Source organism: Zunongwangia pacifica, from assembly GCF_023499215.1.
Taxonomy (GTDB): Bacteria; Bacteroidota; Bacteroidia; order Flavobacteriales; family Flavobacteriaceae; genus Zunongwangia; species Zunongwangia pacifica.
This window is the reverse complement of sequence record NZ_JAKHSK010000004.1, coordinates 57672-173014: the sequence shown is the minus strand read 5'-3', so window position 1 is coordinate 173014 and position 115343 is coordinate 57672. Positions and strand designations below refer to the sequence as shown.

78 protein-coding genes, 1 tRNA gene and 1 pseudogene (2 of these 80 cut by a window edge) are annotated in these 115343 nt (G+C 38.3%); 47 read left to right on the top strand and 33 right to left on the bottom strand.

The features are described 5' to 3' along the window. The 5 genes from L1967_RS04335 to L1967_RS04315 form a co-directional block, all read right to left on the bottom strand. On the bottom strand, positions 1–782 hold the 5' portion of the coding sequence (locus L1967_RS04335; RefSeq protein ID WP_249600496.1) for a sugar kinase. The gene continues 241 nt to the left of window position 1, outside the view; the window shows 782 of its 1023 coding nt (coding positions 1–782); the start codon lies at positions 780–782; its stop codon lies off the left edge, out of view. After that, the gene (gene uxaC / locus L1967_RS04330) at positions 783–2186 is read right to left on the bottom strand and encodes a glucuronate isomerase (protein WP_249600495.1); all 1404 of its coding nucleotides are present in this window, start codon (positions 2184–2186) and stop codon (positions 783–785) included. 15 nt (positions 2187–2201) lie between these two features. Next, positions 2202–2963, bottom strand: coding sequence for an SDR family oxidoreductase (locus L1967_RS04325; protein ID WP_249600494.1), 762 nt, complete (start codon positions 2961–2963; stop codon positions 2202–2204). A 6-nt stretch (positions 2964–2969) separates the two neighbouring features. Further along, the gene (kduI, locus tag L1967_RS04320; RefSeq protein WP_249600493.1) at positions 2970–3803 is read right to left on the bottom strand and encodes a 5-dehydro-4-deoxy-D-glucuronate isomerase; all 834 of its coding nucleotides are present in this window, start codon (positions 3801–3803) and stop codon (positions 2970–2972) included. A gap of 881 nt (positions 3804–4684) precedes the next feature. After that, a complete protein-coding gene (locus L1967_RS04315) occupies positions 4685–5656 on the bottom strand; it encodes a Gfo/Idh/MocA family protein (protein WP_249600492.1) in 972 nt (323 codons plus the stop codon). 1309 nt (positions 5657–6965) lie between these two features. On the opposite strand from L1967_RS04315, the gene L1967_RS04310 reads away from it, so the two are divergent. The 3 genes from L1967_RS04310 (at position 6966) to L1967_RS04300 (ending at position 9688) form a co-directional block, all read left to right on the top strand. Then, positions 6966–7502 carry a hypothetical protein gene (locus tag L1967_RS04310; protein WP_249600491.1) on the top strand — a complete coding sequence of 179 codons (537 nt, stop codon included), beginning with the start codon at positions 6966–6968 and terminating at the stop codon, positions 7500–7502. Between the two features lie 47 nt (positions 7503–7549). Continuing rightward, positions 7550–7622 (top strand) — tRNA-Phe (locus tag L1967_RS04305). A gap of 965 nt (positions 7623–8587) precedes the next feature. After that, positions 8588–9688, top strand: a complete 1101-nt coding sequence (locus L1967_RS04300) for a slipin family protein (protein WP_249600490.1) — start codon at positions 8588–8590, stop codon at positions 9686–9688. A gap of 370 nt (positions 9689–10058) precedes the next feature. Here the strand turns inward: L1967_RS04300 and L1967_RS04295 are convergent, their stop codons facing one another. Next, positions 10059–11108, bottom strand: coding sequence for a GntR family transcriptional regulator (locus L1967_RS04295; protein WP_249600489.1), 1050 nt, complete (start codon positions 11106–11108; stop codon positions 10059–10061). 170 nt (positions 11109–11278) lie between these two features. Here L1967_RS04295 and L1967_RS04290 point away from each other — a divergent pair, with 170 nt between their 5' ends. From L1967_RS04290 to L1967_RS04180, 23 genes are all read left to right on the top strand, one after another. After that, positions 11279–13375, top strand: a complete 2097-nt coding sequence (locus L1967_RS04290) for a bifunctional aldolase/short-chain dehydrogenase (protein ID WP_249600488.1) — start codon at positions 11279–11281, stop codon at positions 13373–13375. A gap of 670 nt (positions 13376–14045) precedes the next feature. Further along, complete coding sequence (locus tag L1967_RS04285) at positions 14046–15326, top strand: sugar isomerase (RefSeq protein ID WP_249600487.1); 1281 nt, start codon at positions 14046–14048, stop codon at positions 15324–15326. Positions 15327–16744: 1418 nt separating this feature from the next. After that, positions 16745–18130 (top strand): FGGY-family carbohydrate kinase, encoded by a 1386-nt coding sequence (locus L1967_RS04280; RefSeq protein WP_249600486.1) that lies wholly within the window; start codon positions 16745–16747, stop codon positions 18128–18130. A gap of 638 nt (positions 18131–18768) precedes the next feature. Next, positions 18769–20220 carry a purine-cytosine permease family protein gene (locus L1967_RS04275; RefSeq protein WP_249600485.1) on the top strand — a complete coding sequence of 484 codons (1452 nt, stop codon included), beginning with the start codon at positions 18769–18771 and terminating at the stop codon, positions 20218–20220. Positions 20221–20796: 576 nt separating this feature from the next. After that, entirely contained in the window at positions 20797–23025 is a 2229-nt protein-coding gene (locus L1967_RS04270; protein WP_249600484.1) for a fasciclin domain-containing protein, read from the top strand. Between the two features lies 1 nt (position 23026). Then, on the top strand, positions 23027–26296 hold the full coding sequence (locus tag L1967_RS04265; RefSeq protein ID WP_249600483.1) for a SusC/RagA family TonB-linked outer membrane protein: 3270 nt from the start codon (positions 23027–23029) through the stop codon (positions 26294–26296). 12 nt (positions 26297–26308) lie between these two features. Further along, positions 26309–27802: a RagB/SusD family nutrient uptake outer membrane protein gene (locus tag L1967_RS04260; protein WP_249600482.1), complete on the top strand. Its 1494-nt coding sequence runs from the start codon at positions 26309–26311 to the stop codon at positions 27800–27802. Between the two features lie 11 nt (positions 27803–27813). Continuing rightward, positions 27814–29502, top strand: coding sequence for a fasciclin domain-containing protein (locus tag L1967_RS04255; protein WP_249600481.1), 1689 nt, complete (start codon positions 27814–27816; stop codon positions 29500–29502). Between the two features lie 17 nt (positions 29503–29519). After that, entirely contained in the window at positions 29520–30980 is a 1461-nt protein-coding gene (locus L1967_RS04250) for a fasciclin domain-containing protein (RefSeq protein ID WP_249600480.1), read from the top strand. A gap of 29 nt (positions 30981–31009) precedes the next feature. Further along, positions 31010–34201, top strand: a complete 3192-nt coding sequence (locus tag L1967_RS04245) for a SusC/RagA family TonB-linked outer membrane protein (protein WP_249600479.1) — start codon at positions 31010–31012, stop codon at positions 34199–34201. Between the two features lie 31 nt (positions 34202–34232). Beyond that, the gene (locus L1967_RS04240; protein WP_249600478.1) at positions 34233–35981 is read left to right on the top strand and encodes a RagB/SusD family nutrient uptake outer membrane protein; all 1749 of its coding nucleotides are present in this window, start codon (positions 34233–34235) and stop codon (positions 35979–35981) included. A 63-nt stretch (positions 35982–36044) separates the two neighbouring features. Further along, positions 36045–37514 carry a glycoside hydrolase family 28 protein gene (locus tag L1967_RS04235; protein ID WP_249600477.1) on the top strand — a complete coding sequence of 490 codons (1470 nt, stop codon included), beginning with the start codon at positions 36045–36047 and terminating at the stop codon, positions 37512–37514. Between the two features lie 186 nt (positions 37515–37700). Beyond that, positions 37701–40886: a SusC/RagA family TonB-linked outer membrane protein gene (locus L1967_RS04230; protein ID WP_249600476.1), complete on the top strand. Its 3186-nt coding sequence runs from the start codon at positions 37701–37703 to the stop codon at positions 40884–40886. A gap of 11 nt (positions 40887–40897) precedes the next feature. Further along, positions 40898–42772 (top strand): RagB/SusD family nutrient uptake outer membrane protein, encoded by a 1875-nt coding sequence (locus tag L1967_RS04225; RefSeq protein WP_249600475.1) that lies wholly within the window; start codon positions 40898–40900, stop codon positions 42770–42772. A gap of 212 nt (positions 42773–42984) precedes the next feature. After that, positions 42985–45396, top strand: a complete 2412-nt coding sequence (locus L1967_RS04220; protein WP_249600474.1) for a glycoside hydrolase family 31 protein — start codon at positions 42985–42987, stop codon at positions 45394–45396. Then, on the top strand, positions 45396–46769 hold the full coding sequence (locus L1967_RS04215) for a sulfatase-like hydrolase/transferase (protein WP_249600473.1): 1374 nt from the start codon (positions 45396–45398) through the stop codon (positions 46767–46769). Before L1967_RS04220 ends, L1967_RS04215 begins: the two co-directional genes overlap by 1 nt. Positions 46770–46936: 167 nt before the next feature. After that, on the top strand, positions 46937–47941 hold the full coding sequence (locus tag L1967_RS04210; protein WP_249600472.1) for a family 43 glycosylhydrolase: 1005 nt from the start codon (positions 46937–46939) through the stop codon (positions 47939–47941). After that, a complete protein-coding gene (gene rhaM / locus L1967_RS04205; RefSeq protein WP_249600471.1) occupies positions 47938–48252 on the top strand; it encodes an L-rhamnose mutarotase in 315 nt (104 codons plus the stop codon). The genes L1967_RS04210 and rhaM overlap by 4 nt, the downstream gene beginning before the upstream one ends. A gap of 81 nt (positions 48253–48333) precedes the next feature. Then, positions 48334–49611 (top strand): rhamnogalacturonan acetylesterase, encoded by a 1278-nt coding sequence (locus L1967_RS04200; protein WP_249600470.1) that lies wholly within the window; start codon positions 48334–48336, stop codon positions 49609–49611. A 6-nt stretch (positions 49612–49617) separates the two neighbouring features. Continuing rightward, positions 49618–52473 carry a glycoside hydrolase family 2 TIM barrel-domain containing protein gene (locus L1967_RS04195; RefSeq protein ID WP_249600469.1) on the top strand — a complete coding sequence of 952 codons (2856 nt, stop codon included), beginning with the start codon at positions 49618–49620 and terminating at the stop codon, positions 52471–52473. 232 nt (positions 52474–52705) lie between these two features. After that, positions 52706–52945, top strand: coding sequence for a hypothetical protein (locus L1967_RS04190; protein WP_249600468.1), 240 nt, complete (start codon positions 52706–52708; stop codon positions 52943–52945). A gap of 407 nt (positions 52946–53352) precedes the next feature. Beyond that, positions 53353–54870, top strand: a complete 1518-nt coding sequence (locus L1967_RS04185; RefSeq protein WP_249600467.1) for a rhamnogalacturonan acetylesterase — start codon at positions 53353–53355, stop codon at positions 54868–54870. Between the two features lie 178 nt (positions 54871–55048). After that, complete coding sequence (locus L1967_RS04180) at positions 55049–56881, top strand: rhamnogalacturonan lyase (protein ID WP_249600466.1); 1833 nt, start codon at positions 55049–55051, stop codon at positions 56879–56881. A 12-nt stretch (positions 56882–56893) separates the two neighbouring features. On the opposite strand, the gene L1967_RS04175 is transcribed toward L1967_RS04180, so the two are convergent. Together L1967_RS04175 and uxuA are read right to left on the bottom strand one after the other, a co-directional pair. Further along, positions 56894–57700, bottom strand: coding sequence for an SDR family oxidoreductase (locus tag L1967_RS04175; protein ID WP_249600465.1), 807 nt, complete (start codon positions 57698–57700; stop codon positions 56894–56896). A 4-nt stretch (positions 57701–57704) separates the two neighbouring features. Next, complete coding sequence (gene uxuA, locus L1967_RS04170) at positions 57705–58889, bottom strand: mannonate dehydratase (protein WP_249600464.1); 1185 nt, start codon at positions 58887–58889, stop codon at positions 57705–57707. A gap of 209 nt (positions 58890–59098) precedes the next feature. On the opposite strand from uxuA, the gene L1967_RS04165 reads away from it, so the two are divergent. Continuing rightward, on the top strand, positions 59099–60904 hold the full coding sequence (locus L1967_RS04165) for an alpha-amylase family glycosyl hydrolase (RefSeq protein WP_249600463.1): 1806 nt from the start codon (positions 59099–59101) through the stop codon (positions 60902–60904). Between the two features lie 516 nt (positions 60905–61420). On the opposite strand, the gene L1967_RS04160 is transcribed toward L1967_RS04165, so the two are convergent. Continuing rightward, positions 61421–62020 (bottom strand): nucleotidyltransferase family protein, encoded by a 600-nt coding sequence (locus L1967_RS04160; RefSeq protein ID WP_249600462.1) that lies wholly within the window; start codon positions 62018–62020, stop codon positions 61421–61423. An 11-nt stretch (positions 62021–62031) separates the two neighbouring features. Next, positions 62032–63042, bottom strand: a complete 1011-nt coding sequence (locus L1967_RS04155; RefSeq protein ID WP_249600461.1) for an XdhC family protein — start codon at positions 63040–63042, stop codon at positions 62032–62034. A 220-nt stretch (positions 63043–63262) separates the two neighbouring features. On the opposite strand from L1967_RS04155, the gene moaD reads away from it, so the two are divergent. The 13 genes from moaD to L1967_RS04090 all read left to right on the top strand — a co-directional run bounded on the left by moaD (position 63263) and on the right by L1967_RS04090 (position 73024). Continuing rightward, positions 63263–63496 (top strand): molybdopterin converting factor subunit 1, encoded by a 234-nt coding sequence (moaD, locus tag L1967_RS04150; RefSeq protein WP_249600460.1) that lies wholly within the window; start codon positions 63263–63265, stop codon positions 63494–63496. 33 nt (positions 63497–63529) lie between these two features. Further along, a complete protein-coding gene (locus L1967_RS04145; RefSeq protein ID WP_249600459.1) occupies positions 63530–63949 on the top strand; it encodes a molybdenum cofactor biosynthesis protein MoaE in 420 nt (139 codons plus the stop codon). 33 nt (positions 63950–63982) lie between these two features. Then, entirely contained in the window at positions 63983–64969 is a 987-nt protein-coding gene (gene moaA, locus L1967_RS04140) for a GTP 3',8-cyclase MoaA (RefSeq protein ID WP_249600458.1), read from the top strand. After that, positions 64962–65435: a cyclic pyranopterin monophosphate synthase MoaC gene (gene moaC / locus L1967_RS04135; protein WP_249600535.1), complete on the top strand. Its 474-nt coding sequence runs from the start codon at positions 64962–64964 to the stop codon at positions 65433–65435. The genes moaA and moaC overlap by 8 nt, the downstream gene beginning before the upstream one ends. A gap of 944 nt (positions 65436–66379) precedes the next feature. Further along, positions 66380–66976, top strand: a complete 597-nt coding sequence (locus L1967_RS04130; RefSeq protein ID WP_249600457.1) for an NTP transferase domain-containing protein — start codon at positions 66380–66382, stop codon at positions 66974–66976. Beyond that, positions 66966–68063: a molybdopterin-synthase adenylyltransferase MoeB gene (moeB, locus tag L1967_RS04125; RefSeq protein WP_249600456.1), complete on the top strand. Its 1098-nt coding sequence runs from the start codon at positions 66966–66968 to the stop codon at positions 68061–68063. Before L1967_RS04130 ends, moeB begins: the two co-directional genes overlap by 11 nt. A gap of 4 nt (positions 68064–68067) precedes the next feature. Next, positions 68068–68838: a molybdate ABC transporter substrate-binding protein gene (gene modA / locus L1967_RS04120; RefSeq protein WP_262917408.1), complete on the top strand. Its 771-nt coding sequence runs from the start codon at positions 68068–68070 to the stop codon at positions 68836–68838. A 298-nt stretch (positions 68839–69136) separates the two neighbouring features. Further along, positions 69137–69379: a hypothetical protein gene (locus tag L1967_RS04115; RefSeq protein ID WP_249600454.1), complete on the top strand. Its 243-nt coding sequence runs from the start codon at positions 69137–69139 to the stop codon at positions 69377–69379. Next, on the top strand, positions 69361–69672 hold the full coding sequence (locus L1967_RS04110) for a type II toxin-antitoxin system RelE/ParE family toxin (protein WP_249600453.1): 312 nt from the start codon (positions 69361–69363) through the stop codon (positions 69670–69672). Before L1967_RS04115 ends, L1967_RS04110 begins: the two co-directional genes overlap by 19 nt. Then, entirely contained in the window at positions 69665–70066 is a 402-nt protein-coding gene (locus L1967_RS04105) for a TOBE domain-containing protein (protein WP_249600452.1), read from the top strand. Before L1967_RS04110 ends, L1967_RS04105 begins: the two co-directional genes overlap by 8 nt. Further along, complete coding sequence (gene modB / locus L1967_RS04100; protein WP_249600451.1) at positions 70063–70734, top strand: molybdate ABC transporter permease subunit; 672 nt, start codon at positions 70063–70065, stop codon at positions 70732–70734. Before L1967_RS04105 ends, modB begins: the two co-directional genes overlap by 4 nt. Then, a complete protein-coding gene (locus L1967_RS04095) occupies positions 70731–71606 on the top strand; it encodes an ABC transporter ATP-binding protein (protein ID WP_249600450.1) in 876 nt (291 codons plus the stop codon). Before modB ends, L1967_RS04095 begins: the two co-directional genes overlap by 4 nt. Positions 71607–71836: 230 nt before the next feature. Beyond that, a complete protein-coding gene (locus L1967_RS04090) occupies positions 71837–73024 on the top strand; it encodes a molybdopterin molybdotransferase MoeA (RefSeq protein ID WP_249600449.1) in 1188 nt (395 codons plus the stop codon). Between the two features lie 219 nt (positions 73025–73243). Here the strand turns inward: L1967_RS04090 and L1967_RS04085 are convergent, their stop codons facing one another. The 3 genes from L1967_RS04085 to L1967_RS04075 are packed head-to-tail and all read right to left on the bottom strand — an operon-like array spanning position 73244 to position 77198. Next, positions 73244–74446, bottom strand: coding sequence for a Gfo/Idh/MocA family protein (locus L1967_RS04085; protein WP_249600534.1), 1203 nt, complete (start codon positions 74444–74446; stop codon positions 73244–73246). Between the two features lie 39 nt (positions 74447–74485). Then, a complete protein-coding gene (locus L1967_RS04080; protein WP_249600448.1) occupies positions 74486–75838 on the bottom strand; it encodes a Gfo/Idh/MocA family protein in 1353 nt (450 codons plus the stop codon). Between the two features lies 1 nt (position 75839). After that, the gene (locus tag L1967_RS04075) at positions 75840–77198 is read right to left on the bottom strand and encodes a 3-keto-disaccharide hydrolase (protein ID WP_249600447.1); all 1359 of its coding nucleotides are present in this window, start codon (positions 77196–77198) and stop codon (positions 75840–75842) included. A 170-nt stretch (positions 77199–77368) separates the two neighbouring features. Here L1967_RS04075 and L1967_RS22530 point away from each other — a divergent pair. Further along, positions 77369–77856: pseudogene (locus L1967_RS22530) on the top strand (glycoside hydrolase family 78 protein). Next, on the top strand, positions 77853–79964 hold the full coding sequence (locus L1967_RS04065) for an alpha-L-rhamnosidase (protein WP_338063513.1): 2112 nt from the start codon (positions 77853–77855) through the stop codon (positions 79962–79964). The pseudogene L1967_RS22530 and the gene L1967_RS04065 overlap by 4 nt, the downstream one beginning before the upstream one ends. A 33-nt stretch (positions 79965–79997) precedes the next feature. On the opposite strand, the gene L1967_RS04060 is transcribed toward L1967_RS04065, so the two are convergent. The 14 genes from L1967_RS04060 to L1967_RS03995 form a co-directional block, all read right to left on the bottom strand. Then, positions 79998–80306, bottom strand: coding sequence for a hypothetical protein (locus L1967_RS04060; protein WP_249600445.1), 309 nt, complete (start codon positions 80304–80306; stop codon positions 79998–80000). A gap of 199 nt (positions 80307–80505) precedes the next feature. Then, positions 80506–81816 carry a xylose isomerase gene (gene xylA, locus L1967_RS04055; RefSeq protein WP_249600444.1) on the bottom strand — a complete coding sequence of 437 codons (1311 nt, stop codon included), beginning with the start codon at positions 81814–81816 and terminating at the stop codon, positions 80506–80508. A gap of 4 nt (positions 81817–81820) precedes the next feature. Further along, complete coding sequence (locus L1967_RS04050) at positions 81821–83308, bottom strand: xylulokinase (protein ID WP_249600443.1); 1488 nt, start codon at positions 83306–83308, stop codon at positions 81821–81823. A gap of 360 nt (positions 83309–83668) precedes the next feature. Further along, the gene (locus L1967_RS04045) at positions 83669–84799 is read right to left on the bottom strand and encodes a formylglycine-generating enzyme family protein (RefSeq protein WP_249600442.1); all 1131 of its coding nucleotides are present in this window, start codon (positions 84797–84799) and stop codon (positions 83669–83671) included. 164 nt (positions 84800–84963) lie between these two features. Further along, entirely contained in the window at positions 84964–86376 is a 1413-nt protein-coding gene (locus L1967_RS04040) for an MBL fold metallo-hydrolase (protein ID WP_249600441.1), read from the bottom strand. A 257-nt stretch (positions 86377–86633) separates the two neighbouring features. Beyond that, positions 86634–87764, bottom strand: coding sequence for a DUF4625 domain-containing protein (locus tag L1967_RS04035; protein WP_249600440.1), 1131 nt, complete (start codon positions 87762–87764; stop codon positions 86634–86636). Between the two features lie 90 nt (positions 87765–87854). Beyond that, on the bottom strand, positions 87855–88187 hold the full coding sequence (locus L1967_RS04030) for a hypothetical protein (protein ID WP_249600439.1): 333 nt from the start codon (positions 88185–88187) through the stop codon (positions 87855–87857). After that, positions 88184–90562: a TonB-dependent receptor gene (locus L1967_RS04025; RefSeq protein ID WP_249600438.1), complete on the bottom strand. Its 2379-nt coding sequence runs from the start codon at positions 90560–90562 to the stop codon at positions 88184–88186. The genes L1967_RS04030 and L1967_RS04025 overlap by 4 nt, the downstream gene beginning before the upstream one ends. A gap of 74 nt (positions 90563–90636) precedes the next feature. Next, a complete protein-coding gene (locus tag L1967_RS04020; RefSeq protein WP_249600437.1) occupies positions 90637–90978 on the bottom strand; it encodes a hypothetical protein in 342 nt (113 codons plus the stop codon). Between the two features lie 156 nt (positions 90979–91134). After that, the gene (gene xylE / locus L1967_RS04015) at positions 91135–92751 is read right to left on the bottom strand and encodes a D-xylose transporter XylE (protein ID WP_249600436.1); all 1617 of its coding nucleotides are present in this window, start codon (positions 92749–92751) and stop codon (positions 91135–91137) included. A 370-nt stretch (positions 92752–93121) separates the two neighbouring features. Beyond that, the gene (locus tag L1967_RS04010; RefSeq protein ID WP_249600435.1) at positions 93122–94393 is read right to left on the bottom strand and encodes an SGNH/GDSL hydrolase family protein; all 1272 of its coding nucleotides are present in this window, start codon (positions 94391–94393) and stop codon (positions 93122–93124) included. 38 nt (positions 94394–94431) lie between these two features. After that, entirely contained in the window at positions 94432–95469 is a 1038-nt protein-coding gene (locus tag L1967_RS04005; RefSeq protein WP_249600434.1) for an aldose epimerase family protein, read from the bottom strand. A gap of 75 nt (positions 95470–95544) precedes the next feature. Next, entirely contained in the window at positions 95545–97464 is a 1920-nt protein-coding gene (locus tag L1967_RS04000; RefSeq protein ID WP_249600433.1) for a sialate O-acetylesterase, read from the bottom strand. A 3-nt stretch (positions 97465–97467) separates the two neighbouring features. Beyond that, positions 97468–98583 carry a glycoside hydrolase family 43 protein gene (locus L1967_RS03995; RefSeq protein WP_249600432.1) on the bottom strand — a complete coding sequence of 372 codons (1116 nt, stop codon included), beginning with the start codon at positions 98581–98583 and terminating at the stop codon, positions 97468–97470. A 297-nt stretch (positions 98584–98880) separates the two neighbouring features. Between L1967_RS03995 and L1967_RS03990 the strand changes: the two genes are divergently transcribed. After that, entirely contained in the window at positions 98881–99918 is a 1038-nt protein-coding gene (locus L1967_RS03990; protein ID WP_249600431.1) for a LacI family DNA-binding transcriptional regulator, read from the top strand. Positions 99919–99952: 34 nt separating this feature from the next. Here the strand turns inward: L1967_RS03990 and L1967_RS03985 are convergent, their stop codons facing one another. From L1967_RS03985 to L1967_RS03965, 5 genes are read right to left on the bottom strand one after another with little or no spacing between them, the layout of a single operon-like run. Further along, positions 99953–101239: a TRAP transporter large permease gene (locus L1967_RS03985; RefSeq protein WP_249600430.1), complete on the bottom strand. Its 1287-nt coding sequence runs from the start codon at positions 101237–101239 to the stop codon at positions 99953–99955. Between the two features lie 2 nt (positions 101240–101241). After that, positions 101242–101700 (bottom strand): TRAP transporter small permease, encoded by a 459-nt coding sequence (locus L1967_RS03980; RefSeq protein WP_249600429.1) that lies wholly within the window; start codon positions 101698–101700, stop codon positions 101242–101244. Beyond that, complete coding sequence (locus tag L1967_RS03975; protein ID WP_249600428.1) at positions 101697–102674, bottom strand: TRAP transporter substrate-binding protein; 978 nt, start codon at positions 102672–102674, stop codon at positions 101697–101699. The genes L1967_RS03980 and L1967_RS03975 overlap by 4 nt, the downstream gene beginning before the upstream one ends. A gap of 33 nt (positions 102675–102707) precedes the next feature. Further along, the gene (gene uxaC, locus L1967_RS03970) at positions 102708–104105 is read right to left on the bottom strand and encodes a glucuronate isomerase (RefSeq protein WP_249600427.1); all 1398 of its coding nucleotides are present in this window, start codon (positions 104103–104105) and stop codon (positions 102708–102710) included. 4 nt (positions 104106–104109) lie between these two features. Further along, positions 104110–106317, bottom strand: a complete 2208-nt coding sequence (locus L1967_RS03965; protein WP_249600426.1) for a glycoside hydrolase family 3 C-terminal domain-containing protein — start codon at positions 106315–106317, stop codon at positions 104110–104112. Positions 106318–106492: 175 nt separating this feature from the next. Here L1967_RS03965 and L1967_RS03960 point away from each other — a divergent pair, with 175 nt between their 5' ends. From L1967_RS03960 to L1967_RS03945, 4 genes are all read left to right on the top strand, one after another. Continuing rightward, entirely contained in the window at positions 106493–108646 is a 2154-nt protein-coding gene (locus L1967_RS03960) for an alpha-glucuronidase family glycosyl hydrolase (RefSeq protein WP_249600425.1), read from the top strand. An 8-nt stretch (positions 108647–108654) separates the two neighbouring features. After that, complete coding sequence (locus tag L1967_RS03955) at positions 108655–109398, top strand: SDR family NAD(P)-dependent oxidoreductase (RefSeq protein ID WP_249600424.1); 744 nt, start codon at positions 108655–108657, stop codon at positions 109396–109398. A gap of 89 nt (positions 109399–109487) precedes the next feature. Next, a complete protein-coding gene (locus L1967_RS03950; protein WP_249600423.1) occupies positions 109488–110612 on the top strand; it encodes an endo-1,4-beta-xylanase in 1125 nt (374 codons plus the stop codon). Beyond that, complete coding sequence (locus L1967_RS03945; RefSeq protein ID WP_249600422.1) at positions 110581–113370, top strand: glycosyl hydrolase 115 family protein; 2790 nt, start codon at positions 110581–110583, stop codon at positions 113368–113370. The genes L1967_RS03950 and L1967_RS03945 overlap by 32 nt, the downstream gene beginning before the upstream one ends. Before the next feature lie 574 nt (positions 113371–113944). Here the strand turns inward: L1967_RS03945 and L1967_RS03940 are convergent. Continuing rightward, a protein-coding gene (locus tag L1967_RS03940; RefSeq protein ID WP_249600421.1) for a RagB/SusD family nutrient uptake outer membrane protein crosses the window boundary here: on the bottom strand, positions 113945–115343 show its 3' portion. It continues 521 nt past the right edge of the window; 1399 of the gene's 1920 nt are visible here — the last part of the coding sequence; its start codon lies off the right edge, out of view; its stop codon occupies positions 113945–113947.

The following is a 115343-nucleotide window of genomic DNA, read 5'->3' as shown; positions in this document are numbered from 1 at the left end:
CTACCCGTCCACGCGCGACCGTAGATTTTTTGCCACGAGGCACTTACGCCATCGCGAATTTTATCGAATACTTTTTCGATGGACGGACAGGCTTCCAATAGAGCTTTACTGGCCGCGATAAATCCTTCTTTAGAAAAATCGAAATCTGTTTTTAGGATTTCATTGATTTCGTTGACGCCACCGATAAAAATGGTGGACATTCCTACCAATTCTTTTAAAATCTCGTGACCGTCTTTGCCATATTGCCAAAGGTTGCTTCGGTAAGCGGGATCGGCAGTGATGGCAATTCCTTTTTCTTTAGCTACTTGCAAGCCTTCTTTTAAGGTTTGGTAAGCGCTTTCTGAAATGGCGGGCGTAATTCCCGTCCAATGTAAAAAACCGGCATCGTCCAATACTTTTTCCCAATTCACACTTTGCGGCGTGATATTGGCAAAGCTGCCGTGTAAACGGTTATAGGCTATTTTACTGGCGCGCAATCCTGAACCGACTTCTAAAAAGTACAATCCTAAGGGATGGTCTACTTTATTAACGGCGGAAACATCGATCCCAAACTGGCGCATCGCGGCAATGGCGGCATCGCCTACCAAATCGTTAGACACGTTGGTCACTTGTTGGGTTTTTTCGCCAAAATAGGCCAAGGAAGCGGCCACGTTCATTTCAGTGCCGCCAAAGTAGAAATCCATTGTTTTTGCCTGCGGAAGTTTCCTGTTTTCAGCTGGTGATAACCGCATTAGGACTTCCCCGAAGGAAACAATTTTTTTATGTTGTGCTGAATTTTTCATTTAAAAGTTGAAATAATCTTTGGCATTTCCGTAGCAAATATTGGCAATGGTATTTCCTACCAAATCCATATCCTGTGGTAATTCCCCGGAAGCCATTTCTTTACCGAAGAGGTTACATAACACTCTTCTAAAATATTCGTGACGTGGAAACGAAAGGAAACTTCTGGAATCGGTTAACATTCCTATAAAACAACTGATTAGTCCCATATTAGATAAGGTGTTCATCTGTTTTTCCATTCCGTCCTTCTGGTCTAAAAACCACCAACCGGATCCCCATTGTACTTTTCCTTTTACGCTGCCGTCGTTAAAGTTACCAATCATTGTGGCAAATACTTCGTTATCGGCAGGATTCAAATTGTACAAAATCGTTTTGGTCAGTTTGTCTTTTCCGTCTAAGGTATTTAAAAATCGGGACAATTTTTCGGCTTGACTGTAATCGCCTATGGAATCCCATCCGGTATCGGGCCCTAATTGTGCCAGCATCCGTTTGTTGTTATTCCGAAGCGCGCCTAAATGGAATTGTTGTACCCAACCGAATTGATGGTAGGTTTCACTTAAAAACAGTAAAGTGGCGGTTTTGAATTTTTCGGATTCTGTAGCTGAAACTTCCTTTCCGGAAAGCTTGTTTTTAAAGATGGCATTGATCTCGGCTTCGGTAAATTCAGCAAAAGACATTGCATTTAATCCGTGATCACACAGTTTACAGCCGTTTTCATCAAAATATTCAATGCGGTTGAGCAAGGCGTCTTTTAGATCCTGAAAGCTCTGAATATCGATATTGGCGGTTTTGCCGAGTTCTTTTAGGTAATCGGTATAGCCTTGGGCATCAATTAAAATGGATTTATCGGGACGAAAGGCGGTACTGACTTTAATGCCGAAGTTTTCTTTTGCCATCGCCTGGTGATGTTGCAGGGTATCGGTGGGATCTTCGGTGGTACAAAGGGTTTCCACATTCATCTGCTTCAACAGTCCTCTACAGGAATTGTCTTTTTGCTGCAATTGGGCATTGACGTTGTCGTAAATGGCTGAGGCGTTGTTTTGATTCAGCAATTCATCGATCCCAAAATAGCGTTTTAATTCTAAGTGCGTCCAATGATACAATGGATTCCGCAGCGTATAGGGAACGGTTTTTCCCCAGGCTTCAAATTTTTCTTTGTCGCTGGCGTTGCCGGTGATGTATTTTTCGTTGACGCCTAGCGCTCGCATTGCCCGCCATTTGTAATGGTCGCCATTAAGCCAAACTTTCGAGATATTTTCGAATTGGGTATTGGCAGCGATTTGCGCGGGTGGCAGGTGGTTATGGTAATCGATAATGGGTTGGTTTTTGGCGTACTGATGGTATAATTCTTCAGCATACTTGTTTTCCAACAAAAAAGTATCGGTGATAAAGGTGTTTTTACTCATTTGGTTTGTTTCTGTTTAACGTCCCATCCAACCGCCATCGACGGTAAGGATGCTTCCGGTCATATAATCGCTGGCTTTGGAAGCGAGAAAGGTGATAGGGCCTTTAAAGTCTTCTGGTTTTCCCCAGCGACCGGCAGGGATTCTTGCTAAAATGGCTTCGCTGCGTTCTTCGTTATCGCGTAGGGCCTGGGTATTATCGGTAGCGATATAACCGGGCGCGATGGAATTGACCTGAACGCCTTTGGAAGCCCACTCGTTTGAAAATGCCATCGTTAATTGACCAATAGCGCCTTTGGAAGCGGCGTAACCGGGAACGGTGATTCCGCCCTGAAAGGTGAGTAAGGAAGCGGTAAAAATTACTTTTCCGTGTCCGCGTTTCAACATTTCTTTTCCGATTTCACGGGTTAAAATGAATTGGGCGTTTTGGTTCACTTCAATGACTTTATCCCAATATTCATCGGAATGTTCGGCTGCCGGGGCTCTTAAAATGGTTCCGGCATTATTGACTAATATATCGATTTGTGGATTTTCGGCTTTTACTTTTTCAATAAAGGCATACAATGCTTTACGGTCTGAAAAATCACATTGGTAGGCTGTAAACTCCTTCCCTATTTCTTTTACGCGCTTCTCGATTTTAGAACCTTCTAATTCTAAGGAAGCTGAAACGCCTAAAATATTGGCGCCGGCTTCGGCCAAGGCTTCGGCCATCGCAAAACCGATTCCGCGTTTACAGCCGGTGACTAAAGCTGTTTTTCCTTCTAAACTAAATAAACTCATTTGCTCTTATTTTAATTCGTCTGGAGTTACACCATCCATATCACCATAGTCTAAATTCTCTCCTGCCATTCCCCAAATAAAGGTATAGTTAGAGGTTCCGGCACCGGCGTGAATGGACCATTCCGGTGAAATCACAGCTTGATGGTTTTTCATAAAAATATGACGTGTTTCTTGTGGCTGCCCCATAAAATGACTGATGGTTTGGCCTTCGTCTAAATCGAAATAAAAATAGACTTCCATTCTACGTTCGTGCGTGTGTGGTGGCATTGTGTTCCAAACGCAACCTTCCTGAAGTTCGGTCATTCCCATTTGTAACTGGCAGGTATCGATCACGCTATTTACCAATAGTTTATTGATAACTCGCTTGTTAGAGGTTTTGGTGTCGCCTAATTCTACCACCTCAGCTTCTGCTTTGGTCACTTTTTTGGTTGGATAGGATTTATGCGCGGGAGCTGAGTTGATGTAGAAATAAGGCTGCTCGTTGGTGGCTTCAAAAATCACTTCTTTGGTGCCGCGACCAATATAAATGGCTTCACGATGACCAATTTCGTAAACTTCGCCATCTACGGTTACTTTTCCTTTTCCGCCTACATTAATGACTCCTAATTCACGACGGTCTAAAAAGTTTTCGGCTTTTAGCTCGTCGATGGGTTCTAATTTTAAAGCTTGATCTACCGGAAAAGCACCACCGGCAATGTAACGATCGTACATTGTGTAGGTTAAGCTAATCTGGTTTTTCACAAACAATTCCGGAATTAGGAAATGCTCTCGAAGTTCTTCTGTTGTATATCTTTTCACATCTTCGGGATGATGCGCATATCTAAATTCTGATTTGGTCATAGCTTTGTATTTTATTGATTTGTCTTTTATTTATTGGCACCGCCAAAGGGTTTAATACCCCGACGCTCGCCTCGAAATTATAATTTTGTCTCTATCGAATGCCTCGTGGGCTTGCCCCGAGGTAGTTTCCTTATAGGCTTAGCAATTTCTTACTAATCTTACGGGATTGCATCCTGCACTCACCTGAATTTTGGAGTTACTAATTTAAGGTTATGCAATCGATTACACAAATATATAAATGTTTTTTTACGATTTCAATTTTTAGCAGTTTTTTTATGTTAAAAATGAATTATTTATAAATAATAAGGTGTAAAAAAGCTATTAATTTGATTAATTAAGGAATTTTAAGATTGTTTAAATGAATTTAGGAAATTGATAATCTGGAATTTTTAATGAGTTGTGGGTTCGTCATTCCGTTCTAAGCAGGATGAGATCCCAGATCAAGTCTGGGATGACGTGATCGTCTTGTTTCCGGTATCTTGGTTCTTGACTCTTGTTTCTTGCTTCCAGAATCAAGATGCTCTCTTTTCTAACTACTATTTTCCTCAGCACCACTCTGGCTTCGATACAATTGCTTCTTCGTCGCAATCACTCAGCCGCCGTTACGGGTAGCGTTCAAGGTTGAAAAGTTTAAGGTTCAAGGTTGTTTTCTTTATTTTTATTTTATAGTTCTTTCGTCATTCCGGGCTTGACCCGGAATCTCATCACGTTCTCAGCAGGATGAGATCCCAGATCAAGTCTGGGATGACGTGATTGTCGTGTTTCCTGATTCTTGGCTCTTGTCTCTTGGTTACTACTTCCAGAATCAAGATTCTCTCGTCTATTTTCTTGTCAGTTCGAGCTTTTTTATGGACGATAAGTGAACAAAATTGTATCAAAAACTATCTTGTAAACGTCTCCATTATTTTCATCACTTCTATTCCATTTTCTAAGCTACAGGGGTTTTCTTCTTTGCCCAGAAAATAGTTAATGGCAGTCTGAATCATAGGTTGTTGTACGTGCGGTATGCTTTTGAAATTAAAAATTTCTTTTCCCTCAGGTTTGGTGAGTTTTACCTCATCACCAAAGAATGAAAATTGAATGATGCCTTTTTCGCCATAAATCTTACAGCGGTCTATTCGTTTTGGACTGCTGCTGTTGAAGGCCCAAATGCCGTTAAACTGGACGTTCCCCGGAAATTCCATAATACCGTTCACGATATCATTGGCGTTGGAAAAACCGGATTGATTGGCGGCAAAACCTTGTATTTGCTGGGGTTTCCCGAAGTAATTCAACATTAAATCAAGTTGATGTGGCGCTAAATCGTAAAAATAACCACCGCCTGAAATTTCGGGGCTTAACCGCCAATTTTCGTCGGTTTGGGCGACGAGTTTGTTTTTATTGGGTTGAATGATCCTGATTTCGGCCCACTGAATGTTTCCTATGGTATTTTCTTCCAGCAATTCTTTTACTTTTAAAAATGCAGGAAGTTTTCTGCGATAATGAGCAACCACCAATTTACTGCTTGTGTTTTTTAAGGCGGTTTCTATTTGTAAGGCTTCGCTAAGGGTGACGGTGATTGGTTTTTCCAGGTAAATATGCTTCCCGGCTTTTATTGCTTTTAGAGTATAAGCTAAGTGCGACGACGGCGGCGTGGCGATATAAACGGCATTAATGTTGGAATTTTGCAAAATTTCATCGGCATTGGTGGTCCAGTGCGAGACGTGATGCCGCTTGGCAAAGTCTTTGGCTTTGTCTGCATTTCTGCGCATTACACTCAGCAATTCTGAATGTTCACATTGTTGAAATGCGGGGCCACTTTTTACTTCGGCTACATCGCCGCAACCTATTATTCCCCAAGAGATTTTGTGCATTGGTGGTTGGTTTAAGATGAATTCGATTAAAGCTTATTTTAGCGATTGAGTAAATTTACGATGATTACTAAATTGCCCGTAAAAAACCGTGTTATCGAACTCTGTTTTATTTTAAGCGACTGAATTTATTGATAAAATTTTGAATATCTGTTATGAAACATAATGAGATATCGGATCAATTCCGGTAGCGATCGGAATGGAATGACGTGATTGTCCTCGTTCTTGTTTCTTGCTTCCAGAATCAAGATGCTCTCTTTTCTAACTACTATTTTCCTCAGCACCACTCTGGCTTCGATACAATGGCTTCTTCGTCGCCATCACTCAGCCGCCGTTACGGGTAGCGTTCAAGGTTGAAAAGTTTAAGGTTCAAGGTTGTTTTCTTTATTTTTATTTTATAGTTCTTTCGTCATTCCGGGCTTGACCCGGAATCTCATCACGTTCTCAGCAGGATGAGATCCTGAAACAAGTTCAGGATGACGCTCGTCTTGACTCTTGTATCTTATTTCTTACTTCGAGAATCAAGATGCTCTCGTCTATTTTCTTGTCTGTTCGAGTTTTTTTAAGGACAATAAGTGAACAAAAATGTATCGAGAATCCGATCTTTCAATGAAAATAGCCAAACGCACCCACCTTATTTTAACAGAAAAGTATATATTTGCCCCGTAATGAAAACAAAAAACACATATCATCCACAAAGTCTATGCTTACGTATAGATGTGAAAATTGAACCAGGTTTTGGTTCAGCCGGGGACGCTATGTGTTGTTTTAAAGAAAAATAAGAGAAAAAATTATATCTTAAAATAAGCAAAAGCGTCTGAAAATTATTTTTAGACGCTTTTTTTATGAATTAAATTGAAATTTTATTGAACAACGTAAACACACCCATACTTGAACAAGCGATCTACTAAATTATTCATTCTGAGTTTTTTAGCGTATTGAATGAAATTCTGCATTTGGCGGACAGGATTTTCTTTGCTTAAAAATAAATATAACCAATTGATTTTCAGTAAAATAAATTCAAAATTTTGTTGCGAGATTAAAAATTAGTTTACATATTTGCACCGCAATCAAGCAAAACAATTAAAAACAAGAGGTATGCGATTTACACAACATATATATTTAGAGCCAGGTGATGGGTCTTGTGAAAAAGCGCTTCAGGATTTTTATACTTATAATTCGTTATAAATGAAAAGATCTGAAGCCAGGACTTAACCGCTTCAGATTTATTCTTTTTAGACTGAATTTTCTTCATTCTTATTGATCTGTCGCGGTTCTTAAAGCAACATTTAAAGAACAAAATTTAACCGTGATGGACACGAATTTACATAACATTTATTTATTTAAAGCGCTGGACGCTTATCCTTATGAGTTGGAAGAAACTATAGAAGCCTTAAATTATGCGCTTTCTTATGAGCCTACCAACGCTAAAGCTTTATGCTTGTTAGCCAAAATACACGCGGAACAGTTAGGCGATTATGAAATAGCAAAATCGTTGTACGCAGAGGCTTTGGCCAATAATATGGAAATGGCGAGCATTTATCCTGATTATTTATATGCTTTGCTTGCTAACGAGGATTACGAGGAAGCGTTAAAACTGAGCGATTTCGCCTTAAAGGTAAAGGGAGCGGATAAGGCGGTGATTTATACCATTAAAGGACAGGTTTACGAGGCGTTATTTACTTATAAAAAGGCGCTAAAAAGCTTTAAAATCGCTAAAAAATATGCTTTTAATAATAACTATATTTCTTTTTTAAAGGCGGAAAAAGATAGGATTAAAGATAAAATGCCTAAAAAGAAAAAGTCGAAAAATAAGAGCAAGAAAAACAAAAAGAAGAAAAAGAAATAGGCGGTTTGACGGGCGCCGGGCAATGTAAAAAAGCATTGCCCAAATTTGGAACAGTAGCAAAGCAGGTCTATGCGGCAGACTGAAAATCTGAAGATACAGGTTCGATTCCTGTCTGTTCCTCATCGCCTGTGTTTGATTTAAGAATTGATTCCCGCCATTTTGGGTCATTGAGTGAATTTTCAAGGAAAATTTGTATCGAAATGTTACCAAAATGGAGGTTTCGATACAAAATCTTTTTACAAAGATTTCACTCAGCCTCCGGGACTCGGTTACATCAAACTCAGGTACATAAAAATTTCAAATTCAGGTCTTGTTGGGTGTTTCTGTATAGCACTATTGCATCGACTATTGCCGGGAGGTATGATGGTTGTATGTTCAACTTGGTTTGGAGGTTCGCAGTATACCATAATTATTGCACGGCTCTGTAGGTCGTGGGTTCGACTCCCACTAATGCTTGCGCATTATAGTTCAGCCTGGTTAGAACAACAGATTTCTTTGTTGCGGGTTCGAGTCCCGCCAAAAGCTAAAAGTTTTTGTAACTCAATTGGTAGAGTAGGAAGCTAGACTGATTATCTAGTCACAAGGAGTTGACCGCTCCTAAAACCGGTCTCCTAAGCCGTTATGCTTTAAAACTGACAACTAAAAAACCGAAAAAGTGAATGGGCAAATTCTATGATTAGAAGGAGCAATCTAAGCGTTGCCAGAGCCAACAATCACTTAGTAACCAAAGCTATTGCTTTTGTGATGCTTGAGCGTAACAATGAAGGCTGAAAAAGCTAAGTTCTTAGGTTCAAAATTTATAAAACCAATGGTGGCCGTTATTAATTATTGAAGGTTCCGCAAAGTAAAGATCATTCGCTTTTAGGTTTTTTTAAAGATTGAAAATTGCGTAAGGGATTGTAGCGGCATCCTTTTTAAATTTTTGAAATTTAAAAAGACCCGCCTGCCGTCGGGCAGGTACAGCGAAAAGCCTGACTGCCGGCAGGCAAGCCCGACCCGTTAGGGGTACGCCCAAAATATACTTTTAAAAGTAGGCAGGTTCTAGAATTGCCAAAATTGAATGTTGAATTTTAAATAAAAAGAAAATGAAACGAGTAAAAATTACTAATGGTAGTGTTGGTTTGGTTTTTAAAAATGGCGAATTGATGAAGGTGCTTGAAAAAGGGACGCACTGGCTATTTTTTAATGAAACGGTAATGAAATACGATCTTACCCAAAAACCGCAATTGCCTGTTGCTTTTGAAATGGTGAAAGATGTTACAGCCTTGGTGGAAAGCTTGCACGTGGTAGAAGTGAAAGATCTGGAGTTGGTGCTGGTTTTTGAAAATGGAAACTTTAAGGAGGTATTAACTTCGGGCAGGCATTTGTTCTGGAATAAAGTCTTGGATTACCATTTTATAAAAGCAGATATGAGTACGCTTGAAATCCCTAAAGAAATTGATAGCAACTTGCTTTCCAGGTACGAATTGGCAAGATTTGTAAGGGTTTTTGAAGTGGCGGCGCACGAAGAGGCTTTGTTGATGATTGATGATGTGTACACCAAAAAATTAAATGCGGGTATTTACCGATTTTGGAAAAATGATACCAGCATAAAAATTGCTCGGGTAGATTTAAGGCAATTGCAACTGGAAGTTAGCGGACAGGAGTTGTTAACGAAAGATAAGGCGGCGATTAGAATTAACTTTTTTGCGAACTACAAGGTAGTTAATAGCGAAAAAACCATTTTAGACAACAAGGATTACAGCAAGCAATTGTATGTGGCCTTGCAGCTAAGCCTTAGGGCGTTTGTAGGACAATATTCCCTGGACGAATTGCTTTCTAACAAAGTGACGATTGCTGAAGCTGTTTTTGCAGAGGTACTTGAAACAAGCGAAGATCTAGGGATCCAACTCTTGTCTTGTGGTATTAAGGATGTGATTTTGACCGGTGAAATGAAAGATATTATGAACCAGGTGTTGATTGCTGAAAAAAAGGCACAAGCCAGTGTGATTACCCGAAGGGAAGAAACAGCTTCGACCCGAAGTTTGCTGAATACCGCCAAATTGATGGCCGACAACGAAATGTTGTACAAACTGAAGGAAATGGAGTATGTTGAAAAAATTGCCGATAAAATTGGTGAAATCACCCTAAGCGGTAATGGTGGAATGGTAAAACAGCTTAAAGAAATTTTTGCAGTGAATCCTTAAGTAAAGAGGCTAATGGTAAAAGATTGGCCTCTTTTTATTTTTAATAGTGTTTATTTTCTTTACTGCGGAAAAGATTGAGGAAACGTTGGAAGATGTTGGGGTTTTGAATAACTAGTTCTCCTAATACATCTTCTGATAATTCATCTTTAAATTTATCCTATTAAGGATGAGTTTTAGAGTCCATCGATATAACTTCAGTTTTAAAACCAATATAAGAAAAATCTAAAGTGATATCCAGAGATTTTGTCAAAGCTTTATTCTAAATTTTAGATTGGTAACACTCGCAATTCTAATAATCTAATCGCATTGGATCCTAAATTCACTTTAATTAAAAACTTCCAATTCGCCGTTATGTAATCGATTACAAAAATTACACAGAATTTCTCTCTATATACTTAAATACATTTTTTACCCTTTCCTTTTTATTTTTTAAAACCATATATGCAGCCGATTCTCCCATAGCCTTAAAATCAGTACTAATTACAGTAATCCCTAAAAGTTCTTTAAGCGGCGTATCGTTATAAGATATCACGCCTATATCTTTAGCCAAAGTTAATTTTTTAGATCTAATTTGTCTCACCAGGTTTACTAAATCTCTTTCCTGAATAGTTATATATAAATCCTTGCTTTGCAATTCCATATCATCATAAATCTTATCCAAAACTTCGAAGTCAAAATGATGTTCTACACAGAATTTTTTAAATCCGTAAACTATTCTTTTAGGATAAGGATTTACTGATTTATTAGGATAAACTAATATAATCTTATCATATTTTTGTATTCGCTCTATTCCTTCCTTCAAGGCATTATAAATATCCTCTTTAAAATCTTGAAAAATTGCTCCGTAATTCCCTGTTATTTCAGGCTTAGTATTATCGAGCATTATCAATTTATTTTTAGGAATTTTCTCTATACTCTCTAAAACACTCGCAGTACAACTAACATGATTAGAGTTTTCATCTCTAAAATGTGGCATAATTACATAATAATCATAATAGCCAATGTTACGCTCCAGATATTTAGTGAACAGGGTTTCATCACAATGATAAATATGAAGATTTACATGCCCATTTATCCCCAAAGTATCTACAAACGAATTATAAATAATCATTTTATAGGTACTTGGCTTATTCACTAAAAAGAAAACATTTGTCTTAGAGATTAAATCTGTCTTTGTAGTATAATAACCTTTTCCTTTTACTGAAACAATAATTTTTTTCTCCTTTAAGTTTTTATAAGCCTTTTCTACAGTGTCTCTAGAAAGTAATAAATGTTCACTTAATTCATTGATTGAGGGGATTTTTTCTCCTATTTTTAAATTCCCCTGAGCGATATCATAAACAATAGAATCTACAATTTGCTTATATTTAGGTATACGGGAACTTGGATCAATTTTTATTTCAATCGATTGCGATGTCATTTGATGTTGATTTTAGATGAATTAAGGGTCTTTTTAAAATATAGATAAACTTAATATATTTTCTCAATGTTTAAAGATTATTTGAAAAAATTAAGCAGCACACCACAGGATGGAAGCTTTTTGGTTTCCAACTACATTTGAGATGCTTAAATTGAAACAATAAAATTAAAATGGAAAAAACTTTTCAGTACGTAGACTATCTCTGGGATGAAGCTAAAGCTGCCGAATTGGGTGACAATCAGGTAGCTTTGTTTTTATACCGGTCTAATATATTAGGTGCCGATCTTAGAATTACCAATTATGGTGGCGGAAACACCAGCTGTAAAACCATCGAAAAAGATCCACTTACCAATGAAGATGTAGAAGTAATGTGGGTAAAAGGTTCCGGTGGAGATATAGGCACGCTTACCCGCAAAGGAATCGCCGGTTTATATACTGAACGCCTAAGAAACCTAAAAAACGTGTACGGAGGTTTAGAAGACGAAGATCGAATGGTAGGCCTCTTCAATCACTGTATTTACGATTTGGACAGCAAAGCCCCTTCCATCGATACCCCGCTTCACGGATTGTTACCTTTTAAACATATCGATCACCTGCATCCCGACGCTCTAATCGCGGTGGCGGCTGCAAAAGATAGCGAAAAAGTCACCAAAGAAATTTGGGGAGATACAATGGGATGGGTGCCCTGGCAACGTCCCGGTTTCGATTTAGGACTTCAGTTAGAAAAATGTCTCGAAGAAAATCCCGGAATCCGCGGAATCGTTCTCGGTAGCCACGGTTTATTCACCTGGGGTGATACCTCTTACGAATGCTACGTAAATAGCCTCGAAGTTATTGAAATGGCTTCTGAATATATCGAAAAGAAAATCAAAGAAAACGGAGAAGTTTTTGGCGGACAAAAAATCGAATCTTTACCTGCGGAAGAACGGAAAGAAAAAGCCGCCGAACTGATGCCACTGTTACGCGGATTGGCCTCTTCAGAAAATCAAATGATCGGTCATTTTACCGATAGCAATACCGTTTTACAGTACATCAATAGTAACGATCTGGAGCGTTTGGCACCAATGGGAACCTCTTGTCCCGATCATTTTCTGCGCACAAAAATTCAGCCGCTTATTTTAACTTTGGATCCATCAGATGAGGTGACCGATACCGAAGCTACGCTGAAAAAATTAGAGCCTTCTTTTGAACAATATCGAGAAGAATACCGCCAATATTACGAAAATCATAAACACGCCAACAGTCCGGCAATGCGCGATCCTAATCCGGTGATTATCATTTATCCCGGTGTAGGAATGTTCAGCTTTGCCAAGAACAAGCAAACCACCCGTGTGGCGAGCGAATTCTATGTAAACGCCATCAATGTAATGCGCGGAGCCGAAGCCATTAGCGAATACACCTCCTTGCCAAGACAAGAAGCCTTTGATATCGAATATTGGCTGTTAGAAGAAGCCAAATTACAACGGATGCCTGCCGAAAAGCCACTTTCCCGTAAAGTAGCTATCGTAACCGGAGCGGCCGGCGGAATTGGAAAAGCCATCGCCGATAAATTAGTAGCCGAAGGCGCCAATGTTGTCCTTACCGATATTAGTCAGGAGAATTTAGACGAAGCCTTAGCCACCTATAAACGCGACGAAGCAGCCATCGCCATTTGCGATGTGACCCAAGAAGAATCGATAGAAAAAGCCTACAAAGAAGCCAATTTGGCCTTTGGCGGTGTCGATATCGTCGTCCATTCAGCAGGATTAGCCATTTCAAAATCCTTACCCGATACCACGCTCAACGATTGGGAACTATTACAAAACGTATTGGTAAAAGGGCAATTCTTAATGGCGCAAAAAGGCGTTGAAATTATGCGCAAGCAAGGTCTGGGGGGTGATATCGTAAATATCGCCAGTAAAAACGGACTCGTTTCCGGACCTAACAATGTAGGCTACGGAACCGCAAAAGCAGCGCAACAACATATGACCCGTTTATTAGCAGCCGAATTAGGAGGCGATCATATTCGGGTGAACACCGTAAATCCTGACGGAGTGATCGTTGGTAGTAAAATCTGGGAAGGCGATTGGGCCGAAGGCCGCGCCAAAGCACACGGAATTAAAGTCGAAGACCTACCCGCGCATTACGCCAAACGAAACCTATTAAACGAAATTATCCTACCAGAAGACATCGCCAACGGCGTATTCGCCTGCGTAGGAATCCTCGAAAAAAGCACCGGAAACACCATCAACGTAGATGGAGGAATGGCCAATGCTTTTGTGAGATAGAATTTTTAATGGTGATGAGAGGTTAGAGGTGAGAAGTGAGGATTCTTGAAGCAGGAATCAGGAACTAAGAACCAAGAAGTGTCACTTCGAGTGATCCTGACGATAGGAAGGATTATATCGAGAAGTATGAGACCTTACAAGAAAATGGAATAGATTTGAAAGGAAGAAACAATGTCCTACTTTTTAATTCCATAGTAATTGTAGGAAAATGGCGCAGCGCTGGATGCGGAGCAAGGGACTAGTGAAACGGTTTCCCTTGCGCAGAATAAGCTATTTTCTTAACAATTCAAGGAAATAAAAATAAGACTAGACTTTCCTGCCCGTCCGGCAGGCGGGTTTGCTACTTTTTTTGGCAATGAAAAAAAGTAGGGATAATAAGGTTAGAAGTGAGAAAAAAGAGAATAGACTAGAGAGTCTTGATTCTGGAAACAAGAGAAAGGAACCAAGAACCAAAACAATCACGTCATCCTGAATTTATTTCAGGATCTCATCCAGCTGAGAACGTGATGAGATTCCGTGTCAAGCCTGCCTCGCCGGCAGGCAGGCACGGAATGACGGTAAGATTAAATATAAAAACCTCACCCGTTTCAGAAACCTGTGAGGTTTGAACAATAAAGTCTAAACTCTAACATCTAAAAGCGAAGCGATCTAAAATCTTAAAAGAATAAAGATGAAAATAAATACTGATCAACTATCAGAATTCAATAAAAAGCAAAACGATTCATATGAAAATGAAATCGATTACCTAAAAAATAAGTTTGCAAAAAAGGGAATTTCGGTAGCTGAAATTATACAAAAATTAGCCGATTTTCAGGTCGCCATTCCCAGCTGGGCATTAGGGGCCGGCGGAACCCGTTTCGGTCGATTTTCTTACGGCGGCGAACCCGCTTCTTTAGAGCAAAAGTTAAACGATATCGGCATTTTGCACGCGCTGACCAAAACAGCCGGAGCCGTTTCCCTGCACATTCCGTGGGATATTCCGGAAGATGTAAACGCGATTAAAGACATCGCTAAAAGTCACGATATTATTTTTGATGCGATGAACTCGAATACCTTTCAGGATCAACCCGATGCGAAAGAAAGCTATAAATTCGGTTCTCTCAACAGCAGCAATGAAGCTTCTCGTAAATATGCGGTGCAACATAATAAAGAAGTGATTCGAATAGGAGAACAATTAGGTTCTAAAAGTTTAACGGTTTGGTTAGCCGACGGAGCGAGTTTCCCGGGTCAGCTGAATTTTCAAAACGCGTTACAAAACACCGAAAAAAGCCTGAAAGAAATCTACGCTTCAATGCCGGAAGATTGGAAGCTTTTTATCGAATATAAACCTTACGAACCCAACTTTTACAGCACCACCATTCAGGATTGGGGCACCTCATTTATGTTGGCCAATGCCTGTGGCGATCGCGCGTTCACCTTGGTCGATTTAGGGCACCATTTGCCCAATACCAATATCGAGCAAATTGTAGCCACCCTAATGTACAAAGGAAAATTAGGCGGATTCCATTTTAATGATAGCAAATACGGTGACGACGATTTAACCGTCGGTTCCATAAAACCCTACGCCCTGTTCCTGATTTTTAATGAATTGGTGTACGGAATGGAAAACAATCCGCAAAACCCGTATCCCGCCTGGATGATCGATGCCAGTCATAACATCAAAGATCCGTTGGAAGATTTATTACAATCCTTAGAAGCCATTTTAATCGCTTACGCCCAAGCACTGTTAGTCGATCAAAAAGCCTTAAAAGAAGCACAACAAAATAATGATGTTACCAAATGTCAGGAGATATTGCAAGACGCATATCGAACCGATGTTCGTCCGATTGTAAAAGCAGCCCGAGCTAAAAGTGGCGCCGCGGTGAATCCCATTGAAGCCTACCGCGCTTTCGATGTCCGCAAAACCCTCATCGAAGCCCGAGGGATGAAAACCGTAGCAACGGGATTGTAGAAGTGAGAAGTAAGATTTTAGAAGTTAGAAAATAAAAAACGGCGGCTGAGTGATTGCGACGCAGGAGCAATTGTATCGAAGCCAAAGTGGTACTGAGGAAAATAGAATATAGAGAATAAACTAGAGAATCTTGATTCTGGAAACAGGAGAAAGGAACCAAGAACTAAGACGAGAATTAAAATGGCCTATCGAAAGCTTATCGTAAAATTTGAAGTGAAAATGCCGTAAAATTTTAGGCTGTTTGAGCGATAGCGAGTTCCTAAAATTTAGGCATCGAACGATAAATTTAGATAAGTGTTCGTAAGCCTTGATTTTTTGGTTCGTTTTGTATCAAGACAAAATGAACAGAAAAGACAATATAGGATGAGAATTTTAGCGGCGGCTGAGTGATTGCGACAAAGGAGCAATTGTATCGAAGCCAAAGCGAAACTGAAGTTAGATTTTAGAAGTGAGAAATTAGAAAAGAGAAAATAAACTAGAGAATCTTGATTCTGGAAACAGGAGTCAAGAAACAAGAAACAGGACGAACGCGGAAAGATCTCATTCAACCGAGAAGTAGATTTGAAAATGTTTATTAAATAACGAAGAAAACACAACTTGAAACCTTGAACTATTAACGGCGGCTGAGTGATTGCGACGTAGGAGCAATTGTATCGAAGCCAAAGTGGAAATTGAAGTTAGAGTGTAGAAGTGAGAAGAGAATAGACTAGAGAATCTTGATTCTGGAAACAGGAGTCAAGAAACAAGAAACAGGACGACCGGGGAGAGATCTCATTCAACCGAAAAAAGAAAGTAGATTTAAAAATGTTTATCAAATAACGAAGAAAACACAACTTGAAACCTTGAACTATTAACGGCGGCTGAGTGATTGCGACGTAGGAGCAATTGTATCGAAGCCAAAGTGGAAATTGAAGTTAGAATGTAGAAGTGAGAAATTAGAAAAGAGAATATAGACCAGAGAAGCAGGAAACAGGAAAGAAGAAACAAGATAATCGTCATCCTGAACTTGTTTCAGGATCTCATCCATCTGAGAACGTGATGAGATTCCGTGTCAAGCCAGCCTCGCCGGCAGGCACGGAATGAGGATTAAAAACGATAAAATAAAAATAAGACTAGACTTTCCTGCCCGTCCGGCAGGCGGGTTTGCTACTTTTTTTAACAATGAAAAAAAGTAGGGAGAGTAAGATTAGAATTGAGAAAATATAAACCTCACAGGTTTTAAAAACCTGTGAGGTTTAAACCAGAAAATTCTAATTTCTAAATTCTAACAGCAAAGCGATCTAACTTCTAATATAAGGTCGCGCCCAAAAAATAAAAGTTTTCTCTGGGAAAGTCCGAGAGATTAAATACTAATAATTTAACTTCGAATAGTTTCAGCATTGAAATGAAAAAGAAGTTTTAAATTCTCGATTATCGAGATGAATAAAAAGAAAGTAACTGCTGTTTTTGATATTGGAAAAACCAACAAGAAATTTTTCCTGTTCGATAAGCAGTACCAGGAAGTTTTTCGGGATTACACCCGTTTGCCACTTACGGTAGATGAAGACGGCTATCCCACCGAAGATATTACGCTGTTACAGCAGTGGATTAAAGATACCTTTCATTCGATTTTGGAAAGTGAGCAATATGAGGTAAAATCGATCAACTTTTCGACCTATGGTGCGAGTTTGGTGCATTTAGATCATCACGGCAATGTGCTAACGCCTTTATACAACTACACGAAATCGATTGAGAAGGAAATTACCGATGAGTTTTACGCAAAATATGGCGATGAATTAAAGATCGCTACCGAAACTGCATCGCCGCAATCGGGAATGCTCAATTCGGGATTACAGCTGTTTTGGCTGAAGAAAAAATACCCGGAGATTTTTAAGAAAATCAGGTACACGCTGCATTTACCGCAATATTTGTCGTTTTTATTTACTGGAATTCCCGTGAGTGAATATACCTCGATTGGCTGCCATACCAATTTATGGGATTATAATAAGGAAGATTATCACGATTGGGTGTATCAGGAAGGTTTCGATCAGTTATTTGGCCCCATTGTGCCCACGGCCAGCAGCATCAACACCTCTTATAAAGGCAAAAAAATAAAAATCGGCGTAGGCATTCACGACAGTTCTTCGGCATTATTACCCTATATTTTAAGCAAAAAGAAGCCTTTTTTACTCCTTTCCACCGGAACCTGGAGTATTTCGCTAAATCCGTTTAACGAAGAAAGTTTAGGAGAAAAAGACATTAAAAACAATTGCCTAAATTACCTGCGTGTAGATGGAAAACGGGTAAAGGCTTCCCGCTTTTTTATGGGAAATGAATATAGAATTCAGGTCGAAAAATTAGGCGAATACTACGGAAAAGAATACGGGTATCATCGTGATGTAAAGTTTGATCAGGAGTTATACTTACGGTTGATTGAAAAGCCTTCGATTTATTTCAAATTTGAAGGAATTTCCTTGAAACGCAAAGAATTGCATCAAACCGACTTGAATCCTTTTGCCACGTTTGAAGAAGCCTATCATCAATTGATGATCGAGTTGATGGAATTACAAATCCATACCATTCGGAACGCAATTGGAAATTCGCCCATCAACAAAATATACATCGACGGCGGTTTTACCGATAATGACGTATTTATGAAATTAATGGCGCATCATTTTAGTGAATTTAAAGTATTATCAACCCATTCCCCTTTAGGTTCAGCTTTAGGAGCTGCGATGGTGATTTCCAATAAAAAGGTAGATTCTAAATTTTTAAAAGAAAACTACCGAATGAAGAAGTTAGTCCCATTGCTCTTGACGAAGTAGTTGGAATTGAGATGTTAGAAATTAGATAATAGAAACTAGAATATAGACAAAAATCTTGATTCTAGAAACAAGAGAAAGGAAACAAGAAACAAGACGAACGTCATCCCGGACCTGCCTGCCGGCGAGGCTGGCTTGATCCGGGATCTCATCCTGCTGATAACGTGATGAGATTCCGTGTCAGGCACGGAATGACGAAAAGCAACTCTCGTGTCACTTCGAGTGATTTTATTGCAGCGATAGCGGAGATAAAATAGTATCGAGAAGCAATGAGAAACGAGGTCTCGATACAAATTTCAATTACCATTGAAATTCACTCGACCTGACAAGAAAATAGAGAATAGAACTAAGAGCCAAGAAACAGGAAACAGGAAACAGGAAACAGGAAACAGGAAACAATATATTGAAAACCAAACAATAACGGCGGCTGAGTGATTGCGAGGTAGGAGCAATTGTATCGAAGCCAAAGCGGAAATTGAAGTGAGAAGCTAGAAAAGAGAGAATCAAGAAACAAGACAATGTCTTCTCGACCGTTGAATGACATAACAGTTTTAAAACCTACCCACTTTTACGAAAACGATTGAAAAAATACTGGAAAATAACAGCTACACGTTGATAGCTAAAAGCTTAAAATAGAAAAAATGAGTCAGGCACAAATAGAACAAGAAGTTATAGAAGCGGAAGTTTCGGGAGAATTTGAACGTGAACGAGTACCGGAATCCAAGCTAAAAAGCTGGAAAAGCTTTTTGGGAATGTATGCCGGCGAACACGCCGCAGGAACCGAATTTGTCATTGGTCCACTTTTTTTAACCACCGGCGTAAGTGCTTTCGACTTAATTATCGGATTGCTTTTAGGAAATTTAATGGCGGTGTTAAGCTGGCGTTTTCTTACTGCGGAGATCGGAACAAAATTTAGATACACACTATATTATCATCTTGAAAAAATCTGCGGAAAACGACTCGTTACCGTTTATAATCTCGCTAACGGAATCTTATTCTGCTTCTTGGCCGGCGCGATGATTACCGTTTCTGCAACCGCTGTTGGCGTTCCTTTTAATATGGAAATGCCAAAGTTAACCGATACAATGCCCAATAGCGCAACCTGGGTGATTATCGTTTTAGCCATTGGCGCTGTTATTTCTATCATTGCCGCCAAAGGATATAGCACCGTCGCAAAAGCTGCCAATTGGATGAGTCCGATTATTGTAGCTGCTTTTGTGATCTGCGGAGTGGTTTCTTTGGTGAATTTAGACGTACATAGTTTTTCCGATTTTTGGAATATTTGGGGAGAAGGAAGCGAACCCTTTCCCGGACAAATAAAATATACGTTCTGGCACGTGTTTTTATGGTCTTGGTTTGCCAATGCCGCGATGCATATTGGGATGTCAGACCTTTCCGTGTTTCGATTCGCTAAAAAAGCAAGTTCAGGTTGGACCACCGCTGCCGGAATTTACATCGGGCATTATATCGCGTGGATTGCCGCAGCCTTATTGTATGCGGTATATTTAAAATCTCCCGAAGCCCAAGCTATTTTAGCCAGCGGTGAAGCGCCTTCGGTAGCGCCTGGGCCATTAGCTTATAATGCGATTGGCGCTTTCGGAATTATCGCGGTCATTCTTGCCGGATGGACCACAGCCAACCCAACCATTTACCGAGCCGGATTGGCTTTTCAGGCGATTATTCCGAAAGTCTCTACCGCCTGGGTCACCATTATCGCCGGAACCGTCGCTACCATCGCCGGATTATTCCCTGCTTTTGCAATGAAATTATTAGGTTTCGTAGCCCTTTACGGATTTATATTAGCCCCCATTGGCGCCATTATTGTTTTTGAATATTTCTTCGGAAATAAATTTGGAATTCAATCTTTCTACGCGCAAAAATCGGGTACTAAATTTAATCAGGCCGTCTTTTGGGCCTGGGTAATCAGTTTCGGGGTATTCTATTTTATTTCGGTTCAATTTGATGTGTTTCTATCCTTTGTTACCCTCCCCACCTGGCTTTGCTGCGGACTTTTATATTTAGTTTTTAGCAAGGTGGTACAGAAGAAAAGAGCACCCAAATCAAAAATCTCCTGGCAAGCCAGTGAGGTGTAAGTCTAAAAAACTTTTAAAATTCAAAGCGACTGAAAATATCAGTCGCTTTTTTTATACTACTAAGTGAATAGCAATAACTTAATACTTAGTTTAACACAATAAGCTGAAAGGCAAACCCATTAGGCATTAATCAGTTTTTTTACTTCGAGAAATTGGGGTAGGTATAACAATTATAAAAGAGCCTTTAATCTCGATTCTCGAGTAGAGTTAAAATTCAGTTTTCTCAATATACTTCAACCAAATTTTAATCAACTCTGTTCATAATATTTTTAGATAAACTAATCCAATTTTTTAAAAGTAGTACGACTTAGAATTTTAACATGATGAATGCAATCATGTTAATTAAAACATAATTTACACAAATTAAATAACTCTTTACACATTTCCAACCTGTAACAAATCATCACTTTTTTACAAAAAATTGACACAAAAAACAAATTAAATCGATTTATCAATAACAATTTATCACTTAAGCAGCATAGTGCAGGATACGAAAACGATTTCCCTACTATAATTTAGCTTTATAGATTATTTAACACTTCTAACTATCGATATATCATTACAACCTTAAACTATATGAAAATATTTAATAAATCAATATTCGTTATTGCCATGCTTCTAGTCTTAAGTTGCAGCGACGAAGAATTTGATGAATATTATGGAAGACCTGAAGATTTAGAAGAACCTATTTATCAAATCCTCGAAGAACGAGGTAACTTCACTTCCTTACTTGCTACCATTGATAAAGCCGGTTATAAAAATATCCTTGGAAAATCTGGATACTGGACAATGTTTGCTCCAAATGATGAAGCTTTTTCAAGCTTCCTTCAAAATGAAGGAATTTCGAATATCGAAAATATCGATTCTACTCTTGCAGGAAAAATTGTAAGATACGCTCTCGTTTACAATGCTTTTAGAACAGAGCGACTATCAGATTATCAATCTGATACAGGGTGGGAAGAAGATCTAGCTTTTAGAAGAAGAACAGCTTATTATGATGGTTTTCAGGAAGAAATGGTAGATGGACAGCAAAGAATAGTTGTTTCGTCTAACCGAAACAATGCTGAGGGCGCAGATTACTACATTCCGGGAGATAACAATAACAAATACTTAAGCTATTTTATCGATGAATTTATGCAAGCACAAAATTTAAGTGCGTATGATTATAATTTCTTTTTCCCAGAGGCAAACTATTCCGGATTTAACCTGTTGAGTGCAGCTGTACAAACTGAAAATATTGTTGCTGAAAACGGAATCATTCACGAAGTAAACAAAGTGTCCCTACCGTTAATAAACTTAGACCAAAAATTAGCTAATGATGAACATTATAGCCTGTTCTATACTATTTTAAAAGAGAATCTTGTTAATTATGTTTACGATGAAGACGCTACTACTGCATATCAAAACTACAGTAGAAATTCTAAAGATGTTTACGTTAAGGTTTATGACCCTGCTTTAGCCTTTTCCCCTAACAATGAAAACTTTTTAAAAGAAGCCGACAATGATGGGCAAAGTGATGCCTATACCATTTTTGCTCCTAAAAACGATGTATTACAACAATTTATCGATGAGGTTCTTTTAAAAAATTATAGCTCTCTGGATGTTCTTCCAAAATATATTTTTGAAGATTTCTATAACGCACACATGGTTCAGAATGCCGTTTGGCCTTCTCTACTTGCAGGGTATAATAATGAATTAAATGAAGAATTACGATTTGACTTATCTACAGATATAGCAGAGGCAAAAGTGTTGAGCAACGGATTTTTCTATGGTACGAATAAAATTCAGGAATCAAATCTATTTTTCAGCGTTTACACTTCAGCATATCTTGATCCAGAATTCACATTGGCGACCAGATTATTTAATGATGGATCTGGATATCGTGAAATCACTAGTAATATTAATAATCGTTATACGCTTTTCTTACCATCAGATGATGTTTTAAGGAATTTGGGGTTCGACTATAATATTAATAGATCTGAATGGGTATATACTTCGCCTGAAACCGGGAACACGGTAGTAGGTACCATTGCCAGAACCCGATTAACGCGAATACTCTACAATGGGATTATACCCACTCCAAACGGGGAGTTAAACGATCTTTCTGGCTCTGGAATTATTAGATCTGGTGATTTAGATTTACCAGGGGAATATATCAAATGGGAAAATAATACAGTTTATGCAGCAGGAAATGAAGTTATTGAAAATCGCGTAAATATTATTGGATATGAAGATCAACGAAATGGAAGAACTTATTATATCGACAATTTATTAGAATTCAGTGAAGAACCTCCAGGATTAGATATTCAAAGACTTGCTGAAGAACCAGAATCTCCTTTCACAAACTTCTACAATTACCTAAACAACTCCTCTCTTTATGATGCTGCTTCGGGTAACATTCAGGGATTGGAAATTGGGACTTCCTATACTTTCGCTATTCCTAACAACGAGGCTATAATACAAGCTGTAAAAGATGGTGAATTACCAGGCGATCAGGAAACTGGAGAACCAAATTATACTCCGGCAGGCCAATTTGAAATCGATCAGGTAACCGACTTTATTAGATATCATATTCTTGCTACCCGAACAATTTCGGATGATGGTCTTACCGGAGGACAAATCGAGACACTATTACAAGACGACCTTGGTGAGAAAACCTATATCTCTATACTAAATTCAACAGGAGAACTCACTTTTATAGACTCCGCCGGTAGAGAGGCTAATTATATCCCATCTCAAAGTAATAATCTAGCAGACCGTAGCTTAATCCACCTAATCGACAATTATCTTTTATATACAAATTAAGATGAGACAAAAATTTACCAGCTATCTCTATTATTTAACCTTACTCACCGTATGTCTAACGGGAAACGCTATCCTGGCGCAGAACAATGTTATACGGGGAACAATTATAGATGCAGAAACTAAAGATCCTATTGCGGGCGCCACAGTAATCGAGCAGGATGCAGAAAATAGGACAATTACTGGTGTAATATCAGATTTCGATGGGAATTTCGCAATTAAAATTAAGAATCCTAACAATAACTTATCGGTATCTACTATGGGATATAGTTCTAAAACTATTCCTTTAACCGGTGCCAGTGAATATACTATTGAACTTATCCCTTCAGTCAGCGATTTGGAAGAAGTTCTTATCACCGCAGAAAAGCCTGTTGATAATGGTTTAATAGGAATTGCTGAAAGAAATTTAACTACCAGTGTGGTAACCGTTAAGGCCTCTGATCTTGAAAATACACAAGCAGCATCTATCGATGAAGCTTTACAGGGTAGAATGCCCGGGGTAGATATTACAGCGAACACAGGAGATCCAGGTGCAGGAATGCAAATTAGGATTAGAGGAACATCTTCGATTAATGGCTCATCAGACCCATTGGTGGTAGTTGACGGGATGCCTTACGAAACTTCTATCCCAGAGGATTTTAATTTTGGGAGTGCAGATGAACAGGGATATGCTGCGCTTTTAAATATTGCTCCATCAGATATTGAAAGTATTAGTGTCTTAAAAGATGCAGCAGCAACTGCAATGTGGGGAGCCCGGGCAGCTAGTGGAGTCTTAATTATTAATACAAAAAGGGGATCTGTAGGAGCTCCAAAAATAGGTTACACTTTTATAGGTACACTTTCAAAACTGCCAAAAACAATACCTATGCTTAATGGTGATCAATATTCTATGCTTATACCCGAAGAATACATGAATCGGAACGGTACCCCCTTAAACACTCTCAACGTTAAAGAATTTCAATACGATCCTCAACAAGTTTATTATTATATGAATTATGGCAATAATACCGATTGGGTAGATGCTATTTCGCAAACTGGTTTAACTGGGGAACATAACCTATCGCTACAAGGGGGCGGTAAAAAAGCAAGATACTTTACTTCGGTTGGATATTATGATTCTAAAGGAGTTACAAAAGGCACAGGTTACCAACGTATTACTGGGAGACTGAACCTTGATTACGTAGTATCAGATCGCATTCGCTTTAAAGCCGATCTGGCCTACACGCATTCTTCAACCGATAGAAATTATGTAAATGGTACCGGCAGCGGTGACCGGTTAAGAAGTGTTGCCTATACAAAAATGCCGAATATGAGCATTTATGAATACAACAATTTTGGAGAATTAACCCCTAACTACTTCTCCCCTGCTCAAAATATTCAGGGATTGTACCCAGGTACGTATAATCCCGTAGCTATGGCCGAATATGCATCGAATATACAAACAGGAGAGCGAATTGTACCACATTTCAATCTACAGGTAGATTTAGTCCCTAAAAGATTAGTTTCTACTTTTGATATTCAATTTGATTTCAACAGTACTAAAGCAAAAGCTTTTCTTCCCCAAAATGCTACAGGAAGGCCTTTTACCGAAACTGTGGTGAACCGGGCTTCAGATTCAGATGTTGATATTGCGAGTATTACCTCTAAAACAAACCTTATTTATACCCCAGATATTGGAGATAAACATAGTTTGCAAAGTATTCTTTCCTTACAAACCAATGATTTTATTTATGAATCTCATAATGCATTAACTTCAAATACGGCATCGTCTTTTTTAACAGATCCATCGGTACCCTCAAGAACTCAAAATGCAGAGTTGCAATTGTACACGAATAGTAGTCAGTCTAGAAGCGTGGCAGCATTAGTCAATACTCAATATAGTTTATTAGACCGGTATATTATAAATGTGGGATTAAGAGGAGATGGGAACTCAAAATTTGGCCCGGATAACAGATATGCACTTTTCCCATCGGTTTCAACAAGATGGAGGGTTTCTGGTGAGCCATTTATGCAAAATCTTGACTGGTTGGATGATTTTAGTTTTAGAGCCAGTTACGGACAATCTGGTAGAGCTCCCAGATACGATTATAGGTACTTTAATATCTACGGAAATTTTAATGCCGAATACCTGGGCTATAATGGGGTATATCCTCAAAATATACAATTAAGTAACCTAAAATGGGAAACCCTGGTAGGTAAAAACCTTGGGCTAAACCTACGAATGTTTGATCAAAGAGTAACCTTAGATGTAGATGTGTATCAAAACACGACACACGATCTAATTTTTCAAAATCTTGATTTAACCACTGTTTCAGGATATAACCAAATTGATCAAAACGTTGGGGTAATCGATAACCAGGGCTGGGAAATTGGTCTATACACCACGCCGATAAAAACAGATAAATGGAAAGTAGATTTTAATTTCAATATTTCCCGAAACCAAAATATCATTCGGGAAATATCAGAATATTTCCCCAGCGAAAGCGGTAACGTAGATCGTAACGGAGAATTTAAACGGTTCTTACAGATAGATAATCCTTTTGGGTCGTTTTATGGCTATCGGTTTAAAGGCGTATATCCAGATCTGGAATCCACACAGGCTAGAGATGCTAATGGCGATATTATTACAGGACCCAATGGACAAATTGTATATATGCGGTTTAATTATCCCAATACGGATTATGTTTTCCAACCGGGGGACGCCATTTATGAAGATATCAATAAAGATGGGAATATCGACAGCCGTGATGTGGTGTATTTAGGGAACAGTAATCCAAAATTCACCGGCGGTTTTGGTCCCTCTATTACATTTAATAACCAGTTCAAGTTATTAGCATTTTTCACTTATCGGCTGGATTATGATATTGTTAATGGTACAGATATGCTTACTACCAACATGTATGGTTGGGATAACCAAAGTACTGCCGTATTAGATCGATGGCGAAACCCGGGAGATCAAACAAATATCCCAAGAGCTATTTATCAGGGAGGATATAACTGGTTAGGATCAGACAGGTATGTAGAAGATGCTTCATTTCTTAGATTTAGATCGGCTACGTTTAGCTATAGCTTACCAAAATCTGCTTTAGAAAATTTAAGATTAGACGATTTAAGGGTATATGTTACCGCAGATAATATAATGACCTTCACAAACTATCGCGGACAGGATCCCGAAGTAAATATGCGAGGCGGGGATCCTTTTGGTATCGCCATAGATTATTCGCGAACACCCCCAACAAGACGTTTCACTCTAGGAATACAAACCAGATTTTAAAACTCACAACCTATGCGAATCAAAATAACACATACCATACTTGTAATCTTCGCACTACTAACTTTTTCCTGCGATGATTATCTGGATTTGAGGCCACAAGACGGCACCGTAAGACAGGATTTCTGGAAAACTAAAGAAGATATAAAAGCGGCGGTTATAGGTATTTATTCTAGTATGCTAAACAGTCCGCCTTCTGTTAGTGACAGAACATTGGCCGAATATCTTTTTATGTACGGCGAACTAAGGGGCGATATGATAGCACCAGGCCCTAATGTTATAGATGAACAAACAGATGTTATAACTTCTAATATCCTGCCTTCTAATTCAATTACTTCTTGGGCTACATTTTATAGAATTATAAATTATTGTAATACGGTGATCGACCTTGCTCCTGCCGTTCTCGAAGAAGATCCAACATTAACACAGGAGCAATTGGACAATTATTTGGCAGAAGCGCTAACCATAAGAGCCTATATGTATTTCACACTAGCAAGAAGCTTTAAAGATGTGCCTTTAAAATTGGAAGCTACACTAAGCGATGAGGATAATTTTCAATTACCAGTCACACCACAACAACAAATTTTCGAACAGGTAAAAATAGATCTTGAAAAAGCAGAATCTTTAGCGACTGAGGACTATGGAAATATCCCAGAAAATAAAGGTAGAATTACCAAACATGCCATTAACGCTATACAAACAGATGTATATTTATGGACTGGGGAATATCAAAATGCTCTTGAAGCGGCAGACAAAGTTATCAATTCTGGAAATTACAGCTTAATTGTTGCTACCAACAATTGGTTTAACACAGTGTATGCCCGGGGTAATTCTTCTGAAAGTATTTTTGAATTCCAGTATACCCCCCAAAACCTAAACCCATTTTATAACATATTTCTACAAAGACCTCAATTTTTAGCCGCACCCTCAGTCTTAGAAGATGTTTTTGGAGTAGATTATGATGATCCCGAAAATAAAGATATCAGGGGAGAAAGAGCTGCCATGGTTCCCGGAACCAATGAAATCTACAAATACACCGGTCTTAATGAAAATGAAAGAAAAGCACTTCAAAATTCAGATACACATTGGTTCGTTTACCGTTATGCTGGCGTCCTTTTATTAAAAGCTGAAGTGCTAAATCAATTAGGGCGAGGTGCTGAAGCCCTTGAAATAATAGAAGAAATTAGGGAGGCCAGAGAGGCCATACAGGCAACTTCACAAAATGTAAATCCTGATAATAAAAATGCGGTGACAGATTACATTCTTGCCGAACGTTCCAGAGAACTTGCTTTTGAAGGCAAAAGATGGTTCGATATTTTAAGAAATGCACGTAGAAATGAGTATGAGCGACTGGATATCCTAATTGCAGTGGCCATAAACAGTGCCCCACCAAGCCAGCAACAATCTATTGTAAACAAATTACAAGATCCCAATAGCCATTACTTACCTATTAATGAGTATGAGTTATACACCAATAAAGAATTAACCCAGAACCCGTTTTATAATTAAAAACTTAAGTCATGAATAAAGTATTAAACACTGCGTTTTTTTGGAGACTTAGCCTTTTAGCTGTTCTGGCTATTGTAATTATCAATTGTACTTCAGAAAAATATAAAGAATCTACCGACGAAACACTGAATATTACCGGATACCTTGAAAATAACACGGAACAGTATTCTATGTTTCTGGAAATACTGGAAACGACCAATTATTCAACATTTATGAATACCTATGGTACCTACACATTATTTCTTCCAACAAACCAAGCGGTTCAAAATTACTTAAATGAAGAAGGATTTTCCTCCATTAGCGACATCCCGATCGAAGATCTGGAAGATTTAGCCAAATTACATGTGTTAGAAGAACGTATTGAGACCACAAGTTTTAATGACGGAAAAATTTCAACTCCATCAATGCAGGGACAGTATTTAATAACCGGTGCCGTTAATATTGATGGTTCTTCGAATATTACCGTAAACAAAGATGCACGTATCACTACCTCTAATATCGAAGTTGGAAATGGGATTATTCATGTGATCGATAAAGTTTTAAAAGTAGCTAATAAAACGCTGGCAAAGATGATCGATAATAATGAATCCCTATCTATTTTCGCTACGGCCTTAAAAGAAACAGGCTGGTATGAAGTTTTAGACAAACCACTAACCTACGACAATGATAGTATTCCCAGCTATCTAACAGTGATCGCACAAAGTGACGAAGTCTTTAGCCAAAATGGCATTAACTCTTATACTGAGTTAGAAGATACTTATAGTCATCTTAATAACCCCACGAATCCAAAAGACAGCTTAAATTTATTTGTTGCTTATCGAATTATTCCCGGATTAAACTATTTAGCAGATCTTGTAGGAACAAGCACTGTTTTAACCAAAGCACCTCTAGAAGTTATAGGCATCAAGTTAAAACGGGATAGTATCGTATTGAATGAGGAAACCTTTAATGGTGTTTTTGAAGAAGGCGTGGCTATAAAAAGAGACGCCAGCGATATCACAGCTTCCAACGGAGCTATTCATTTTGTTGACGATAATTTCTTCATCAAAAAAAGATTCCCTTCCCCGGTGTATTTTGATCCGGCAGATCAACCAGAATTTAGACAGCTAAGTGCGGTATTTAGAAAACCAGGAAATTACGCTTCATTAAATAGTTCAGAACTTAGTGAAATTAATTATGAAGGATCCTATGACCTTACCTATGCCTCGCCACCTATTGGAGATAGAACTGGAAGAGGCTGGCATGGCGATGTATTGGAATTAGTGCGCTTTAGAACTGGGGTTACCAATAATCTTGAATTTACTACACCTGTCATTATTAAAGGACAGTATAAAGTCTGGGTCTCTTATAGAGCATCAGACAGACAGCCTAGAGTAAAAGCGTTCTTTAATGGTCAGGAACTTCCTAGAATTGCCAACTTTAGTGAGTATGGGAATACCGAGTTACCTGAGAGAGTTCTGGAATCGCAGGGATACAAACGACACATCTATCCTTATGATAACGCATTCTACAGTCGATTAATGGGCATTATAAATGTTGAAACAACTGGCCGACATAAATTTATGCTTCAATCTACGGAATATGCGGGATATAACACATGGCTGGATGTTATCGAATTTAGACCCGTAGATATGGATCAGTTATATCCAAAATTTGAGTCTGGTGGAGACGGACTTATCTACGAATCAGATATTAATTAAACTAATCCATAAAAAGGATGATATCAAATTATAACCATAAACTCATTTTGGTAGCTGTTCTGGCTATTGTATCGGTTATCTCATGCTCAGATCCATGGGATGATCATGCAAAAATGGTAGATGCTAACCTTAACGAAAAACTGAATATTAGAATTAATAATACACCAGAAACATCCGATTTTGGGGCATTACTTATCGAAACAGGATATGATAGCATATTATCATCGGCCAAAACTTATACCGTTTGGGTACCAACCAATGAAGCTATGGCTCAGGTCGATGCTTCAGTTTTAGCAGATATGGAGGATAAACAATTATTTGTTTTGAACCACATTGCCCTTACCTCCTACTCTTCAGTAACCGATAAGGATACCGTTTCAGTAGCTATGCTTTCCGATAAATATTTAGAATTTAAAAATGGTAATATGATTGCCGAATCTAATGTACTAACAGCCGATCAATATGCTGAAAATGGTCTATATCACATTATAGATAAAGCCTTAACTCCCAGAAGGAACATTTGGGAATATCTTCAGGATGAAGCAGCTTCTAATGCCATGAGTAAATTTATAATGAGTTTGGATGAATTTGATATCTATCCTTCAGATAGTTTACCTAAAGCAATGGCTGAAAAAAGTGAAGAAATAATGTTCGCCGATTCCTTAACGAACTCCTATTTATTAAATGTTTACAATCTTAATAACGAAAAGAATAAATACACTTTCTTTTTATTAGAGGATGAAGGCTATAAAAATCAGGTAGAAACCTTAAAGCCTTACTTAAATAAAGGAACTACCGATTCTACGACTACCTACGCCAGCTATTTTGCTGTTAGGGATATGGCTTTTCATAAATCATATTCTAGGGAAAATTTACCAGACGCGTTAACTTCTAGATTTGGTGTTAAGGTACCGGTGAATAAGAATAGGATTTTAGAAGAAGTTAAGCTTAGTAATGGTATCTTATTTAAAATGAGCACCGTTGATGTTCCTTTAGAAAAAAGATTATTAAGCACTGTTATCGAGGGGGAAAATCCATCGGGTTTTAGTCAGGGCGATAAACGTATTAATACCTTCTACAGAGAGAAAGCCAGTCCTTCTGGTGAACCGTTTTCAGACATTATGGTTCAAAATCACGAAGTTCCTAAATTCGGCATCTACTATACCGCCAACAATTTATATAGCACCACGTATCGCGTATACTGGCGTGCCGTTAATGATATTCAGGAAAATACATTTCAACAAGCTTTAAGAATAGGAGGAGAATTTCAGGCAGATGGAACAGTAGCAAATCCAATAGCCAGCCTGCCCTACACCGATGTTCCTCCAGATGATTATAGTGAAGTTTTTATAGGGGAATTTACCCTTGAAGAAGCCGGTAATTTAGACCTGATCACTTTACTAGCCGCAAATACTGCTGTAAATGGTCAAAACACCTTAACACTAGATTATTTAAAATTTGTACCTGTAATTAAATAAAGATATTTAAAGACATTAAACCAATAATTATGCAAAGAATAATACCACTAACCTTTCTTATCGGTATATTGGTTGCTTCAGGATTTCCTGCAGAGGTCCGTGCCCAAAATTCAGATGCCACAAGTGTTGCTACTGAAAAAGTTCAGGGAATTAAAGTTGCGGGTATAGTTAGAAACGCAAAAACTTCCGAAGGAATTTCAGGGATAAATATTGCCGTTACCGGTTATTCTGCTGCGATTACCAACGAGGATGGTACATTCCAGATCAATGTGCCTCATTTAAATGCGCTATTAAACCTAAGCGGACAGGATTTTCAGACAAAAATTTATCCTTTAAATAACCAAAATCAGGATATTGAAATCTTGTTATATGAAGAGAACTATTCGCCATTTTATCGAATAGGCGAATTACCGGGCGGAGAACAATTACAGTATGCTAATGCTAAATCAACAAGCGTTGTAGATTTTAGCGAAGACCAGTGGAGTGCCCCAGTAAACGAATCTGTTGGAGATTTTCTTCAGGGTAAAGTAGCGGGTTTAAATATTATCCGAAAATCCGGGGTACCCGGGGCCGGTGCTTATATAAACCTTAGAGGTTTCACCTCACTTTATGCCACCAATAAGCCTTTAATCGTCGTAGATGGTATGATTTACGACGATGAAGATTATGGCTCTGGTATTATTCAAAATAACATGTCTTCTCCGCTATCAATGATCGATGTAAAAGATATAGAAGATGTGACCATATTAAAAGACGGTAGCGCTTTATACGGAACTAAAGGAGCTAATGGAGTTATAGAAATTACCACTACACGACCAACAGACCTAAGTACCAAAATTGATTTTACCGTTTATGGCGGAGTAAATTCTAGACCTGATAATTTACCGGTACTTAATGCGAATCAATATCGAACGTATTTAACCCAGGCCGTAAGTACACGAGGATATTCTCCAGAACAAATAGCTAACCTGCCCTGGATGACAGATAACAGGCAAAGTGAGGCTTATTATTTATACAATAATCAAACAAACTGGCAGGATCAGGTTTTTGAAAATAGTGCCAATCAAAATTATTACCTAAAAATAAGGGGGGGTGACGAAATTGCTAAATACGGACTTTCTGTTGGATATGTTAAGGCTGAAGGTATTACAAACTATTCAGATTTACAACGCTATCATACCCGCCTTAATGCCGCTTTAAAACTTACCGAAAGATTAAATGTAAATGCAAATCTCTCTTTTATACACAATACCGAAAATCAAAGAGATCAGGGCCTGGCCTATAAAACCAATCCCATGTATTTAGCATTGGTAAAATCTCCTTTTATGTCTATAAATGCCATAAATGGAAATGGAGAAGTCTCCCCTAACCTGGCAGATGTAGACATCTTTGATATAAGCAATCCATTAGCAATCGAGCAGGAAGGAATAGGAAATAATAAGAATTATAGATTTTATGGTAATCTTCATTTTAGATATGATATCAACGAATTTTGGAATGCCAACCTATTAGCCGGATTAACCTATAATAAAGAAAGAGAAAACTTCTTTATCCCAGATTTTGGTGTTGCAGATATTACGTTGCCTTTAGCCATAGCCAAAAACCGAAGCGGTAGTGAAGTACAAAGATTATACGCAATTTATACTGATGCTTTTATCAATTTCAACAAACGTTTTAACCATAAACATGGACTGGATTTAAAAATTGGATTACGCAGCCAGAATGTAGAAACCGAAAGTGATCTGGGATTAGGCTATAATTCTGCTACAGACGATTTTACCAGTGTTGGCGCCGGGAGTAACCTTTTAAGATATGTTGGTGGTCATCTGGGAGAATATAATTGGCTAAACGCTTATGTAAGTACAAAATACGATTACCTGAATAAATATTTTATAAGCTTTAGCGGATCGGTAGATGGTTCCAGTCGCTTTGGAGATGAAGTTGAAAAAGGAGCCATTAATATAGGAGAAAATGCGTTTTCTGTTTTAGGGTCATTATCTGGCGCATGGATAGTATCTTCAGAGAATTTCCTTAAAAATGTAGCTCCCATAAACCTGCTAAAATTAAGAGGGGGAATCACTTTTACCGGGAATGACGATATTGGGAATTTCACCGCACAACAATATTATATTTCCCAAAATTTACTGGGTTTACAGGGACTGGTAAGAGGTAATATCGGTAATCCACATCTTCAATGGGAAACAATAAGAAAAATAAATCTGGGAGTAGATATTTCTTTATTCAACGAAAGGTTAAATGCAAGCGTAGAAGTATTTGATAATAAAACTACAGATATGATTACCTATCAACCTGCCAAAGAGATTACAGGTTTCGATTATGTAGTATCTAATGCTGGAAGTATGCAAACAAGAGGTATAGAAGTAAGTCTGGAAAGTAGATTAATTAATACTGAAAATACAAGTTTTGATCTGGGCATTAATATCTCCAGATACGAAAATGAAATTTTAAGTATTCCTAATGATCGCATCATTACTGAATTTGGTGGAGCCTCTTATGTAACGTACCAGGGCATGGATGCTAATCTCTTCTATGGATATCATACCAATGGAGTGTACGCGACAACTGCTGAAGCTCAGGCCGCTGGTCTTACAAAGCGAATGGCCAATGGAGATCTGGAGCCATTTAAGGGCGGAGATATGATATTTACAGATTTTAATGGTGATAACATTATTGATGAAGACGATAAAGCCATTATCGGCAACCCTAATCCCGATTTCTTCGGAAGTATTTCAGCCAATTTCACTTATAAGAGATTTTCAATTTCAGGATTATTCAGCTTCTCTTTAGGGAACGATCTTTATAATGGATTACGCTATCACATGGAAAAAATGAGTGGTTACGAAAACCAAAGTATCGCAGTAGCCAATAGATGGAGGGCTGAAGGGCAACAGACTAATATCCCTAGGGTAAACTGGGGTGATCCCATGGGTAATGCTTACTTCTCTAATCGCTGGATAGAAGACGGCTCTTATTTAAGATTAAAAACACTGGTTCTTAATTATAATCTTAATGTACGCAATATGGATTTTTTAAGATATATCAATTTATATGCAACGGCTAACAACCTGTTTACCCTTACAGATTATTTAGGCTACGATCCAGAGTTTAGCGCCACTCAGTCAATTTTTGGACAGGGAGCAGATATAGGTTTAATGCCACAATTTAGAACGATACAATTGGGATTAAGATTAGGACTTTAATAGCTTGTTTTTCAGAAAAAAACATAAAGACATGATTAAAATAAATAAAAAAATATTAACCTGCGGTGCGCTTGCCATTCTCTTAGGATTCACTTCCTGTGAAGATTATTTAGATGTAAAACCACAGGACAAATTAAATGAAGAACAGGTATATAACGACCTGTATGATGCCGATGCCGCGGTAGTGGGAATTTATGGCAAGCTTATGGGGCTCGCCGGTAAATATATTGTACTTAACGAGCTTCGGGCAGATCTTATAAGTCCTACCAGAAATTCTTCTCCAGATATAGAAGAATTAAATACACATACAGTTTCAAAAGACAATCCTTATGCGAATCCGCGTGATTTTTACGAAGTGATAAACAACTGTAATGATGCCCTAAAGAATTTTAGGGTCATGCTGGAAAATAACAAAATAGACGCAGATGAATTTAATGAAAGATATGCTGATATTGGAACTTTAAGAAGCTGGTTATATTTACAATTAGGCATGCACTATGGGGAGGTTCCTTACGTTACCGAACCTATCGAAAAATTAGAAGATTTACAAAACGAAAATCTGTATCCAAGACTTCGTTTAGAAGATTTAATCAAAGAACTGATTAATTTCACTGAAGGCCTTCCTTATACCGATCCCTATAATCAAAATAGCTCGCTGGTTGTAGATGTAGATGGGTACAACACCGCTAAATTCTTTATAAATAAAGAGGTGGTTTTAGGAGATTTACAACTTTGGAATGGTAATTATACTGAAGCCGCCTCACATTATAAAAATGTAATGGAAACTTCCAGTAATGGTACAGACAGCTATTATTATGACACCTACCGGATAATTTATAATTCACCTAACACGGTAGATTTAGGCGTAGAATATCAGCGTTATAGAGAGCAGGATGCAAGAGCATTAATCAATTCTAATACCGATGGCTGGGGAAGTATTTTTGCCAGAGATCAGGACGATCGTTGGAATCAGGAGTGGATTTGGTCCCTCCCATTCGATTCTAATTTTGCTCCAGAGAATCCTTTTATCAATTTATTTTCGATTCAATCTGGGGACTATGTTTTAAAACCTTCGCAAAGAGCTATTGCATTATGGAATAATCAAAATCAATTAAATGGCTTTCCTTATGATGCCCGTGGTAAGATTTTTAGTTATCTGGATGTAGGAGGAAATCCCGTAGTAAAAAAATATCTCTACAATTTTTTAAGTGAAGAAACTCAAATGCCTGTAGATGTTTTTAATCGCGACGGTAGATGGTTTTTATATCGAGCAGCAAAACTACATCTAAGATTTGCTGAAGCGGCAAACCGCGACGGACACCATAAATTAGCCGATGCCCTACTTAATTACGGCATTCAAAATGCCTATACCGTAGACGGAGTAGAAGATGTTAGCGATATAGAACAGACCAACCTACCTTTCCCTTATAATTTTGATGCCAGAAAGGGTGACTTTCCTTTTTACAGAGGGCCATGGTATAGAAATGGTGGGATTAGAGGAAGAGCTTATGTAGAACGTGCAGAAGTTGTGGGCGACAGTTTAATTGCTATAGAAAATAATATTATAGAAGAAGCCGCATTAGAATTAGCTTTTGAAGGAAATCGTTGGGGTGATTTGGTACGTGTAGCCATACACCGCAATGATCCTTCCTTTTTAGCAGATAAAGTCTACGAAAAATTAGCTGCTGAAGGAAACCCAGAAGCTAACTCGGTTAGAGCCAGATTAATGAGTCGTCAAAACTGGTTTTTACCTTTTAAATGGGAAAATCAGGAAGACTAAATCAGGCAAGTACAGGACACAAAAACTTAATATTTACAGCATTTTAGTGTAAATTTCACTATTATGACATTAAGAATTTTAAGACAAGTACTCATATTATCGATTTTCATCGTCTTTTCCTGTAAAGAAGAGGATAAAAAAATTGAACCTAAAAAAGATCATGAGCCATTAGCCTGGATTGATAACGTTGGGGCGAAAAATCTAAATTTTCAGGATAAAACCTACTGGGTAAACGATTTTGGTGCTAAAAACAACTCCACTTCATTAAGTACAGAAGCTATTCAAAAAGCGATTGGCGAATGCGCAAAAAATGGAGGTGGAAAAGTCTCTTTTAAACCTGGCATATACCTTTCAGGATCTATATTCGTAAAAAAAGGAGTTCATTTTAATATTCCCGAAGGAGTAGAATTAAGAGGTAGCGAAAATATCGAAGATTACCCGGAAATTGATACCAGAGTTGCCGGAATTGAAATGAAATGGCCGGCGGCCCTGATTAATGTTAGTAACCAAAATGAAGTCTTAATAGATGGCTCTGGTACTGTAAATGCTCAGGGAAAGGTCTTTTGGGATTACTACTGGAATCTTAGAAAAGAATATGAACCAAAAGGCTTACGCTGGATCGTAGATTATGATGCAAAAAGACCCAGAACTATTTTAATTTCAGACTCAGAAAATGTCATTCTTAAAGATTTAAACATTCAAAAAGCCGGATTTTGGACGGTACAGGTGCTCTATTCAAAATATATCACGGTAGATGGATTAACGATCAGAAATAATATTGGTGGACACGGCCCAAGTACCGATGGTGTTGATATTGATTCTTCAGAATGGATTTTAGTTGAAAATTGTGATATCGACTGTAACGATGATAATTTTTGTCTAAAAGCAGGACGTGATTGGGATGGACAACGCGTGAATAAACCCACACAATATGTTGTGATAAGAAACTCTATTGCCCGGGCAGGCTCAGGATTATTTACTATTGGTAGCGAAACGGCCGGAGATATTCGGCATGTGTATGTCTCAAATATCAAAGGCATAGGAACTAAGAATGGTTTAAATATTAAATCTGCAATTACCAGAGGAGGCGCTGTTGAAGATATTCATCTAGAAAATATCGCAATGGATAGCGTTCAGACCTTTATGGAGGTCTCTATGAATTGGAACCCAAGTTACAGCTACTCTAAACTTCCTGAAGGCTATGATATAGATTCCATACCACAACGTTGGCAAACGCTACTGAAAGAAGTAAAACCTGCCTCTAAAGGGATTCCTACATTCAAGAATATTACACTCAAAAATATAGACGTAAGCGGTGCAAAAAGAGCTATTAACGTAAATGGTCTGGAAAATTCGTACATCACCGATGTGACGATGGAAAATGTGCAAATACAAGCAGAAACCGCTGGACAAATAAACTATAGCAAAAACTGGCGGTTAAATACGTTTAGTTTAAAAACAAAAGACACTTCAAAAGTTAAAATTTCAAATGCTCCCGGCGTTTCTATTGCCGATTCTTTGTATCAAAACTAAATTTTACCATCACCTCTCATTCGGTATTATCATTACACTCAGCCTATGATAGTACCGATTTTTTATTTACAATAATCTCAATATTAAATCATTTTTTTTAAATAAACCGCAGTACAGTACAGGATACCTGAACTTTATTTTAAAAATATATTTGAATCATGAGAATATACAAATTACCTATCCAAAATGAAAAATGATTATACTAAAAGCTTTTTAATAGTTTTGATGCTCTTCCTAAGTGCAGTGAGTTTTGCACAGGAAAAAACTATTAGCGGTATCGTTAAAGATGCCAATAATGTTCCCATGCCGGGTGTTAATGTCTTTATCAAGGGAACTGACACAGGAATTCAAACCGATTTTGATGGAAAATATAGCTTAACCGCTTCTCCCGGAGACATCATTGTATTTTCTTTTATCGGAACGAAAACGATTGAAAAAACCATTGGTTCACAAGCTCAAATAAATGTGATTATGGAAGAAGACACCGATAGCTTAGAAGAAGTTGTGGTGGTAGGATACGGAACACAGAAAAAATCTGATATTACCGGGGCAATATCCTCTGTATCTTCTGAAGAATTAAACGCATTTCCCGTGCAAAGTACCTTACAGGGTATTCAGGGAAAAGCTGCAGGAGTAGATATTTCTTCTAACGCCAGACCAGGAGAAATAGGCGCTATAAGAATCAGGGGAAATCGCTCAATCTCTGGGGGTAATTCTCCACTTTATGTAGTTGATGGCGTGCCATTACAATCTGGCGGTTTAGAAATGTTAAACCCCAATGATATAGAATCCATAGAAATCCTAAAAGATGCTTCAGCAACAGCTATATATGGTTCCAGAGGGGCTAATGGTGTCGTTTTAGTAAGCACTAAAAAAGGCAGACAAGGAAGAGCTCAGATTAATTTTGATAGTTCGGTTACCATAGAAAACATAAGAAATCTTGCCGATTACTGGAACGGAAATGAATATGCCCAATACCGTCGTGATGCCTTAAGAGGAGCTGGATTATACACTACACCCTATCCAAATGCCACAGATGATTTCAACTATTTTGGCGGAGACCAAGCCGCTTTGAACAATATCCTTAGTGCCTATAACATCACTGGATACAACGCAGATGGCACCCCTATAGCAGAGACAAGAGCCGCCACGGCAGAAGAACAGGCGTTGTATGGCGTAAATCAAATACCCATTTATAACGGGTCTAACATCCAAACAACCAACTGGACCGACTATGTGGAACAATCAGGTATATTACAACAGTATAACCTAAGTGCCAATATGGGTACTGAAAGAATGACCGGATATATTTCTGGAGGATATCTTGACCAAATAGGAACAGTAGCCGGCCAAAAATATAAAAGATATACCGGTTTGGTTAATCTGGAGCTACAGGCAACCGACTGGTTTAAAATTGGTGGAACGATAAACGGGTCCTATAGCGTACAGGATTATGGATACGCCGCAGGAGGCTCCAGAGGGTCAAGAACACTTTACGAAGCTGCATTAGGTCAACTTCCTTTCGCCAGACCATACGACGAAAACGGTGATTATATTTTTAATCCCGGCGGAAACCCTAATATCGTAAATCCCATTCGGGACAACGGGCTGGTAATTAATGAAAGAACTACAGCCCGCATGTTTGGTAGCTTTTTTGCTGAAATTCAATTCACTGAAGGTCTAAGGTTTAGAACGGTATTTGGACCAGATATACGAAATTTTAGAAATGGCCAGTTTCAGGCAGCAGAATCAAGTTTAAGAGGTGGTGGATCTGCATCTTCTACTAACTACGCAAGATTAGGTAAAAGCGAGCAGATTTCCTGGACGCTGGAAAACCTGCTTTATTATGATAAAACATTTGCAGAGAAGCATACCCTAAACGTCACACTGCTTCAAAGTGCCTCAAGGTACAAGCAGGAAAATTCAGATATGATTGCTTCAGACCTTCCTTATGATAGCCAGTTGTGGCACAATTTAGGGTCAACAAATCGTGGATCTTTAGATGGATGGGGCTCTGGATATTCTAAAAACACGCTTACCTCTTATATGGCCAGAATAAACTACTCTCTACTCGATAAATACCTCTTAACGGTAACCGGAAGAGCTGATGGTGCTTCAGTTTTAAGTACTGGTAATAAATGGGACTTCTTCCCTTCCCTTGCTTTAGGTTGGAAAATTGATGAAGAAGCTTTTATGCAAGATGCTTCTTTTAACCAGCTTAAATTAAGACTAGGCTACGGTGCTGTTGGTAATGCCGCTGTTGGGCCTTACAGTACAGCCGGAGGTTTGGTAAGACTACCTTATGTTTTTGGAGGAACTCCAGCCAGCGGATATGTAACCGGCGATCCTAAAGGAACCGATAGAGGATCTATACCGAATATGAATTTAGGTTGGGAAAGAACAAATCAGTTGAATCTCGGACTTGATTTTGGAGTTTTAAATAACAGGATCTCTGGATCTTTAGACTATTATATCGCCAATACCGAAGATATCCTGCTAAGCAAATCGCCCAACTCGGTAACCGGTTATGGTAGTATAACGATTAATGCCGGTAAAACTAAAAACACCGGTATTGAGCTGGTCTTAAATACCATTAATATTCAAACTCCAGATTTTCAATGGACCTCAGACCTTACCATATCCAGAAATGATAACGAAATACTTGAGTTAGTAAACGGTAAAGAAGATGATGTAAATAACCGAAGGTTTATTGGCCAGCCCTTATCGGTTTATTATGACTATAAAAAAGTGGGCATCTGGCAAACTGAAGATGCAGACGAAATAGCACGTTATAACGCAAATGGACATGATTTTGAGCCAGGCGATATTCGGGTAGAAGATGTAAATGATGATGGTATTATCGATCCCGAAAACGACCGGCAAATAATCGGCTCTCCCACACCGGTGTGGACAGGCGGATTTAGAAATACGTTCTCTTACAAAAATTGGGACTTAGCAGCTTTCTTTTTTTCCAGATGGGATTATATCGTGGAAGGTGGTGCAGTAGATATGCAAGGACAATACGTTCATAGAGCTGTAGATTACTGGACTCCCGATAATCCTACGAATGCTTATCCTAAAGCAGATTATAACAACGGCGGGCAACCACTTTATTATAGTTCCATGAATTATCAGGATGGATCTTTTATTAAACTTAGATATGTTTCCCTGGGATATAATTTCCCCAGAGAACAACTTGAACAATTCAACATCTCTCGTTTAAAAGTTTATGCCCAGGCTTTAAACCCATGGTTATATTCAAAAGCAGATTTTCTTGATCCAGATTCCAGTTTCCAAAACGGAGGATCAAACAACAGCGCCTCAAGCATTACCACAAACAGCTTTGTATTTGGATTAAACTTATCATTTTAAAAGAATTAAACATGAAAAGATTACTATATCTCATCACCATATTCGGCATGATATCCTGCTCTGATGATTTTCTAGAGGAAGAAATGGTAGCTACCCTTACCCAGGAGCGATATAACACGCCAGAGGGAATAGAAGAACTGGTAAACGGAGCCTACGAAGGATTAAGATTCCATTTTAATTATGAATGGTCTTATGTACTAACAAACTACGGAGTAGATACTTTTACGAATGGTGGAGGCACCAACCACGTAATGTGGAATACCTACTCTGGCGAATTAGACCCGTTAGATGGTGCAAACTTAGCCCCTTTATGGGATAATATGTACGCACAGATAAATTTACACAATATCGGTATTACCAGAATACCCGAGGTTTTAGCCGATAACCCAGAGCTAAGAGACACACGCTTAGGAGAACTCTATTTTTTAAGAGGTTTTGATTATCTAAAACTAGTCACTCAATTTGGCGGTGTACCAATATCTACAGAGCCTATTACTTCAGACAGAGCTGATTTTCCAAGAGCTCCAAAAGAAGACGTTTTCAATTTAATCGTAGAGGATCTTACCAAAGCGGTTGATCTTTTACCTGAGGAAGAAAGCCAGGAAGGCCGAATTACAAAATCTGCCGCCAGGCACTATTTAGCAAAAACCTATTTAACAAGAGCAAGCGAACTAAATGCTGATATCACACAGCCTAACGATTTAGAAAACGCCGCTAAATTTGCGATGGAAGTAATTTCTGGATCAAATCACCAATTAGCCAATAATTTCAATGATTTATTCCAGTATACTTCAGTGAACGGACCTAATGAAACTAATTCAGAAATAATTCTTGCTGCTCAATTTGATGACAATCAATCGTTATTAGGTAGATATGGTAATCAAACGCATTTGTACTTCCTATCCGTTTATCGCTTTTTCCCGGGAATGACCAGAAATCTGGAGGATGGTAGAGAATTTCAGCGACTTAAACCTACAGATTTTGGTCTGAATGTTTTTAACAGAACCATCGATTCCAGATTTTATAAAAGTTTTCAGACTTCTTATATCGCCAAAAATACCAATAGTGTCCCTACCTGGAGTGCAGAAAATGCTCCTAGTCCAGACCTTGTGGGAGAATTAAAATTTAATGTAGGTGATACTGCAGCGATATATGTAGTGAACGAAATGGGCGATAGAAGATTTACTCCAGATTATAAAGATGAATTAGCACCTTTGGTATTAGCCAGGTATGCAGTAAATTCTAGTGGAGAATTAACTACCGACTGGGACATTAGCACTTATCCTTCGTTATCAAAATACCTGGATCCATTTAGAACAAACTTTAATGATGCCAAAGGAACCAGAGACGGAATTCTTGCTCGATTGGGAGAAACGTATTTAATAGCTGCAGAGGCCTACGGAAGAATGGAAAACTACGGTGAAGCTGTTTCCTTACTTAATCAGTTAAGAGCCAGAGCAGCTTATCAGGAGGGGGAAGATCGTGGATTTGTTTATTATCTTACCGAAGAAGAGGTACCTTACGGAGAAACTTCAAGTACCGCTGAAGAGATGACCATAACCGAAGAGATTTTCACCCCGGGAACTACTGCCGCACAACAGGAAATCTATCCTACCGGAGTAAATTCTAAACCAGATATGTTTGTTCATTTTATATTAAATGAAAGAGCCAGGGAATTATTAGGAGAATTCCATAGATGGGTAGATTTAGCGAGAACAAAAACATTAATTCAAAGAGATCAGGCTTTTAATCCTGATGCGGCACCAAATATTAGGGAGAAATTCTTATTAAGACCTATCCCGCAAAGCTATATCGATGCGCTCGAACAAAATGGAAAACCACTTTCTGCGGAAGAAAAAGAAGCCGTTCAAAACCCTGGATATTAGTATATCTGGATTGAGGAAACTTTTTCGCGATAATCATGAAGAAGTTTAACACATATACGATTGTAAAACACCCAATAATTGGGATATAACAAAATTATCGATAATCGAATAATTTGATTGAGTTAATAGTTTGTAACGCGGTAAGGTCTCAAAAAGGCCTTATCGCTATTTTAATCCTAAGCAGTGAAAAGCTGAAATTATAACTTTTCTACATGAAAAATTTATACTTAAAACGTCAAGATTGGTCCATTTTCTTTATTCTTTTATTTTCAGGAGGCTTCCTGCTGAATGCACAAAGCGACATAGTTGAAAGAATTGATACCAAAGACAATACGTTAACTATTAAAACTTCACAAGCTAACCTGAAAATTGAGTTTTGTACGCCTTCCATCCTAAGAATTAGATCTTCTAAAACCAAAGATTTTAAAGCAAACGAGCCATATATGGTAACTCGCTATAATTGGGATAAAGTAGATTTCAAAAAAGAAGAAACTCCAAAAAAATTAAGTTACACCACCTCAACTATTAAACTGGAAATTCAAAAATTTCCAGTTAAACTATCGATTTTTGATCTACAGGGAAACTTGCTTTCAGAAGACCTCACCACTCCAAATTCCTCTTCAGAAGCAATAACTAAAGTTTCTAAAAAATTACAACCAGAAGAACACTTTTTCGGTTTTGGAGAACGTATGGATTTTCTGGATAGACGCGGAAAATCTGTACACCTGGAAGTTGGTCGCGGTATCGGGAAACCTCACATTATTGGTGCTTACAATGTTTTAGAAGCCAACTACTCCCCTGTTCCATTTTTTATGAGTACCAAAGGCTACGGAATTTTTTATCATACCAGCTATCCGTCAGATTGGGATATGGGAAAAACAGATCCTGAAGTTTATTCTTTCTCTTCTGAAGATCCTGAAGTAGATTATTACTTTATGTACGGGCCAGATTTTCCTAAAATTTTAGACCATTACACCTCAATTACCGGTAAATCTCCCATGCTGCCAAAATTTGCCATGGGATTGCATGTAGGGACTTATAGCGGCGGAACCTGGGGACACGAAGAACACACCTCTGCCAATTATCCCATTAGTTTGGTTGAAAAATTCAGGAAATTCCACATTCCTGTAGATGTACTTCATTTAGATTCTACCTGGCGAATGTTTGGCGAAAATGGCGGTAGCGGAGCGACAACTTTTGAGTGGCGTGAAACGTTTATAAATACAGAACAAATGTTTGATAGTCTTTACGCATTAAATCTAAATGCCGTTGGTTTGCACGTACGCCCACGCTTTGATAATGGTAAAAAACTACGTTTGTTAGACGAAGCCAGAGAAGCCGGTTACGTATATCCTGAACCTAATAACAGCGGAGAATTTGTAAACTTTTTTGATGAAGATGCCGTAAACTGGTGGTGGGAAAATGGTGCTATGCGTGTGGCTGAACAGGGTGCCATGTTTTTTAAAACCGATGAAGGAAGCGCCTTTGGAAGAAAAGCGAACGAGAGTGAGAAAACCGGGCCACAGGGTGAAGAAATTAAATCCCTTCATAATATTTTCCCTGTAGCCTATGCCAAAGCGCCTTTCACAAAATATCAGGAATACAACGAGATTAGAGGGATGAACCATACCCGCGAAGGTTATGCCGGGATTCAGCGATATCCATTTATCTGGGCGGGAGACTGGCCAAGTGAGTGGCAATATTTTGAACCGGTGATTAAAGCAGGATTGAATATCGGGATGTCTGGTGTTGGTTACTGGAGCCATAACATGGGCGGATTTGAACATGTAGCCGATCCAGAACTTTATATAAGATGGTGCCAGTTTGGATTTTTTAGCCCCATCGCTCATCTTTTTGGCATGGAACATCCCAATTATAAAGAACCCTGGAATTACGGTGAAGAAGCACAAAAAATCTTTAAGCAATACGACGATTTTCGATATAGCTTAATTCCGTATATCTATAGCACCGCTTACCAAAATCACAAAACTGGGATGCCATTAATGCGTGCTTTGGTACTGGATTATCAGAACGATCCTAATGTTTACGAAATTACCGATCAATATCTTTTTGGAGATTCGATGATGATCTGCCCGGTGACCACTAAGGGCGCACAAACCCAAGTGGTATATCTTCCCGAGGGCGAATGGACAAATTATTGGACGGGCGAAATTTTTACAGGAAAACAATATCTAAATGTGCTTTGCCCTATTGAAGAAATGCCGATTTTCATAAAAAGCGGCGCTATTATTCCTTCACAGGAAGTACAACAATTTGTTGGCGAAAAAGACATTGAAACCATTATACTCGATGTGTATCCCGGTGTAGATGCTGAATTTCAGCTTTATGATGACGACGGTAAAAGTCTCGATTACCAAAATGGAAGTTTTAGTCTGACTAAAATTGAATTAGAATCTAATCCAAATGCAACAAAAATAAGCATCAATATTCCTGAAGGGAATTACAAGATCAACAATAGAAATTACCAGGTGAAAATACATGGAAACTTCAGTCAGGCTACTTTGAATGGAAAAAACGTAAAAGCTGAAAATTCTTCCGAAGAAAAGATCTCCAGTTTTAAAATTCCGGGGAACAAAAAAGTAGTTTTAGAACTCTCTAACTAATGAAGCTTTCAACTAAAAATATCATTCTTATTTTATTGGCAGTTATTTCTTCAGCCACGAGTTGTAAAGAAAAAACTTCAGCAAAAACTGAAGAAAATCAAGATCAAAAAACGCCGAATTTTGTAGTGATTATCGCTGATGATGCGGGATGGAACGATATGAGTTTTCACGGTTCAGAAATTAAAACACCAAATATCGATAAGCTCGCTAAAAACGGAATTCAGCTTAACCGATTTTATGTGCATCCCACCTGTTCGCCATCTCGTGCCAGTTTCCTAACCGGGATGCACGCCAGCCGAATGGGCATTGTTGCACCAATTAGCGGGCGAAGTGAAAAAACCTTACCCGATAGCTTAATCACCCTTCCCCAAGCCTTAAAAAAAGTAGGCTACAAAACTGCTTTAATGGGAAAATGGCACTTAGGTTTAAAACCAGAGAGCGGTCCAAAAGCCTACGGTTTTGATTATTCTTATGGTTTTTTACATGGGCAAATCGACCAGTATTCGCATCACTACAAAAATGGTGATCCCAGTTGGCATCGCCAGGGACAACTCATCAAGGAAGAAGGTCACGCCACAGATCTAATTACAAAGGAGGCTATAAATTGGCTAAGTGAGAACAACTCACAAAATTTCTTTTTACAATTGGCATATAGTGCACCACATGTGCCGTTACAAGAACCAGAAAAGTGGAAAAATAAGTACGATTTTATCGAAAATGAAAGCAGAAGAGATTATGCTGCTGCGATGTCTCATTTAGATGACGCTATTGGAAAAGTGTTGAAGCAATTAGAGCAGTTGAATTTAAAAGAAAATACCATCATTTTATTTTTAAGCGATAATGGCGCGCAGGAAAATTGGTTTCCAAACGAGCAATATGACGGTAAATATGGCCCAAACGATAAATTAGGGAGTAATGTACCGCTTCGTGATTTCAAAAAAAGTAATTATGACGGTGCGATACGGGTACCGGCAATTATATCGTGGCATCAAAAATTCGCTCCGGAAAAAATAGAAAATTACACCAGCATTATCGATTTAATGCCCACTTTTTTAGAACTGGCACATGCTGAAATTCCGCCACAGGTTGAAGGAAAAAGTATCCTTAAAAACCTCCAAAATCAGGAACATACAGATCATAATATTTATGTGCGTGGGCATTTACAGGAAAGCTTTATAGAAAAACCATGGAAATTGATTAGAACAAGACATTTAAATTCAGAGACTGAATTCGAATTATATAATATTGAAGAAGATCCTTCAGAAACCGCTAATCTTATCCAAAGTGAACCTGAAATTGCAGAAAAACTGAAGAAAAAACTCGAAAATGAATTCAGTAAAGACGCTAAACAAGTAAATGTGCCTTTGAAATAATTGAAACTCCGCAATAAATCAAAAGCGGGATGTGGTCACCCTGAACCTGCCTCGCCGGCTGGCAGGTCCGGAATGACGAAAACAATGAATTATTACAAATTACGGATAATCAATACAAATAAAACTTAATGGTAACGACATAATAACTAATCTCTTAAAGATTAAAAATGTATAAAAAACTACTCTTTTTATTGATTTTGGGCATTTCAACATCAATTTTTGCCCAAAAAAATATAGCCGAAAAACCGCTATTTCGAGATCCTGTTCAGGATGGCGCTGCAGACCCTGTAATTATATTCAATCGCGAATCCAAAAAATACGTGATGTTTTATACCAATCGCCGAGCCAAAGCAGATTCGCTGCCTGGTGTTTCCTGGGTTCATGGCACTAAAATTGGCTATGCGACATCTAAAAATGGTAGAGACTGGACATACGAAGGCACCGCTAATTTCGAAGGCCAGCCACAAGATCAAAACGGCTTAACTTTTTGGGCGCCAGATGTAATTTATCACGACGGGACTTATCACATGTATGTAACGATTGTTCCAGGAGTTTTTGAAGATTGGTACCACCCAAGATATATTTCGCATTACACTTCTAAAAATCTAAAAGACTGGACCTATCAATCTAATCTTGATTTATCTTCAGAACGCTGTATCGATGCCTATGTTTTCGAAATGCAAGACGGCACTTTTAGAATGTATTATAATAATGAAAATGATAATAAATCGATCTATTATGCAGATAGTAAAGATTTATATCACTGGGAAGATAGCGGTAAAAAAGTAGTGAGCACTCGCGGAGAAGGCGCCGTAATTTTTCAGTGGAAAGATACCAACTGGATGATTATTGATTCGTGGAATGGTTTAAGCATTTTCAAATCTGATGATCTTATAAACTGGAAAAAACAAGAAGAACGAATTCTGGAAAAACCCGGTACTGGCAAAGACGATAAAGTAAAAGGTGGCCATGCAGATGTTATTGTTCAGGATGGTAAAGCTTATATCTTCTATTTTACGCACCCCGAAAGAACTCCGGATAATAAAGGTATAGATGAATATCGTACAAGACGCAGCGCTATTCAGATGGCCGAATTAAACTATGAGAACGGAAAAATAACCTGCGACAGAGATCAACCTGTTCGTTTAGATTTAAAACCAAAGCGAAAATGAAAACAGTAGCTTTTAAAATGAAATTGAAACCAGGCTTTGAAGCGGAATATAAAAAAAGACACGATGAAATTTGGCCAGAACTTTCTCAACTTCTTAAAGAAGCTGGAATTTCTGAATACCACATCTTTTTAGACGAAGAAAACCTGGATCTTATAGGTATACAAAATCTAAGCGAAAATTCAACTGAAGCTCAACTTCCAGAGCATCAGATCATGAAAAAATGGTGGGATTATATGGCTGATATTATGGAAACTAATCCAGATAATTCTCCAAAATCAAAGATGTTAAAATCAGTATTCTACATGAAATAGCTAATATATCATCATAGTACAGGATACCATTCAAAATCTTAATTTATAATTTAGTAGCTCCGAAAATTTAAATAACCAAAAATGAAATCAAAATTAGGGTGTAGCCTTGTTCTTTTCCTATTTGCAACATCAGCTTTTGCTCAATCGATTTCATTTTCAAAAACGCATGACGCAGACATCAATTTCACAGAGAATAAAGCCTATTCTAAAGATCTTGGCTACGGTTTCGATTTTAATTCCGATTCGCAGGTGAATTTTGAGAAGCAAGGCTTTGTGGCCGATACTTCGGTTTATTTTTCGGTACAACTTCCTGAAGGAAATTACCAAATCGACGTGGTTTTAGGCGGTAAAAATCCTTCTGAAACCACTCTCAAAGCAGAATCCAGAAGGTTAATGCTGGCGCAGGAAAAAGTCGAAGCCAACCAAACCAAAACCATTCGTTTTAATGTGCATTTACATCATCAGGAAATTGTCAACACCTCAGCAAAAGTCAATTTAAAATCACGAGAATTGGGTGATTTGGATTGGGATCAAAAACTAACATTAGAATTTCTGGGAAATCCCGCCGTTCAAAAAATAACGATCACTCCGGCAGACGATTTAACCACCATATTTTTAGCCGGAGATTCCACCGTTACCAATCAGGATCTAGAACCTTGGGCCTCGTGGGGACAAATGCTTCCGTTGTATGTTAATCAGCAGGCGGTAGTCGCCAATTACGCGGCTTCCGGTGCTTCTTTATCCTCGTTTAAAGCCCGAAAACGGCTGGAGAAAATCTTATCCTTACTGAAAAAAAATGATTACCTCATTATCGAATTTGGGCATAATGACGAGAAAATTAAAGGCGAAGGCAACGGCGCTTACGGATTGTACACCAACCTTCTAACCGAATTTATTGAAACCGCCCGAGCCAAAGGTGGTATTCCTATTCTGGCGACACCTACACAACGTAGAGCCTTTAAAAATGGAAAACTTCAGCCTACGCACGGCGATTTTCACGATGCGATGCGAAAAGTTGCTGAAAAAATGGAAGTTCCGCTAATCGATTTAACCGTAGCCACCACTAAAATGTATGAAAGTTGGGGCGAAGAAATTTCCCGAAAAGCTTTTGTGCAGTATCCCGCCAACACCTTCCCGGGACAAACCGAAAAATTGGAAGATAATACACATTTCAGCAATTTTGGCGCCAACGAAATTTGCCTGGCTTTTATTCAGGAAACTATTCAGAAAAATGTGTCGCTTCAAGACTGTTTTAAAACGAAGCTACCGGAATACGATCCTAAAAAACCGAATCAACTTTCTAGCTGGACAATTCCGCGGAGTCCACGTTTTGAAAGCATAAAACCTTATGGAAATTAAACAACAATGATCAAACTAAAACTTATACTCTTCCTCTTCTGTGCCTTTTTTCTTCGGAATATTTCCGCTCAGGAAACCCAAAAAGTAATGCTTTCCGGTCCCGATTTTGAGCATCAAAAAGAATGGAATTTTAAAGTCACTGAAGGCCAAAATGCCGGGGAATGGGCTAAAATCGGCGTTCCATCTCAATGGGAAACCGAAGGCTTTGGAACCTACACTTACGGGCGTTGGTACAAAGAATTGAATCAGGAAGAACCCAGCAAAGAAGAAGGTTTTTATACATACGAATTCGAAGTTCCGCAGGAATATGAAAATCAGCAGGTAATCATCAATTTTGGGGGCGCGATGACCGATACGGAAGTGAAGATCAACGGAACATTGGCCGGTGAAAAACATCAGGGCGGATTTTATGAATTCAGCTACGATATTTCAGATTTGATCCGCTACGATGAAAAAAATCTACTCGAAGTTCACGTTTGGAAACATTCAGAAAATCATAACGTAAATCGTGCCGAACGTTATACCGACTGGTGGTTATTTGGCGGAATTTATCGCCCCGTTTGGCTGGATATTTTACCAGCAACCAATATTCAACACGTCGCTATCGATGCCAAAGCAAATGGAAATTTAACTGCCGATCTAGCCTTTGAAAATCTTCCTAAAAATGCAGAAGTTGAAGTCTCCCTCATTGCAGATGGCGCTTCCACTTCCACCTTTAAAAGCTTCAAAAAAGAACTCGATCACCAGCCCGAAAAACAACAAATTTCGGTTCATTTTAAAAACATCAAGCCCTGGACTCCAGAAGATCCCAACTTGTATTGGGTACAATTCGATCTAAAAAAAAACGGGGAAACCTTACATTCCATCAAAAAACGAATAGGATTTAGAACGCTGGAGTTCCGCAAGCGGGACGGAATTTACGTGAACGGCAAAAAAATTAAAATGAAAGGCATCAACCGCCATACTTTTTGGCCAGAATCCGGGCGAAGTACCAGCAAGCGCATCAGCGTGATGGATGCCAACCTCATCAAAGCTATGAATATGAATGCCGTGCGTTTTCACTATCCGCCAGACACCCATTTTCTGGAAGCCTGCGATTCGTTGGGGCTTTTTGTTTTAGATGAATTAGCGGGTTGGCAAAATGGTTATGATACTGAAACCGGACAAAAACTGGTAAAGGAAATGGTGCAGCGCGATGTAAATCATCCTTCGGTCATCATTTGGAATCAGGGCAATGAAGGCGGCTGGAATTACGAATTGGATGATGATTTTGCAAAATACGATCCGCAAAACCGAATCGTGATTCATCCCTGGGCCGACTTTAACGGTTGGGATACCCACCACTATCCTACTTTTCAAACTGGAGTCCATCGTTTTGGAAGTGGCGAAAATGTCTTCTTCCCTACCGAAACAATGCACGGAACTTATGATAACGGAATCGGTTCCGGATTACGGGATTTTTGGGAACATTACAGTGAAAGTCCGCTTTTTGCCGGAAGTTTTCTTTGGGTATTTAGCGATGAAGCCGTGCTAAGAACCGATTGGACGGGCGAACAAAAATATGATTCTAAAGGAAATTTAGCGCCCGATGGCGCTTTGGGACCACACCGCGAAAAAGAAGGCAGTTTCTATGCGGTGAAAGAAATTTGGGCGCCGTTACAATTTCAACCTTTACAAATCACGGAAACTTTCAACGGAGAGTTTTTAGTGGAAAACACCTATTTATTTACCAATTTAAATGAATGCAACATCACTTATAAAGTGCAGCAAGCCCCGGAAAATTTCCTGTATGCCAATACGGAAGTAAAAACGATTGATAAAGGCAATTTTGAAGTACCAGACATTCAACCAGGTGAAATGCGTAAGTTGAAAATGCCGGTGAAAGAAAATTTCTTTGAAGGTGATTGGGTGGAAATTACGGCAACCGACAAACACGGAAGGGAAATTTATACCTGGACCTGGAAAATTCATCACGCCGATGCGCTTACCGATAAATTTATGCTGAAAGAAAAAGGAACTAAAGCAAGCGTGACAGAAAATGGAAATTCGGTTATCCTAAAAGGTGGCGAGGTGAGTCTTACGTTAGATAAAACGAGCGGGGAAATTACCAATATCACCAACGCCAAAAGGGAAATTCCGTTTGTCAACGGCCCGAGACCTATCGGAATGAAAGCCGAAGTCGAAAAAGTCGAAATTAAAAACAACAAGGAAAATGCCATCGCTACCGTTTTTTACAACGGCGGAATCCATACCATTAAATGGACGATTACCCACGACGGAAGAATACATATGGAAGCGATTATGCTAAAAAATGCGGGCAGAAACAGTGGTTTTGACGGTGCTTTTTTTCAGGGAGAAATCAGCAAATTCGGGCTCACGTTTGATTTCCCGGAAGAGATTGTAGAAGGTTTCAAATGGTTTGGAAAAGGGCCGTACCGCGTTTGGAAAAACCGCCTGGATGGCGTGGAATACAATGTTTGGGATAAAGACTACAACAACACCATTACCGGGGAAAGTTTCGAAAACCTGATTTATCCTGAATTTAAAGGTTATCACGCGAATTTTATCGCCGGAAGACTAAAAGCGAAAGATAAAAGCTTTCGCATTTTTAGCGAATCTGATGAATTGTTTTTACGCTTATTCACGCCCGATGAACCTAAAAACACTATTTCCAACGCCAAAGCACACCCAAGTTTCCCGGAAGGTAATATTTCGTTTATGTACGAAATCCCAGGAATGCACGCTTTTAAACCCCTTTCGCAACAAGGCCCCAGCAGTCAGCCCACCAACATAAGAATCAAAAGTGGCGATGATGGAATTTCGATGAAGTTGTGGTTTGATTTTAGGAGTTTTGGAGAGTAGAATTAAGTAGTTAGATATGAGATTTTAGATATTAGATTTAAAATTAGAGAAGCAAGACAACGTCATCCTGTTCCGATAGCTATCGGAATTGATCCGGGATCTCATCCAGATAATAAGGTGATGAGATTCCGTGTCAGGCCTACCTCGCCGGCAGGCAGGCACGGAATGACGAAAAAACTATAAAATAAAAAAACAACTTTTTAACCTTGAACTTCACCTTAGCGGCGGCTGAGTGATTGCGACAAAGGAGCAATTGTATCGAAGCCAAAGCGGGAATGAGGAAAATAGTAGTTGGAAAATAGAATATCGATTAAAGAAGCAAGAGATAAGAATCAGGAAACAAGACGAACCTCATCCTGTTCCGATAGCTATCGGAATTGATCCGGGATCTCATCCAGATAATAAGGTGATGAGATTCCGTGTCAGGCCTGCCTCGCCGGCAGGCAGGCACGGAATGACGAAAAAACTATAAAATAAAAAAACAACTTTTTAACCTTGAACTTCACCTTAGCGGCGGCTGAGTGATTGCGACAAAGGAGCAATTGTATCGAAGCCAAAGCGGGAATTGAAGTTAGAATATAGAAAATAGATAATAGATAATAGAATATAAATTAAAGAAGCAAGAGACAAGAATCAAGATGATGACGAAAAAACTAAAGACCTCACAGGTTTTGGAAACCTGTGAGGTCTGGAAAATAATCTAGATTCTAACCTCTAGTAGCGAAGCGGTCTAGCATCTAAGTAACATAAACCAACTGCGCAAGGGATGGCAGCGGCATCCTTTTTTTGCTTGAACAAGAGGCAAAAAAAGATATAGCGAACAGCCCGACCTCCCGATAGCTATCGGGATGGATGCGCCCAAAAAACATCAACTAAAAAATGAAAACGATCAAATTATTAACGGCTTTAGCGCTCTTTATCAGCATCATCAGCTGTGAACGACAACCAGCAGGCAAACCTACAGTGTACATCATTGGGGATTCGACGGTGAAAAACGGCAGTGGCAAAGGTGATGGCGGACTTTGGGGCTGGGGTGATTATATGGATCAGTTGCTGGATACGACCCAAGTGAATATCGAAAATCACGCGTTGGGTGGTACGAGTAGCCGGACTTTCCAGAGCAAAGGTTTGTGGGAACCGGTAAAAGATAGCCTGAAAAAGGGTGATTTTGTGCTGCTTCAGTTTGGCCATAACGACAACGGACCTATTAATGATGATTTTCGGGCACGCGGCACGATTAAAGGCGTGGGCGACGAAAGTGAAGAAATTGACAATATGCTTACGGGCGAGCACGAGGTGGTACATTCGTACGGTTGGTATTTGCGAAAAGTTATTAAAGAGGCGAAAGAAAAAGGGGCTATCCCGATTGTGATGTCCCCTATTCCGCGGAATGTGTGGACGGATGGTAAACTTTCCAGAAACGACGAGTCGTATGGCGGTTGGGCAAAACAGGTAGCCGAAGAGGAAGGGGTTACGTTTATCAATTTGAATGAAAAAATGGTGAACACGCTGAATCCTATGGGGGAAGAAAAAGTAACGGGCACGTATTTTTACAAACGTGATCATACGCATACTTCTGCACGTGGCGCTATACTTTCGGCAAGCTTAATCGCTGAAGGTTTAGCGGAAAGTGACAATGATTTAAAGTCTTATTTGCTTGAACATCCAATCACGCATTTACCGGAGAAGAAAGATATTTTTCTAATCGGTGATTCTACGGTGGCCAATAACGGCAACGATAGCCTTACGGGTTGGGGCGTGGTTTTTGAAAAATATTTTGATACGACCCGAGTTCGGATTCATAATAAAGCGCGAGGTGGTCGCAGCAGCCGTACGTTTAGAGGTGAAGGTTTGTGGGATGCAGTGAAGGATTCACTCAGCGAAGGGGATTTTGTGTTAATGCAATTTGGGCATAATGACGGCGGACATATCGATCAGCCTAAATACCGAGGTTCTATCCGCGGAATGGGCGATGAAACGCAGGTGGTCGATTTTGGCAACGACAGTACAGAAGTGGTGCATACTTATGGTTGGTATATGAAAAAATATATCGAAGAGACACGTGAAAAAGGGGCTACTCCTATTGTGCTGAGTATGGTACCCAGAAACATCTGGCACGGAGAAAAAGTAGAGCGCAATGATGACGATTATGCTGGATTGGCGAAGCAGGTCGCTCAGGAAACGGAAGCTATTTTTGTGGATTTAAACGATTCGGTTGCCGTGAAATACGAGCAGCTAGGCAAAGATAAAGTAAAAGCTTACTTCCCCAAAGATCATACACATACCAATAAAGAAGGTGCTGAAGTTAATGCTTTAACGGTCGCTGAAAGCCTGGAACAAATTAGAAATGCGTACATCCGCGATTATATTTATTTGCCGGAAGAGAAGAAAAATTAAAAAATATGTCTCTGGTATTTATACTAGATGCGTCACCCTGAACTCGATTCAGGGTCTCATTCTGGTGAATCAACTTTCTTAATCGCTGTTTTAGATTCCGGATCAAGCCCGCCTGCCGGACGGGCAGGTCCGGAATGACGAAAGTCTCAAATATCAATGACAAAAAGATTATAGGCCTATGCATTTCCGAAAATCCCTACTTAGCCTTTTTATCCAATTTATATTTCCGCTACTTGCCATAAGTCAACAACTAGAAAAATTAGATCGTGGAATCGTAGCTATAAAAAATAAAGAGAAGGAAGTTTTTATTAGCTGGCGGGCTTTTAAAGAAGATGCAGCAAATTTGGGGTTTAATGTATACCGAACCACCAACGGCAAATCGGTAAAATTAAATTCGGCCCCCATTACTTCAAAAACCTGGTTTATCGATACTACTTTTCAACCTGAAAAAGATAATACCTGGTTTGTAAAAAGTATTCTAGATTCAAAAGAGAAAAAAGAAGACGGAAGCTTCACTGTTTTGGCAAATAGCAAGGCAAAACCCTATTTTTCTATTCCGTTACAAACACCTGAAGGTTATTCTCCTAACGATGCTTCAGTAGGTGATTTAGATGGAGACGGACAATATGAAATCGTATTACATCAAACTGGTCGTGGTTACGATAATTCGCATACCGGATTAACGGATCCGCCGATTTTGCAAGCGTATAAAATGGACGGAACTTTACTTTGGGAAATCAATTTAGGAAAGAATATTCGGGAAGGTGCCCATTATACGCAATTTCTGGTCTATGATTTTGACGGAGACGGCAAAGCGGAACTGGTTTGTAAGACTGCTGATGGCACCCAGGATGGTCAAGGAAAAATCATTGGAGATGCTACCAAAGACTGGCGTAGTTTGTATGAAAACTCTAAAACTTATGGCAAAATTTTAAACGGACCTGAATACCTAAGCGCTTTTGAAGGAACCACCGGCAAAGCCTTGGCTACGGTAGATTATATTCCGCCTCGTGGCAATATTGGCGGCTGGGGAGGCAAAGGTGGTAATGGTGGTAACGACCGAAATGGAAATCGTGTTGACCGCTTCACTGCTGCTGTTGCCTATTTAGACGGAAAACATCCGAGTTTCGTAATGTGCCGTGGTTATTATGGCCGATCCGTCTTAGCCGCTTTCGATTTTCAAAACGGAGAAATTACTTCTCGATGGGTATTTGATACCGAAAATGGTAAAAATCCATATTCGGGACAGGGAAATCACGGACTTTCTGTAGCCGATGTAGATAACGATGGAAAAGATGAAATTATCTTTGGGGCGATGACGGTGGATGATGATGGCACCGGTTTATATACAACAGGGTTTCGGCATGGTGATGCCTTGCACGTAAGCGATTTAGATCCTGAAATACCAGGATTGGAAGTTTTTGGGGTTCACGAAATTGAAGAACATACTACAGGGCCGGGTGTCACTTTAAGAAAAGCAATTGACGGTAGTGTTTTATTTAAAGCCGCTCCTAACAGGGATGTAGGACGCGGTGTTGCGGCTAATATCGATACTACAAGAATCGGGGCGCAAATGTGGTGGCTTGGCGATCGAAATTTATATGATATCAAAGGACATAAAATGGGTAGCGCTCCAAGAGAAACTAATTTTCTCATCTGGTGGGATGGCGATGCTACACGTGAATTGCTAGACGGAACACACATTACCAAATACGGAAAAGGAATGATTTTTAATGCTGAAGGTACTAGATCTAACAATTGGTCTAAAGCGACTCCTAGCCTTTCTGGAGATATTTTGGGAGACTGGCGCGAAGAATTAATTCTTCCTTCTAAAGACAATCGGGAACTACGGGTGTATTCCACCACAATTCCTACAGATATAAAACTACCTACTTTAATGCAAGACAGGCAATACCGTTTAAGCATTGCCTGGCAAAATGTTGGCTATAATCAGCCGCCCCATCCTGGTTTTTATTTAGGAACTGGTTGGGAAAAATATTATTCGGAATAGCGAAAATTGGAATTAAATCCCTCCAAATGCACTAAAACCACCATCAACGGGAATCACAATACCGGTTACAAAAGCTGAAGCCTCACTTGCTAACCAAATCGCGGCACCCTGTAATTCCTCGGGCTCCCCAAATCTGGCCATAGGGGTATTATCTACAATCTTTTGTCCTCTACTGGTTAAAGATCCATCTTGATTTAAAAGCAGGTCACGATTTTGTTCCCCTACAAAAAATCCCGGTGCAATGGCATTTACACGAAGTCCTTCTCCGTATTTATGATTTAATTCTACGGCAAGCCATTTGGTAAAATTATCGATTGCAGCTTTTGAAGCTGAATAGCCCATCACCCTTGTAATGGTTTTTTGAGCCGCCATCGAGGATATATTGATTACACTTCCCTTTTTCTGCTTTACCATTTCTTTGGCAAAAACCAAAGTTGGTAAAACGGTACCATTAAAATTAAGCTGATTAACTCCATCTAAAGCTTCCAGAGAAAGATCAAAAAACTCCTGATCTGGTGTAATTACTGCTCCTTTTTTGTTTCCACCGGCAGCGTTTACCAAAATATCAATACTTCCCCATTGATCTAATATCGTATCTTTGGCCGTCGTAAGGCTTTCTTTATCCAATACATCGGCTACTACGGCTAAAGCCTCGCCGCCTTTATCTTTTATCTCTTTAACTCGGCTTTCTACTGTTTCTTTGGTTCTACCTAAAACAGCTACTTTAGCACCATTTTTTGATAGTCCGTGTGCTATTGCCCCGCCTAAAACTCCGTTTCCGCCGGTAACAATGGCCACTTTTCCATTTAATTCAAACATATTTTTATTTCAATGAATTTATAATTCCAAATTCTAATCCGCGTAATTCTGCCAATCCGCGCAAACGACCAATAGCCGAATATCCCGGATAATAAGGTTTCCCCTGATCGTCCATCATTTCATGACCATGGTCTGGTCGCATTGGTAAAACCCTATGATCTGTTTGCTGACATTCATAGAATTTTCGGATCAAATGATACATTTCAGCACTTCCTTCTAAATGATTGGCTTCATAAAAGTGATAAGGAGCTACCCGATTTACAGAACGCAAATGCACAAAATGAATTCGGTTATACCAGGTTTCAATAATATCGGTTAACTTATTTTCTTCGGAAGCGCCTAAACTACCGCTACAAAAAGTAAGTCCGTTATGAACTGAAGGAACCGCTTCAAAAATAAATTTTAGATCTTCAGCCGTGCTCACAATTCTGGGCAGCCCAAAAACAGGCCATGGTGGATCATCAGGATGAATCGCCAATACAACGTCTAATTCCTCAGCCACAGGAATTACTTCCGTTAGAAAATAAATCAGATTTTCCTGTAATTGTTCTCTTGAAATACCATCATACTGTTGCAGTCCCTTTTTTAATTTTTCAATGGTAAAACCATCTTTATCACCGGGCAATGCCATTAATAAACTTTGCTTTAAAACAGCAATTTCCTGATCTGAAAGACTTTCATATTTTGCTTTGGCCTGCATCAACATATCATCTGAATACGATTTTTCAGCATCTTCACGTTGCAACATATAGACATCAAAAATCACTACATCGATCATCTCGTGAAGCAAGGCGGTACTACCATCTTCCAACTCATATCGAACGTTTGTTCTTAACCAGTCGAGAATAGGCATAAAATTATAACAGATGGTTTTAACACCGCAAGCCGCTAAATTTTTAATGCTCTCTTTGTAGTTCTCGATCAGCTGATCTCTTTCAGGTCTTCCCTGCTTTATAAATTCATGTACAGGTAAGCTTTCCACCACATTCCAATGCAATTTAAAACTGTGCAATCGATTGCTTTCTTCGATCTGAGAAATACGTTCTTTAATAGCTTCCTTTGTCCAGATTTCACCAACAGGAATTTGGTGTAAAGCAGTCACCACACCATGCGCTCCTGCCTGTTTTATCGTAGCTAGTTTTACCGGATCGTTAGGACCATACCAACGCCAGCTTTGTTCAAAAATCATAATCTATTTAATTTGGTTATCCAATGACAAAATTCATTAAAGATTTAATAAATTTCAAAAACCTGAAAGTTAGAAAAATAAACTTAAAATCTGGTGCTACTGAAACTAGAAAATCTGCAAAAACTCTTAAAAATTTTAGATCAGGTTAAATAACTCACAATTAAAAACATACAATCATTTTCAACTGTAAATTAGAATAAAAATTGAAGATGATGGAAGAAAATAAGCTAAGTTATCCTATCGCTCCCTCTGATGGGATGGGTGCTATACCAGAAGATGATAAAACTACATTTAGGGTTTGGGCCCCCAATGCCGATAAAGTATGTGTTGCAGGCGATTTTAATGGCTGGAACCCAAACAATTTGCCGCTAGATCCAGAAGAAAACGGCTATTGGGCAGCCACGACCACTAAAGCCAAAAAAGGAGATCAATATAAATATTATATCGAAAACGGTGATATTTCGGTTTACAAAAATGATCCTTACGCTTTTGAAGTGACCAATAGCGACGGGAACTCAATAATTCGTAATCTTAATTTTGATTGGGAAGAAGATAACTTTCAATTACCACGGTGGAATTCCCTGGTGATTTACGAACTTCATGTGGGTACTTTTAATCGCAAAAACCCAGATGCTGTAGGCACTTTTCAGGATGTGATCGAAAAATTAGATTACCTGAAATCTCTGGGAATTAATTGTATCGAATTGCTACCGGTAGCCGAATTTGCCGGTGGAATTTCCTGGGGATATAATCCTGCGCATCCTTTTGCCATCGAACAGGATTATGGCGGACCCGACGGACTTTTTCAATTAATAAAAGCGGCGCATCAAAAAGGAATTGGTGTAATCATGGATGTTGTTTACAACCATTTGGGGCCATCTGATGTAGATTTGTGGCAGTTTGACGGCTGGCAGGAAAATGATAAAGGCGGTATTTATTTTTATAACGATCACCGTAGCGATACCCCTTGGGGCGATACCCGCCCAGATTATGGCCGACCTGAAGTTAGGCAGTATTTTAGGGATAATGCTTTAATGTGGATCGAAAAATATCATTGCGATGGCTTGCGAATGGATGCCACATCCTATATTCGTTACGAAGGCGGCGGATTAGGTTTTGATACCGAAATTCTTGAAGGTATCATCATGATGCGAGATATCAATGCTGAAATTCGGCATAAACATCCCAATATCATTACCATTGCTGAAGACTTAAAAGCAGATAATATTGTCACCGCATCTACCGAAAGTGGTGGCATTGGATACGGAACACAATGGGACATGAAATTTGTGCATCCGGTTAGGGAAGTGTTAACCGCATTAAATGATGATGAACGCGACCTACAGAAAATTGCTGATGCCATACTTTACAAGTATAATGACGATGTATTTAATCGGGTAATTTATACCGAATCCCATGATGAAGTTGCCAACGGAAAAGCCCGGGTGCCTGAAGAAATTCAACCCGGCGATGCTGAAAGTAGTTTTGCCAAAAAGAGAGCCGTCTTAGGTTTGGTTTTGGTGATGACTTCTCCCGGGATTCCCATGATTTTTCAGGGGCAGGAATTTTTAGAAGATGGCTATTTTAAAGATACAGAAGAATTAAACTGGGAAAAGCTAAACCGCCTGGAGGGAATCGATAAGCTTAGTGCCGATCTTATTAAACTTAGAACAGGAGAAACACAAGGTGCAGAAGGTCTTAAAGGACAACATACCGAAATTGTACATTTTAACCAGGAAAATAAAATTTTAGCTTATAAACGTACTATGGATGGTGCACAACCTGCTCTGGTTATTCTGAACTTCGGAAATCGGGATTTTGAAGACTACGGAATTGGTGTTGAAGAAGACAAAAACTGGAAAATTAAATTTAACAGTACCTGGAAAGGCTACGATAATGACTTCTCTGAATTACCGGTAGAAGACATTCAAAAAGTACAGGAAGAAACCGATGAAAAAGCATGGACCGGAAAAGTAAATATCCCTGCTTACGGAGCGCTAATTTATGCGTTGTAAATGGGAGAAAGAAGATTAGAGAATTCGAAAACTATATCATCTCGACCCTGCCTCGCCGGCAGGCAGACGAAACGGAGATATCTAGAGACAGGACGATTTGAAAATGAGATAAGGTGGTAATGAATGAATAGGTATAATTTTGAATCTTAAATTTTAAATTCGTTATAAAAAATAACTTTAAACCTTGAATTTGGAAACAAGATACAGGAGATAAGAACCAAGAAGAGCGTCATCCTATTGGTGTGATAGGTAGATTTACGTAGAATAATGATTACATTTCAATAAAAGAATAACCGGTCTTCGTCATTTGCGAGGCACTAGTCGAGAAATCTATTTTCAACAGGAACTAAAAATTAAGATTTATCCATTCCGCTGTGCTTCAGTCGAAATGACATCGAAATTTTTATCTACTCAATCTAATTTTTGCAATCCTCAACCATTCCTCGGCGGTAGGCGAAGCAGGAAGATCTCCTCAAAAATGAAGAAAGGAAAAAACAACTTTAAACCTTAAACTTTTCAACCTTGAACTTCACCACATACCTTTTTATAATCCTCGGGGCTGTCTACATCAAAAGTGTTTTCAGCTTCGAGTTTTATGATGTTTTCATGATGTTGTAATATTACCTTTGCGCCAGAATCACCGCTCAGTTTTATTAATTCTGAAAAAATTTTCTTCGGAAATAATGCAGGAACGCCGGGTTTCCCCGAATAACTGGTAGCGATAATATAAGACTGATTTTCTTTAAATTTCGATATCATTTTATCTAAATAGACGGAAGAAATAAACGGCTGATCGCCCAACATCACTAAAATTAAGTCATAATCCTTATAATTCTGAATCGCTTCTACTCCAACCGCAATAGATTTCCCTAAACCATCACTCCATGCTGTATTTTCGATAATTTCTATATCCTGAAAATCTACTTTTTGCTGAATTTCTTCCTTATTTGCTCCTAAAACACAAAAAACCTGATCATTTTCGCTCATTTTGGCTGTTTTTAAGGCATTTTCTAATAGCGTAGAATCCTTAAAAGCTAAAATCTGCTTTATACCGTTCATTCTTCTTGAAGCACCGGCGGCAAGCATCAAAACTGCAATTTTAAAATCTGTCTCCATTTTATCGAATCTTAGTGAATAGCACCCATTTTTTCTCGTAAAGACGGAATCGATTTTCCGCGTTTTACCGCTAAAATTTCAGCCAGGATCGACACCGCAATTTCTTCAGGAGTAATGGCGCCAATATCAACCCCGGCCGGGCCATACAGCTTATCAAAAAAATCAAATTCAATATCAGTTCGCATTTCGATCAATTCATTATACATTTTTTCACGACGCTTGGTAGAACCTAAAATGCCAATATAAAATGGATTTTTGTCTTTTATCGATAGCAAAAAATGAAGATCACGAGCATAATTATGCGTCATTAAAACCACCGCCGTCTGGCTATCAATTTCCAGATTTGTTGCCTGTTCGGGGTCAATTGCTAAAACTTCTTTGCTTCCGGGAAAATTTTCAATGGTTTTAGGATCCCGCGGAGAAGAAACAATGCTTACCTCCCAACCTAATTGCGAAGCTGAAATTCCCAACTTTACAGCGTCATGTTCGGCCCCAATTAAAATTAATTTTGAAATCGCTGGCAGTTGCTGACTAAATTTTTCTAATCCTGAATGATCTGCCAATTTTCTCGAAGTCATCGAAAATTGCCTTTCTCCAAAATCTATTACAGACTCTAATGCTTCAAATTCTCCTGCTTCCTTTTTAAAAAACGAATCGATCTTAAAGGATTTTCGTTGTTTTATTTGCTCAAAAAAAGTTTGCTCAAATTCCGAAGAAATTGCCACAGGCTCCAGTAAAATATATAAAATCCCTTCACAGCCTAAGCGATATCGCCCATCGTAAGTCATCATTTTTGCCACTCCGGTTTTTAAAACCGATTCTGCTTCAAACAGCACCTCCTTCTCTACACAGCCGCCACTAACCGCCCCGGTCATTTTTCCGCCTTCAGTAATCAACATTCTAACACCAGGTTTTCGGTAAGACGAACCATCCAGTGCTACTACACTGGCTAAAACACTTCTGTTCCCATGTTTCTGATTTTCCAAAACCTGACTAATTATTTCTTTAAACTCGTGTGTCATTTTGTAATCATTTCTTTTGCAAACCAATCTTTACCTGATAAATAGAACTTAAACCGATAATCTTATAATTTAAGGAGTAATTGTTAAAGATGCTATTTTTAAATTAAACAATAGAAAAATTTTGATTGAGGTATTATTTCTTAATTTTATAAAGTTACTAAAGGAAAGTTTGAAATTCATAAGCAATTGTGTAACTCAGCTTTTATATTTACAATAAAAAATGAAAATCTTACTTTTCGGGATCGCGAAAGATATTGTAGGAAATCAAAGTCTGGACGAAGCTTTTCAAGCGAAAAACGTAGCCGAACTTAAACAGGAACTTATCCAGAAATATCCTGAATTTACAAAACTTTCGTCGCTGGCTGTAGCTGTTGATGAAGAATATGCGAATGACGATACACCAATTTCTGCACAAAACGAAATTGCGATTATTCCACCGGTTAGTGGAGGTTAATGAAGTTTGAAAAATCCTAAGTTGGGATTATATATGGAAAAGAAAATTGAAATTATAGAACATATCGATCCGTCTGTGATCTACAAAGACCTTTCTCATCCTGCCAGTGGTGGAATTTGTGTTTTTATAGGTGCTGTTCGTGATACTACCCAAAATCAAAAAGTAAACTCCCTTTTTTTTGAAGCCTACGAAGCGATGGCGCTTAAAGAAATGGAGAAGATCGCAGCGGCGGCAAGTAAGCAATGGAATTTACACCGACTTATTATGCAGCACGCAGTTGGCGATAAGAAAGTAGAAGAACCGGTTGTTTTAGTCGGCGCCTCTTCAGCACATCGTGATGATTGCTTTGAAGCCTGTAGATTTTTAATCGATACGCTAAAAGAAAAAGTTCCCATCTGGAAAAAGGAATTTTTTGATGGTACAGACGAAGTTTGGGTAACACCGCACCCATAGTCGCATTATTTAAATCCCCAAAAGAAGATATTAATGCTTATAGATAATCACCAAAGAAAAATTAATTACCTGCGACTGGCGGTGACCGACCGTTGTAATTTGCGCTGCAATTATTGCATGCCCGAAAGCGGAATTAATTTTGCTAAGAAATATAAATTGTTATCGATCGATGAGTTATATCGCTTAAGCAAAACTTTGGTAGAACAGGGCATCACAAAAATTAGAATTACCGGTGGTGAGCCTTTTGTTCGTAAAGATTTAATGGTCTTACTGCGTAAACTTTCTGCGCTGCCAAAACTTGAGGATATTCGCATAACCACAAATGCGACTTTAATTGGGCAGCATATTCCTGAACTAAAAGAATTAGGCATTAAAAACATTAATTTAAGCCTGGATGCTATCACTCCCGAGACTTTTAAAAAAGTAACTCGGCGTGACCAGTTCGAAACGGTTTACGGGAATTTAATCAAGCTGATTCAGGAAGATTTTAATGTAAAAGTCAATTTTATAGCCTTGGATGGGCAGAATACTGAAGATATGATTCCGATTTTGGAAGATCTAACGCGACATTATCCAGTTTCGGTTCGCTTTTTAGAAGAGATGCCTTTCAACGGCGGGAGCAAAAATTTTCAAACAATAAAATGGAATCATAAAGCGATCTACAATTATATCGCTTCACAATATCCGAATATTGAAAAACTTTCTTCTGAAAAAACGTCGACTTCAGTAAATTATAGGATTGAAGGTTTTGAAGGCAATTTTGGGATCATCCCGAGTTTTACGCGTAATTTCTGCGGAAGCTGTAACCGATTAAGAATTACCGCTACCGGCGATGTAATTACCTGCCTTTATGCCAGTGCCAATCGAAATATTCGCGATATTCTTCGTGCTGAAAATTCCGAAGAAAACATCAAAAATGAGATTCTAAAAGCTGTTGGTAGCCGAGCAAAAGATGGTTTTGAAGCTGAAGACCGAAATAAAAATTATTACGAAAATTCAATGACAAGTATTGGTGGATAAAAAACTCTCACATATTAACAAGCAGGGAAATGCTGAAATGGTAGATGTTTCTGAAAAAGAGATCACCAACCGAACTGCTATTGCAAGTGGCCGAATTTTATTTCCTACGGAAGTTTTTAAGCAATTGCAAAAAGATGATTTTCTAAGCAAAAAAGGAAGCATCACGCAAACAGCAATCATTGCGGGAATTCAGGCGGTGAAGAAAACTTCAGATTTGATTCCGCTTTGTCATCCGCTTCGCTTGTCCAAAATAAATATCGACATTCAGCCGGGTGAAAATTCGTTGGATATCGAATGTTTGGTAAAATGCAACGAACGCACCGGCGTAGAAATGGAAGCTTTAACCGGAGTTTCAGCCGCAGCGCTTTGCATTTATGATATGACCAAAGCTTTGAGCCACGATTTAGAAATTTCAGAAATAAAACTGAAAAAGAAAACCGGTGGAAAAAGTGATTTTGGAGTTTAATATGTTGATTTGCTAATGTGTTGATGTGTCAATTTGAAAATACGATGATTTAAAAATGTGATATTGGATGATTTTTAATTTTGAATGTGGAATTTTAAATATGCTCAAGACCTACTTTTTATCTTCGTAGTAAAAACAAGAAAAAATCCAGCGGGTGGAAGCGGAGTTCTTCCTAGCGAAGCGATTGCAGAATGCACGACAAAATTTTTCAGTAGTTTTTCAAGAAGATAAAGATGAGTCTAGATTTTTTTGATTCTTTTTTCATCAATGGAAAAAAGAATGTAATCGAAACTGTATATATTTTGAAGACATATTAATTCCTAATGACTTGATGAGATCCTGTCCCGATAGCTATCAAGAACAAGTTCAGGATGAAGCCAAAAAATAGTGAAAAGACCATTAGCGAAATAAGAAAACACAACTTTAAACTTTTCAACCTTGAACACTACCTTTAGCGGTGGCGGAGTGATTGCGAAGCAGGAGCAATTGAATTGAGGCCAGACTAGGAATTGAAGTTGGAAGAGAGAAAATAGACTAAGATAGTCTTGAATTTGAAAACAAGAGACAGGAGATAAAAACCAATAAAATCGAGTTATCTTATTTGTGTGATGGGTAGATTTACGTGAAATAATGATTACATTTCAATAGAAGAAGGGAAAGAAGTAAAACCGTGCTTTGTCATTTCGACTGGAGTGAAACGGAATGGAGAAATCTCATCCAGAACAAACTTTCCAAAAAGAGATCTCTCCGCTTCAGTCGAGATGACACCAAAATTTTTATCTACTCAATTTAATTTGAGTAATCCTCAACCCTGTCTCAGCGGTAGGCAAAGTGGAGAAATTTCGTTCAAACGAGGAAAGAAAGATAATTTGAAAATGTGATATTGGATGATTTTGAATTTTGAATGTGCTGAAGGCTGAAAGCTAATAGCTAACACAAAAACAATGAAAACTAAAATAAACGGACTCGTACTTGCGGGTGGAAAAAGCACCCGAATGGGCACCGATAAAGGTGAGCTTGCTTATCATGGCAAAGCACATCGCGAGTATTTATACGAACTTTTAGAAGAATTTTGCGATGATGTTTACCTAAGCGTGCGAAGTGAGCAACAGCAAAATTTACCTGATAACTTAAAAACAATCACCGATAAAGACCAATATCGAGGTCCGCTAAACGGGATGATCAGTGCGCATCAGGAATTTCCTGAAGTAGCCTGGTTAGTGGTTGCGACCGATTTACCGTTGATTGATAAAAATTCGATTCAGCAATTAATCGATCAGCGAAATCCTGAAAAAATAGCGACGGCTTACGCCACGCATAAATCGGGATTACCAGAGCCAATGTTCTCGATTTGGGAAGCAATTTCTTTTCCAAAAGCGATCGAATATCTGGAAAGCGGCACGAATACCTGTCCGCGTAAATTTTTGATCAACTCAGATACCGAGTTGATTTTTCCTTCCAGCGATGATATTCTAATCAACGCTAACAATAAAGAAGAGTACGAACTGGCCTTAAAAAAACTACAAAAAGTTGAATCCTGAACGATATACACGACAAACCCGATTACAGGGATTTGGCGAAGCCGGGCAAAAGAAATTGGCTGAGGCTAGAGTATTGGTGATTGGTGCAGGTGGCCTTGGCGTGCCGGTGCTGCAATATTTAAGTGGAATGGGCGTTGGAACTATCGGTATCGTTGATAACGATGTGGTGGATATTAGCAATTTACAGCGCCAGATTTTATATGCTGAAAATGATCTTGGCCAACCCAAAGTTGATGTTGCGAAACAGAAACTTGAAGCGTTAAACAGCGAAATTGAGATTATAACTTTCCCGACTTTTATTTCTACAGAAAATGCTTTGGAAATCATAGCCAATTTTGATGTGATTGTGGATGCCTCCGATAATTTCCCGACTCGGTATTTGGTAAATGATGCCTGTGTAATTCTTAAAAAACCTTTGATTTATGGCGCATTACACGCTTTTGAAGGTCAGGTGAGCGTTTTTAATTTTAACGGAGGGCCAACTTATCGCTGTTTATTCCCTGAAATGCCAAATCCTGAAGAAATTCCCGATTGTAATGAAAATGGTGTTTTAGGCATAATCCCGGGAATTATTGGAAGTTTACAGGCTTTAGAAGCTGTAAAAGTAATCACAGGAATTGGCGAAACTTTATCTGGGAAACTATTATTGTTTGACGGATTACACCAGTCGCAGCAAAAAATAAAATTCGGTTTAAATCCGCAGAATATTGAGATCAAAAAACTGCAAGAATCGTATGAGTTTAGTTGCGCTACCCAAGTAAAATCGATAGATGCGGAGGCATTTCTTAAAAAATGGGATTCAGAAGATATTCAACTTATCGATGTTCGAAATCCCGAAGAAGTAGAACGACAAAATTTACCCGAAATACAGCAAAAAGACTGGAAAAATATTCCGCTAAGTGAACTTCAGCAAGAATCAGCCAAAATCGATCTTCAGAAACCGACATATTTTTTATGCCAATCGGGCGTGCGAAGTCTAAAAGCGATCAATTTATTGGAAGATTTAAAAATCCACGGGAATTTTATCGATGTAAAAGGTGGAATGAACGCTCTTTCGAGATTGGCACCAGGCACAAAACATTCTTAAGATAATGCCGAAATTCGTTAATTTCAAACTACTTTTTTTATGCTGTTTTGCAGTCAGTTTCTTTTCTTGTAAATCTGAAAAAGAATCAGAAACCATAAAAATTGCGACGGCCGCAAATATGCAATTCGCGATGAAAGAATTAACAGAAACTTTTCAGCAGGAAACCGGCATAAAATGCGAGACAATAGTGGCTTCATCTGGGAAATTGACAGCACAAATTAAAGCCGGAGCACCTTTTGATGTTTTTGTTTCCGCAGATTTAAAATACCCCAATACACTTTTTAAGGAAGGTTTCGGTGAAGAAAAACCAAAAGTATACGCAAACGGAACTTTGGTGTTGTGGACAACTTCAGAAAATATAAAACCTTCATTAGAAATTCTTTCCGAAGAAAACATAACACATATCGCGGTCGCCAATCCTAAAACCGCTCCTTATGGTCGCGCTACGGAAGAATTCTTAAAAAAAGCAGGGAAATTCGGCGATTTAGAGTCTAAATTTATTTTTGGCGAAAGTATTTCAGCGGTGAATCGCTATATTCATTCTGGTTCCGCAGAGATTGGGTTTACGGCAAAATCGGTTGTACTTTCCCCGCAAATGAAAAACGAAGGAAAATGGATCGAAATTGATCCTTCTCAATACTCATCTATTCAACAAGCAGCATTATTATTGAAATCTAAACAGACCGAAACTATAAAAAATGCGCGTAAATTTTACGAATTTCTGTTTTCAGCAAAAGCAAAAAAGATTTTAGAAAAGTATGGATATTGGAGTTAGAATTTATGATTTGAAAATGGTATTAGGGATTATCCATAATTCTTTGTTTTCGTCATTCCGGACCTGCCCGTCCGGCAGGCGGGCTTGATCCGGAATCTCATACAATATTAAAAAACAACCTATCGTGATGAGACCCTGAATCGAGTTCAGGGTGACAGTTATTAAGTATTAAGAATTTGTAATTGCTGAATGCTGACGGCTAAAAGCTGAAAGCTTATTAATTGAAAATGTGTCAATTTGATAATGAGATAATGAGACGGAATGTTTATATTTAAAATATTTGATAAAATAGGTTGTGATGGCTGAAGTAGATAAAATTAGAAACGGACTTATTGATAAAATCCTATTGGTAAAAAACAAAGAACTTTTAATGGAATTAGATCAATTAATTACGTCCAGAAACTTGGATTCCGAAATCATTGAGATTTCAGAGGAGCAGGAAATAATTTTAAAAATGAGTGAAAGTGACATTAAAAATGGCGATACAATTTCACAAGATGAGATGGTAAAACGTAATCTTGAATGGTTAAAAGAGAAATAATTTGGACTAAAACTGCCGAAATTCAACTAGTAGGGATTTTAGAATTTTGGGTTAACAAAAATAAATCCAATTTATACTCTACAAAACTGCTAAAGCTAGTCACCAAACGTACCGATCAAATTGCCAAAACCCCTTTTTTATTCCGCGATACCAATTTTCAAAATATTCGCGTAGCCTCTCTAGGAAACTTAAGTATATTTTATAAAGTAACAGATTCTAAACTCATTATAATGGCATTTTGGGATAATAGACAGGATCCTAAAAAGTTATTAGCTGCACTCAAAAATGAATAATCTCCCTGGAAAAATAAAACATATTAAAAATTCAGAATACCTCTCTGAAGTCAGTATCGAAATGGAAAACAATTCTATTTTCAATGTTTTTCTGGTGGAAACTCCGAAAACTGCTTCTTATTTAAAACCCGGGCGAAAAATCAATCTGCTTTTTAAAGAAACTGAGGTCATTATTTCAAAAAATTTGACGCCCGAAATATCAATTCATAATCAGTTAAAAGCTGAAATTATCGAAATCAAACCGGGAAAAATTCTAAGCGAAATTGTGCTAAAATCGGCTGTAGGTGAAATTAAAAGTTTACTCAGTTCTACTGTTTTACAACAAATGAATTTCGCCGAATCCCAGGAGGTTCTTATTTTAGTGAAAGCGAACGAAATTATGCTTTCTGAATGATCTGGGAATCCCTTTGGCTCACCTTAAAACTGGCTTTAACCACAACGCTTTTGCTTTTTGTGATCGGCACGCCATTGGCTTACTGGCTTTCGGCAACAAAAAGTAAAACCAAACCCGTTTTGGAAACTTTGGTAAGTATGCCGCTTATTTTGCCGCCCACCGTTTTAGGATTTTACCTCTTAATAGCGTTTGGACAATCAAGTTTTCTGGGTAAGCTTTTAGAAGATCTTTTCGGTTTCCAGTTAGTGTTTTCGTTTAGCGGCCTGGTGCTTGCATCGGTCATTTACAGCTTGCCATTTATGGTACATCCCATTCAAAGCGGATTTAGCTCACTGCCGGTTCATTTAAAAGAAGCCGCCTATTCTTTAGGAAAATCGAAAACTACTACATTTTTTAAAATCTTGCTCCCGAATATCAAACCTGCTTTATTAACGGGTATTGTGCTTTCTTTTGCGCATACTATTGGCGAATTTGGAGTGGTTTTGATGATTGGCGGAAATTTACCCGGCGAAACCCGGGTGGCTTCTATTGCTATTTACCAAGAAGTTGAAGCGCTAAATTACGGTAATGCCAATACGCTTTCTTTTATTCTTTTTGTGCTGAGTTTCTCGATCTTACTTTGTGTTTATCTGATCAATAATAAATCTCTAAACCGAATTGTAAAATGATCGAGTGTAAACTGAAAAAAGAACTTTCTGCTGCGGAAGGAAAAATGATGTTAGCTGTTGATTTTCGACTACAAAAAGGCGATTTTGTAGTGTTATATGGGAATTCTGGTGCGGGGAAAACCTCAATTTTAAGAATGCTATCGGGTTTATTAACTCCGGAAAATGGTTTTATAAAACAGGAATCGAATATTTGGTTTGATGCTGAAAAAAAGATCGATCTACCAATACAAAAACGGGAAATCGGACTCGTTTTTCAGGATTACGCGTTGTTTCCCAATATGAGTGTAGAAGAGAACATTTACTTCTCGCTTCCAAAGAAAAAAGATAAAAAAACTGCAGAAGAATTAATCGAATTGATGGAGTTAGGAAATCTTCGTAAACAAAAGATTCAGCAATTATCAGGTGGCCAACAACAGCGTGTCGCGCTGGCCAGGGCTTTGGCGCGAAAACCAAAACTTTTGTTGCTGGACGAACCTTTAAGCGCACTCGATCATAGTATGAGAACAAAGCTTCAGGACTATATTTTAAAGCTTCATAAAACTTATAATCTGACCACAATTTTGGTTAGCCACGATCCCGCTGAAATTATTAAAATGGCCGATAAAGTTTTGGTTCTTGAAAATGGTAAAATTACCAGCACCGGAACCCCGATTTCGATCTTTAGCGAAAGTAAACTAAGTGGGAAATTTCAGTTTACCGGAGAAGTTTTAGCAAAAATCGATGAAGAAGTAGTTTCGATTTTACATATTTTGATTGGTAATAATGTGATTAAATCGGTTTCTGCAAAAGATGAAATAGCACACATACAAAAAGGCGATAAGGTGCTTGTTGCCTCAAAAGCTTTTAACCCCATTGTAACTAAGATTGAATAAAATTTGATATAAAATGAAATCTAAAGTCATTTTTAAAAAATACGAAATCTGATTATCCGTACTTTTTAATAATTCGTTGTTTTTGTCATTCCGGACCTGCCAGCCGGCGAGGCAGGCTTGATCCGGAATCTCATACTGTATTGAAAAATAAACTATTGAAATGAGACCCTGAATCAAGTTCAGGGTGACGTGAATTTCAGTTAAAATTAAAATTTGCTAAATAAAAATTTATGATCTCACACCCCGAAGCCTTAAAAAAAGTCCTCGAAACAATCACCAATTTCGGTACAGAAAAAGTCGCTTTGTTAGAAAGTGTAAACCGAATTCTGGCTGAAGATATTTTTGCCGATCGTGATTTTCCGCCTTTTGATCGCGTGACCAAAGATGGAATTGCAGTAAATTCAAAAGCCTTGGAAAATGGTGAAACCGCTTTTAAAATCGAAGCAGTTTACGCAGCCGGCAGTCCGCAGGGACTTTTAAATGATCCTGAAAATTGTGTTGAGATTATGACGGGTGCCATGTTACCTAAAAATTGTGATTCGGTGATCATGTACGAAGATGTTGAAATTGAAGACGGAATTGCGACACTACAAACTGAAGTAAAAGCTAAGATAAATATTCATCGTAAAGGCAGTGATCGCAAAAGGGGAGAAAAAATATTATCCAAAAATCAACGAATTTCGGCTAAAGAAATCGGAGTTTTGGCTACGGTTGGTAAAGCAGAAGTTTTGGTGAAGAAATTGCCCAAAATTGCTATTATTTCTACCGGAGATGAGTTGGTAGATGTTGCCGAAACTCCTTTACCACATCAAATTAGAACTTCTAACACCTTGAGTTTATTTGCGGCTTTGGAGAAAGAAAAAATAACCCCTACGCTATTGCATATTCGAGATGAAAAAGAGGTGATGTTACGGCAGGTAGAAAATGCGATTGATAATCACGATGTGTTATTGCTAAGTGGCGGTGTTTCTAAAGGAAAATTCGATTATTTGCCTGAAATTTTAGGAGAATTGAAAGTAGAGAAAATCTTTCATCGTGTTTTGCAGCGTCCCGGCAAACCCTTGTGGTTTGGGAAGCAATACGAGAAAAATGTTACGGTGTTTTCCTTTCCTGGCAACCCCAATTCCACTTTTGTAAATTTTCATATCTATTTTAAAAAATGGCTTGACAAATCTTTTGAAGTGGAAAGCGCACTTTCAGAAGTTATTTTAAAAGCCGATATCGCTAACAATCCAAATATCACCAGGTTTTTGCTGGTAAAAACAAAGGTTCAAAATGGCCAATTTCAGGCGGAATTATTGAACGAAAATGGCTCTGGTGATTTAATTAGTCTGGCGAATGCCGATGGCATAATTGTGCTTCCTCCAGAAAAAGATTTTAAACAAGGTGATATGGTGGAGTTTGTTGGTTTTTTATAGTAGTGAATAAAAATTATCTGATCATCCTTTTTTTAATTTTTGAGTAAAAAATCAGAAATCAAAAGTTTCCATTTCAATTTCTGATTTTTTATATTTTGAATGCTTCCATTCACTTCCTGATACAAGTCCTCTTGAGGCCGTAATTACAAAGTGACAGTAGAATTTCAGCTATGCAATTCTAAATTAAAAATAAATTTCATACCACTATTGCACGAGGAGCTATGAATACAAATCTTTAAAGTCTTCTCTCCAGGTTACGATCTCGTTGTTGTACATGGCATCCAGTCCCATTTGTACCGCTACCGCTGCTTTTGCTCCTGTTACAAAATCAGATTTTGGCTGTGTATTATTCAAAACACTCTCCGAAAAATCCATTAAAGCCTGTTTGGAAGAATGCGTGTGTCCTATCTGAATTGGAATACCTTTCCCTTTTACCCATTGCATGGTAGCTCCAGAGACACCATCGACATCCCCCAGTTTCCGATCATCAAAATCCCCTTCAGGATAAAACCAGGCATTTTCATAATCCAGGATAATGGTGCCCTTGTCCCCTAAAACCTTGATTTGATAATCGTCCAGTGCATTGGAAGTTAAACAGGTAAACTTTGCTTTAACTCCGTTTGGATAACTATAAATCAAATGGATATTATCGTAGGTCTCACGGCCGTCTTTCCAGTAATCGATCCCACCAACGCCCATCACCTGCTCTGGAACAGCTTCCAGTACCCAATTGACAAAATCGATTTGATGGGAACACAATTCGGCTACCAGACCACCAGAATATTCGCGATACATCCGCCAGTTAATCAATCGTTCTAAATCTGGATCGGGTACCTGGCGGCGCCAGTTTCCATGACGGTTCCATTGGCATTCAAAAGCGGTGATATTGCCAACTTTACCTTTTTTGATCAAATCGACCACATGGGTATATAAACGAGAACTATGGTACTGATGACCCGTTTGGAAGATCTGTGTACTCTCTTTTTTCTTTTGATTAAGCTTTTTGATCCCCTGATAACCTTTTGCCGTAGTCTTCTCTCCATAAATATGTTTGCCAGCATCCAGGGCATCGATTTCAATAGCTGAATGTGTACTAAACGGTGTAGCTACCAGAACTGCATCGATATCTTTATTATCAAGCATTTTTCGATAATCGGAATAGCCTTTTATTGTACCGGAGGCGCGTGAAATACCTTTCTCTAAACGAAAGGGTAAAATATCACAGCAGGCGATCAAATTTAAATTAGGAATCTCATCGATTACCGGTATCAAGCCGGTGCCTCGATTTCCTGTCCCTATTACTCCAATATTAATCTGATCATTTTTAGCAAAGGACAAGGCATTTAAAGAAGGTATCGACATGGTCGCCATAGCTCCCAGCGCTCCCAAACTACTCCTTTTTACAAAACTTCTTCGTTTCATCATCGTATCGTTTTATTGCTTCTATTTTTATTGTTTATATTATACTTCCAGTTCCCAGCCTGATTCGTAAGTTCTGCTCCAAAGTTTCATCGCTTCACGATCATATATCTTTCCTGACTGCTCATCGATAGCAAATCCTTTATTAATTCGGTAAGCAATATTGGCATAATGCACCATGGCCATACTTACACTAGCATCATCGATTGGAGCATTTAAGATTTCTTTTCCTCGAATAGTATTAAAGAAATTGAGCATATGGGCTGTCGTCGTATCACCGCCACCGCCCAACGCTGTACCTGCTTCCTTAGAACCTGATTCGGTGGACTTTATCCTTTTTCCAGAGCGGTCGTACATCTCGTATTTATTACGATCTACAAACACCGTCCCTTCGCTACCATAAATGATGGTTCCACGACCGCCATTATACAGATCGTAACCACTACGGCTTCTCCCGTCCCATTCAATGATCCTATCATCTGCGAAATTGAAGGTGGCTTTCATGGTATCATACATCTCCCATCCGTCTTCTTTAAAATGGCGTTTATAGGCTTCTACATTTGCTTCGCGAGGGAAATCTACGCCCAGTGCCCAACGGGCGACATCAAGTTCATGTGTACCGTTATTGCCGGCTTCAGCCGTACCATAATCCCAACCATACCAGTGCCAGTTATAATCCCAGGTATTATCGGTATATGCTCTTCTTGGTGCAGGCCCCTGCCACAATTCCCAATCCAGACCTTTTGGCACCGCCGCAGGTTTTTGGTTAGGTACCTCATCTCTGGAATTGGTATAAAAGGCGACCGCCTTAAATGGCATGCCTATTTCTCCGTTTTGAATAGCCTTTATCACCTCTATGGTATGTGCGGAAGAGCGCTGTTGGTTTCCCATTTGTACTACTTTATCGTACTTCGCTGCTGCGGCTACCAGTTTCTCATTCTCATCCATCGTATGGCTACAGGGCTTCTCTACATATACATGCTTGCCTGCTTTCATGGCCATGATCGAACCGGGGGTGTGCCAATGATCGGGTGTGGCATTCACCAGGATATCTACTTTTTCATCATCGATCACCTTACGGATATCATTCTCTCCTTTAGGGGAATATCCCAAACGCTCTGAAAAGCGTTTTATCGCATTCTCTCTTTGATGCTGCATTACATCGCATAGATACACCAGTTCTACATTCGATTCTTTTAAAGCAATAGGATCCAGATAAGCCCCTAAACGTCTTCCCAAACCTGCAATACCAATATGCAATTTATCATTGGCCCCAATGATCTTTCGGTAACTACTGGCGGGCATAGCCATAACAGAGCTGGATACCGCGGTAGATGTTGCAACGGCAGCACTCCCTAATATGGACTTGGTAATAAAATCTCTTCTTGTCGCCATGCTATAGTGTTTTGATTTTTATATTCTTAAAAGATACCCGGTTACCGTGATCCTGCAATAAAATGCGGCCTTCTTGCAATTCTCCAAAGTGATCCCACTTGGCATATTTACTCTCGGAAACCAGTTTTCTGAAATCCTCACTACCTCGTTCATATTCCAAAACTTTTGTACCATTTAACCAATGTTCTACATGATTATCTTTAGACACTATCCTTGCCGTATTCCACTCCCCAACTAGATGTATTGGTTTATCAGGATCGGCTTTGATAAGATCATAAAGAGAGGCTACAGTTCGGCTGCCTTCATGGTTACCCAATTTAGCATCGGGATGCTTATCATCGTCTAAAATCTGGTATTCTAAACCTATGGAAGATCCCGGTCCTTTATTAATATCGGTATCTACATAATATTTAATTCCACTGTTGGCGCCTTCGGTAATTTTAAAATCAACTTTAAGTTCAAAGTCTCCATATAATTCCTCAGTAACAATATCCCCACCTGCGGCAGATTCGGCTCCGCCACTGGCCATTACGGTTAAAAGGCCATCATTGATTTCCCAACCTAGTTTTGGAAACTCCTCCAAACGGGCACCACGCCAACCTTGGGTGGTTTTACCATCCCAAAGTAGCTGCCAGCCCTGTTCTTTTTCTGAAGTGGTTAATTTGTTATTAGTAGTAACAGGAGCTATATCCATTTTTTGAGAATACTGTTCCAGGCTATCGGTCTGAATACGGATATCCTTCCACATGATGGTTTTTCCTGGTTCATCTTTCTCTCCAATGCTATGTACCTGAAGCGCTATAAATCCGCTTGCGGTTTTATCATCGATAAGATAGGCAGCAGGAATCCCGTTGATCCATGTTTTTATAGTATCGCCTATGGCTTCAATACGATAATGGTTCCACTCATTTTGTTTAAAAGCTTTTTGTGCTTCAGGATTATTTTGCAGATCGACTAACCATCCTCTTCTGCCTTCATCATAGATACCAGCGCTCCACGCACGATCTGAAGGATCAATCTCAATTTGGTAACCATGTACACGACCATTTTGATAAGACGCAATACTGTTGCTTCGAATTTGTATTCCAGAATTCATACTGGAATCTACTTTATAATCCAGTTCTAAAATAAAATCGCCATACACGTTATTGGTAGTTAAAAAAGAATTAGGCGTACCACTAACGGTTTCTCCTATAATCACTCCATCTTTAACCTTATAATTTGCCTTCCCTCCTTTTTGGGTCCATCCCGAAAGATCTTGCCCGTTAAATAAGGTTTTACCTGGCTTTTGTTCCTTATCAGGCCCTTTACAGGAAAACATACACACCAATAAAACTAAAGTAAAAACACGTAAAAACATTATCAAATTATTAAAAGTAAAACGTTATAGCTATTTTAAACTTCAATATATAAATTAATATTTTAATATAATATCATAATATAAAAAGATTCCTACCTAATTCATATAAACATTAAATAGTTAGCTAAAACGATTAATTTATTATCTTTAGATTGCCATAACTTATCATTATGAAACATCAAATCCTTTATATTCTAATTCTTTTTCCCTGCTTGTTATTCGCTCAATCGAAGATCTCGAAACTGGAATGTGAGTATATGGTAAATCCTACGGGAATTGATATGGAACATCCCAGGCTGATGTGGAAATATGAAGGGGATACTCCCCTGAAACAAAAATCATATAGGATTCTTGTGGCTTCTGTAAAAGAAAAATTAAGTTCAAAAAAAGCTGACATCTGGAATTCCAGATTTATAAAATCTGAAGATCAATTAGCTATTATTCAGGTAAAAATTTAAAATCAGATCAACGATATTACTGGTTGATTGAAACAAAAACATCAGATGGAAAGTTTACATCTGATACTGCATATTTTGAAACAGGAAAATTTAAAACATCAGATTGGGAAGCGCATTGGATTACGGATAGCCACGACAAATCTTATGAACCTTCTCCCCGATTTAGAAAAGAATTTAAACTAGCTAAAAATGTTATATAAGTGGTCTTGGGTATTATCTACTTTCTATAAATGGCACTAAAATTAACCAAAATCATCTGGATCCTGGGTTTACAGATTATAGCAAACGTGTTCTATACAACACTTTGGATATCACCAACTATTTAAAAGAAGGCAGCAATGCCGTAGGAATCGAATTAGGAAATGGATGGTTTAACGAACAAACACCAACGGTTTGGAATTTTGATCTGGCACCCTGGCGCAAAAGACCTCAGCTACTTTGTGAAATAAGGATTACCTATAACGATGGTTCTACTGAAACTATAGCAACCGATAATACCTGGAAAACCAATACCGGGCCTCTCTTGTTTGATAATATTCATGTGGGTGTAATCTATGATGCACGATTAGAACAAAAGGGTTGGAGCGATATAAATTATAAGGATAAAAACTGGTCTAATGTCATTTTAACCGATGCTCCTTCAGAAATTTTAGAAAGTCAGAAAATGGCTTTAATATCTTCCGAAGAAATCTTAGAACCAATTGCAGTTCAGCAATTAAATGATACTTCCTTAGTATTTGACATGGGCATAAATACCGCGGGGGTGGTTGAGTTAAATATTGAAGGTAAAGAAGGAATGGAAGTAAAATTGAAACATGGGGAAATGGTACGCGAAGACGGAAGCGTTGACCAGCGAAATATTGATATGCATTTACGCCCTAGAAATGAAAAAGAAAGAATTCAAACCGATACTTACATTTTAAAAGGAAAAGGGATAGAAACTTTTAGCCCAGCATTTACCTATCATGGTTTTAGGTATGTTCAGGTAAGTAGTAATCAACCTATTTCTGCCCAGAATGTGTATTTAAAGACCATAAAATTACATAGTGACGTAGAAAATATTGGTTCTTTAAAAACATCGAATCACACTTTAAATTCCATCTTCGAAATATGTAAAAACTCCTATTTGAGTAATCTTTTTAGCATTCCTACAGATTGTCCTACCCGAGAAAAAAATGGCTGGATGGCCGATGGATTTATGGTGCAGGAAGCGGGAATGCTGAATTACGATTCTCGAAATATTTATGCAAAATGGGTTAAAGATATGATCGACGCCCAACAGGATAGCGGTAATATGCCCGGTATTGTGCCCACTTCACATCATTGGGATAGCAATTGGGCCGGGCCAATTTGGGATGCAGCTATCTTTATTGTACCAGATCTTTTATATCGATATTCTGGCGACCTGGAGAGTATTAAAAAAATATATCCCAGCGCAAAAAGATACCTTAAATATTTGGAATCTCAGGAAAATGAAAATGGAATTATCGATTTTGGCCTTGGAGACTGGCTTTTCTATAAAGCAGAGACTTCAACTCCGTTTATGGTGACCGCATATTATTATTACGACAATATTTTAATGGCCAAAATGGCCCGGTTATTAAACAATGATAAAGAAGCTATCGCTTATGAAGAAAAGGCCGAGATATTAAAAAACAGGATAAACGATATCTTTTTTGATGCTAAAAATATATCGTACGCCAATAAAACACAATTATCCGATGCGCTTCCTCTTTATATGGATATCGCTCCTGAAGAATTTAGGCCCCGGTTAGCGAAGAAACTTAATGACAGTTTAAAAAACAGCAACTATTTTCTCGATTTTGGCTTTATTGGGAGTTTAATTGTACCTGAAGTATTATCTGATTATGGGTATACCGACAGCGTTTATAAAATGGTAACCAAAGAAGAAATGCCTTCTTGGGGATATTGGATAAAAGAACATCATGCCACCAGTTTATTCGAAACCTGGGATATTAAAAGAAGAATTTTTGATGCTTCCTTAAATCACCCTTCGATGGGTGCCATTGCTGCCTGGATGTATACATCTTTAGCAGGCATCAAATTAGATGAAAATGAAACCTCTTTTAAAGAAATCATTATAAAACCGACTTTTATAGACGATCTGGATTTTGTTGATGCCAGTTATGACTCTCAATATGGAAGAATACAGGTTAAATGGACAAAAAGTGACAGAGATGTACAACTGGAAATTAAAATTCCACCTACCGCAACCGCCAAATTACAATTACCACATCAAAGCAGTAATATTAAAGGCGGCAAACATCAATTTCAGTTTCAGCTTTAAACCCCTGTGTATTTAGATTTTTTCAATCTAAACCTAAGCACTTTGCATACTAACAGCGTTCATTAAATTTTTAAGATAAGGCACAAAATTTTCTCTGGATCTTAAGCGGTCCCATTCTTCCCTTTTCTTAAATTCATCCTGAAATTCACCTAAAATGAAGTTATAGATTTCAGGATATTTTGAGGTATAAATTTCAAAATTAAAGATGACAAGATCCATTTTATACTCTGCTTTATTCTGTTGTCTTTTCCCAACTGCGATAAGGCGCAAAGCTTCTGCATCCTTAAATTCTGAAATAAATTGCTCTAAAACCTCGAAGTGACGTAAAATTAAGTGATTCATAAGAGTGATAATTATAATTAATGAATTATTACACTAACAAATGTACTTTTCGTCTAAAGGTGACTCAATACCCATGAGAGGGGATATTTCGATTTTTCTTACAATTTTTAAGAAATGTTACTTCCAAAATTTAAATTAAAAGAGGCTATCAAAAAATAGCCTCTTTTTACATAAATACTAGGTTAAGTATGGATGATAATTAATATGCATTCGCTATTATTTGCTCGTAAAGCTCTTGCTTACCGCTTATTTTGGTTGGTTCTCCATTTTCATTTCCTAACTTACTTAATTGCTCTAGAGTAAGTTTTCCTGCTTCAAAATCTTTACCACTACCGCTATCAAAAGAAGCGTAACGATCTTTTCTCAGGCTGCTGTATTTTGTGTTTTTAAGAATATGATCTGCAGTAATTAAACCTCTTGCAAATACATCCATTCCAGAGATGTGTGCAATAAATTTATCTTCAAGATCTGTAGAATTTCGTCTAACTTTTGCATCAAAGTTAATTCCGCCACCTTGTAATCCACCACCTTCAAGGATAATCATCATCGCCTGGGTTATTTCAAAAAGGTCTATAGGGAATTGATCGGTATCCCATCCATTTTGATAGTCACCACGGTTGGCATCGATGCTTCCTAACATTCCTGCATCGATCGAGGTTTGTAACTCATGCTCAAAAGTATGGCCTGCAAGCGTTGCGTGGTTTACTTCAATATTTAGCTTAAAATCATCCTTAAGTCCGTATTTATTAATAAAGCCTAAACAGGTTGCTGCATCATAATCATATTGATGTTTTGTGGGTTCCATAGGTTTTGGCTCTAAAAAGAAGTTTCCTTTAAATCCTTGTTTTCTGGCATAATCCCTACACATTCCCAAGAACATTGCCAAGTGATCCTGCTCTCTCTTCATATCGGTATTTAGCAGGCTCATGTAACCTTCACGTCCACCCCAAAAAACATAATTCTCACCGCCTAAAGCGATAGTGGCATCTAATGCGATTTTAGCCTGTGCACCGGCATAAGCTACAACATCAAAATTAGGATTGGTAGCTGCACCATTCATATATCGTGGATTGCTAAACAGGTTGGATGTTCCCCAAAGTAATTTTAAACCACTTTCTTCTTGCTTTTGTTTCGCATATTCGGTTACCGCATGGATTCTCTTTTCAAATTCTCCTAAAGTGGGTGCTTCATCTACTAGATCCACATCATGAAAACAATAATAAGGCACGCCAAGCTTTGTCATAAATTCAAAAGCAGCATCCATTTTATCTTTTGCACGTGCTACAGGATCATGTTTTTTATCCCATTCAAAAACCTCGGTTTCAGCTCCAAAAGGGTCTCCTCCTTTATTATTAAAGGTATGCCAGTAAGCAACGGCAAATCTTAAATGCTCTTTTAAAGTTTTACCGGCTACCACTTTATTTTCATCGTAATATTTAAAAGCTAAAGGGTTATCACTCTCTTTACCTTCAAACTTTATGGCATCGATATTCTTAAAATAATTACTCATAATATTAAAATTTAATGGCTTTTTTCCAGTTATTATAAATTGATTTATAGGCTTCAACCAGTGCTGGTTGTGGTTTTATTGTTTGCAGGCATTCCAGGCTATCAAAGGCCTCCTCTAAAGTTTTATAATGCCCGTAACCATAAGCAGCACCTCTGGCCGCTCCGTCAGCTCCGTTTGTTTTATAAAGTTGAAGTGTTGTATTGGTAGTATTCACGAAAATTTCCTGAAAAACTGGGCTTAGAAACAAATTATCCTTACCTGCCCGTACTGTTTTTCCTGAAGCACCAACTTCTTGCATAATTTCAAAACCGTAATTCATCGCAAAGACGATTCCTTCACAGGCAGCACGCACTAAATGTGGCGTTTTATGAATATTGAAGTTAAGATTAGATATTCCAGACAAGACTTCTTTATTTTGAAATATGCGCTCTACACCATTTCCGAAAGGATGAAAAAGCAAGCCTTCACTACCCGGTTTTGATTGGGCAGCCATTTCATTTAGATACTCATAATCTACAATTTGATCACGCCCGGAAGACAAAATATTTCGTAACCACTGATAGAGAATCCCAGACCCATTGATACAAACCATTACGCCGTTTCGATGCTGCTTTTCCTGATTATTTACATGTAAAAATGTATTAATCCTATTGTCTTTATCGAAAGCATGATTCTCACTAACCGAATAAATTACTGCGGAAGTTCCTGCTGTGGTAGCAATTTCACCCGGACTTAGTACATTTAAAGACATGGCATTATTCGGCTGATCTCCTGCGCGATACGTTATTTTCACATCTTCTGAAAGTCCTAATTCGTTGGCTACTTTTGAAGAAATATTAGCCTGATCTCCAAAATTTGAAACTATCTCAGGAATCAGTTCTTCTGAAATTCCGTAATACTCAAGAATCTCTGTCGCCAGTCGGTTTTCTTTAAAATGCCAAAGCATTCCTTCAGATAATCCCCCTTTACTTATTTGAGGTTTCTCACTAAATCTTGCAGCGATATAATCCCCGGGTAACATCATATAAGCCGCTTTTTCATAAATTTCAGGCTCATTTTCTTTTACCCATTTTAATTTTGAAGCCGTAAAATTCCCCGGACTTCCTAAAATCATATCATGGCATTTCTCTTCACCAATTTCATGAAACGCTTTATCGCCAATAGTAGCGGCACGGCTATCGCACCAGATTATGGAAGGGCGCACAGGGTTTAAATCCTTATCGGTTAATACCAAACCATGCATTTGGTAAGCAATACCAATAGCTTTTATTTGGGTTAAATCGATTTGATTTTCAGATTGTAAACGTTGTAGTGCTATTTTAACATTTTCCCACCACTGATTTGGATCCTGCTCTGCCCAACCGGGTTGTATAGCTTCCATTGCCATTTCAGATTTTGGCTCGCTTACAGCAGCAATACTTTGTTGAGAATTAGCATCGAAAATCGATAATTTTACTGAACTACTTCCCAGATCTATTCCTAAAAAATACATTCTAAGTCAATTTTATTAGCTTTTGAAACCTTTTTCAAAACACTAATAGTTTATTTGACTACAAGTATAATTTAAATTTTGAATATTATCAAAATTTACAGGATAAAAATGACTAATAATTAAATTAAAAATGAATTATTGATATATAAACTAGTTTGGATGGGTTTCGGCTTTTTCAAATTTACTTTAAAAAAGATCAAGAACTAAAATGATAAAATCATAAAACTTTGGAAAATCTCGCTGGTTATAACGAGGAAAACCTTTTTTTATTTCAAGGCAAGCTTAGTAGAAATAGACCAACTATAAAGACTAAAAAAGCCCGGAAAAATTAGGGTTCATTATATATAATTTCAGTAATAATTATTTTACCCGCTTTACCGTCCTAAAACCAAGATGATCTGAACCAGAATCCATTGAAGTACCCATTCTTGAAGAAACACGATAACTGATGCAATAGGATTTACTGCATAAAAACGAACCTCCTTTTATCACTTTTTCTTTTTGGTAAGGATTATCTTCATTAAAATAAGTTGTCGATCCTTTGGGGTTTAATAATTCGCCCTGCTGCAAGGCCAACTGATAGTATCTGCTATCAAAATTATCTTTAGTAAATTCCCAAACATTGCCTGCCATATCATATAAATTAAGACTATTTGGAGGGAAAGATTTTACCGGTGCAGCGTATTTATAACCGTCTTCCGGAATATTTTTTACGGGAAATTCTCCCTGCCACGTATTGGCATTTTCATTTAATTTAGATTCATCGTCACCCCAGGTATAAATTCCGCCGTGAAGTTGCCCGTGTGCTGCCGCTTCCCATTCGGCCTCGGTTGGTAAATCACGACCGGCCCAACTGGCATAGGCCAAAGCGTCTTCGTAAGCTACATGAACTACCGGATAATTATCTTTTCCTTTTATATCGCTATCAGGCCCTTGCGGATGTTTCCAGTCGGCACCTATTTTCCATTCCCACCATTGGCCATAATCATTAAGATTAGATATCTTTTCCAGCTGTCTTTTAAAGATCAAAGAACCTGGTTGTAAAACACTATCGGGTGGTTTTGGTGTTCCCGGTGACAATTGTTTTTTCATTTCTTCCCAATCGATGGGGCGCTCTGCAACGGTCACGTAACCCGTTTCGTCTACAAATTTTTTAAACTGTGCATTGGTCACTTCGGTTTGATCTATAAAAAATCCGTCTACCGCCACAGGATGCGCCGGTTTTTCTCTTGGTAAGGCATAAGGATCACCTTCTGATGCTCCCATGGTAAATTTTACACCAGAAACCCAAACCATACCCTTTGGAGTTTCGATACCTTGTGGCTGCTTTTTTAAAAGGTCTTCAGGATTTACCGTATTAATTCTTGTTGAAGTTTTTAACTCTGCCTCCTTATTTTCGTTATTTTTCACCTCTTTTTTTTCCGCTTCATTTTTACAGGAAAAAAGGAACAGACTTAAAAAAAGAATAGCATATATTGATAATTTTAGCATCACAGTATTTTTTATCAAATGTAATCAGTATTCTGTAGAAATCATACCGATTAATTTATTGATTCTTAATGAATCATTAAAAAAGGCCGACTTAAAAAAATCGACCTTTAAACCAATTAAACTCAACCTTATCTATAAAACGACCATTTATCTTGTTTTTGTGTTTATAGCAATGTGCTTGGACACACGTAATCTGTAACCGGAATTGTAGTTTCTTTTATGGATTTAAAACCTCCTATTACATCGGTTAACTGAGACCAGCCTCGTTGTTGTAAAATAGATGCCGCGATCATACTTCTATACCCACCGGCACAATGCAACACAAATTCCTGTTCTTTTGGAAACTTCTCTAAATGCTGATTGATCTGATTTAGCGGAATATTTACAGCACCTTCAATATGCTCTGAATCGAATTCACTTTTTTTACGTACATCGATAACCACTATATTTTGCTGCATTTTTTGTTCCAGCGCTTCGGCAGTAATCCTGTTTATATTGTCAACTTCCTTACCGGCAGCTTCCCAACTTTTCATTCCGCCAGCTAAATATCCTTGTGTATTATCATAACCTACACGGCTTAATCTTGTAATGGCTTCTTCTGCTTTTCCTTCTTCGGTCACTAATAAAATAGGAGTTTCTAAATCTGGGATCATCTCTCCTACCCAAGGGGCAAAACTACCTTGTAAACCAATATTAATACTATTAGGAATATGAGATTTGGCATATTTATCGGCATCTCTGGTATCTAAAATCAGTGCGCCTTCTTCATTCGCAATCACTTCAAACTCTTCAGGTGCTAAAGCTCTTGCCGCTTGTTTCATTACACTATCAAAACTCTGATATCCTCCTATATTCAATAAAACGTTCTTCGGAAAGTATTTTGGTGGAGTTGTAAGACCGGTTAAAAGCTCTTTTTTAAACTCTTTTTTGGTCATATTAGCCCTTAGGGCATAATTTGTTTTCTTTTGATTGCCCAGCGTATCGATGGTTTCTTTACTCATTTTTTTACCACAAGCCGATCCTGCACCGTGATTGGGATACACAATAAGATCGTCACTTAACGGCATAATTTTATTACGTAGGGAATCGAATAAATGTCCGGCAAGTTTATCTTCGGTTAAATCTGATACTACATGTTGAGCAAGATCTGGTCTACCAACATCCCCAATAAATAAGGTGTCGCCGGTAATAATCCCATGTTCTTGGCCTTTATCATCAATTAATAAATAGCTAGTGCTTTCCATGGTATGACCAGGAGTATGAATCACCTTCACCTTATAATCCCCAATTTCGAAAATTTGACCATCCTCAGCAACTAAGGCTTCATAACCTGGCTTGGCATTTGGCCCAAAAACTATTTGAGCTCCGGTTTTCTTTTGCAAATCTAAATGACCGCTTACAAAATCGGCATGAAAATGAGTTTCGAAAACATATTTTATCTTCGCCCCATCGTTTTCTGCTTTTTGAATATAGGGGTTAACTTCTCTTAACGGATCAAAAATTGCTGCTTTGCCTTTGCTTTCGATATAATAAGCAGCATGTGCAAGACAGCCGGTATATATTTGTTCTACTTTCATAATTTATAGATTTTATATGGAGTGATATTGTTTATTTATGAGTGTAAAAATAATAGAACAATATTTTTTAGACGGTAACTCTTGTTACAATTCCGATATTTAATAAAAATCGCTTAATAATTTATACAAAACAAAAAAGGAGACCCCGTAGAATCTCCTTCATTCAGTTAAGCATAATAATCGATAAAGCTTGTAAAACCAAGCATGTATTGCTTCACCGATCGTAAAAACTAACTAAAAAAACAGCTTAACTAAGCTTATTCGGTAACATTAAAATGAGCATCTGCACTGTTAACATTACCCTCATGGTCTGTTACTTCTAATGATAAATGATATTCTCCTTTTGCAGCATCTGTGGGTACATCGATATGCTCATGAAAATCTACACTGGTTTTATCTTCATAATCATAAGATTTCTCAATTTCCCAACCTTCTCCATCTTCAAAGTGAATATGAACTTCTACTTTTTCGATCCCATGCTCTCCGGCAATTGCCGCTTCCACATGTATTTCTTCTCCCGCTTTTACATTTTCATCTACTTTCATGTCCGAAATTGTAATCGCATCAGCATTATTATTGCCATCGGTAATATGAAAATGTGCGCCTTCGGCATGCGAATGTCCTTCAGCATCAATCACGGTGATCGTCATGTGATATTCTCCTAAAGCAGCATTTTCTGGAACATCTATATGCTCATGAAGCTCTGCTGAAGTCCCAGAATAATTTTCATAGGTTTTATCGAAGGTCCATTCTATTTCTCCTTCTTCAGGTTCTAAACCGTGACCATGAATACTAACAGAAACCGAACTTATTTCGTGATCTGCTGCTAATTGCGCTTCGGCATGTAACTCACCTCCGCGAACTGCATTTTCACTATGAATATCTGAAATTGAAATCCCATGTTCTTCGCCTGTATGATCTTCACCTATAATAAACTGCACATACACCTGATTTTCGTTCCCAGAGACATCGATTACGGTAATCCCTAAATGATAAGGGCCTTCTGCAATATCATCTGGTATTTCGATATGCTCGTGAGCATGGTAAGTCTTTGGTGTACCTTCAATATCGAAAGCCTTATTAAAAGACCAGGGACTAATTGTAGACTGTTTGGTAGTAACACCTACTGTGCTATTTAAAACGCCAGAGTGTGTATGCCCATCAAAATTATTATGAATATCAACTTTATACGAAGCTAAAGCATCATTATCGCTTAAATCGATATCAAAATGCAGCTCTCCACCTACTTCAAAAGCTTCATTCTCTACAGGATCGTTTACTGTAATTTGTGGTTTTTCACTATCCAAAATTTCATCGTCATCACTACTACATGCTGCAAAAAAAGTAAGTGTGAAAAGTGCTATAAGTTTTATTGAAAATTTCTTCATTTTAAAATTTAGTATTATTAATTAATCATCCTTAATGAAGGATTTAAGCCGTTAGGGCTATAGTATTTGAACTTTGTAATCTGTATCTTCTTAAGCAAATCCAAAAAGCGGTGGCCCCCGAACGTAGAATCTTAACTGATAAAATGTTTTATGGCTAATCCTTTTTTCAGAAAAAGCATCTTTAATAACTACAATTAATGCAGGCTCCTGTTTATAAGATATCTTAGGAAGTATCCCGCGAGATTCTCCAAGTAAAAAATGGGCGCAAACATGTGGCGAGGCTATTTTCTGAAAACTAAGCTCATGAACCTCGAAAGAATTAGCATGCTCGTTTAAAATAATATGGGCCGACCATAAAATTGGGCCTGCCGGTAATAAAACCAGCAAAAACAGGCTACTATATTTTAACCAAAACTGCTTCATGACTGCCCAAAAGGAATTTTAATACTCAGTTGAATATTTCTTCCCATTTCTGGGATTTGCAATCGCCGGTAAAAACTAGTGTGATTGAAATATTTGGTATTGAATAAATTATCAATCCTGAAATTAATATTGGCTTTAAAATTGCCAAATTTCAGTAGGGTTTGATATCCTACTCCCCACAGGGAATATCCAGGCGTAATTTCTTCGCCCTGGGCAATACGATCCTGTTTCATCACCGATCGATTGTTGATATTTACTTCTGTAGCATTAAAAATTTTAGAATCGGTAAAAAGCTGGTAGCCAACTTCAGTAAAAACATTATTCGCAGGAGTAAACGGTAAGGGATAATTTCGCGACCTGTTAGAAGTGAGCTGTTGGTTGTAAATATATTCTCCCGCAATCCCAAAATGCCAACGCCCAATCTCTTTATCGATTTGAAGTTCTACTCCGCTAAGCAAAGCTTCAGATTCGGTATACTTATATAATTGCCCGGAATGTGGTAATAAAGAAAAAGTTCCGCTGGGGCGTAGAAAAATATAATTACTGAAAAAATAAGCATACGGACTCAGATTGATTTTCCATGAATTCTGACTGTAATTTAAACTTACATCTGCCATAAATCCCTTCTCGGGATCGAGGTTAGGATCGCCCTGCTCATGCCTAAATGATCCATGATGGATTCCGTTGGCACCAAGTTCTATAGCGGTTGGTAACCTAAAAGCGGTTCCTAGATTAAGCTTACTGCTAAATTGTTTATTAAACCGATGCTCCCATCCTAATCGTATATTAAAACTATTAAAGTCTTTATCAAGATCCTGGCTACGTTGGGCATAAGAAGCTGCTGTTTCTTCAGATTGATTGTTTCCTATCAAAAACTCATAGAGATTAGGATCGTAATAGCCCTTCATATCAATCGTCCCGTAATCGAAACGAAGTCCTAAAGTCCATAAATTCTGTTTTGAAGCTTTAAACTCATGAATTGCAAAAAGCCCATAGTTAGCCGATTTGTATTCTGGTAATAGAAAATTAAATCCTTCGATTTTATTAGATTTCCATTGGGTATCGAGGCCTAAACGGGTTTCATGCTTTTTGCTAAAATTATGATGATACGTTGCTTTCGCTCCATAAGTATCCAGATCAAAATCTAACTCCAGGTTTGGGTTGATTTCTGGCGGTTGCTGGCCCGCATAATGGGTATGGAACAAACTCCATTCCTGCCGATGATTTCTTTGGAAAGAAAGGTCTACCTCCAATTCTCCATTATCAAAAATAAAGGTCGAATTATTAATAACTTTAAAATGCGTAGCACGTTGAAAAGGCTCTTCTATATTCCTGGAATCTCCATCGGGCTGTACCCTGCTAATATCGGGAACACCATGTGAACCGGGAAAAAATCCGGATTTTTGATATACCTTACTTATAGTTAGCATTGACGAAAACCGATCTTTAACCAGCCCAATTTGCGTATACCAATCCAGCTCTTTACCTGCGGTATTTTTTAATTGCTCGTCGTAAATAGGGATATCAAAATTAAGATAGGAGATCTGATCTGTGGGTAATTTATAATCGCCAAAAGAAAGTCCCGTTAGTTTTCCTTTTACAAACCAGTCCTCTTTTTTGTATGCGATTTGCGCAGAACTTCCTAAACTATTATTCACACTTTTAGCAAAAGTATAAATGCTTCCCGATAAGCCTTCTTCTGGGATTTTGTTATTTTTTATACGTACCACGCCTCCTAAAGCATCGCTACCATAGGCGATAGATCCTACGCCTTTAATAATTTCAAGATCTTCTACCTGCAACGCGTCTATTTCCAAACCATGATCGGCGCCCCATTGCTGGCCTTCCTGCTTTACTCCATTTTCGGCAACGGCCACACGATTTAGGCCAAGGCCACGAATAATGGGTTTTGAAGCGCCAGAACCAATTTGCATCGCATTAAACCCCGGTAACTTTTCAAGACTTGAGGCTAAAGAGCCTGAAAATTGATTCTGCAAATAATCATTGTCAACATATAACACCTGCTGACTTGTTTTTTTATGCTGATGGCCTTCCAGCATCACTTCATCCAAACCATTTATCGATTGCTTTAAAACAATATCTAATTTTCTATTTTGATGAAGTTTAACTATAGTATCTACCGGCGTAAAACCAATAATCGATACATGAACTTTGTAAGTCCCTTCGATTAATCTTGCCGAATAATTACCTTCTGCTGAAGTCCAAAAGTAGTGTTCACCAATTTTAATATAAGCACCATCTAAGGCGTCCCCTGTTTGAGATTTTATGTAACCTGATAACTCAAAAGTCGAATTTTGAGCATAAGAATGAATATAAAACAGGGATAAGCATACCGCTATCCAAAAGATTTTCATAAAATAATTCCGTAACTAAAAATGTAACATTACCTGAAATAGAAGAAAAAATTTTCAGGCATTTAAAACGCTAATTAAGCACGGATAGCCGGAGGGGCCCGTAAAGAAAAATAGGGATCTGGGAATTCCCAGATCGTTTGTGTAAGGGAAAGGGAATAAACCGATTCTTTATTCGGAATAAAAAGATCGAAAGTGAAAAACTCAGGGCTGCTAAAACCGGAAAAATGAAAATCACAAATCTTACAATCCATACCCGATTTCACAATATTCTTATCCATCTGAACAATGTGGGTATGATCTTTTAATCCTGAATCCTGAGAAAAGCCATGTTCAAAAATATGAACATAGGGATATACCAACGCAAAAACAATTAAGAGCGCGGTAAAAATAGCAGTATATCCTGATGCTTTTTTCATTGACCGCAAATGTAGCAACTATTTATGCCCTTGCAAGAAATTTCTTCCTAAAATATAAAATCGATTTACCTGATAATCTTGATTAAATGTTCCGATCCCGTCCCGATAGCTACCGGGACGGGGTATTAAATCCTTTGGCGGTGCCAATAAAAGCTTTTATTCCTCTTCTTTTTTAAGCCAAAGCTGCTCCATATCTTCTAGCGATCGGCCTTTGGTTTCTGGTACGAATTTCCATACAAATACTGCTGAAATTACCGCAAAAGCACCATACACCCAGTAGGAAAATCCGTGATTAAAGTTTTCTACTAAAAATGGATTATTGTTCATAATTGGGAACGTCCAGGAAATAACAAGGTTGGCCAGCCACTGCACTGCTACCGCAACCGCCATCACACCTTTAATAGAATTTGGGAAAATTTCTGAAAGTAATACCCAGGTTACCGGTCCCCAGGAAACGGCAAAAGCGGCAATGTAAACCAACATAAGTATTAGCGATGTAAAGCCTACAGTTCCTGCAAATAAAGAAAAGCCTAAACCAACCATACTTATCCCCATCACTACACTACCAATTAACAATAGCTTTTTACGGCCAAAATTATCCACAGTCATAATCGCAATTACCGTAAAAATCATATTTATCGCTCCTACAATAATGGTTTGTAACATCGATGCATTAGTATCTACGCCCATTCCTTTAAAAATCTCTGGGGCATAATATAAAACCACGTTTATACCTACAAATTGCTGAAAAATCGAAAGTAATAATCCAACAATAATTACCGGCCATCCATAAAATAACCAATGTGCTTTCTTGGTTTTAAACGAGTTTTTAATTTCAACAAGAATACGATCTGAAGAAGCTTTCTCGTTTAATCGATCTAAAATCGACTTGGCTTTTTGTTCATTTCCTTTCATTACTTCAAAACGCGGAGTTTTTGGCATAAAAAGTAAAAGCACAAAAAACAGAAAAGCAGGAATTACTTCAGATAAAAACATATAACGCCAACCCGAATCGGTAATCCATTCTTCAGTTTGTCCCTGTACGATAAAATAGTTCACAAAATACACCACCAACATACCGGTTACAATGGCAAGCTGATTACAGGAAACCATTTTCCCCCTGATATTCGCAGGAGCCATTTCAGCAATATAAAGAGGTGCCAACATACTGGCAATCCCTACGCCCATTCCACCAATAATCCTATAGATGATAAATGAGGAAAGCGTCTGGATTCCAAAAACATTAAAGGCCTCTGGATACCCCGATCCTAAAGCAGAAATTAAAAATAAAATCGCCGCAATCACCAATCCGTTTCTACGTCCAACAGAGTTTGCTATAAAATCCCCAAACGAAGCCCCTAAAATACAGCCCACTAATGCGCTACTGGTCATAAAACCTAATATAGAATTCCTCAAATTCTCGGTTAAAACATCAGGAAGATCTAAAAAGTATATTTTAAATAAAGGAATCGCAATAAGAAGAAAAATAACAATAATTGCAATGGACGTCGTTCTTTTAAAGAACTTAAACAGAAAGTAAAAAAACAAGACTAAAATTCCTATAGAAGTAATGCTGATGATACTTTTAAATTCGATAATGGCACTCGAGGCTAAAACGTTATCGCCATCAAGCGGATTAATAAAATAAGTATTCATTGCTCCTACCGCACCAGAAATCACTGCGGTATCATACCCAAATAGCAGACCACCAAGACTGGCTACAAGCGTGATTAGGATAATGAGTTTATTGTTGAAAGAGTTTTTGTTTTCCATCTCACTAATAGTTATTAAGACTACAAGTATAGTCTAAATTTATATATTTTTCAATAAATAGATCGGTTTTTTATCAGTTAATAATTTTAAACCCTCAATTTAATTATAGCGTCAAAATTAATGCTGAATTCCTAAACTGAGTTCAATTATTTCAGGACTTTATGCCATTAAGTGAATTTTCATTGAAAATTGGGATCGAGATGCTACCAAAATGGAAGCTTCGATATAAAATATTTCGGAAAAATTTCACTCAGCCGCCCGTATTTTGCTACATCGATCACAGGTTATTACTATTCGCTAAACTGAAACATTTCGTAACTGCTAAGAATTACATATTTACTGTTAAGCGCATCAATTCGGTCTTCAGATTTTATTTTCTAAACAACGACAAATCTATAGCCTCCCCCATAACCTCATAGCCTTTTTCATTGGGATGCAGATAATCTCCAGAATGTAAATTTGGTGCAAGCACATTGGGTTCCTCAGGGCTTTCCAAAACTTCTGCAAAATCGATCACCGCATCAAATGCTCCGCTATTTCTAATCCAGTGATTCACTTTTTGTCTCGCCTGTTCCCTAAAGTCTTTATAATAGAAAGATTTTTTAATGGGGGTAATTGTACCTCCATACACCTTTATATTTTTAGCATGTGCTTTGTGGATCATCGTTTGGTAGGCGTCAATTAAATTATTCGCCACTTTAAATGCCACGGTACTATCTGGCGTTGCACCAAGATCATTTACACCTTCCAGAATGATCAAATACTTCACTGCACTTTGGCTTAAAATATCGCGATCAAATCGGTTTAACCCTGTAGGTCCCAAACCACCTCTTAACACTGCATTTCCGCCAATACCCATGTTTAGCACGCCTATACTTTTTGTTTCTGAATGCTGAATAAGTCTTTCGGCCAAAATATCTGGCCAGCGATTCTGTTTATTGGTTCCCGACCCACGGCCATCGGTTATCGAATTACCCAAAATAGCAATTGCCGAAGCATTTTTTCCAGCCATCACTTCCAGCGTATTAATCACATACCAATGATCTGTTTTTATGGCATTCTCAAAATCTTTTTCAGTAGTATTCTGGTTTCCTTCTACCAGATAAGAAGTTGTTCTTGAGCCGGGATGTCCGGTAATATTTTCAACGGTTTCACCAAATTTTATCGTAATTGCCAATCTGGTTCTGGACTCAAATTCAAAATCCAGTGCATCAGAAAATACCGCTGCTCCGGCCGGCATGATCACTCCAGGCTGACCATCAAATGTTAATGTTTTTACCGTCGAATCTTCGATGGAAGCTTGCGATTTTGCTATGGCAATTTCAACAGATCTCATTTCAACCGGGCGATCACTAAACTCATTCGAAAATTTTAACCGAATGGTTTTCCCACCCAGGGACGGACTAATAATTTGCCGTAAAGTGTTACCGGTTAATCCCGGTGCCGGTGGAACGTTTCTTGGCTCGACCAATTGCGGAGCCGTACTCCAGCTCCCCACCCATTTTTGTTGATTTTCAGATTCGTTTTTTGAAATAGAAGAAGTAGTTCCACAAGACACTAAGACTATTAGAAAAAATGCAAAAATCACATTACGCTTTCCTATAAATCTTTTTACGAACTTGTATTTTAAATGCTCTAACATTCTAAAATCTTATTTATTAAAGTTGAGTCTGCTAATCCCTATTGATCTTCCCTGGCTTTTACCGAAAATTTATACACGGTTGTTGAAGAAAACTCTTCTCCTGCCTGTAAAATTACTGAAGGGAAATCGGGTTGGTTAGGAGAATCGGGGAAATGTTGCGTTTCAAAGCAAAAACCAGAACGTTTTTCATATTTCCCAGACTGATTAGGGATTTTTAAGCTCCCATCTAAAGAGTTACCGGTATAAAACTGCATTCCGGGCTCAGTTGTAAAAACCTCTAAAAAACGACCACTTTCAGGATCATAAGCGGTTGCCGCTAAGCTTAAATCTTCTGGATTATTATTCAGAATAAAACAATGATCGTAACCACCAGCGGTTTTCAACTGCTCGTCATTTTCATTAATATCTGCACATATTCTTTTTGGCGTATTAAAATCAAAAGCTCCACCTTTTACCGCTCTTAGTTCTCCCGTTGGGATGGTTGCTGAAATTGGTAAAAAAGCATCGGCATTTATAAATACTTCGTGATCGATGATTTTCTTACCAAAATTTGCTGTTAAATTAAAATACGAATGTTGCGTTAGGTTTATAACCGTTTCCATATCACAAATAGCATAATAATCTATCTTTAGTTCGTTAGCCTTCGTAAGTTCGTAACTCACTTTCACTTTTAAATTGCCGGGGAATCCCATTTCCAGATGTGGACTGTCATAGGTTAAAAGTACTTTAGTATCACTTAGCTTTTCTATGGTCCAAAAAACAGCATCAAAACCTCCAATACCACCATGCAGGCAATTTTCTCCTTCATTATTATCGACCTTAAAGAATTCTTCATTTAGATGAAAACCGGCATTGGCAATTCGGTTAGCATATCGCCCAATTAAAGCGCCGATAAACGGATTGGGTTGTAAATAGTCTTTCTCGTCTAAATTTAAAACAACATTCCCAAAATTCCCGTTTCGATCTGGCACTTCAATATTGGTAATTCTGCCCCCATAATTAATCAAACTTAGCTTTAATCCGTTTTCATTTTTAAGGAGACAGGTCTCTATTTTTTGTTCAGTTTTAATACTCATTACTCTTTTTTATTGATAATCTCTGACCTCTTTTAAAGTCAAAGCTAGAGATTATAGAAGCAACTACTAAAATTTTTATTGGTCTTGTTTCCAGTGATCTGTTCTAAAGGGTGAAGCTGGTAAGTCTTCCTTATTATATAAATTCGCCTCATCAGGATTATCGGCCCAGGCATATCTTACCGCAACAGGATGCTTTACCTCTGGACTGTAAACAATCACCTTATCCCCTTCGATTTTGGCTTTTGCCCAAACAAATTGCTTATCGCTTCCGGCAATAGCAAAACATTTTAAATCTTCATTATTTTTTGTTTTTAATCCGCTACCTACCTCATCAAAATGTAGAATAATCGAATCGTTTTTTATTTCTGAAGAAGTATAAATTGGCCCGGAAGGGACTACTGAAGTTTCCCCGTAAGCCACATTTTTTGCTGAAACAGCCAGACGATCACTCACTGTTTTTTTATTTAAAGGATGAATATCATTCCATTCTCCAACATCAATAATTACCGCCATGCCGGTTTTCGGTAAATTTAAGGCTTCTTTTTGCGCTTCCCTAAGTCTCGCCCAATTGGTATCTGTTGGGTTTTCTTTGCTTTCCATAAAATTAGCAAGCTGAACAAAAAGAAATGGAAAATTTGAAGTTTCCTGATGCCAGTTCTCTCGCCAGCTTCTAATCATCGTTGGAAATAATTCACTGTATTTTTCAGGATCACCGGTATTCGATTCTCCCTGATACCAAATAGCCCCTTTAATTGGATAATCCAGCAAAGGATGGATCATCGCATTATAAAGACCCGTTGGTTTCCAGCGGTAAAAGGTTTGCGGCTGCAACATTCCTGCTGCTTTCCCTACTTTATATTTCCAGCTTCCGGTAAGATCAATGCTTTTTTCAGGAAAATTAATCTGATAAGGTTTATCCTTTACAAATCCGCCAATTCCCCTTTCACTAATAAGCTTTACAGCAATCGTATTTTCGCCTTCTTTTAGCACATTTGCAGGAATTTGATACCTTCTTGGCGGATATTGATAGGTGGTGTTCCCAACAAACATTCCGTTCACAAAAACCGAATCGGCATCTACGATCCTACCCATTAAAAGTCCGGCTGGTTTTCCAGAAAATTCACTTTTCAAATCAAATTTCTTACGAAACCAGATCACTCCGTTTATTGGTTTTTTCAGTAAACCAGGTAATTCAAAATCTTCCCATTCGCTATCATTAAAATTGGCCGTTTTCCAACCTGATTTTAACCCCTCATCTTCGTTATTAACAGTACTATACCAATTATGGATCCTATCTTGATCTAACTGCTCCAAACTATCAATAATCCCTTCAGGTTTTAGTTTTTCGACTTCAGCAATGGCATCAGGGAAATTTTTAAGTGCTTCTTCACTCATCCAGGCCTCTACCGGCGAACCACCAAGGCTGGCATCGATTAAACCGATTGGAATTTGATATTCTTCATAAAGATTTTTAGCAAAAAAATAAGGTACGGCCGCAAAACCTTTAATGGTATTTTGGTGTACCGAAATCCAGTTTCCGCCAGAAAAATCGTCTAACTTCTTGGTAAGATTATATTCTTTTGGCACCTGAAAATATCGAATTTTAGTATTATTGGCCGATTTTATTTCTTCAGGATATCTGGGCGCCACGCGAGACATTGGTAATTCCATATTCGACTGGCCAGAACATAACCACACATCACCTACGTAAATCGAATCCAGCTGAATGCTATTCTTTCCAGAAATTTGCAGGGTATAAGGCCCCCCAATCTCTGGATTTTCTAGCAAAATCTTCCATTTTCCGTTTTTGGTACTGGTTTGATAATCTTTTTGCTGAAAACGGACCTCGATAGCTTCTCCTTCTGAAGCCCAGCCCCAAATGGGAACTATGCTATTACGCTGTAAAACCATCCCGTCGCTTACCAGTTTAGGCAAGCGTACCTGGGCAAACAGCGTATTAGCAAATAAAAAGATGAAAATGTAAAAAAAACGCATTGTTTAGTTGATTGAATCCTGAACGGCGGCGTTTATAGTTTGGATGGAGCCGTCTTCATTAAAGGTAAGCTCGGTCATTTTTATACTTCTTAAATATGTTTTTCCTTTTGAAAGTGAGCTATCATGAAAAAATAAGTACCATTTTCCATTAAACTTAACGATAGAGTGATGGTTGGTCCACCCCAAAACAGGCTCTAAGATCACGCCTTGATAGGTAAATGGCCCATAAGGATTATCTGAAGTAGCATAAACAATTTTATGTGTATCTCCGGTAGAATAAGACAAATAATAAGTACCGTCCATCTTATGTACCCAGGCTGCCTCGAAAAATCTGCGATCGTTATCCCCGGTAAGAAGATCATTACCCTCTTCGTCTAAAATTCGTATTCTTTTTGGCTCCTCACTAAACGAGGTCATATTTTTGTCTAATTTGGCAATTCTTGGTTCAATAGCTTTAACACTATCCGCAGGATATTCATCTTTATCAACAAAGCTGCCGGTTTCCCAACGTTGCAACTGGCCACCCCAAATTCCGCCAAAATACATGTAATATTCACCATCAGTATCTTCAAAAACGGCAGGATCTATACTAAAAGAACCTTTAATATAATCGGGCCTTGGTTTAAAAGGACCTTCGGGCTTATCGGCTACCGCCACCCCTATTCTAAAAATGTCGTCTTTATCTTTTGCCGGAAAATAAAGATAATATTTACCGTCTTTTTCTGCTGCATCTGGTGCCCACATTTGGCGTGCTGCCCATTTCACTTCGTCTACGTCTAAAACTACTCCGTGATCTGTTACTTCCCCGCCTGCACTATCCATAGAATAGACATGGTAATCTTTCATGTTAAAGTGATTTCCTAAATCATCTTCAGGCACTCCAGAATCAAAATCATGACTGGGATAAATGTAGATTTTATCATTAAAGACATGAGCAGAAGGATCTGCGGTAAAATCTTTAGTTACAAGTGGCTCGGTTTCTACTTTTCGAACCTGGTTGGTTTGATCTGTTTGGGGAACTTCAGACTTTTCTTCTACTTTCTCGTTTTCAGCGTTATTTTTACAGGATGTTAAAATTAAAGTGGCTAAAATTGTAGAATACAAAGAGAGCTTATTCATCTTTAGTTAAGTTTTTAAATTATGAATATAAATATATAAAAATTAACTCAATCGTATTCGTTATTTTTAAACAACATAATCATCTGATTAAAAGAATATTAAACCTTAAAATGAGGAATAAAATAACAATTACCATACAAATAAAAGGCAATCGGTTGCGTAAAACAGATAAAAGCCTAAATTTGTTAAATCGATTAAGCCTAAATGGAGTAAAATTTGTATTTTGCTCTAGCCCTTAATGACTTGAAATTTAGTAGGACGCAACATTTTGAAGGACAAGTTGAAAGAAGTAAAATAATGAGTAAAAAGAAAAATAAGGTTGTAACCATTTACGACATTGCAAATGAGTTAAACTATTCTCCCAGCACCATTTCCAGAGCACTAAAAAACCACAAAAGTATTGGGAAAGATACCACAAAACAAATACAGGAAACTGCTAAAAAATTGGGTTACCGGCCTAACTCTTTAGCGGCAAGCCTTAGAAATAACAGAAGTAACAATATAGGAATTTTAATTGCGAGAATTAATCGACCTTTTATTTCCTCATTAATCAGTGGCGTAGAAAATTCCGCCCGGGCTGCGGGATATAATGTTCTTATTAGCCAGTCTGACGATAATTATAAAAATGAAGTAGCAAATGCCAAGGCGCTTTACGATAGCCGCGTATGCGGAATTGTAGCTTCACTTAGTATGGAAACTAAGAATGTTGATCATTTTAAACAATTTATAGAGCAGGATATTCCAGTGGTTTTTGTAGACCGTGTACCTTCAGATTTGAATAGTTACCGGGTAATTATCGATAATTATTCTGCTGCTTATAAAGCTACCGAGCATTTAATTCAGCAAGGATGTAAAAGAATTGCACATTTTGCAGGAGCACAACATCTTAATGTATATAAATTGCGCAAGAATGGCTATATAGATGCATTAAAGGCGTACGACATCACCCCAGATAAAGACTTGCTTATTTGTATGAGTACCCTGAGTTTTGAAGAAGGAAAAGAAGCGACTTCTAAACTTCTAAATATGAAAAATCCACCAGATGGTATCTTTTCATCAAATGACACGGCAGCAGTAAGCGCAATCATGGAAGCCAAACAAAAAGGCGTTAAAATCCCTGAAGAATTAGCCGTTATAGGATTTAATGATGATCCTTTGGCTTCTATTGTAGAGCCTGCACTTTCAACCGTTTCACATCCGGCTATGAAAATGGGGGAATTGTCTACCAAGCGTATTTTAGAACATGCCGATAAAAAAATGGAAAAAGGTGTTTCTGAAATTACCATTCTTGACACCGAAGTTATTGTAAGGGCTTCCAGCAAGCGTTTAAAATAGCTGCGTCACTGCAAAATATTTATGGTCAATATTCTTAAAGACCGAATAACTCAGGGAGCCACAAGCTTAACTTCGGAAATAAAATTACCAGCGCTAAAGAAATTAACATCCCTACAAATAAGGGCATTAATGGCTTAATCACTTTTTTAATACTGGTATTCGCCACTCCTACCCCTATAAATAAAACCGATCCTACAGGAGGTGTACATAAACCAATACATAAATTTAATACCATAATAACCCCAAAATGAACAGGATCTATACCTAAAGCGGTTACTACGGGTAAAAAGATAGGGGTAAAAATTAGTACAGCTGGGGTCATATCCATAAAAATCCCTATAACCAGTAAAATAAAATTAATCATGATCATTACCACGATGGGATTGTCACTATATCCCAATAATGCCGAAGTTACCTGCTCTGGAATATCCGCGTAAGACATCACCCAGGACATGGCGATACTTAAAGCGATAAGAATCATGACCAATGCAATGGTTTCGGCTGATTTTATCAAAATCCCTTTTAATTTATCCAAACTTAGTTCTTTATAAATCAATCCAAGAATTAAGCAATACACCACGGCTACTGAAGAGGCTTCAGTTGCCGTAAAAATACCACCTACAATTCCGCCAATAATCACTAGCAATAACATTAAGCTTGGCAGGGCATCCAAAAAACTTTTTAGCACCTCACTTACCGAGGCACGTTTAGCCGTAGGAAAACCTTTTCGTTTTGCCCAAATTAAAGCGATAATCATCAAAATTAAACCCGTTAATATCCCCGGGATATAACCTGCTAAAAATAGCGCGCCAATGCTCACTCCTCCACTGGCTAAAGAATAAATAATAAAAATATTACTGGGAGGAATTAATAATCCTGTGGTTGCCGAGGTTACATTTACGGCCACACCGTATTCTTTGGTGTATCCTTCTTCTTCCATTTTCGAACTCATAAAACTACCTATGGCCGCTGCCGCTGCTCCTGCCGAACCTGCAATAGCTCCAAACAGCATAGCAGCCACAATATTAACATGCGCCAAGCCACCGGGCAAACTACCTACTAATGACTTTGCAAAAGCAATAAGACGCCTGGCAATCCCACCACTGTTCATTAAATGCCCGGCCAAAATAAAAAAGGGAATGGCTAGCAATGAAAAACTATCCAGCCCGGTTACCATACGCTGCGCTATGGTAGCAACCGCAGGCAAAGAATCGATATTAAAAAGCAGGGTAATTAAAGAGGCAATCCCTATACTCCAGGCTACAGGAACCCTGATCCCTACCAAAATAACAAAACTAATAGCAAGTATAAATATTTCCATCCTTATTGTTTTAAATCTTTAATTAGAAAATTGACACGGTAAAAAAGCACGCAAAAACCTGTTATTGGTAGAATTATATAGATATACCCCATAGGAATCTCTAAAGCTGCTGATGTTTGCCAAAGTTTAAAAGACACATAGATATATCGTAACCCACCCACTATAAAAATTGCGAATACAAATAACACGATGACTGCACTAACGATTATGTCCATAAGCTTCCCATATTTCTTAATAATTCGCTCTGGCCATAAATCGATGGTAATATGTTCTCTTTTTCCAGAAACATAAGCCGCTCCCAGCATACTCACCCAAATAAGAAGAAAACGGGCAAGCTCCTCGGTCCAGGAACTTGGGCTATCCATAATATAACGAGAACCCACTCCCCATAGCACGGTAATGAGCATTGCACTTAATAACACAACGATGATCCAGCCTAAATAAAAGTCTAATTTCTTCATGGTTGTATCGCTTTTATCTCCTGTATTAAATGATATAATTCTGGATTTTCAGACTTTAAATCGGTAATAATCTGTGCGCTTTCTTTTTTAAAAACTTCAATATCTGGTTGTGTCACATTTACCCCAGCCTTTGTTATTGCTTCTAATGACTCTTTTTCAGCCTTTTCCCATAATTTCCGTTGTTCAACCGCTGCTTCCTGCGCACTAATTTTAAGTATTTGTTTTTCTTCTTCAGACAATTCTGAATAAATAATCGAACTCATCACCAAAATATCCGGTAAAGAACTATGTTCATCCAGGCATAAATTTTTACAAATCTCATAATGCTTGGACGAATAAAAGCTTGGTAAATTATTTTCGGCAGCATCAACAACACCCTGCTGTAAAGCAGTATAAAGTTCTCCCCAAGAAACCGGCGTTGGCGAACCTCCTAAGGCACTAACCAACTTAATCGCGGTAGGACTTTGCATTACCCTTACCTTTAATCCTTTTAAATCTGAAGGTTTTGTAATTGGCGTATCCTTGGTATAAAAACTACGGCTACCAGCATCAAAATAAGTTAATCCATGCAACCAGTAATTTTCCCCATCAGCCAAAAGTTCTTTTCCTAAATCACTATCGTATAAGGCATAACGCTGTTCTTTAGACTCAAATAAATAAGGATATCCAAAAACCTTCAGTTTTGGCGAAAAATTTTCCATTACTGCAGAAGAAACTTTGGTCATGGCAAGACTGCCTAATTGCAGTAATTCTAAACATTCACGCTCTGATCCTAACTGACTACTGGGATAAATCTTTATCTTCATTTTCCCGTCAGAATGTAAAGCTACCCTTTTTGCAAAATACTGCATTGCTTCATGCACCGGATGATTATTGCTAAGGCTATGCGCCAGCTTTAATTCTTTTACTGAAGAATTTACATTGCATCCCAGTATGAACAAGCATCCAAAAACAAAAAACAATCGTTTAATCATAATTGTAATGATTTCGCTTTATAACTTTCATCTCTAAAAGTTGAAATAATCTTTGGCGTTTCCGTAGCAAATATTAGCGATGGTACTGCCTACCAAATCCATATCCTGGGGTAATTCCCCGGAAGCCATTTCTTTACCGAAGAGGTTACATAACACTCTTCTAAAATATTCGTGACGTGGGAATGAAAGGAAACTTCTGGAATCGGTGAGCATTCCTATAAAACAACTAATCAAGCCCATATTCGATAAGGTGTTCATCTGTTTTTCCATTCCGTCCTTCTGGTCTAAAAACCACCAACCAGATCCCCATTGTACTTTTCCTTTTACGCTGCCGTCGTTAAAGTTACCAATCATTGTGGCGAATACTTCGTTATCGGCAGGATTCAGGTTGTACAAAATGGTTTTGGTCAGTTTGTCTTTTCCGTCTAAGGTATTTAAAAATCGGGACAATTTTTCGGCTTGACTGTAATCGCCTATGGAATCCCATCCGGTATCGGGACCTAATTGTGTCAACATCCGTTTGTTGTTATTCCGAAGGGCGCCTAAATGGAATTGTTGTACCCAACCGAATTGATGGTAGGTTTCACTTAAAAACAGCAAAGTGGCGGTTTTGAATTTTTCGGCTTCTATGGCTGAAATTTCCTTGCCGGAAAGCTTGTTTTTAAAGATGGCATTGATCTCGGCTTCGGTAAATTCAGCAAAAGACATTGCATTTAATCCGTGATCGCACAGTTTACAGCCGTTTTTATCAAAATATTCGATGCGGTTGAGCAAGGCGTCTTTTAGATCCTGAAAGCTCTGAATATCGATATTGGCAGTTTTGCCGAGTTCTTTTAAATAATCGGTATAACCTTGGGCATCAATTAAAATGGATTTATCGGGACGAAAGGCGGTACTGACTTTAATACCAAAGTTTTCTTTTGCCATCGCCTGGTGGTGTTCCAGGGTATCGGTGGGATCTTCGGTGGTACAAAGGGTTTCCACATTCATCTGCTTCAGCAATCCTCTACAGGAATTTTCTTTTTGCTGTAATTGGGCATTGATGTTTTCATAAATGGCAGCTGCGTTATTTTCATTCAGCAATTCATCGATCCCAAAATAGCGTTTTAATTCTAAATGCGTCCAGTGATACAAAGGATTCCGCAGTGTATGGGGAACGGTTTTTCCCCAGGCTTCAAATTTTTCTTTGTCGCTGGCATTACCGGTAATGTATTTTTCGTTGACGCCTAGCGCTCGCATTGCCCGCCATTTGTAATGGTCGCCATTAAGCCATACTTTCGAGATATTTTCGAATTGGGTATTGGCAGCGATTTGCGCGGGTGGCAGGTGGTTATGGTAATCGATAATGGGTTGGTTTTTGGCGTACTGATGGTATAATTCTTCAGCATACTTGTTTTCCAACAAAAAAGTATCGGTGATAAAACTTTTCATTTTCTTATTTTAGCTGAAATTGGATCTTTTTAAGGGCTTTTTTCCCTAATTCTTCATTTCTCTTTAGCGGACTACTGCCTCCTATATAAATTTCAAAAGCTCCTTTTTCCAGTTTTTCTTTTCCGTTGTCATCTATAAAACTCAACATTTCAGGAGTGATGGTAAACTCCAATTCCTTTTTATCGCCTTTATTAAGATGAATATTTTTAAAAGCCACTAATTTGTAGTTGGGTACCCTTGAAGAAGCTTTTATATCTTTTACATACACCTGTACTACTTCATCGGCATCAAAATCACCGGTATTTGTTACCGTAATATGAGCTTCTGCCGATTCTTTTTTCTTCATCTTATCCTTCGATAATTTGATTTCAGAATACTCAAAATCGGTATAACTTAATCCATAACCAAAAGGATACATTGGTGCTTTATCCATGTATTTATAGGTTCGGCCTTCCATCGTATAATCTTCATACGCTGGAAGATCTTCAATATGCATCGGGAAGGTAATTGGTAATCTTCCTGAAGGCGAATGCTTTCCAAAAATAATATCGGCAATGGCGTTTCCCCCTTCTTCGCCGGGATACCAAACCAGTAAAACGGCATCGGCTAGCTTATGAACTTCGGTCAAATTCATCGGGCTACCACCGGTTACAATGGCAATTACCGGACGATCTTCTGCAGCTTCGCTTACTTTTTGTAAATAATCGACTTGATTTTGTGGCAAATTATAATCCATACGGTCACCAAAAGTCGGGGAAGCAATAGACTCTCCTTCTTCACCTTCTAAAAGTCCAGAAATTCCCATCACCACAAACGTAGCATCGCTATTTCCTGCATTTGGCGAAGCCCAATCCTGTGGATTTTCATTGGGAAGATTAAGTCGTGTTCCCATCCTGTATTGTAACTGACTTTCTGGCTTTATAGCTTTTGCGATACCTTCTAAAACAGTTACCATATCTGGATTTACCCCGTGATAATTCCCTAACAACACCTCGATATTTGTTGCATTTGGCCCGGTTATAAAGTATTTGGAAAGATTATTTTTTAACGGAAGAACGCCATCATTCTTAAGAAGAACAACCGATTTTCTAGCGGTTTCCCTGGCCAATGCTCTATGTTCGTCACTGTTCATCACCTCAACACCAATTTTATTATAAGGATTGCTTTCTTCAGGATCGAACAAACCTAATTTAAATCGGGTTTCTAATAATTTATGCAAACGCTTATTCACCAATTCTTCTGAAACCAAACCATCTTCTACCGCTTTCGCCAAAAAATTATAGGTATCACCGCAATTCAATTCTACTCCTACCTCTACGGCTAAAGCAGCGGCAGCTTCTGGTGATTCTACAATATCGTGACCACTTACAAAATCCTGCAATGCCCAGCAATCACTTACTACATGGCCATTAAAACCCCATTTATCCCTAAGAATATCATTTATAAGACGATTATTTGCACAACAAGGCTCGCCGTTGGTGCTATTATAAGCACACATTATGGTTTCTACATGGGCATCCACTAAGGTTTTAAAAGCCGGCAAGTAAGTTTCCCAAAGATCTTTTTCACTTACATCTGCATTAAATTCATGTCTTAATTTTTCTGGACCGCTATGTACGGCATAATGTTTTGCCGCCGCAGCTGTTTTTAGATATTTATCATTATCTCCCTGTAAACCTTTTACAAAAGCTTCTCCTAATTTAGAAGTTAAATAAGGATCTTCTCCATAAGTTTCCTGACCTCTACCCCAACGTGGATCTCTAAATATATTCACGTTTGGCGTCCAAAATGTTAATCCGCCATATTTTCTATGATAGCCATGCTTTATCGCATTATTAAAATTAGCCCTTGCTTCATCTGAAACGGCGGTTGCTACTTTTAAAATTAGAGCATCATCAAAAGTGGCACCCATACCAATTGCCTGTGGAAAAACAGTGGCTACCCCAGATCTTCCCAGACCATGTAAAGCTTCATTCCACCAATCATAAGCAGGAATTCCTAATCTATCAATGGCAGGACTGGCATTGAGCATTTGCTGTGCTTTCTCTTCTAAAGTAAGCCGACTTATTAGATCATCTATACGTTCGTCCATAGATAAATCGGTATTATAAAAATCGAGTTCAGATTTATCAATTTTGGTTTCCTGAGCATTCATTACTGCTGATAGCATCACTACCAACAGGAAAGCAAGCTTCTGGCTATATTTTTTCATTATTAATAATATTTACAGGTTAATTTTAACATAAACCAATTATAGGCGTGAGTTAACAAATAAAACATAAAATCAAATTAAAAGCAACCGATTGCGTAAATTATTTTGTTTACACTCTTTTTTTATATAATTTTCAGTCCGCAATCGTTTGTTTAGTTAAATCAACGTATCCGAAATGAAAAAATATATAATTGCCGTAGTAGTACTAGCTATTAACTCCCTTTCTTTTAGTCAGAATCCTTATGATTTATGGCTGCAATATGATAAGATTGAAGAGCAAAACGTTCTTAACTCTTATAAAAATACAATTTCTAATGTTTTTTTAGACCTTAATTCGCCTACTGGAACGGTTATCGAGGAAGAAATCAAAAAATCCTTTAAAGGCTTATTGGATATTGAGCCAAAATTCGATGCCAAAACACCGAATCTTATCATCACAACACTAGACAAGCTTGATCCTTCAATCAAACAAAAGTTACCAGAAATTTCTAAAATTAATGATGAGGGGTATCTTATTCAGCATATCCCAGAAAAAAAGAACTCAAAAATCATTATTTCAGCGAAAACTGAAAAAGGATTATTGTACGGCGTTTTCAATTTCATTAAACAAATACAGTTGCGCAATGATCTATCTGAAATAGCAATATATGATTCGCCTAAAATTCAAAAAAGGCTATTAAATCACTGGGATAACCTGGACCGAAGCGTAGAACGTGGTTATGCCGGATTCTCGATTTGGGATTGGTATTTATTACCAGAATTGATTAAGCAGGAATACATCGATTATGCCAGGGCCAATGCATCTATAGGTATTAATGGTACCGTGCTTACCAATGTAAACTCTAATGCTTTGGTGCTAAGCCCCAGATATATCCAAAAACTAAAAGCTTTAGCCGATGTTTTTAGACCTTATGGCATTCAGGTTTATCTTACCGCGCGATTTTCGGCTCCCATAGAAACCGATGATTTAGAAACAGCAGATCCGCTTAATGCTGATGTTAGGCAATGGTGGAAAAATAAAGCTAAAGAAATTTATGCTGAAATTCCCGATTTTGGAGGTTTCTTAGTGAAGGCAAATTCTGAAGGACAGCCAGGTCCAAATAATTATGGAAGATCTCATGTAGACGGTGCAAACATGCTTGCGGAAGCGGTTGCTCCTTACGACGGAATTATCATGTGGCGTGCTTTTGTATATTCTGAAGAAAAACCAGAAGACCGCGCAAAACAAGCCTATTCTGAATTTAAACCTTTTGACGGAAAATTTAAAGACAATGTATTGGTGCAGGTAAAAAATGGCGCGATCGATTTTCAGCCACGAGAACCTTTTCATCCTTTATTCGGTGCAATGCCCAATACGCCTTTAATGATGGAATTTCAGATCACCCAGGAATATCTTGGTGGCATGTCACATTTGGTATTTCTACCTCAACTTTTTGAAGAAGTTTTAGAAGAAGACACCTATACACAAGGCAAAGGCAGCACCGTAGCCAAAATAATCGACGGGCAATTAAGCACTAAAAAGCTTACGGGAATGGCCGGTGTAGCCAATATAGGTACGGCCAAAAACTGGACAGGTCATCCTTTTGGACAAGCCAATTGGTATGGCTTTGGCAGACTGGCATGGGATCCGGAAACCAGTGCTGAAACCATCGCGAAAGACTGGCTAAAAATGACCTTTACGAATAATAGCAATTTTGTTGATCCCATGACCAAATTATTGCTCGAATCCAGAGAAGCGGTGGTTAATTATATGACGCCACTTGGTTTACATCACATTATGGCAGCAGGACATCATCAGGGCCCTGGCCCTTGGGTTAAAGATATGCCAAGACCCGACTGGACATCGGTTTATTATCATAAAGCTGATGCAAACGGCATTGGATTCGACAGGACTTCTAGCGGAAGCAATGCCTTAGCGCAATACGCTCCTGAAATTCAGAAAAAATATAGCGATCCCGCCACCACACCAGATAAGTATTTGCTTTGGTTCCATCATTTACCCTGGGATTACAAAATGAAAAGTGGAGAAACACTTTGGTACGAAATCGCAGCGCATTATCAAAAAGGAGTGGAACAGGTGGAAGACATGCAAAAAACCTGGCAAAAAATGCAGGAATATGTAAATCCGCAGGTTTTTGAAAAAACAAACATGCTTTTAAACATCCAGTTGAAAGAAGCCAAGCAATGGCGTAATGCCTGCCTGCTTTATTTTCAGCAGTTTTCTAACATGGATTTCCCAGATTTTATTCCTGAAATGACCAAAGACCTAAACGATTATAAATCATTGAAGCTGCCTTATGCTCCCGGCATAAGCCCTTCTTGGAATTAAAAAATTATATGAACTCAAATTTAACAGCCATAGTAACCGGTGGAAATGCCGGATTAGGATTTGCAACCGCGAAAAAACTTTGTGATGAAGGAATTACGACCTACGTGATTGGCCGAAATAACGAAAAAACTCTAAAAGCCTGTGAAGAGATTGGCAAAAACGCAAAGCCCTTTATTTTAGATTTAACCAAATTGGATAAGATTCCCGCTGCCATCACAGAAATTGCTAAAGAAGCCGGTAAAATTGATATTCTGGTAAATAATGCCGGGATCAACATGAAAAAAGAGTTTCTGGAAGTCGAAAATGAGGAATTTCAGAAAATACTGCATACCAATGTGACCAGCGTTTTTGCGATAAGCAGGGAAGTTGCCAAAGTGATGAAAGAACACGGCAAAGGGAGTATCATCAACATCAGTTCTATGGCCGCTCAATATGGGATTCCCCATGTTATTGCCTATTCTGCCAGTAAAACGGCGGTAGAAGGAATGACCAGAGCTATGGCCGTAGACCTGGCCAAATTTGGGATACGGGTAAATTGTGTAGCTCCTGGATTTATTAAAACAAATATGTCCAGCAAAGCTTTAGATAGCGATCCTGAACGTAAAAACAAGGTACTGGGAAGAACCCCAATGGGTAAATTAGGGGAGCCGGCAGATATTGGTGATGCTGTTTTTTATTATGCTACAGATCTTTCAAAATTCACCACAGGAACGGTGCTACCGATCGATGGTGGTAATTCTATTGGATTTTAAAAAGTAAAAATAAGTCAGGTTGCAGGGTTTTGAACATGGATTATAGCGTACTGAACCGGAATCGAACCTGGCTTTAATAAAGAATAAAAATGAAACACGTAAAACAATTTCACTATCTTTTGATATTGATGCTTTTTGGTATCATTTCTTGTAAAGATCAGCAGAAAACAAAAGATACTTCTTTAAAAGAAGAACCCAAACAGGAAAAAGGGCTCAAGGATTATTTTGCAAAAGATTTCCCTATGGGTGTTGCTGTTTCCCCAGCTTCGCTTGAAGGAAAGTCGAAAGAATTAATTTTAGCGGAATACAACAGTCTTACGCCAGAAAACGTAATGAAAATGGGAGTTATTCATCCTAAAGAAAACGAGTTTAACTGGGCTCCGGCCGATAAAATAGTGGCATTCGCACAGGAAAACGGGCTTAAAGTACGTGGGCACGCGCTGGTTTGGCATCAACAAACCGGAGACTGGATTTTTAAAGACGACAACGGTAACGATGTAAGTAGAGAAATTTTGCTAGAGCGAATGAAAGCCCATATCGACTCGGTCGTGGGTCGATACAAAGGAAAAATTTATGCCTGGGATGTTGTAAATGAAGCTATCGACGATAATCCTGATAATTTTCTAAGAAACTCAAAATGGCTTGAAATTATTGGTGACGATTTTCTCACTAAAGCATTTGAATTTGCTCACGAAGCAGATCCCGATGCCAAGTTATTTTATAATGATTATAATATTATTATTCCAGAAAAAAGAGATCGTGTTTTAAAACTTGTCGATAAATTAAAGGCAGAAGGTGCACCTATAAACGGAATTGGAATACAGGGGCACTGGTCTGTTTTTAGCCCAAGTGAAGAAGAATTAAGACAGGCTTTAAAAATGTATACCGCGACAGGTTTGGATGTACAGATTACCGAACTGGATGTTTCGCTTTATAAATGGGAAAAAGAACAACGGGAACGACGCCCGAACGAATCAGACGAGTTTACCGAAGAGCGCAAACTTGCCCAAATAGAAGCTTATCAAAAATTCTTTAAAGTGTTTAGAGACTATCGCGATGAACTTACGGGGATCACTTTTTGGAATATTGCCGACCGCTATTCCTGGTTAGATCACTATCCCGTGGAAGGCCGAAAAAACTATCCGTTATTATTTGACAAAAACTACCAAAGAAAACAAGTTTATGATTCAGTTATCAAATTCAGTGAAAAATAGCAGCTATCTATTTTCAGCGCTTTGCATACTATTAAGTTGTGTAACGTATGGGCAAAAAACTATGGTTTCCCATACATCGGCGGAGGGTAGTTTTGGTTTAGTAACCACTAATAAAACAGCGGAATTAGTATTAGATGCTTCAGATTTTGAAGGAGTTGCCATTGCGGCGAAAAACCTTCAAAAAGATATTGAACGCGTTACTGGAAAATTACCCAAATTACGTTCCGAAGTCAATAAAAATGGCAATGTAATCATTGGAACTCTGGGTAAAAATAAAATGATCGATAGTCTTATTCAGCATACAAACATCGACGTTTCTAAAATCAGGGGAAAATGGGAAGCCCATACCATTAAAAAAATAGGCGAAGATTTACTGATTATTGGTAGTGATAAACGCGGAACTATTTTTGGGATCTACGAGCTTTCCAGGCAAATTGGTGTTTCTCCCTGGTATTGGTGGGCAGATGTGCCGGTAAAAAAAGCAGAGGAATTATATATCGACAAAGACGGTTTCACCAGCACCGGCCCTAAAGTTCAGTATCGCGGTATCTTTATTAATGACGAAGCTCCTGCCCTTTCCAGTTGGGTTAGTGAAAATTATGGCAAGTTTAATCATGAATTCTATGAGCCTGTTTTTGAACTTATCTTACGCCTAAAAGGAAATTATCTGTGGCCAGCCATGTGGGGCAAAGCTTTTTATGATGATGATCCCGCAAATGGGGTGCTGGCCGATAAATACGGGATCGTAATGGGTACTTCTCATCACGAACCGCTGATGCGTGCCCAAGCCGAATGGGGAAGATATGGTAGCGGAGAATGGAATTACGAAACCAATGCCGATACTTTAAGAAGCTTTTGGCGCAAGGGAATTGAGCGAATGGGTGATCGCGAAAGCCTGGTAACTATTGGGATGCGTGGCGATGGCGACGAACCCATGACTGAAGGGACTGCCATTAGCCTATTGGAGCGTATTGTTAAAGATCAGCGTGAAATTATAAGTGATGTCACCCATAAACCCGCTAAAGAAACTCCGCAGGTTTGGGCACTTTATAAAGAAGTTCAGGATTATTACGATCAGGGAATGCGTGTACCGGACGATGTAACCCTACTCCTTGCCGATGATAACTGGGGAAATATTAGAAAGCTACCTAAGCTTAAAGATAGCACCAGAAGTGGTGGTTATGGGATCTATTATCATTTTGATTATGTGGGCGGCCCAAGAAGTTATAAATGGATAAATACCTCGCAAATTTCAAGGGTTTACGAACAAATGTCACTTGCTTATGCCTATCACGCCCGTAAAGTCTGGATTGTAAATGTTGGCGATTTAAAACCTATGGAATATCCCATTAGTTTCTTTTTAGATTATGCCTGGAATCCCGAAAACTTTAAAATTGAAGAATTAAAGGCTTATCCTGAACAATGGGCGGCTGCACAATTTGGAGCAAAATATGCGCCTGAAATTGGAGAATTACTGCAAAAATATACCACCTATAACAGCCGTAGAAAACCCGAATTACTTTCTGACAAAACCTATAGCTTAACTCAATTTAATGAAGCGGAAGAAATTTTAACCGAATTTAACGAACTGGAGAAAAAAGCGGAGGAAATTGCTGAAAAACTGGATGCAAAATATCAATCGGCTTATTTTCAATTGGTATTGCATCCTGTAAAAGCTTCAGCAAATCTAAACAGAATGTATATCGCACTGGCCAAAAACAAACTATATGCTGAACAGCAGAGAAATACCACCAATAGGTTTGCAGAAAAGGTTTCAGAGTATTTTGAGAACGATGAAGCATTGACTTCAGCATATCATACTATTGAAGATGGCAAGTGGAACCATATGATCTTTCAGCCTCATATTGGTTATTCCGCCTGGTTTGATCCTAAACAAAATATCAAGCCCGAAACCACCAAAATTGAGGTCCCTGAAGCTGCTGATTTAGGTGTTGCTATTGCAGACAGCGAAGATTATTTTCCAAAAAACAAGCATCTTAGCCTACCGATATTCGATAAAAGCAATACGGAATCTTACGTTGAAATTTTTAACCGCGGAAAGGAAGAATTAGAAATTAAACTGAAGAAATTGCCTAAATGGTTAAAAGCGTCTAAGACTAAAGCTAAAATTGGTGAACAAGAGCGTATATTTTTAGCATTAGTTCCTGAAAATTTACCCGGAAAAAACACCAAAGACAGTTTTGTAGTTCAGGCGGATGATCAAAAAGTTGAAATTGCTGTTTCGTACCAGCCTTTCAGTTTTAAACCTGAAGGTTTTACGGCTAAAAACGGAGTGATTAGCATTCCTGCAAACAAATTTGTGGAAAATAAAGCTTGGGAGATAATTCCTGATCTTGGTCGAAGGGATATTGCCTTACGACCTGAGAGTAGTTTTACACAGGAAGCCACCGAAAATGCAAGCTTAACTTATCTATTTTCGATTAAGGAAGATACTGAAGCAACATTAAGCTTCTTAATCTCGCCAAGCTTAGATTTTCTTGATAATGGCGGGCTCAAATTTGCGTATTCCATCGATGGTGGTGAACTACAAACGCTGAATTTACTTAAAGATACTAAAGATCACTGGGGTATTTCAGTAAGTAATAATATTACCAAGGTAATTCAGAATCTGAACTTAGAAAAAGGGGTGCATCAACTAAAAGTTTATGCCATAGATCCGGGAATTGTTTTACAGCATATTATTATTGAAACCAATACCTCAAATCTGCTACATACGTATTTAGCACCAAAAGAATAATTGTATGTTCCATATACAATTAGTTTAGTTTGATTGGAGTAAAAGCCGGGGTTGTGCCCGGCTTTTTTATTGCCCGTCTATCAAAAAAAATCCTGCTTAGAATCATCGAAAACCAAAAAATAAATTCTGTCACGAACAATTAGATGGAAGACAGATAATGGCTAGCAGTAATCACTAGAATTTTAATATATAAAAACCTTGCTTAGAAATCCTTTAAGTAACTATCTTCGGGGCAAGCCCACAAAGCATTCAATCTGAACAAACCATTTTTAAACGAGACATCCCGATGGCTATTGGGGTCACAGCATTTAACGTCGATTATCGATTAAATTTTACGCTATAAGCCAAGCTTCTCAATTAAGACGAAATGTATTTATCTAATTCAATAAGCTACCTCAGTATGAAACTATGAAGCATTTACAGGAAAATTGTTTAATGATTTATGGTAGCTGAAAAAATTCATAAAAACGGGCTTTTATCCTTTAAAAAGTCAGCATTATTTCGGTTAATAACGAACAAAAAAAAGAGAGCTTTTAACAGCTCTCTTTTATATTCCCCTAAATAAAACTCAATTCTATTGATAACCAGGATTCTGGTAAGCATCTTTTTCAGCTTGAGATACATCCATATTATCTAATTGTCCTCTAGGTATTGGTCTTAAATAATGGTAAGGCTCAATATTCCTAGTGGTCACTGTTGGGGTATGATCTGTTGCATCATTGCCACCAATTTCATAAGATCCGGCAAATTCGTTCCATTTTTGTGTACGAACAAGGTCATACCAACGATAGCCTTCCCCAAAGTATTCACGAGAACGCTCCTGTAAAATAAAATCGATATCTATAACGGTAGGAGTTGCGGCTACCATTGCAGCGCTATTATCTTCGATACGCTCTTCTTGTTCACCGTTATCGTAACACCATTTACCAGCACGCGCACGGATAACGTTAATTAAATCGTAAGCACTGTAACTTCCGGTGGCACCTTTTACGGCAGCTTCGGCAGCTAAGAAATAAAATTCAGAGAATTTTGCGATAGGAAAAGGACGGGTTAACGCGCCATTAGGAGATCCTAAACCGCCACCATTATCAGTACGATAAGTACCCAATTTCCATAATCCCGGATAAAATCTTCTGTTAATCTCATCTGGGTTGATAACATAATCTGACCTTCCTGGAAGTTCTCCACCTCCAATATTAGCGCCATTTACATAAACAACATTAGGGTTATGCTCATCTAAAAATGATATCACTGCATCGCCCGGTGCTATTTCCATACCATTAGCTGCGGTTAATGTAGCTTCGGTGGCTCCGCCTTTATCCCAGTTTCCTCTATAGCTGGTCACGAATGTAGCATCGTAACGAGAATCTAGTTCCTTTTCTGCAAAAGTATTAGTCAATACTCCAATTGGTGGTGCCATCCTGGTCCATGGTCTACCATAGCTTTGGGCTGCTTCTCGTTGTACCGCTGAGACACCATCTACACTAATACTGGTATAGTTAGAGGTCACCATCCAAACCGCTGTATTAGCACTTCCTTCTGGACCACTATACCCTAAATCTGCACCGTTGTATAACTGGCTATCCTCTGTACGATCTGCATACAGCATCATTTCGTCGTGACGATCATTTGTAGCAACATGTACATTATAAAAACAATCCAGAAGACGATAAGGACCTGGATTCTCAATTCCTTCAACGGCTAAATCATACGCTTTTTGGAAATAGTAGGCTGCATCGTTACCATCTGGATCTGTTCTTGGTGTCTCTGGATATGTAGGAATATTATTCGGGTTTTCCAACCACCAGGCATACGTTAAATATGCTTTTGATAAAAATAAACGCGCTACATTTTTGGTTACCGCTCCTGTTAAACGAGGATTATCAGGTAAATCGTTTACAGCGGCTTGCAAATCTGGAAAAATAGCTCTGGCATACACCTCAGGCACCGTATTACGTACAGAAGTCCTAATA

Bases quoted from the DNA above. Each gene is read 5' to 3' on its own strand.
- L1967_RS04245 (WP_249600479.1), top strand. From the start codon at position 31,010: ATGCAAAGAATAATACCACTAACCTTTCTTATCGGTATATTGGTTGCT.
- L1967_RS04235 (WP_249600477.1), top strand. From the start codon at position 36,045: ATGACATTAAGAATTTTAAGACAAGTACTCATATTATCGATTTTCATC.
- L1967_RS04215 (WP_249600473.1), top strand. From the start codon at position 45,396: ATGAAGCTTTCAACTAAAAATATCATTCTTATTTTATTGGCAGTTATT.
- uxuA (WP_249600464.1), bottom strand. From the start codon at position 58,889: ATGATTTTTGAACAAAGCTGGCGTTGGTATGGTCCTAACGATCCGGTA.
- L1967_RS04145 (WP_249600459.1), top strand. From the start codon at position 63,530: ATGGAAAAGAAAATTGAAATTATAGAACATATCGATCCGTCTGTGATC.
- L1967_RS04250 (WP_249600480.1), top strand. From the start codon at position 29,520: ATGATATCAAATTATAACCATAAACTCATTTTGGTAGCTGTTCTGGCT.
- L1967_RS03965 (WP_249600426.1), bottom strand. From the start codon at position 106,317: ATGAAAAAATATAGCCAGAAGCTTGCTTTCCTGTTGGTAGTGATGCTA.
- moaA (WP_249600458.1), top strand. From the start codon at position 63,983: ATGCTTATAGATAATCACCAAAGAAAAATTAATTACCTGCGACTGGCG.
- L1967_RS04310 (WP_249600491.1), top strand. From the start codon at position 6,966: ATGGACACGAATTTACATAACATTTATTTATTTAAAGCGCTGGACGCT.
- rhaM (WP_249600471.1), top strand. From the start codon at position 47,938: ATGAAAACAGTAGCTTTTAAAATGAAATTGAAACCAGGCTTTGAAGCG.
- L1967_RS04300 (WP_249600490.1), top strand. From the start codon at position 8,588: ATGAAACGAGTAAAAATTACTAATGGTAGTGTTGGTTTGGTTTTTAAA.
- L1967_RS04030 (WP_249600439.1), bottom strand. From the start codon at position 88,187: ATGAAGCAGTTTTGGTTAAAATATAGTAGCCTGTTTTTGCTGGTTTTA.
- L1967_RS04185 (WP_249600467.1), top strand. From the start codon at position 53,353: ATGAAAACGATCAAATTATTAACGGCTTTAGCGCTCTTTATCAGCATC.
- L1967_RS04110 (WP_249600453.1), top strand. From the start codon at position 69,361: ATGGTTAAAAGAGAAATAATTTGGACTAAAACTGCCGAAATTCAACTA.
- L1967_RS03945 (WP_249600422.1), top strand. From the start codon at position 110,581: ATGATTCAGTTATCAAATTCAGTGAAAAATAGCAGCTATCTATTTTCA.
- L1967_RS04180 (WP_249600466.1), top strand. From the start codon at position 55,049: ATGCATTTCCGAAAATCCCTACTTAGCCTTTTTATCCAATTTATATTT.
- L1967_RS04040 (WP_249600441.1), bottom strand. From the start codon at position 86,376: ATGAAAGTAGAACAAATATATACCGGCTGTCTTGCACATGCTGCTTAT.
- L1967_RS04160 (WP_249600462.1), bottom strand. From the start codon at position 62,020: ATGGAGACAGATTTTAAAATTGCAGTTTTGATGCTTGCCGCCGGTGCT.
- L1967_RS04290 (WP_249600488.1), top strand. From the start codon at position 11,279: ATGGAAAAAACTTTTCAGTACGTAGACTATCTCTGGGATGAAGCTAAA.
- L1967_RS04005 (WP_249600434.1), bottom strand. From the start codon at position 95,469: ATGAGTATTAAAACTGAACAAAAAATAGAGACCTGTCTCCTTAAAAAT.
- xylA (WP_249600444.1), bottom strand. From the start codon at position 81,816: ATGAGTAATTATTTTAAGAATATCGATGCCATAAAGTTTGAAGGTAAA.
- L1967_RS04225 (WP_249600475.1), top strand. From the start codon at position 40,898: ATGAAAAGATTACTATATCTCATCACCATATTCGGCATGATATCCTGC.
- L1967_RS04045 (WP_249600442.1), bottom strand. From the start codon at position 84,799: ATGCTAAAATTATCAATATATGCTATTCTTTTTTTAAGTCTGTTCCTT.
- L1967_RS04295 (WP_249600489.1), bottom strand. From the start codon at position 11,108: ATGACATCGCAATCGATTGAAATAAAAATTGATCCAAGTTCCCGTATA.
- L1967_RS04105 (WP_249600452.1), top strand. From the start codon at position 69,665: ATGAATAATCTCCCTGGAAAAATAAAACATATTAAAAATTCAGAATAC.
- L1967_RS04060 (WP_249600445.1), bottom strand. From the start codon at position 80,306: ATGAATCACTTAATTTTACGTCACTTCGAGGTTTTAGAGCAATTTATT.
- L1967_RS04025 (WP_249600438.1), bottom strand. From the start codon at position 90,562: ATGAAAATCTTTTGGATAGCGGTATGCTTATCCCTGTTTTATATTCAT.
- L1967_RS04230 (WP_249600476.1), top strand. From the start codon at position 37,701: ATGAAAAATGATTATACTAAAAGCTTTTTAATAGTTTTGATGCTCTTC.
- uxaC (WP_249600427.1), bottom strand. From the start codon at position 104,105: ATGAAAAGTTTTATCACCGATACTTTTTTGTTGGAAAACAAGTATGCT.
- L1967_RS04325 (WP_249600494.1), bottom strand. From the start codon at position 2,963: ATGAGTTTATTTAGTTTAGAAGGAAAAACAGCTTTAGTCACCGGCTGT.
- L1967_RS03990 (WP_249600431.1), top strand. From the start codon at position 98,881: ATGAGTAAAAAGAAAAATAAGGTTGTAACCATTTACGACATTGCAAAT.
- L1967_RS04195 (WP_249600469.1), top strand. From the start codon at position 49,618: ATGATCAAACTAAAACTTATACTCTTCCTCTTCTGTGCCTTTTTTCTT.
- xylE (WP_249600436.1), bottom strand. From the start codon at position 92,751: ATGGAAAACAAAAACTCTTTCAACAATAAACTCATTATCCTAATCACG.
- L1967_RS04220 (WP_249600474.1), top strand. From the start codon at position 42,985: ATGAAAAATTTATACTTAAAACGTCAAGATTGGTCCATTTTCTTTATT.
- L1967_RS04260 (WP_249600482.1), top strand. From the start codon at position 26,309: ATGCGAATCAAAATAACACATACCATACTTGTAATCTTCGCACTACTA.
- L1967_RS04130 (WP_249600457.1), top strand. From the start codon at position 66,380: ATGAAAACTAAAATAAACGGACTCGTACTTGCGGGTGGAAAAAGCACC.
- L1967_RS03950 (WP_249600423.1), top strand. From the start codon at position 109,488: ATGAAACACGTAAAACAATTTCACTATCTTTTGATATTGATGCTTTTT.
- L1967_RS04200 (WP_249600470.1), top strand. From the start codon at position 48,334: ATGAAATCAAAATTAGGGTGTAGCCTTGTTCTTTTCCTATTTGCAACA.
- L1967_RS04175 (WP_249600465.1), bottom strand. From the start codon at position 57,700: ATGTTTGAATTAAATGGAAAAGTGGCCATTGTTACCGGCGGAAACGGA.
- L1967_RS04255 (WP_249600481.1), top strand. From the start codon at position 27,814: ATGAATAAAGTATTAAACACTGCGTTTTTTTGGAGACTTAGCCTTTTA.
- moaD (WP_249600460.1), top strand. From the start codon at position 63,263: ATGAAAATCTTACTTTTCGGGATCGCGAAAGATATTGTAGGAAATCAA.
- L1967_RS04210 (WP_249600472.1), top strand. From the start codon at position 46,937: ATGTATAAAAAACTACTCTTTTTATTGATTTTGGGCATTTCAACATCA.
- L1967_RS04155 (WP_249600461.1), bottom strand. From the start codon at position 63,042: ATGACACACGAGTTTAAAGAAATAATTAGTCAGGTTTTGGAAAATCAG.
- L1967_RS04095 (WP_249600450.1), top strand. From the start codon at position 70,731: ATGATCGAGTGTAAACTGAAAAAAGAACTTTCTGCTGCGGAAGGAAAA.
- modA (WP_262917408.1), top strand. From the start codon at position 68,068: ATGCCGAAATTCGTTAATTTCAAACTACTTTTTTTATGCTGTTTTGCA.
- kduI (WP_249600493.1), bottom strand. From the start codon at position 3,803: ATGACCAAATCAGAATTTAGATATGCGCATCATCCCGAAGATGTGAAA.
- L1967_RS04010 (WP_249600435.1), bottom strand. From the start codon at position 94,393: ATGTTAGAGCATTTAAAATACAAGTTCGTAAAAAGATTTATAGGAAAG.
- L1967_RS04035 (WP_249600440.1), bottom strand. From the start codon at position 87,764: ATGAAGAAATTTTCAATAAAACTTATAGCACTTTTCACACTTACTTTT.
- L1967_RS04020 (WP_249600437.1), bottom strand. From the start codon at position 90,978: ATGAAAAAAGCATCAGGATATACTGCTATTTTTACCGCGCTCTTAATT.
- L1967_RS04080 (WP_249600448.1), bottom strand. From the start codon at position 75,838: ATGGCGACAAGAAGAGATTTTATTACCAAGTCCATATTAGGGAGTGCT.
- L1967_RS03975 (WP_249600428.1), bottom strand. From the start codon at position 102,674: ATGATTAAACGATTGTTTTTTGTTTTTGGATGCTTGTTCATACTGGGA.
- L1967_RS04275 (WP_249600485.1), top strand. From the start codon at position 18,769: ATGAGTCAGGCACAAATAGAACAAGAAGTTATAGAAGCGGAAGTTTCG.
- uxaC (WP_249600495.1), bottom strand. From the start codon at position 2,186: ATGAGTAAAAACACCTTTATCACCGATACTTTTTTGTTGGAAAACAAG.
- L1967_RS03960 (WP_249600425.1), top strand. From the start codon at position 106,493: ATGAAAAAATATATAATTGCCGTAGTAGTACTAGCTATTAACTCCCTT.
- modB (WP_249600451.1), top strand. From the start codon at position 70,063: ATGATCTGGGAATCCCTTTGGCTCACCTTAAAACTGGCTTTAACCACA.
- L1967_RS04090 (WP_249600449.1), top strand. From the start codon at position 71,837: ATGATCTCACACCCCGAAGCCTTAAAAAAAGTCCTCGAAACAATCACC.
- L1967_RS03995 (WP_249600432.1), bottom strand. From the start codon at position 98,583: ATGAATAAGCTCTCTTTGTATTCTACAATTTTAGCCACTTTAATTTTA.
- L1967_RS04000 (WP_249600433.1), bottom strand. From the start codon at position 97,464: ATGCGTTTTTTTTACATTTTCATCTTTTTATTTGCTAATACGCTGTTT.
- L1967_RS04285 (WP_249600487.1), top strand. From the start codon at position 14,046: ATGAAAATAAATACTGATCAACTATCAGAATTCAATAAAAAGCAAAAC.
- L1967_RS04265 (WP_249600483.1), top strand. From the start codon at position 23,027: ATGAGACAAAAATTTACCAGCTATCTCTATTATTTAACCTTACTCACC.
- L1967_RS04280 (WP_249600486.1), top strand. From the start codon at position 16,745: ATGAATAAAAAGAAAGTAACTGCTGTTTTTGATATTGGAAAAACCAAC.
- L1967_RS04165 (WP_249600463.1), top strand. From the start codon at position 59,099: ATGATGGAAGAAAATAAGCTAAGTTATCCTATCGCTCCCTCTGATGGG.
- L1967_RS04115 (WP_249600454.1), top strand. From the start codon at position 69,137: ATGGCTGAAGTAGATAAAATTAGAAACGGACTTATTGATAAAATCCTA.
- L1967_RS04075 (WP_249600447.1), bottom strand. From the start codon at position 77,198: ATGTTTTTACGTGTTTTTACTTTAGTTTTATTGGTGTGTATGTTTTCC.
- L1967_RS04085 (WP_249600534.1), bottom strand. From the start codon at position 74,446: ATGAAACGAAGAAGTTTTGTAAAAAGGAGTAGTTTGGGAGCGCTGGGA.
- L1967_RS04315 (WP_249600492.1), bottom strand. From the start codon at position 5,656: ATGCACAAAATCTCTTGGGGAATAATAGGTTGCGGCGATGTAGCCGAA.
- L1967_RS03985 (WP_249600430.1), bottom strand. From the start codon at position 101,239: ATGGAAATATTTATACTTGCTATTAGTTTTGTTATTTTGGTAGGGATC.
- L1967_RS04240 (WP_249600478.1), top strand. From the start codon at position 34,233: ATGATTAAAATAAATAAAAAAATATTAACCTGCGGTGCGCTTGCCATT.
- L1967_RS04270 (WP_249600484.1), top strand. From the start codon at position 20,797: ATGAAAATATTTAATAAATCAATATTCGTTATTGCCATGCTTCTAGTC.
- L1967_RS03980 (WP_249600429.1), bottom strand. From the start codon at position 101,700: ATGAAGAAATTAGACTTTTATTTAGGCTGGATCATCGTTGTGTTATTA.
- L1967_RS03955 (WP_249600424.1), top strand. From the start codon at position 108,655: ATGAACTCAAATTTAACAGCCATAGTAACCGGTGGAAATGCCGGATTA.
- L1967_RS04050 (WP_249600443.1), bottom strand. From the start codon at position 83,308: ATGTATTTTTTAGGAATAGATCTGGGAAGTAGTTCAGTAAAATTATCG.